A 115,343-nucleotide genomic window follows, 5' to 3' on the forward strand; every position below is an offset into this window, starting at 1 on the left:
ACCTCTTTGCTTCAGGTATGGATACGGTAGCAATCGAAAAACGTGGCTACGAGCCCATCAAACCTATCTTGGCCGAAATCGATAAAATCAAAGATTACAAAGGATTGCTGCGCTACTCAGCTACCCATCCACTCGAAGGAGGAAGCACTTTTATTGGTGCAGGAGTAGGTCAAGATGCCAAAGACCCTGACAAATACATTGTGAGTATGCGTCAGACTGGTACAGGACTTCCCGAAAAAGATTATTATACCAAAACCGACCCTTCTACCGTCAAAGTAAGAGAAGCTTACAAAAACTATATCTCGACGCTATTTACTCTTACGGGTACTGAAGCTACCAAAGCCAAGCAACTTGCGGAAGATATTTTGGCGTTAGAAACTCAAATCGCCACTTCGCACATGGGACGCATCGAAATGCGTAATCCTATCGCGCTTTACAACAAGTTTGCTACTAAAGATTTTGCGGCCAAAGTTCCTAACTTGGACTTAGTAAATGTGCTTACCACCCTCCGCATGAAAACCGACACAATCATAGTAGCGCAGCCTAAGTACTACGAAGCCCTCAACGAAATGTTACCTATGGCCAATATTGAGACTTTGAAGGCTAGGCTAAAATTTTCGGTGATCAGCGGAGCTTCGGGCTACTTGAGTAAGCCATTTGTGGATGCGAGTTTTGAATATAGTGGCAAAACCTTGAACGGTCAAAAAGTACAGCAAGAACGTTGGAAACGTATTTCTAGCCTTACAGACAATCTCGCAGGCGACTTACTAGGACAGCTCTACGTAGAAAAATACTTCAAGCCAGAAGCCAAAAAACGTATGGATGAACTAGTGGCAAATCTCCAAAAGGTATTTGAAAAACGTATCAACGAACTTGAATGGATGACCGCTGAAACCAAAGTAGAGGCCCTGAGAAAATTGAAGGCATTTACGCCCAAAATTGGCTATCCTTCCAAATGGAAAAATTATGAGGGAGTAAAAGTCAAAAGAGATGATTTCTATGGAAACGTCCGTGCTTTTGGTAAATGGCGCTACGAAGAAATGCTCGGACGCCTAGGCAAACCCGTTGACAAATCTGAGTGGGGAATGACTCCACCTACGGTCAATGCTTACTATAGCCCACTTCGCAACGAAATCGCTTTTCCTGCGGGTATTTTGCAGTGGCCGTTTTTCGACCCTGAAGCTGATGATGCCTTCAATTACGGTGCTATTGGTGCGGTGATTGGTCATGAAATGACGCACGGCTTCGACGACCAAGGCCGTCAATACAACTATATGGGAATGCTCAAAAACTGGTGGAAAAAAGACGATAACGACCAATTTAAACAACGCGCCCAAGTCGTAATTGACCAATACGACGGCTATACCGTACTGGATGGTCTTCATGTAAAAGGACAACTTACCCTAGGTGAAAATATCGCCGATATTGGCGGGCTTTCAGTAGCTTATGAAGCATTCAAGACCTTTACCAAACAGGGGAAAAGCAACGAAAAAACAGATGGCTTCACTCCCGACCAGCGCTTCTTCTTGGCTTTTGGACAAATATGGCGTACCAAAACCCGCGACGAAGCACTTCGCCTGCGTGTCAATACCGACCCGCACTCTCCTGGCGAATTTAGAGCCAACGGCCCTTTGTCAAATTTCGAACCGTTTTACAAAGCTTTTGGGGTACAACCCGGCGATAAGATGTATCGCCCCGAAAATATTCGTGTGAAAATCTGGTAAGATTTAGCTTCATTTATTTTCCCATAACACCCCCTTTTTCCAAAAAGAAAAAGGGGGTGTCTGTTTTTCGGCTTTTATAATCGCTCCTTTCAGCTTTTCTTTTTTCTTTCTTCTCTTTCTAAAATTAAAAACCGTAATTTTGCGGCTTCATTTTTCAGCAGTAAAACTCAGTTGTTATTTAACCGCACTTAACAGTACTAATGATTTGATAATCAAACCAAAACTAACAAAAGTACTTTAGGAGTAAAGCGGAAGAATCAATCGTGCAATCGCATCCAATACAATGAAAAAAATCCAATCGGCCTTACTTTCGGTTTATTACAAAGACGGCCTCGAACCTATCGTCAAACTTCTCCACCAAAACGGCGTTAAGCTGTACTCAACTGGCGGAACTCAAACATTTATCGAAAGCCTGGGCGTTCCTGTTACGGCCGTCGAAGACCTTACGGGCTACCCTTCTATATTTGGGGGGCGCGTCAAAACCCTCCACCCTGCGGTTTTTGGGGGGATTTTATACCGTCGTGATGATGAAGGTGACTTGGCTCAAGCCTCCCAATTCAACATCCCGGCTATCGATCTCGTGGTGGTGGATTTGTATCCTTTTGAAGAAACGGTAGCTTCAGGAGCAAGCGATGAAGATATCATCGAAAAAATCGACATTGGAGGTATCTCATTGATTAGAGCAGGAGCCAAAAACTTCCAAGATTCGCTTATTGTATCATCGCGTACACAATATGTCGATGTTTTGGAAATACTAACCCAAAAAGGCTGTGCTACCGAACTAGCCGACCGTCGCCGTTATGCACTTGAAGCATTTGCGACTACGAGCCACTATGATACGGCTATCAATCGATGGTTTGTACAAAAAGCAGGAGGAGAGGCCAGCATTTATGATTTTACGGCACTTCCCCAAAACTCGCTTCGTTATGGAGAAAACCCTCATCAATCGGCTACTTTCTACGGAAATTTAGACGAAATGTTTGACAAACTTCACGGCAAAGAACTCTCTTACAACAACTTAGTAGATGTAGACGCCTGTGTATCTTTGATTGACGAATTCGGAGATGCTCCTACTTTTGCTATCATCAAACATACCAATGCTTGTGGAGTAGCTACTGCTTCTACTGCTCATGATGCCTACGTCAATGCTCTTGCTTGCGACCCTGTATCGGCTTTTGGAGGGGTGATTATTACCAATGCCACGGTAGATTTGGCTACAGCAGAAGAACTCAATAAGCTATTCATGGAAATCTTGATTGCACCTGCCTACGAAGCCGATGCTTTGGCGGTGCTCCAATCAAAGAAAAACCGTATTTTGCTCCAGCGCAAAAATGTACAGCTTCCCAACAAAATGTTTAAGACTATCTTAAATGGTGTCTTGGAACAAGATAAAGACTTAGTAGTGGAAGGAGCGGCTCAATTTAAGACTGTCACTAAAGTAGCACCTACTGAGTCAGAAGTAAAAGCGCTCGAATTTGCCTTGAAAGTATGTAAACATACCAAGTCAAATACCATTGTTTTGGCAAAAGAAAACCAACTTATCGCTAGTGGTACAGGCCAAACCTCACGGGTAGATGCTCTACGTCAAGCCATTGAAAAAGCGCTGGCTTTTGGGTTTGATCTTAAAGGTGCTGTCATGGCATCCGATGCGTTTTTTCCCTTTGCCGATTGTGTAGAGATTGCACATCTTGCAGGGATTACCGCGGTAGTTCAGCCTGGCGGCTCTATTCGCGACCAAGAGTCAATCGATTATTGTGATGCTAATGAGTTGGCGATGGTCACGACAGGTGTGCGCCATTTTAAACACTAAGAAAATATTTTCTGTATTTCAACAAAAAAGCCGCTCTGAATGCGGCTTTTTTGTTTTACTTTTTCTTCTTCTCTTTTGCGGGTTTATTCAAAATCCGCTGCAATAGCGTTCGATTATCTTCTTTTGTTACTTCTTGAAGAGAGTTTAATGTAATCTGATGATCTACACTAGGTACCAATGCTCTTATGAAAGCATTGCGAAGTAGCTCGAAAACCGCATCCAAAGTGCGTATTCGAGGTTTTTCAAAACTTCCTTCCATCGCCAATTTAGTAGCAACCTGCTCTTTTTTTGGATTTTCGAGTACATTCCCCACTCCATCCGCAATCCCTTCCCATAGTTTTTGAAAAAAAGAATCTTTTTTATCTTCTTGACCCAAGATTTCCAAATCTTTGATGATAGGCTTTACATAGCCTTTAAACTTCCCCTCTTTGGCGGCAAATTCGGTATAAAGTCCTAAACTTCCTTTACTGACATCAAAACGACCATAGGCTTTAAAAAAGTCGTTAAGCAAAACTAAATTAGAATTTTTGATTTCGGCATTTAGGTCAAACGTAGCATCATAAGCTAAAGGGTTGAGTTTTAAATTCAAGCTCATAGTACCTTTATAAGCCATAGCTCGCGCCGAAACAGTAGCTGGTAAATCATTATCTTTTTCTTCGGCGTTGGTTAGGTTTTGTGCAAGCACATAAGTGTCTTCCAACGATATATCTACTTTGGGACTAACATAGGGGTCCACATAATGAATACTTCCTTCTCTAATCTCAAAAAGATTGACCTGAAGTGGCATAAAGTCTTTCAGTATTTTTCTAAAATCACTAGAATCTCTTTGGACGTCTTCTAATTCTATTTTGTTTTTTGTAAAAATCAAAGTAGGTTTTTCAAATATCAATTGGCCTACGATTCGTCTTTTAAAAAGAGGCTTCCATTGAATAGCCAAATCCACTTTTTGGGCTTTGAAAAATTCGGTTTGTTGGTGGGATTTGTCGTCGACTTTATTCAAGAAGATTTCTTTAATCTGATACGCACCCCGGTACAATGATAAGTCTATATCAGATATATGACCATAATACCCAGACATGGTAGCCAAGGTTTTGTTGGCATAATGAAGCACTATATAAGGAAGTAAGAGGCGGATAATAACCAGCACTCCAATGGTAATCGCAAATACCTTAAATCTCTTAGTAGCATAAAATCGTCTAATCTCCATGGTATGAAACATTTAGGTGTAAAGCGCTATTGTTTTACACCTAAAAAATCATGCCCAGACGATTAGAATCCCTCTTTTTCTTCTTCCTTCTCTTTTTTCTTTGCGGGAGCTTTAGGAGGAGTTTGGGCAACTTTGGCACCAGGTTTAGCTTTAGGGTCGGTAGATTTGGCCGTAGATTTAGTGTCTTTGGAGGTTTTATCTTTGGCAGTAGGCAGTGTTGTTTTTTCTACTTCTGCCACTTTCTCCGCCTCTTCTTTGGTTTCTATGGGGGTGGTTTCTACAGGTTCTTTCTCTTTAGGAGCAGCCGTAGCAGCAGTCTTGGTATTAGGTGATGTTTTGGGGGCGGTAGTTTTAGTAGGGGTTTTGGAATCTTTGACTACTACAGGTTTTTTGGGCTTAGGACGATACAAAGAGTTGAATCTGTCAACAAACAAATCTCGCTCTTCATATCCAATAGGCAAAACAGTCGACTCTTTTTTATCTTTTGATTTGACCATGATAAAATCATTCAATTCTTGGTCAGAAGACACCATTGCCAGTTTGTCTTGTTGCCAATCGAAATAGTACCAAACATCTTCGGAAGATTCGATATAAATGCTGATTTCGTCGCCACGGGGATTTTTACGAATTTCTATCATCCCTTCCATTTCGGCATTAATATCTGTAGAACCAATATTTGAAACACCTATTTTACCTACGCTATAAAAGGCATTCTGTGGCGCAGACCATCGCAAATTTACATTTGAAAACACCAAGGTAGCATTGAACTTGGGCGAAGCATCAAAGAGGGGTTTATAAGCAGCTGCTGTGCGTGCGATGTAGCTATCGGTAGCTTTTCGACCAATAAGCGCCGAAAGTTTAGCTCCTAAACGCTCAAACTCTGGCTCGGCAGGGTCGCTATTTTGCTCATCTAAGTTGGTCTGGACAATTTTTTCTCCTGCTTTGGCAATGATTTCTTTGCTGGTGGGGAAATTAAACGAAAGCAACGTATTGAATCGATAGGTTGTACTATCAATATTTGTATTTACACTTCCTGCTGCTAAAAACATCTCCTCCCCTTGTTTGACATTTCCTCCGCTCACAAAATTAAGTTTTCCTTGGTAAGTTATAGTTCCTTTAGCGTCATTGAAAGTATAAGCATTTTCTTCGTCTATTAATTCATCTGCCTTTTTGGGTTCAGAAACTACTTTAAAAACTTTTGTTTTTTCGTCAAACCTCAACAAGCCCTCTGCATCAAAGATGTCTTGATCGTTACGAGATTCTTTAGGTGATAAGAAGGTATTGTACAAGCCATCGGCTCCAGAGCGAAAATGTAACCCTACTGATATAGGCAAATCTGCTTCATTTTTGAGCTCGGGAGTTACTTTTAGAGCTACATCTTTGGTAGGAGTTTCTTTAAATGGAATCCAAGACGCTACCAAATCGGGGCGTTTTTTGATAATAGGCTTTATATAGCCGTCAAACTGCAAGTTAGGCTCTGGAGCTATCATAGTCATGCCTCCCTTGTATTGAAGTCGAGGACCAATCACAAAATTGTCAACTTCCACAATCTCGGCACGTGCTACGGTCGAAAACACTTTATTTTTAGCATTTTTTGCCGTTCTGCTATTTGACGATACCGTTGGTGAAGATACCGCCCTTAAATCAAAATTCCCCATTTTTACCGGAATAGTGTCGTTGGTGACGGTAGCATACAAATACGTAGCATCCCCTATAAACTTAGTACGCGACATAATTTGAATATTTCCGTTTTTAAGTCGATGGTATTCATTGAGCGTATCTAATACCAAACGGGCATTTTTAAAAGCTGACATTTCTCCATTACGGCGTACTATCACCATTCCTTTATCTGGCAATACTTTAGCATCAGCTGACTTAATAAAAGGAACTCCGCCAATATTGAGGGTCATTTTTTCGATTTCATACAAAGCCGACGAACCATTAAAGGTAAGACCTTCTTGCTCTGGGGCAGTAGCTGTAAAAGTAGAAGTAGCTACATCGCCTTTCATGGCGATGGTTTTAGCATTGATATTCCATTGTGCACGGTTAATGGACGTCCGATACGATGCAAAGGGAAATTCCATACAAGTATTTTCGATAGATTTTTGACTGGTAGAAATTCCTACAATTCCTTTCACAATATTGAAATCAACATCTACATTTTGTCCTAAAAGCACTGGACGAGTGGTATTGGTAGCCGATATAATCTTGTATTGTGATTCTCCTGCTAAGAACCCTTCTTTGTTGAACTTGATGTCTTGAGAAGTAAGCTCAGAGTCTTCACGACGCAAAAACCCTTTTCCATACAGACCTGTAGAACGCAGTACAATCCGCCCGTCAAGTTTAGTAGTTCCGTTATAAAAATTAAAAGTATTTCCCTTAGTAGTCAACGACATACTGTCTGCTTTTGGCATCCACCGTAAGCTATAGTTACGCAAATCAACCTTTGGAAAATAGGCTTTTCCAATCACGGCCTCTTTGATTTCGGCTTCGGCACCGCTAGCAATCAAAGAATCAGACATGAATAACATTGATTGAGTAGGAATACGAGCACTCAAATGAGAAATCTCTCCTTGCGAACGCAGCCCTTGCTTATCCATGACAATTTCCTTTGTAAACTTCACAGCTGTACTGGTTCCATACACTTTATAGCCAGCGGCAGGGGGAATGTAAGTAAAGCCGAGGGAGTTGTCGGGCATTGAGCGAAGATGGGCCTGAAAGGGTGGAAAGATACCATCTGAATTAAACATCCCAATAAACACAATATCTTGAGAACCCAAACTATCGTAATCTACCGAAGGTATTTTAAAAAAGACTTTTCGATTGTATGCTAAATTTCCTCGATCGGGCTGGTCAAAATAAACGGTCATCCCTTCTGGCACACTTAGCCGTGGAAAAACCGAATTTTTCTTTTTCCCAGATTTATTGGTGGGATCATTGAGATATATACGCCCCGATTTTTCATATACTACTTCTCCTCCTACTTCGGTAGTTCCTCCCTTATCGTAAGATTCTTTAGGAATATAAGTGATGTTGTCGATTTTGTTTAAATCTACAAAAAACTTATCATAATTAAAGGCCAAACCACTGCCATTGAACCGGAAATTAGCCGAAATCAAACGACCATTCATCATAAAATCCCGATTTTTAAATACTTTCACTTCTTTATCCGAAGGAATCGCCACAATTTTGAGGGAATCGCTGACCGTAAACTTTTCTACTCCTCTTATAGTAAGTACATTATCTTTCAAATCTAGGGAGGCATTGGCTGTAGTAGCATTGGCAGGATATAAAGAAGATATTGCAAAATTATCAAAGTCTGTTTGCTTATTGTTGGCCAAAATATTTAAGATTCCTTTATCAGTAAGTCGCAATAAACCATTTTTAGGGTCAACCTCGACATAGCCGTCAAACATCATCTGCCCATAAGCCCCTCTGACAGCATTCATGTCTTTTTTATAAAATTCTGCAATCTCTTCAGAAGAAAAAGTAGGTGTTTTCTGTTTGGCAATATAGTTGGATGCCATCAAAAGCGGATGAAAACCATACTGCTCACTTAAAGACCTAAAACGCTCTGGCTTAAAAAAGCTGTAAGACTCAAATCGAATAGGAACTACTGTCTTGCCTGCAATAACAGAAAACTCTATTTGCTTTTTGACAAAACTCCAACGTAACATCTCGGCTTCAATAAACATCTTATGATACGAGTCAGCATAGGGAGTGTATTTGTAGCCTGTTCGATCGGCACGCTGACTTTTCACTAATCCTTCTGAGTCATTGTAAGTAAGACGTACCCCTGGATGATAAAGTGAATCGGTTTGCCCTAAAGGTGCTGAAAAAGTAGCCAAAGGTGCTATAATCACCGAATCGGCAAACTCAAACCTGCGGCCTGTTGATTTGAAGGCGATTTTGCCATCATGAGTGACAATAATCGTGGAAGGTTGCTGACTTAGTGAAGTTCCTATTAGTTTTAATCCTATCAACGATAGCCCTCCTTTGTACTGAACATTTTTGCTCAATCCCTTGAGATTGGCATCATTTCGATAAGAAATAAATCTAGGATAAGAGGAAGGTTGGCCTTTGGGACGGCGCTTGCTCTCATACTCAAAAGTTCCTTCTAGCGGCTGGGAGAGTTTAGAAATATAATTAAGTTTGACATCTTCCGCACTTAGCTTGGGCAGAGAAGTATTAAAACCATATTTGGTAAAAGTAACAAAAAGCTCTGGAGAGCCACCCGCTACTTCCCAGGTCATTTTTCCTTGTTCTCCCACCCAAATCCCTTCTTTAATTCCCAAATTACCATTGGTTTGACTCAACACTACCGAATCATTGGCAGTGACCATCACAAGGTTTACATTCTTAAATTCAATCACAGCCCCCGTCACTGTAGGAAGAGGCTTTTTTTCATAGGCGGTAGCACTAAGCAAGCCTGTCGAATCGGCTACTACATCTCCCCACCCATCATTGGTAGTAGCTGGTTTGGTGTTGGGAGTAGTGGTAGAAGTAGGAGTCTGGTTATTGATAAATTTAAAACTAAAAGTACCTTCTAAAGCAAAAAGCTTGTTGAAATTGGAATGATAGAGCGTTCTATTTTCAAACACTCCTCTGGCTGTTTCAAAAAACTTCTGCGAGCTTTTGGGGTCATAGGTCTCGACCACCTGCGATGCTACCGCCAAATACCCCTCTACTTCGTTAGGACTAGCCAAGGAGCCGTTAAAAGCCGAATAAAGCCCGCTGAATAGTTGTTCAAAATGCGGTGTGGAAGGTTTATATCCTTTGGCTACCATACGCCTTGTAAGAGCAACGATACTTTTTTGGTGATTTTGAGTCAAACGAGTATCAAGCCACAAAGTCTCTAAGTTTTTGGCGGATTTGAGATAAGCCGGATTTCCGCTCATAGCCATCATTTTTTGAACATCTGCTATAAACTGCGCGGGCTCTTCAGATAGCTTGATTACTTGGGAATAGCTTTTCAGTCCTGTCAAGTACAACAACAATATCAAAAAATGGAACCTTTTCATACACAACCTTTTATAAATCCACATGAAGGGTAAAATTCTATCAATCTTTTCAACGAAGATATGCTCACATCTAAGCTTACGTAGTGACATTATATAACGATCAAAGTACTTATTTTAACTCAATTTAACCCATTTTTATTTTGAACCCAAACCTATGTCGGAAGATTTCTTGTACTTCTTATGGCAATTTCAGTACTTTGACAAAACCAACCTTGCCACTGTCGCCAACGAATCGCTCCAAGTACTTGCTACCGGAATGCGTAACACCAATGCTGGCCCCGATTTTTTGAATGGGCGTGTCGTCATTGCGGGCATCGAATGGGCGGGCAATATCGAAATGCACCTACGTAGTTCGGATTGGCTTCGGCATAATCATCATCAAGACCCTTTCTACGACAGTGTCATTTTGCATGTAGTATGGGAAAACGACTCCCCTATTCTTCGCCCTGACGGTACTCCCATTCCTACTTTGGCCCTTAAACCTCTCACCTCTATATTGCTTTTGCAAAACTATCACACACTGCTCGAAAGTCAAGAAATTATCCCGTGTGCAGGGCAGTTTGAGAGTGTGTCAGACCTTCAGAAACGCTCTATGCTCGACCGCGTCATGATGCAGCGTCTCCAGAGAAAAGCTTCTGTAGTGCATGAGATGTTGGAGAGAAACAAACAAGATTGGGAAGAAACAGCATATCAACTTCTTGCCCAAAATTTTGGTTTTAAAATCAATACAGAGCCGATGCTACGTTTGGCACAAGGGCTTCCGTTGAAAATATTACAGAAGCATCGTGATAATCTATTGCAAATCGAAGCATTGGTATTTGGGCAAGCGGGATTGATTCCAAGGGAAAGCGACGATAATCATATTCTTTTAATGCAAAAAGAACATTTGTTTTTGAGTAAAAAATATACCCTTTCTACTACCCGTCTATTGCCTCATGAGTGGAAGTTTTTGCGTTTGCGCCCCACCAATTTTCCTACTATTCGCTTGGCCCAATTGAGTGCGCTTATTCAACAACATACGAGTTTTTTTTCTATGTTTATCCACATTGATAGCCTAGAATTGTTAATAAAATCCCTCCACGTTACGCAGTCTGATTATTGGCAAACCCACTATCAGTTTCACAAACAATCCGCTCAGTCTATTCCACCTTTGGGCAAAACTTCCATCCAAAATATCATCATCAATACAGCGATTCCGCTTTTGGTGGCTTATTCGGAAGCCAAAAACAATCGAATTTTTTTGGATAAAGCATTAGAATGGCTAGAAAAACTTCCAGGTGAACAAAACCACATCACCCAGCTCTGGAAAACACTGCAATTAAGACAAGAAAACGCTTTTGACTCCCAAGCGGCCATTGAACTTTACAATAATTTTTGCCAACAAAAAAAATGTCTGCAATGTAGTATTGGGACTTCGCTTTTGAGAGGTCGTTGACCATTTGATAAATACTTTAATCAAAGGGGAAACAACCCAATCAGTTTTTTTGTACTTTTATAAGCTGATTTACCTCCTCCAACACCTTGTATGAAGCGTCAATTTTTACTTACTAGTTTTGTCAGTCTCACTTTTGTTTCTTTTCTCAGTTTTCGGAGCGACAACGAGTTTGTAGGTGTTTTTCAAAAACTTAATGAAGAAGTCCTGAAAAATAGTCGTGCCTACGAAACCCTTCAAGAGGCAACCTCAACGATTGGGCATCGGCTTACAGGCAGTACAAATGGCGCAAAGGCAGAGCAATATGCCTTCAATCTTCTCAAAAAATACGGTTATTTAGATGTAAAATACCAACCTTTTGAGGTAGAATCGTGGATGCGAGATACCGTAACGCTCGAAATCGTCCCTAACAAAAGTGACAACTTTCGGACTGTATCGGTGGTGGCTTTAGCACATTCACCCGTCGAAGCTCGAGTCAATGGCCCTATCGTAGACGTAGGCAATGGATTAGAAGAAGATTTTGAAGCGCTAAAAGATGAAATCAGAGGTAAAATTGTATTGGCCAACATTGGCTTAGTAAACGGAAAAACAGGGCAAAAAAACCTTCACCGTTCCGAAAAAACCGCCTTGGCGATCAAATATGGCGCTACGGCTATTATCACCGTCAATCAAATTCCAGGCAATATTCTTCTTACGGGTACCGCTTCCGTAACAGGCTCGTTGATTTCGATTCCAGCCGTCAATATTTCTAAAGAAAGTGGCGAAGAAATCAGAAGTTGGATTAAAGTAGATACCGATTTGCACGCTATCGTGGATATGCGCAATGTCAGTCGCAAAATCAAAGCACGAAATGTAGTGGCTACTATCCCTGGAAAATCGCCCGAAAAAATCATCATAGGAGGTCATCTTGATTCATGGGATTTGGCTACGGGTGCCACCGACAACGGCCTCGGTTCTTTTACTATCCTAGATATTGCGAGGGCTTTTAAAGCGCTCAAAATAAAGCCCAAACGCACCATAGATTTTGTACTTTTTATGGGTGAAGAGCAAGGATTGTTGGGTTCAAAACAAAACGTAAAAGAACTCGTAAAATCCAAACAGCTCGACAATGTCAAGTTTATGATGAATCTCGACATGACCAATAGTGTACACGGAATGAGCGTAGGTGGTCGCGACGAATTGATACCTTTTTTTGAAGTAATAGGCCAACAAATCAAGAAAGTAGATGACTCTTTTGCCAATACGGTAGTAAGCAGAGCAGGCCTCCACTCAGACCATCAGCCTTTTATGCTTGAAGGTATTCCGACGGGCGCACCGGCAAGTCGTTTAGGGGCAGAAGTTTTTGGGTGCTATCATGCCAATTGTGACAACTTCAATCTAATAAAACGCAACGAAATGCTCGATGGCGTTCGGTTTACGGCGATGTACTTATATGCTTTGGCCAATGCCAATGATTTACCCGCAAAAAAACTCGACAGTAACAAAACCCGCGATTTATTGATTGCGCAAGGCTTGAAAAAAGAATTGGTATTGGGTAAAGATTGGAAATGGGAGGAGTTCTAAAGGTTCTTATTTTTTCTGTCTTTTTTCAAAAATAATTTTGGCAAAAGTCTTATCGGGGCGTGTTTCGTTGATTAAAATCGCCTCTTGTACTATTTCCAAAAAAGATTCTTCTATCTCTTTGAATTCTTGAAGATTACGAACCGTAATTCCTCTAATCAATTTGCGTCCCTTGGCTTCCAAAAGCCCTTGCTCATTGGAAAGTAAAAACCCTTTCACAAACCCAATCTCGACTCCTTTGGTTTTGTGGATTTTTCCAAAATAGCATACATAATCTAAGCACATGAAGAAAAGTGTATTGCTATACATAAACTTTTCGTGCATTTTGGGATGCGCTACCAACATCAATTGACGGATATACTGAAGCACCTGACGGATTTCGGGGGTCTGATGCGCCAAAAAATCATCTGCATCTTCATATTGTGTCATAAATCGCGGCAGTTAGGGGGTTTAGGTAAGTCGAATGACTCTTATATAATTTTATAATTACGATATTCTCCTACATACCAGCCTGTATATTTTTCCATCCAGAGCTTAAATCGATATTTGAAGCTCAGATTTTTGTGACTAATGTCATGAGTAAATGCCCAATTTTGACGGCGAATACGCGCTTGCATCACCTGTGGATGTGTGCCGGTAAATTTATCCAAAGAGTCAATTTGGGAATAATCAAAACCTTTAGCTGAGACTTTTATGTGCTTTTCGGCCTCATCTTCGTGCCAAAACTGATGCACATGAAGATGCTTTTGTTGCATTATGCGCGGGTCTTTTACCCATCCATAGTGATAGATACTGGCATCAATAGGCTTCACTCTTAATTTTTGATTTACATCTTTACGAAACCCCTGTGCATCCCGATAAGAGTATATATTTTTATTGTTTTTGACGACTCTAATCTCCTTTCGGTACCACTTTGGCGAATCGCCGATGTAGTCATATGAACCATAAAAGTGAATATAATTAAACAACAAACCGTCTACCGAAGCATCGTCTTTCCACTTCTGCATGGCTTCTTTAATGATTGGCAAATCTTTTTCGTGTACTACTTCATCGCCTTGTATATAAAAACCCCAATCGCTGTGCGCCGCAATTGCCTGAAAAGCCTTGTCGGTTTCTTTAGCGTATACCACTCCTCCTTTTCGCAGGCTTTCGTCCCAGATGGTTTCGATGATGCGGATTTTTTGGGCATCAATTTCCTGAATCAAACGAAGTGTTTCATCTTCGCCTTTGCCTACTGCCACCACAAATTCATCACAAATCGGCAAAATAGATGTAATAGCCTCGACAATAGGATAATCAAACTTGACGGCGTTTCGAATAAACGTAAATCCTGTAACGTGCATAATTTCTTGACAATGTTGAGAATAGCTGCAAGTAAAAAAGGAAATATATAATTTCTCTCACACAGCCAACAAAGGTAACGCCTTTCTTCCGCTTTATGGCTTTTTTTGTCCGTTTCAAAAACCTTCACTTTGACTTTCGTCATTGGTAGAGTTGTTTTGGGCTATCATCTTAACGCTACCAAAATATAGCACTCACCTGTTGATGAAAAAGATAGCTCTTCTTTCCTTAATTGTGCTCTTAGGAAGCCGACCCGTTTTAAGCCAATCAGTTCTTAAAGACGTCAATGAGGCTATCCTGCTGGCACAAAAAAACAATAAAGATATTCTGATTTCACGCCAGAATGCTCAAGTGCAGCAATGGAATGTTGCCCTTGCCAAAGGCTCCCGCTTGCCCCAAGTGAAATTTACGACGGCCTTTGATTACAATTTTGTATTACCGACCCAACTGATTCCTGCACAGTTTTTTGGCGGCAAAGAAGGAGAGTTTCGCAGTATTCAATTTGGGGTTCCTTATAATCTCACGGCGGGTATAGAAAGCTCGATTCCCATTTGGAATGCTCCCCTCCGACAAGACGTAGAAATCGCTAAAGTGAATCAAAAAATCGGTACACTCCAGACCCTTGTTTTGCAAGACGACATCAGTACCCAAACCGCGAGGGTTTATTTTGCTACGGTGTTTACCAAGATGTACATTGATATTTCTCGCCAAAACCTCGCCAACAACGATAGCATCACGAACATTGCTGCCGAGCGTAAACAAAAAGGGCTCATAGACCAACTCGAATACAATCGCGTACGGGCGACTCAATTGGCTATTGAAGATGCGCTCCATCAGAACGAAATGGCATATCAGAAGAATCTAAACCAATTGCGGCTCCTCGTTGGCGACTCTACCGCCCTCGTTGAAGGAATTCCTTTTACTCTTGCTTTAGTCAAACAAATGCTGCCCTCGATCTCTTTTAAAACTGACGAGCCAAGTACCGCTGCGCCCCGTCTTCAACTACGAGCAGAGCAATTTTTGCTAGCCAAAGAAACCCTCAAAAAAGAGCAGAAACAGAAACTACCTTTGCTCTCGGGCTATGCTCGATACTCTGAACAAGCCCAACGCAATCAACTTAATTTTCTAAATTTCAACGAAAAATGGTTTGGAATTGGCGTGGCAGGTCTACGTTTTGAAGTCCCAATTTATAGCGGGCGTCTTCGTCAAAATAGTATTCAACGCGCCAAAGTTAATGTCGAAATTGCCCAGATGCAGCTCAACAACGAAAGCCTCAAATACCAAACCGAAACCCGGGATTTGAGAATCACCTATGGGCAACTCCTACGCTCGCTTCAGGCCAATGAAGAAACCTATCAATTGAATGAAGAAAACATGAGATTGGTACTTATCAAATACAAAAGCGGAGTGCTTAGTTATGACCAATACCTGAATGTTTTTAATGAAGTACTCAACGCCCAAAACAAATACCTACGCACCTTAGCCGACTTGATGATTAATGGCAAGTTATTAGAAATCCGAAACGCATATTAACATTTGACCTCTGACTTAGATATACAAATGAAAAAAATAGCCTTTTATTATTTCCATAAAGTTTATGTAGCTACGGCCATTGGAGGACTTTTGATTTATTTGGGCAATAGTTGTAAGTCTAAAGACGAAACGACCTCGCCCGTTTACAAAAACCTCACCGAAGCTGTATATGCCTCTGGCAACGTTTTTCCAAAAAACGAATATAAAGTAGTAGCCAACGCCGACGGCTATCTCCAACAGCAGTTGGTCAATGAAGGCGACGTAGTGAGTCGCAATCAACTTATGTTTGGTTTAGAGAGTCTCTCACAAGATGCTCGTTCGGAAGCAGCCGCCAATATTTATCGCCAAGCCGAAGCTAATTATGCCGACAATTCGCCGATTTTGGCCGAACTAGAAGTAGCCTTACGTAATGCCCGCACCAAACTCCAAAACGACTCTATCAACTACGCCCGATTCAAAGATTTGCTTGCCCAAAATGCGACGTCTAAGGCTGAATTTGAGAGGGCAGAGTTGACCTATACTACTTCCAAAAATGACGTAGCTGCCCGACAAAAAGCCCTCGCCCGTACCAAAAATCAGCTGTATGTAGATTTACAAAACTCTCGTTCCAATTTTCGAGTCAACACACGCGAAGGCGACAATTATCGAATCAAAAGCATTGAAGCAGCCCGAGTTTATGAAATTTATAAAAAGGTAGGGGAGCTAGTACGCCGTGGAGAAGCAGTGGCATTGTTGGGAAACCCCCATGATGTGTATTTGCAATTGGCCGTTGACGAAACCGATTTTTCTAAACTCAAAGTAGACCAAGAAGTATTGATTAAAATGGATGCTTATGGCGACAAAGTCTTTAAAGCCAAAGTGACTAAGATTTATCCCAAACTCAATAAAATAGACCAATCTTTCCGCGTAGATGCTGAGTTTGTAGGAGAAAGCCCCGCCGCTTATTACGGTCTAACGGTCGAAGCCAACATCATTATTTCCCAAAACTCCAAAGCCCTCACCATTCCCAAAGAATATTTGATAGGTATGGATAGTGTATGGGTGGTGGAAGCCAAAGAGAAAAAGAAAATAAAAATTGTGAAAGGTGCCGAAAACTTTGACTTGATAGAAGTCAAAGCCGGCCTCAATGAAAAAAGTGTTTTGGTCAAAGAATAATCCCCCTTACAGCCATGCCCAACTATGCACAGATTTTTGAAGGCGATCGACCTATCACTCAGCAAGAGTTTGAAAATTGGCACAAGAAAGCCGTTTTGGAAATTATCGTCAAGCAGCCTCATTTGTCGGTAGGCTGGGCGTCGCATATTCTGAATCATTTTTTACATACCGCCGTCGTCAAAGCAGGTTTAGGGCGGCCCGATTTGCCCAAGCGCATTCATCCCACATTAGAAAATATGTCATTGACAAACTTAAAAGGCATTATTTCTTATCATGAATACCAAGCATTGATTGAATACACTAAAAATCATCTCTATGCGCCTGTAAGAGAAGATGCTTTGTGCCAAAATATAAACATGAATTAAAATGAACCTGAATCTATCATTTCAAATCGCGCAAACTCATCTTTTAGCCAAAAAACGCCAAACCCTCGTGGCCATGCTGGGGGTGACGTTCGGGATAGCGATGTTTATCGTAATGATAAGTTTCATGCAAGGTGTCAACCAATTTTTGGAAGATTCGGCATTGGATGCAAGCCCTCACGTCAGGATATACAACGAGGTAAACACCCAACGTCCTAGTATTTTGGATGATACTTTCAAACAACAAGGCACCATCAATATTGTATACCATCAAAAACCTAAACAACAACTGGCTCGTATCAAAAATGGCCTACAAATGGTAAGCATGATAGAACAAATGCCGGGTGTACTGGGAGTATCTCCCGAGGTAAGTTCGCAAGCTTTTTTCAACAACGGTCCCATTCAGATTTCGGGAGTAATAGCGGGTATTGATTACCCTCGCGAAAATCGCCTCTATGACCTAGACAGTCGCATCAAAACGGGCAGTTTCAAGTCGCTTTTGGCCAACCCCAACGGTATCGTATTGGGTGCTACTCTGGCTCGTAAACTCAATGTAAGGCTAGGCGACAAAGTCAGTGTCACTACTCCGCTGGGTGGCAATATCACTTTGAGAGTAGTAGGTACATTTGGGTTTGGGATAGGTACTATCGACAACATCCGCTGCTATACCAGCATCAGCACTGTTCAAGAAATTTTGGGAAAAGACGCAAGCTATATCACCGATATTCACATCAAAATGAATGACCCTCTCCAAGCCATTAGTTTTGGCAAAAAGCTCAGTAAACAATTCAACACTTATGCAGAAGACTGGTCAACCGCCAATCAAGCTATCTTGGCTGGGGAAAAGATTCGAAATGTCATGACCTTTGTGGTATCCATGACGCTGCTAGTAGTAGCTGGATTTGGCATTTATAACATCATGAACATGAATGTCATCAACAAACTCAAAGACATTGCCATTCTGAAAGCTACGGGATTTGGGAGCAAAGACGTCGTTGCTGTATTTTTACTACAAGCTATTATCATTGGGTTAGCGGGTGGTTTATTAGGGCTAGGTATCGGTTTTGGTATTAGTTTACTGCTATCAATTACTCCTTTTGACACCGGCGATATGATTAGCCTCAAAACCTTTCCAGTGATTTTTAGGGCCGAATACTACATCATGGGATTAGTGTTTGGATTGATTACTACCATTTTGGCGGGTTATTTTCCTTCACGGAAAGCTTCTAAAATTGACCCCGTTGCTATCTTAAGAGGTTAAGTTTTCGCATTTTATCTTTACCAACATGACTAGTACTGTTCTTCAAGCCAGCCACATCAACAAGTATTTCTACGAACCCGAAAAGTTTCAGGTTTTGCAGAATATAAACTTTGAAGTAAAAAAAGGAGAATTTTTATCCATCATCGGCAAGTCAGGTTGTGGCAAATCTACCTTACTCTATATCTTATCTACAATGGACACCGATTACGAAGGTGTTTTGGAGGTAAACGGCAGCCGACTTACGGGTCTTAGTCAAGACCGTTTGGCTGATTTTCGAAACGAGCATTTAGGGTTTGTTTTCCAATTTCACTTTCTTTTACCAGAGTTTACGGTATTACAAAACGTAATGCTACCCGCCCAAAAACTTGGAAAATACACCACCAAAGAAATAGAAGAAAGAGCCTACGAAAAGCTCAAACTAGTCAATATGGAAGCACATGCCCGCAAACAGTCTTCTAAACTCTCAGGCGGTCAGCAACAACGCGTAGCCATCGCTCGCGCTCTTATCAACGATCCCACCATCATCATGGGCGATGAACCTACCGGAAATCTTGATAAAGCCAATTCTAATTTGGTTTTTGATATTTTCCGTAAGATTTCTCATGAAAATGGCCAAACCATCATCACCGTCACTCACGACCCCGACTTTGCCAAAGGCGGCGACAGAATCATCGAAATGTCAGACGGGAAGATCATAAGTGGAGGATAACATTACTCCACTATGTGGCCTACAAATTGGGCTGTATTGTCAATGATTTTGCCACCTCTACGGTAGCCCAAACCACAAGCCTCTCCCGCCCAAAACACCCCCGCTTGGTAGCGCTGTCCTAGAGAATCTCGTGTAAATTCGACGTATTCCTGATAGATTTTTTCATAATCTCCGTAATCACCATCTGCTGCCGATACCACTGCTCCGTTGCTTTCTAAAATACGAACATTAGCACCTTCACGACCAAAAAGCACTTTTTCTACACTTACTTTATTAGTCAAAGGTTGGCTCATCGTAGGCAGTAAAAGTGGATGGTTAGGATACAAATCCCACAGCAACTTTAAGATATATTTAGATTGAAACAACAAGGTATAGGCCGGATTGATAATCACCGCTTTTCCATTCTTAACGATTTGTGTCAAAATCTCAGCCAAGTCGGGTTCGTCATAGCCGATATATTCCCAAGGCACGAGCTTAAACCAAAAGTCAAATTGTTCGAACTTTCCATTGTGAGGATTTTGTTTGAAAATACCCTCATTAGGTGAAAATTCAACTTCATCCATATAGCTAAACTCCACATCAAAACCTGCCTCACGAGCCGCCTCTCCCAGCACCGCCACATTGGTATCGTCTTCGGGAGCATCGCGCATGGTCGAAAAAAGCAAAGTAGGTGCAAGATGCATATTACGACGACGAAGCTCAGCAAATTGCTCTTTCAAGGCTTCATAAACATTATTGAACTGCTGGCTTTCGTCCATTTGGTTGGCCTTAAGGTGTGCCCACTGCACTACCGCCGTTTCGGGAATACAGGTAGCGGTATCAGCATTAAATTCAATGAGCTTAATTGGCTCACGTTTTACCCCTCCTGCCAAATCAAAACGCCCATAAATATGCCAATGACGGTCGTCTTCCCACGTTATTTTGATAAGCTCAATGAGGTTTTCGGGAATACCCATTTCTTTCCATAAGTTACGGTCTATGGCATGTTGGGCAGCTTCAGTATAAATCTCATATAATTCGTTGGCAGCATTGAAATACGCCTCTGCTTCATATGATTTAATGGCTACTACTTCGTTGGTAAGGTAAGGCAACGTATCAGCCCCTAACATCCAATCCCAGCCTACATTTCGCAACTGCGCTTCAGGGTTTTGATTCAAATATCGAGTGTTTATCATGAACTGAATTTCTTAAATTAATTAATTTTAACCACCAAAACTGCGTCCACTACGGCTAAAAAAGCCACTTCTTCCACTACTAGGGCGCGAAGCGGAGCTTTTTCGGTAGCTATGATAACTATCATGAATCCCCGCTGAGCGCTGATATGTCGAAGAATTAGCATATACTCCCGAACTATACTGTCGCTCGCGGCTTTCGTTATAGTATTGGGAAGAATTGTTTCGGCCCAGCATATACCCCATCCCCCCCCACAAAAGCGCGTTGGAAAGAGAGCTTCTATGATGATAATGTGAATGATAATGATTGGGGTTGCTATAATAATCGCGCGTAGTAGAATCAGACCTCACCAATCCACGCGCTTCGGCTACTGTAAGAGTATCACGCCTTCCGTCAAAATAACGCACAATCGCCCCTGCTTCGGATTCTTTGCTGACAGCTACTTCGTCCGTAATTTTAAACTCCCCGGGTTTTATCTCGGTGATGTATGTTTTTACGGGTCTACCCTTATAAGGTCTTTCCTGCTGATATTCATCACGCGAAGAATCACCGCAGCTCTGAAGCGCCATACTTCCTTGCAGCAGTGCCACCGTCAGAGCAGCTCCAATTGTAATATCTTTGACAGTCTTCACGACTGTCCCTTTCCGAATAGGTGTCATGTTTGTAAAGGTTGGGTGATAATCAACGATAAAGTTAATGTTTCATGGCTAAAAAAGGTGCAACAAAGATACGGTAGTGATTTAAAGGTCTGCAATCAAAATAGGATGAGTAGCTTTTTTCAAGAAAGGGTGTCTTGTAAAAACTGGATGAACGGCATCAGACTATATGTTTTTAGCATTAAATCTACCTTTAAGAGTAGCTTTAAATGGTTTTCACCCTATATTTACGCCCAGTTTTAAAAAACCGTTAATTCACCAATAAATTCATAATCCCAATGAAAATTACTGTAGTAGGAGCAGGTGCAGTAGGCGCAACCTGCGCCGACAACATCGCCCGCCGTCAGTTGGCCCAGGAAGTAGTATTGCTCGACATCAAAGAAGGCTTGTCAGAAGGTAAAGCGCTTGACATGTTTCAAACAGCTACTTTGAACGGGTTTGATACTAAAATCACTGGTTCGACAAATGACTACGAAAAAACAAAAGGTTCGGAAGTGGTAGTTATCACTTCAGGAATTCCTCGTAAACCGGGCATGACTCGTGAAGAACTGATCGGTATCAACGCAGGTATTGTAAAGGGAGTTGCCGAAAACATCTTAAAATATTCTCCTAAAGCCATCATCATCATCGTATCTAACCCAATGGATACTATGACTTATTTGGCATTCAAAGAATTGGGATTGCCCAAAAAACGTATTATTGGAATGGGCGGTATCTTAGATAGTGCACGTTTCAAAACATACCTTTCGTTGGCTATGAATGTATCGCCAAACGACCTTCATGGAATGGTAATTGGAGGCCACGGAGATACTACCATGATTCCTTTGACTCGTTTGGCTACTTACAATGGTATTCCTGTAAGCCGCTTCTTGTCAGAAGAGCAACTACAGCAAGTAGCTGCCGATACCATGGTAGGTGGGGCTACTTTGACCAAATTGATTGGTACTTCGGCATGGTATGCGCCAGGTGCTGCTGTTGCTACTTTGGTAGAAAGCATCGTTCGTGACCAAAAACGCATTTTCCCATGTTCGGTATATCTTAATGGCGAGTATGGTCAAAAAGATATTTGTATGGGTGTACCCGTTGTAATTGGTGCAGGTGGCTGGGAAAAAATCGTTAGCCTTCGCTTAAGCGAATCTGAAAAAGCATCATTCGCTAAATCAGCAGATGCCGTTCGTAATATGAACAATGTACTGTCAACGATGTAATTCTTTGATAAATGTATTAAAAAAGCGGGGTGCCCTAAGTACCTCGCTTTTATTTTGGGTAAAAGCCAGTGTTTATTATCTTTATTATTAAAAAATAAGGCTTACTTTTCATGAAAAAAGTATTAATAAATTGTTTAGTTGGATTAGTAACATCTTCGCTTTGGACCCAGGCTCAAAACCGCCCCATGACCGAAGACGATTATTATCGTATTGTTACGCTTCCTGTTCCCGAAAATATTCAACTCGAAATCGGTGGTGTAGCCGTATTGCCTGATGGCCGCGTGGCCGCTTCAACTCGAAGAGGCGAAGTATGGATGATCAACAACCCCTACCTCAAAGGCTCAGGCCAACCCACTTACAAACGCTTTGCCCACGGCTTACATGAGCCTCTTGGACTTTTGTATCGCCCTGATGGCTCTTTTTTGGTTTCACAGCGGGGTGAAATCACCCACCTTATCGATTCTGACAATGATGGCACCGCTGATGTCTATGAGTCTTTTTACAAATGGCCTCTTTCGGGCAATTATCATGAGTATTCTTATGGGCCCGTGTTAGCTCCTAACGGTGATTTGTTGGTGACCCTCAACCTTGATTGGATTGGTCGCGGAGCAAGTTTAGCAAAATGGAGAGGTTGGCTTTTAAAATTTGATGATAAAGGAAACATGACTCCCATTGCCACCGGCCTACGTTCACCAGCAGGCTATGCGGCGTTGCAGTCAGGAGATATATTTTATACCGAAAACCAAGGGGACTGGGTCGGGTCGGGCCGAATGACTCACCTTGAGCCTGGCGATTTTGCGGGAAATCCTGCTGGCCTCCGCTGGAGCCAAGAGCCCGAATCGCCCGTCAAATTGAAAGAACAAGACATTCCCAACACGGGCGAGCCTCTTTATGAAGTTGCCAAAAGAGTACCTGGCTTAAAACCCCCAGCCGTATGGTTTCCTCATACATTGATGGGTATTTCTACCTCGGATATTCGCGAGGATATTACCAAAGGAGCATTTGGACCTTTTGAGGGGCAGCTTTTTGTAGGAGACCAAGGCCACAGCAAAATCATGCGCGTAATGCTTGAAAAAGTAAACGGCAAATGGCAAGGTATCTGTTTCCCTTTCCGTGAAGGTTTCCAATCAGGGATTTTACGAATGGTATGGGGACTCGACGGCTCTATGTTTGTAGGGCAAACAAGTAGAGGCTGGTCAGCCACTGGAAAAGACGATTTTGGGTTACAACGTCTCGTATGGACTGGCAAAACTCCTTTCGAGATGAAGGCGGTTCGGTCCATGCCTGATGGCTTTGAAGTAGAGTTTACAATGCCTGTTGACAAAGCAACTGCTCAAAATGTAGATTCTTATCAATTCAACACCTTCACTTACAAATACCACCGTACGTATGGTAGCCCTATCATCAATGCGTCGGAGCGAGTGATTCGTCATATTGCCGTGTCTGACAATGGTCTAAAAGCTCGCATCGTGCTAGACAGCCTAAAGCTAGGATATATTCATGAAATCAAAGCTGAAGGTGTTCGTTCTGCGGCGGGGTTGCCTCTTTTACACAACGTAGGTTATTATACATTAAACGAAATTGCAGACGGTCAAAAAATACCTAGCTCCCAGTGGAATGCTGCTCAGCCAAAGGCCGCAACTGTCATTACTGACCACAGCACTCATACCATGCCTGCTGCTACTTCTTCTACTAACAAAGGACCCGCAAGTGCTAAACGTAACACCGAACAACCCGCAGACTGGACAAATGGCCCTGACCAAACTATCATTGTTGGTACTAAACCGGGTCTTAAATTTGACATCAGTGATGTACAAGTAAAAGCAGGAAGCCGTATCAAATGGATTTTTAACAATAACGACGATATGCTCCACAATTGCGTGATTGTAAAACCCGGCACAGCCAACCCTGTTGGAGATGCTGCCATTAAGCTAGGTCTAAAAGGTTCGGATATGCAGTATGTTCCCAAATCGGCTAACGTACTCTTTCATACCAATATCTTACAGCCCGAGACTAGCGAGGCTATTTACTTTGTAGCTCCAAAAGAACCCGGAGAATATACATTTTTATGCACATTCCCTGGTCACCATACGCTTATGCAAGGGAAACTGAAAGTCACTAAATAGTGCCTCTTTTACTGCCGAGTACGATTACTCACTTCTAATGGAGTAAAATCTTTGAAGGTGCGGCCGATAGCTTTATCGGTCGCTTCTTTTTTATTCTCCCAACCGGCGTCTAAGTCAAGTGTAACAAGCCCTTTGATCGCAAGAGCAGCCCGAAACTCATCTCTCTTTTTAGCAAAATCGTTTTGACGTCTCGCTGCTTTCAATGCAAACTCGCGAGCAAAAACATCTCCTTTATTCTGGATTTCGATTTTTTTCTCCAACACATAATTATAACGGTCGAGCAAGTCACGTAAAGGTTTTCCAATCACCTCCGCTGCTTCCAACGCCCCAATCGTCACAATCGTAGTGCCTCCTACTGCCGAAACAATCGATTTTGTTTGAGGGGCTTTGATGACCGCTGGCGATAGCCCCGTAGTAGCACCCAAACCTGCATTTACCATGGAGCGGTTTTTCTTTCCTTTTTTAGCTTTCAGGTAGGAGCGTTTCAATTCTTGCTCTTTTTCACTCAACTGAGTTACCAAATTCCAAGCTTCTACTAGCGAGGCTCGATACAAGTCGTACATCTGACGATCTTTTTCAGCCTCATTGACAGCATTTAGAATAGTAAATCTTATTTTTTGTTCATCCCGATTCTGTTCTTTATCAATCACAAAAAAAGTAATTGTGAAAGATAAAGAATCATTAGGGTCTTTTACAAAATCATAGCTTGGCGTCCAGATAAACTCATACTGGTTAGGGGTATTTTTTACCAAAGTGCTTGAAGGAACATCTGGATTATCCGTCACAAAATCAAAAGTGGCAATATCATCGTCTCCGTTGGGGTCAGACAAGAAAAATTTAAGATTAATCGTCGTATTTTCTTTATGTTTGAAATACTCACCTTTAGGAATTTGTATAATATTAGGTGGCAAATCCATTTGCGTAGCTTCTACTTTGATACGCCCTTTCGCACGAGATTTAGCAGGTTGGTCTTCTACCAAAAAATCGATGTATATAGGCTGATTTTTAAGGTTATTGAATTGCGTAAGTGAGGGCTGCCATGTAAGCTCTCCTGCCGATGATAGTTTAGCTCCTTCGGGCAAAGTTTCCGTCACAGGAATCACCACGATAGGGTCACTGTCATCGTCTTTGAGGGCATTGGGGTCTATTCGGTAAATATTTTGCGTACGGTTTTGTACATAAAACGGCTTGAGTTCTTCTACCCGTGGAGGGCGATTGACATGAAGAACTTTCAATTCTATCGACCGAGTTGCGGTTTCGTTTTGATTATTACGCGCCTCAAAAATCAGCTGAATTGATTTTTGGGTGTTGGTTCGGTCAGCCATATCATAGGAGGGTACCCAAGAAAAATACCCTGTCGAATCAAACTCCATGCCTTCTACTAAACCTTGCATGGCTACAAAAGTGACCGAATCCCCTTTGCCTCCCACGGTTTTAAGGGTAAATTCAATACGGCTTCCTTCCGAAACTATATTCCAGTTAGGTTCATTGGGTACTTCTATTTGAAAGTTAGTTTTATTGTCTTGGGCCCAAATCAAATGAATACAACCAACGAACGCCAGAACAAAAAAATGAATTGAATATCTCATAATAGCAGCTAAATTCTCATCTGATTTAATACAACGCAAAATTAAGGCTTTGATTTCACGAGTCACTCAAAAAATTGCTTTATTTCTACACCTTATTCAGAAAGACTTGAAAAATCAAGGCGTTTATTTGGACAATTTCAAGATTGCTCCAAAATTATTTATACTTTACTAGACTTCTATTGATAATTACTTGATATTTAACAAAAAAGACCCCAAAAACACTTCAACAAACGATGAAATCTTTGATAGTCATCTGGGCGATGAGCCTTCTATTTTCATGTTCTTTTGCACAGTCTACAAGGTTCCGTGATCTAGGAGTGAAAATAGGAATCCTGCCAACGGGAAGCTTAAACGCAATCACTGATGTCAAGGGGCTTAAAGTAGGTCACACCACCCTATCTATAGGTGATAGTATACGTACGGGTGTAACAGCCATTATACCTTACGAAGGTAATATATTTCAGCAAAAAATACCCGCCGCTATCGAATTAGGCAATGGATTTGGCAAATTGGCCGGCTATAGCCAAGTGGCGGAGTTAGGAAATATCGAAACCCCTATCGTACTTACCAATACCCTCAGTGTCCCTGTCGCTACGGGAGCTTTGGTAGAGTGGACGCTACGCCAAAAAGGTAACGAAACTGTTCGATCCGTCAATCCAATCGTGGGAGAAACCAACGATAGCTATCTCAACGACATCCGAGGAAGGCATGTTCAGCAAAAAGATGTACTTAAAGCCATTGAAAACGCTTCTGCTGGTGCCGTCAAAGAAGGAAATGTAGGAGCGGGTACAGGCACTGTCTGTTTTGGATGGAAAGGCGGAATAGGTACATCTTCTCGCAAACTCCCCGCCAAAGTAGGCGGCTATACAGTAGGAGTATTAGTACAAACAAACTTTGGAGGAGTACTCGAAATCGCAGGAGCGCCCGTAGGCGTCGAACTTGGAAAATACCCTTTCAAAGAAACCCTAGACAAATCGAGCGATGGCTCTTGTATGATTGTCGTAGCTACCGATGCTCCTCTGGATGCGCGTAATCTCAAACGTCTTGCCAAAAGAGCATTGATTGGTCTTGGAAAAACAGGCGGGATTATGTCTAATGGCAGTGGTGATTATGTGATTGCATTCTCCACGGCCTATACCATTCCGCACGATTCCAATGGTAAACTTGGAACCTATCAGCTCATCCACAATGATGACACCTCTGGCCTTTTCTTAGCCGTAATAGAAGCGACCGAAGAAGCTATTTTAAATTCTCTCACTGCCGCCGAGACCACACGTGGCTATCAAGGGCATACGATTGAGAAGCTTCCGCTTCCAGAATTAAAACAAATCTTAAAAAAATACGGAAAAACGAAATAAGAAGTTTTTAGCGACGCTCAGGCTGACTTTCCAAGTTGAACAAGTCATTTAATACATCAATGAGGGTTTCGGCTTCTCCACGTTTACAGGCTGCTTTGAGCTGAAGTACTGGAAGTTTGATGATTTTTTGCATCATACTTGAGGTAATCTTATCTACTTTAGCTACTTCCTCTTCCGACAAGCCCTTCATAAAACGTGACATTTCTTCTTGGCGGATTTGTTCGAGGGCGTTTTTGAGCTTCTGGATGGTAGGAGATACCACCATTTCTTTCGACCAATCACTAAATTCTTCCAAGGCTTGTGTAATGATTGATTCTACGTGAGGTATAGAATCTAAACGACGACTCAAAGCCTCGTTGGCCCGATTTTGGATATTATCTATGTTGTAGACAATCATTCCGGGCACCTGCTCTACATCTGCAGCAATGCTTCTCGGCACCGACAAATCAATAAGGTATTTGAAAGAATAACGGGATGCAGATTGGAGAAGGGATTGAGTAATAAAGGGTTCATCTCTCACAATCGACGAAATAACTACGTCAGCTTTGTTTATCTCCTCTTCGACATTTTCGAAATCCGCAACCGCAAAACCAAGCTCGGAAGCTAATGACTGGGCTTTTTGAAGAGTACGATTGACTATCGTGATATTGGTATATTCTTTTTCTTTGAGGTTACGGCATACATCCGTTCCAATTTCGCCCACTCCCAATACCAAAATAGAAGGATTTTCTTTCAAGGCCGTTACTTGCTCAATAAGCTCTACAGCGACATAAGAAGTCGAAGCTGCTCCATCTCTAAAAGAGGTCTCTTGAGCCACTCGTTTATTAGCAAAGAAAATAGTATGCAAAAGACGATGCAAAAAGGGTCCCGCCATTCCCAAATCTACTGACCATTGATAAGCGTGCTTGACTTGGTTGGGAATTTGCATATCTCCTACTACTTGCGAATGCAACCCCGTAGCTACTTCAAATAAATGACGTACAGCTGCTTGCTGAGTAGAATAGTAAGCAAAATAAGGCAAATAGGCTTCAGTATTTATGAGGCCTTTCTCTATCAAAAGCAACTTAGCAATAGCCACGTTGTGGTCTTCGACAGAGTTATAATAAAACTCAGTACGGTTACAGGTAGAAACAACCAAAATATCAGAACCACCAAAAAATTCTTGCACTTTCAACATCAAGGCTTTAGCCTCGTCTTCATTTAATGCAATTTGCTCGCGAATTTCAAGGGGTGCTGTTTTATAAGAAATACCAACACTTCTAAACTGTAGAGATTCCATGTCACTTACCTTACAAAAAGTTTACAAAGTTATTTCAAAAACCGTTTTCAAAGAATTAAAATGCGATTACAAAGTAATTTAGAACAAGTATAAATTAGTTCTCATCTATTTAATGCAAGATGGGCTTCTTTAAAAATCGGAATAATGACTTTAGACACCCCCAAAAACTGACTTTTGTCATATTTGTGCGCACCTCTACAATATCTTGATTCAAAAACTATTAATGCACTATCTCAGAGGCTATCAGCGTTTGAATCTATGTACGCTTTTTCCAAAAAACTAGATGTGTCTATCCCCTATCTTTATTAATTTAGAAATTATCTAAACAACTAAAACACCCAAAATCTCTTGTTTTAGGGCTTTTTAGGTTAAGGTAATACCCCTATTTTTTTGAGAGACCTAAATAGCTTTTTAGATAAACCGTTGTATCCTTCATAAATTTGTCATTGATACCTCCCAAAATCATCATTCTGCGCCTAGCCAAAACATGAAGCTCCCTACAATAGATATTTACAGCCAAAAAAATTTGTATCAGATTTTTATTGGAATTAACCTTGCTCTTATTGGCATTGCCTCTGTTTTTTATACTTACAACATTGTCGAGAGTCTAGAAGCTCGCGAGAAGCGACAGCTTACAGTATTCGCCCAACTCATTGAATATCAAGCCAATCACACAGATCTTACCGAAGACTATACTTCTTTGTTTGAGATTGTGAAAGAAAATATTCAACAAAGCCGGATACAGACTATCATTTTGAGCGAAGACTTAGAACCCACTGGCGACATCAATTTAGACCTTCCAAGTAATCTTCCTTTAGCACAGCGACAAGTGCGTGTGAAGGAAGCTTTTGAGGACATCAAAGAAGACAACCCCCCTATATTAGTTGATTTGTTGGGTACCAAACAATACATTTATTTTAGTGACTCTCCGCTGTTGGTACAGATGCGTTACTATCCTTATGTACAGCTATTAAGCTTATTGGTTTTGGCTTTCTTGGCTTATCTGGTTTTTAGTGCCTCTCGAACCGCCGAGCAAAACCGCGTCTGGGTAGGTCTTGCCAAAGAAACAGCACATCAACTGGGTACGCCTATCGCTTCATTGATGGGGTGGATTGAGTTTTTTCGTACTGACCCTGATCGCTACCCTGATGAATATACCATTGAAATGGAAAAAGACATCAAACGTCTTGAGATGATTACTTCTCGTTTTTCTAATATTGGCTCTACTCCTACGATGAAATATGAAAAAATAGCCGAAGTAGTAGGTCCATTCTTAGATTATCTCAAACGACGCATTTCTACCAAAGTAGAGCTTACCTTTGTAAATGAGCTAGATACGGAGAAAACGATGTTCTTAAATAGAAACTTATTTGAATGGGTCATTGAAAATATCTGTAAAAACGCCGTAGATGCTATGACGGGGGTCGGAGCTATCAAAGTCAGAATGTTTGCCCTCAACAAACAAGAGGTTGCAATTGACATAAGTGATACGGGCAAGGGCATTCCTCGTTCAAGTTGGCAAAAAGTATTCAAACCTGGCATCAGTACCAAAAAACGAGGATGGGGATTAGGGCTAACTTTGGCCAAAAGAATCGTAGAAGAGTATCATGGCGGTAAGCTTTTTGTAAAATACTCAGAAGTAGGCAAAGGCACTACTTTCAGAATTATTTTACGACGGTGAGTTTAGGCGTCAGTTGGGCCTTCTTCACGGGTTTCCTTTTCAAGTTTTTCTTGAGCTAGCTCTTTATCTTCTTCAGTAGGCTTAGGCTCGTCATGAATTATCGCTGCTCGCGGCTCATACTGTAGTTTAATGTACATTGGAAAGTGATCCGAGCCACTATTTTTGAGACGGGCGATTTTGATTAGCGTGAAATCTATCGAACAAAAAATATGGTCGAGAGGAAAACGAAGAAAGGGGATTTTGGCATGAAAAGTATTAAAAAAGCCCCTCCCACGCCGAGGATCTAATAAGCCACTCATTTTTTGGAACAAAGAGGTGGTGTAGCTCCATGCTACATCATTGAGATCCCCACAGACCAATACGGGCAGCTTACTTTCTTTGGCCATTTTTGCCACTATCAAAAGTTCTTTGTCTCGCTCTGTTGAGCGTGGGTTTTCTTGAGGAACAGGAGGCGTAGGATGAATACAAAAAAGCTGGATAAATTCGCCCGACCTCAACTGCAGCTTGGAATGAATAGAAGGCACACCTTCCTCTACCAAGTATTCGACTCGCTCTTCGGACAGAGGGAGTTTGGAATAAAGCAACATCCCGTACGTATTTTCGAGAGGGACATGTACAAAATAAGGATAGTTTTTTTCTAAGGGGGCTAAATTCTCCTTCCACCATTGATCGGTTTCTGAAAGCAACACAATATCTGAATCCACTTGGGCAAATAGCTTAAGAAAAGGCTGACAAGATCGATTGTACTGATATACATTCCACATTACTAAGCTCAGCGTACGGTCGGGATTAGTGATACGGGTTTTGAGTAACTGTTTAGAAGCAAAAGGTGTAAAAGGAAAAACCTGCCAAAAAAGATAAATACTAGCCCCCAGCATCGCTACTATCGTTCCCCAGTCTTTCCAGTCATTTTGGAAATCCATAAAAGGATAAATCAATATGATAGAAAGTGCTAATAGGAGTTTTTGCACACGAGGAAACTCAAACACGCGAAACGTCCAATAATCGCTTCTGACAAAAGGTAGGAGTGTGGTGACTAAAATAAATCCACTCAACGATTGTAAAAACAGCTTCAAGGTATTGCAGGATTGAAAGGTCTACAACATTAGTGAATAAACACCCTTTATCAAAAACTGTAAGCAATTATTTGCAATTAAATAACTTCAATCAAAGAAGGAGCAAATAGCCCAAAACTCGTTTTCGCACAATATTTTTCTAAAAATTTGTGCATTTCTATAAAAAATATCCAAAATACAACAAACGGGTATTTGGGTTTGATATAACAAACAACTAATTTTGCGGCCTGAATGGATGAGTTAATAGTTATCCGGGGCTTCGTTGAATCATAATTCCAAAATTATCAACGAGAAACGATAACCATTAACGGATAACAAATAACTGATAACGTTTATTTTATAATAATGGCAAACACAACAAACATAGGCAAAGTAACGCAGGTGATTGGCCCAGTTGTGGACGTGAGTTTTGAGGGAGAAGGCAAACGGCTACCAGCAATCCTTGACGCATTGGAACTAACCAAGCCTAATGGACAAAAGGTAATCTTAGAATGTCAGCAACACCTTGGAGAAGATCGCGTACGCACTATTGCGATGGAAGGTACCGAAGGTATCCAACGAGGTCTTGAAGTAATCGACCTTGGAGGCCCCATCAAAATGCCCATCGGGGAAGATATAAAGGGTCGCCTCTTCAACGTGGTAGGTGACGCTATCGATGGTATGAAGCAAGTTGACAAGTCAAACGGCTTATCAATTCACCGCTCTGCTCCAAAATTTGAAGACTTAGCCACTTCTACCGAAGTTCTTTATACCGGTATCAAAGTGATTGACCTTTTAGCCCCTTACGTAAAAGGGGGTAAAATTGGTTTGTTTGGTGGTGCAGGTGTAGGAAAAACGGTATTGATTCAAGAGCTTATCAACAACATCGCCAAAGCTTATGCCGGTCTTTCAGTATTTGCAGGGGTAGGTGAGCGTACTCGTGAAGGAAACGACTTAATGCGTGAAATGATTGAAGCAGGTATCATCAAGTATGGTGAAGCTTTCAAGCATAGTATGGAAGAAGGTGGCTGGGATCTCTCAAAAGTAGATTATGAGGAACTCAAAAATTCTCAGGCGACATTCGTGTTTGGTCAGATGAATGAGCCTCCAGGAGCGCGTGCTCGCGTAGCTTTGTCAGGATTGACAGTAGCTGAGTACTTCCGCGATGGCGACGGCACAGGCCAAGGTCGCGATATTCTTTTCTTTATTGATAATATTTTCCGCTTTACTCAAGCAGGTTCTGAGGTATCAGCTCTTTTGGGGCGTATGCCTTCAGCGGTAGGTTATCAGCCTACATTGGCTACCGAAATGGGTGCTATGCAAGAGCGTATTACTTCTACCAAGCGTGGTTCAATCACTTCGGTACAGGCCGTGTACGTTCCTGCCGATGACTTGACTGACCCTGCTCCCGCTACCACTTTTGCTCACTTGGATGCCACTACGGTATTAAGTCGTAAAATTGCTGAGTTGGGTATTTATCCTGCGGTGGATCCCCTTGATTCAACTAGCCGTATCCTTACCGCAGAAACTCTCGGTGATGCTCACTATAACTGTGCTCAACGGGTAAAAGCTATCTTGCAACGTTACAAAGAATTGCAAGACATTATTGCTATTTTGGGTATGGAAGAATTGTCAGAAGAAGATAAGCTTACCGTAAACCGCGCTCGTCGTGTACAACGTTTCTTGTCACAACCATTCTTCGTAGCCGAAGCGTTTACCGGCTTGAAAGGGGTACTTGTTGATATCAACGATACTATCAAAGGCTTCAACCAAATCATGGATGGAGATTTTGACCACTTGCCAGAAGCGGCCTTCAACCTTGTCGGTACTATCCAAGACGCTGCCGAAAAAGGAGAGCGTTTATTGAGAGAAGCGGCGGGTAAATAATTTGGAAATGAGTTGATTTGAAAATTTGGGAATGAGCATTTTCAAATTTTCAAATTTTCAAATTGATATACTATGACACTAGAAATCATTACTCCCGATAAAAAAGTCTTTTCAGGCGAAGCCAGTGCGGTAACGTTTCCTGGCACCGAAGGGCAGTTTCAGGTATTAAACAACCACGCGCCCCTTGTGAGTACCCTTGGTAAAGGCAATATCGTCGTAGAAGGCTCTCATAAAGAAACTTTTACGGTAGACGGTGGCGTAGTAGAAGTACTCAACAACAAAGTGCTTGTACTAGCCGAATCGATTTTATAGGTGCTTTTTTGCGCCAAAAATATCAGCGTGGGACTCTAAAAGTTCCACGCTTTTTTTGTGTTTCTTTCTTTGATATTTTCTTTATCATCCAATCTTTTTCGCTACTTTCAAAGTATATTTCAACAAATCACAAAATCATAAAAGATGAAATCCATTCAGCGTTTGGGTCTAATTATTTTCTTGTTAGGCTTTGGATTGTGGCTTTATACTTTGTCAATGAATGAATTTAGGCTTACGACAACGATTTTAGAAAACAATCTTAAGCCAGAGCATCAAGCCACTTTGGGAAAAGCCTTACAACCTTTGCTCAACAAAACTTACACCAACGGATGGCGTTTTACTTATGAATTTGACCAAATTTTCAATCGTCTTAATAACTCTTATAAAGCTGCTCAACAGTGGGACAAAGTCATTTATGACGAATATAGTTTTAATATTACAAAAGCATCCGCTAACGGCCCGCTCAAAACCCAACCTTTGTTGTGGCTGTTTTTGACCTTTGGCTTATCCATTATAGGAATACTTCTCTACATACTTCCTGACATCCAACAGCTTGCAGGGATCAAAAACAACCATATTTTTCAAAATGCAGCAACTTCTCGTGGATGGATTGGGTGGGGAGTAGGCACTTTTCTGATTTTTTTCTACATTCTTCTTTATTATTATCCCCAATATTTGGTCAATTGGACGATGTTGGTTGACCCAATCAGCCAATCATTAAATGGCGGCGAAGCAAGTCGATGGTTTTTATACGGTTTTTTGTATACACTCTGTGTAGCTGTAATGGGTATCAGAATGCTTATCAAATACCGTCATAGCCGCTATCAACAATGGCGAACCTTGTCTGTTATATTTTTCCAGACAGCCTTTGCTTTCATCGTTCCAGAAATACTGGTCAGCCTTAACAAGCCTTACTACGACTTCAAAAATATCTGGCCTTTAGATTATGATTTCTTCTTTGATTATCACCTAAACAGCCTGATTCAGAGTGGGGGTTTGGGCATTTTTATGTTGGTATGGGGTATCTTGCTTTTTTTGGTGGGAGTTCCTATCATGACTTATTTTTTTGGAAAACGATGGTATTGCTCTTGGGTGTGCGGATGTGGTGGCCTTGCCGAAACCCTTGGTGACCCCTATCGGCAGCTCTCTGACAAATCCCTTAAATCCTGGAAAATAGAACGTTATCTTATTCATGGAGTACTAGTATTTGCAGTAGTGATGACCGCTATGGTACTCTACACCTATTTTACTGGCTCGGCCAATGTACTTTTTGTGGATAGCAATAGCGTTCGTTCTGCCTACGGATTTTGGATTGGAGGCATTTTTGCAGGAGTGGTAGGAACTGGTTTTTATCCTTTAATGGGCAATCGAGTATGGTGCCGATTTGGGTGCCCTTTGGCGGCTTATTTAGGCTTATGGCAAAAAAAGAAATCACGTTTTAGAATCACAACCAATGGCGGCCAATGTATTTCGTGTGGCAATTGTTCTACTTATTGTGAAATGGGTATCGACGTACGAGCTTATGCCCAACGTGGCCAAGATATTGTGAGATCTTCTTGTGTAGGATGTGGGATGTGTTCCGCAGTATGCCCTCGCGGCGTCCTTAACCTTGAAAATGCTTCAGAAAATTCGCGGGTCATGATTGCCCCTGAAATATTACTTGGCAATGACATGACCCATCACCAATCCTAAAACCCATAACGAAGCCCTGCCCCTAATCCAAATAGCTGAGGCTTAGCTTCAAAAACTGCACTCGCTCGCGTTGTAGAACCTAATGATTGCTGATAATTGCCACTTACCAAAGTAGTCCAATGCTTATTCATACGATATTGGACTCTCAATCCAGTACTAGCCGACAACGACAATGTACGGTAGGGATTATCGGCCCCGCTGACAGTCACTACCCGCTCCTGTCCAGTTTCGAAACTATTTCGTAGAAAAATATTATTTACCACTCCTCCCAGCACCCACAATGAAAGCTTGCTTTTGGCTTTAATGATTGCATATCCAGCTTGTACAGGTACTTGAAGGTATTGATAAGAATTACTGATGCTTTGGGTAGTAGCCAAAGTCTGAATTTGTGATTTGTCAGTGATAAGTCCCGGAAAATCACTAGCAACGTTCTTGGAGTTATTAGTACTATAATTTACGGCTGCTTCCAAGTTGTTAACATAACTATTGCTAAAAGCATCAAATCCGCTTGTTCCTTCAAACCTCGAATTTCCTTGCAAATAATTCAGCCCTGTTTCCAGAGACCATCTTTGGTTGAGTTGAAGCCCCCCTTGCCATTGTAAAGCATACGAAAGTGACGAACGATTGGTACTGGTAGTACTTCGATTGGTGACATTTGCCAAGGCATACTGCCCCGATGCATTAAATGCTCTGCTAGGAACATTTCCACCAATAGAGACACCTGCATTATAACTTGCTGGCATTACTCCTACAGAGGCCCAATATTCTTTAGGAAGTGATTTTTTCTTATTTGCTGACTCGCTGGGCACCTCTTGATAAGCTACCCACGGTTGCCGTTCTGTAAGTCCCAGCAAGTCTTGCAAATTTTTGATAGAAAGTGAATTAATAGAACGTGATATGGATATAATATCTTGGTTAGTAGCTGCTGCTACCACCTCCGCACTTGTATTTTCCACGTTAGAATGAGAAACGCCATTAGAAGTTCGAGCCTCCACTTTAGATGCTATAGCTATAGTAGTAGTCTCCAAGGTGGGCGACAGTTTCTCATTTTGGGAGTCAATATCAGAACTCACATTTTGCGAGTTAGTTCTCAATGTTTTTTGAGACTTTTGGGGAGACAAAGCCAAGTCTTGTTTTTTAGATAATTTTAAAGACGTAGCAGCTTCTTCTCTTGCTATAATACTTGTTTGTGGTATCTGGGCGACAGAAGCTTGCCCATCAGGAGCTGATATTTTATTGTCTTTTTCTACAATTTTACTTTTTGCACCACTTTGAGCAATATCATTTGGAGAACTGGTAGTTTGGTTGAGCCACCCTACTCTTACCGATATCATTATGAGCACTACACTTGCTGCAGCAAGCCATCTCATATTCTGAGCACTTTTCCAAAAAGGTACAATTAAGGCCCGCTCTTCATCTTCGTCCAATCTTTCCTCAATTTTTGCCCACACTGAAGCCGGAGGAGCTTCTTCGGCCTCCTCAAAAGCTTTGCGCCAGTTGTACTCAAAATTATTTTCTTCCGCCGTATCCATTTCTCAATTCCAAACTTGTTTTTTTCTTACTTACTTCCTCTCTGCACTTTCCAATATCTTGGCTTGTAATAATTGTTTTGCCCGAGCATATTGCGATTTAGATGTACCTTCTGATATACCTAGCATTTCCGCGATTTCGTTGTGTTGATACCCTTCTATTGCGTAGAGATTAAATACAGATTGACATCCTGGCGGTAACTCTCGGACCATGGCTAGTAGCTGTTGGTACTGAATACCCGAAAGTGCGGTTTCTGTTTCGGAGGCTACTTCCATATGATTTTCTACATCAGCCTGCTCCAAATAAGGTTTTTCTTTGCGTAGATATGAAATAGCAGTATTAATAACCACCCTCTTTATCCATGCTTCGAGAGGACAGTCATAACGAAAAGTGTGAATTTGACTAAAAACCTTTACAAATGCCTCCTGAAGCACATCTTCAGCCTCAAAACGACTACGTGTGTAGCGTTGACAGACCGCAAACATCCGCCCGGCAAAGCGCTCATAGAGCGTTCGCTGGGATATGCGGTCTTTATTTCGACACCCTTCTACTAACGTTCGTTCATCTTTCATGTATGCCGTTATACTCACAAGACGCTAGCAATTACAAAAAAGTTGGAATGACACAGCAAAAATTTAAAAAACTTTAGGCCTTCATCTTCAATTGTTCAATTAGCCTTAAAGCCTCACTTATTCTTTTTTCCAAAGCTTCCCAATCTTGATTTTTGAGGATTTCGGGAGTCAATAGGCGCGAGCCTATTCCGACTGCATCGGCTCCCGCCCCAAACCACGCTTTTAAGCTTTCTGCGGTTGGTTCTACGCCACCTGTCACTAGCACTGTAGTCCAAGGCATCGGTGCTTTGAGGGCTTTCACAAACGATGGTCCGAGACTATCGCCAGGAAATAACTTGACAATTTCGACACCCCATGCCTCTGCATTTGAAATCTCCGTCAAGGTAGCACAGCCTGGCAGATACGCTACTTTGCGGAGATTACATATTTTAGCTACTTCCGAATTAAAGCTAGGACTTACAATGAAATTGGCCCCTAGCTGCAAATACAGTGCCGCGGTAGCAGGGTCAATGATAGTGCCTACTCCTAGTACTAAATCGGGATAATCTTGCCGCGCAAATTTGACTAGCTCTGCAAATAACTCATGCGCAAAATCACCTCTATTTGTCAACTCAAATGCTCTTATTCCTGCTTTGTAGCTAGCTTTCAAAACATTTTTACAGATATCTATGTCGTTATTACTAAACAACGGAACCAAAGGAACCTGATGCATTACTTGATACACATGAAGACGAGAAAAGCGAGCCATAAAAAATTAAATAGTTTTATAATTAAAATAAATGTAATTAAGTAGAATCAAACAAGGATAATCATTTTCATTAAATCACTGATTATCAACACAAACAATGAATAATATATACCCTTAAGCACTTAAATGAGTCTTTTGGGTGAACAATTTAAGGTTCCTTTTTAGTTAATTCAAAAACAACTTTTTCTTAATCACTAATGATTACAATTGTAGTCGGTACCAATCGCCGCCGTTCTAAGTCAAAACAAGTGGCCGAGTTTTATCAGAAATTACTCACCAACTTAAATACCACAAGTCAGATTTTAGACCTGTCTGATCTTCCTGATGATTTTATAAGAACGGCATTGTATGAAAATAATGGTAAAAACGAAACGTTTAATAACTTTCGACAAATGATGCATGAGTCAAATAAGTACGTTTTTATTGTCCCTGAATACAACAATTCTTATCCTGGTGCTTTGAAAGTATTTATTGATGGCTTGAGCTACCCGAGCGAATTGCTCCATAAAAAAGCAGCTCTAGTAGGAATTTCTGATGGTATGCAAGGAGGAGCCTTGGCGCTGAGTCATCTTAATGATGTATTTAACTACCTTGGTATGAATGTACTCGCCCAACGCGTCAAGATTCCGTTTATGAAAAAAAACTTTGTTGAAGGTAGCATTCAAGACAATCTTATCAACAGACTTATCCACGAACAAGCAGAATTGTTAGTAAATTTTTAAATTGCCGCCATTCCAAATTTATCATCCATAAAATCATTGACATATGGCACACAGTTTTGATATTCCTTTTGAGGGTCCTTCCGACAAAATCTTAGAAAAAGCAAAAAAAGCAATCGAAGCAGGTAATGGCACCATGAGTGGCGACCCCCTCAAGGGTTCGTTTTCGCTACCCGCCGGTATTAGTAAGGTAAAGGGAGAGTATTTGGTAGACAACAGCACCCTAAAAGTGACAATCACCGATAAGCCGATTTATGTGAGCGGCGACATGATTGAAAATATCCTCAAAAAGCATCTCGCTTAAAAAAACACCAAGGTCATAGAGCGGCGGCGGTCTATGACCTTGGATTTAAAAACTCTAGTGCTCTTCTCTCCGCCCAGGTATATTCGTCGTTTTTGACCAAAAAACCCACATGCCCTCCTGTCTTGGGCGTTTCAACAAAAATCAAATCGTGCTTTTCGGCCAAAGATTTAGGCACGCAATCTTCATTGAGAATGGGGTCGTTTTGAGCATTACAAATCAACACGGGGACTTTGATATCTTTAATAAAATTGGCCGCCGAGGCTTGTTCATAAAAATCATTCGCATCGCGATATCCATTAATAGGGGCCGAAAAAAAATCATCAAAATCTTTCCAGACTTTCACCTTCTGTAGATTATTCAAGTCAATCTTACCCGGATGAAGCGCCGCTTTATGCGCCATTTTCTTGACCAATTTTTTCATAAACCTTTCTCGATAAAGACGGTTGGAAGGGAGGTCGAGCAGTTGGGCACTTGTCTTGAGATTGGTAGGTGCTGAAAAGGCTGCAACCCCACGGATAATGTCAGGCATATTTCGACCCTGTACACCGGCATATTTGAGGGCAATGTTGCCGCCCATACTATAGCCCACCAACACCACCCTCTCGTAATTTTTGGTACAAATCGCATGATTGATGACCTCACTTATATCTCCGATTTCGCCATGATTGTAGAGCCGAAAGGCTCGATTCATTTCTCCGCTACACGAACGACAATTCCACGCCAACACATCCCATCCGTGCTGCGCAAAAAGTTTGGCAGTCCCTTTCATATAATGCCGATGAGAGTCCCCCTCCAACCCGTGCGTTAAGACGACCAGTTTTTTGCTGGATTTGTCAATCCAATCAATATCCACAAAATCCCCATCAGAAAGCGTAAACCGCTCTCGCTCATACACTACTCCTTCAACCTTTCGTAACAAACTAGGTACAACTGTCTGTAAGTGACCATTAAACAAATACCGTGGAGCACCCGGATAAGAAGACTGACGAATAATGGGCATGGTTTTATGTTTTTGCAAAGTTGAAAGTATTTTTTCAGAAATCCTTTTTGTACTTGCCAAAGATTATTCTGAATTTATTCCTAAACTTCATTAGTCCGTTGATCCGATAGGTTGATAGAGTAGAACTTTAGACCTAACTTTGCGGTTAGATTTTTTATATACAATCAACAACTATAAACTCTGTATCACGATGATACGTTCTCTTTCCGACCGTGTATATTTGGACAATGCCGCTACCACCCCTATCGACCGTGAAGTAATCGAAGCCATGCTTCCGTGGTTGACAGAACAATACGGCAATCCTTCGTCTATCCATGGTCATGGACGAGTAGTAAAATCAGCCATAGAGCAATCTCGCAAAACTGTAGCTAATTTGCTCAACACGTCGCCGGCTCAGATTTTCTTTACATCAGGAGGTACAGAGGCCGACAATACGGCCATCACGTGTAGCATAGAGTGCTATCAACTTACCCACGCTATTTCGTCACCGCTAGAGCATCATGCAGTATTGCATACTTTAGAACATCTAGCAAAAGCAGGGAAAATAAAACTCAGCATGGTAAACCTCGACGCCAAAGGTCATGTAGATTTAAACCATTTGGAAGAATTGCTTCGTACTTCGCCGCGCTCTTTGGTATCGCTCATGCACGGCAACAACGAAATCGGCAACTTGTTGGATTTGGAGATAGTAGGAAATCTATGTGAACAATACAACGCCATTTTTCATAGTGATACAGTACAAACTATGGGACATTTGAGACATGATTTAAAACACCTCAAAACGCATTTTATAGTGGGCGCTGCTCACAAATTCAACGGTCCTAAAGGAGTAGGCTTTTTGTTTGTGAATGATAACATCAAAATAACTCCTTACATCTATGGCGGCGCTCAAGAGCGCAATATGCGCGGCGGTACTGAAAATGTATATGGAATTGTAGGATTAGCCAAAGCACTTGAAATTGCTTATCGAGATATGGACGCGCATCGCCAACATCTGGAAACGCTAAAGAAAAGAATGATTGCAGGATTTCGCGATAAGATAGAGGGCGTACGCTTCAACGGAGATTGCGACAACCTAGAACTTAGTAATTATACAGTATTGAATGTTAGCCTTCCAGCCTCTGACATTAGCGATATGTTGCTTTTCAACTTAGACATCGCCAAAATCTCTGCTTCCGGGGGTAGTGCTTGCTCAAGTGGCTCAGAAGTAGGCTCACATGTATTAGGAGCATTGGGCGTTAGCCCTGACCGAGGGAATGTTCGCTTTTCGTTTGGGAAATACAATACTGAAACCGAAATAGACTATGCAGTAGAGACCGTCGCTGAAATGTATAAAACCGTAGCAGTTTGATAATGCTGATCGAAAAAGAGATACACTAAAGATTGGAGAGTATGATAGCCCGACAGAACGTCAAAATTTGTCGTCAAAAAGGTTTATGTTTGACTTCTACGAAGTCCTTATTGTAAATGAGAAAACTCCATGCTACAAAGATTAGGCTTCTCCGAAGCCATTCTTACATAAAAACATTCTCATATTCTGCCTCGGAGAGGCGCAAGGTTTGTAGCTGAAAAGTCCCCCTCAAAAAACAAATGACTTCGGAGAAGTCAAACCTCAGCAGAATATTAAACGACATTTATAAAAAGGATAGCTACCATAACTACTATGATAAACATAAAAAGACCTTCTATTTGCATTTGAGAATTTTTTGTACTTACTCAAAAACACAAATCAGAAGGTCTCATCTATGAATCACCTAACTTCGGAAGGATTCATGTTTTTTATTTATATTAAGCTATCCACGCTTCTACCTCTTCTTTTTTAGGCATTGATGCATCGATTTTCAACTTCTTGCGCAACCCTCCCAAGTCATTAAATACTTTATTGGGATTCGCTTCTTTGAGAGCCTCAATGGTCAAAAAGCCCATTTTTTGTAAAGCAGGTACCCAAATTGCGGGCACACCTTGCGCTACATAGTCAGCCTCAGTCGCCATTTCTACTTTCTTTTCAGGGCGCATTTGTGGGAAAAACAATACTTCCTGAATGCTTGTTTGGTCCGTAAGCATCATGGTAAGTCGGTCTATCCCGATGCCGATGCCCGAAGTAGTAGGCATTCCGTATTCTAATGAGCGAATAAAATCTTCGTCCATCGCCATTGCTTCCTCATCTCCACGTTCGGCCAAACGCAACTGCTCTTCAAAACGCTCACGTTGGTCGATAGGGTCATTTAGCTCCGAATAGGCATTAGCTACTTCTTTTCCATTGATAAACAACTCAAAACGCTCCACAAGACCTGGTTTGCTACGGTGCTTTTTGGTCAATGGCGACATTTCGACGGGATAATCGATGATAAACGTAGGCTGAATAAGGTTATCCTCTACTTTAGCCCCAAAAATCTCATCAATGAGCTTCGCTACGCCCATAGTGCTATCGGTTTCGATACCCCATTGTTTACATTGAGCGATAAGCTCTTCTTCGGTTTTACCTTCTACATTGACTCCCGTAAACTTCTCAATTGCCTCAAAAATGCTCAATCGCTCATAAGGCCCCGCAAAATCAATTTCGTTGCCCCACGATTGTACTTTTGTAGTGCCATGTACCGCCAAAGCCACTTTTTCGAGGATTTCTTCGGTGATGTTCATCATCCAATGATAATCTTTGTAAGCCACATAAAACTCCAAAGAAGTAAACTCAGGATTATGAGTACGGTCCATGCCTTCGTTGCGAAACATTTTTCCAAACTCGTATACGCCGTCAAAACCTCCTACGATAAGGCGTTTGAGGTAAAGTTCGTTGGCAATACGCATATACAAAGGCATATCAAGCGTATTGTGGTGGGTTTTGAAAGGCCGCGCCGTTGCTCCCCCGTGAATAGGCTGTAAAATGGGTGTTTCTACTTCGAGCCAACCCTTATCATCAAAAATGCGGCGCATGGTGCTGATGATTTTGGCTCGTTTCACAAAAATATCTTTCACGTGAGGGTTCACAATCAAATCCACATACCGCTGACGATAGCGCAGTTCTGGGTCAGTAAAGCCATCGTAGGTTTTGCCATCGGCCTCTTTTACCACAGGTAGAGGCTTTAAAGATTTATTGAGAATCTTAAACTCTTGGACATGAATAGAAACTTCGCCCGTTTGGGTTGTAAATACATACCCTTTTACACCGATAATGTCGCCAATATCAAGTAGTTTCTTAAAAACCGTATTGTAAAGCGTTTTGTCATCTCCGGGGCACAAATCATCACGGCGAAAATAAAGCTGAATACGCCCTGTACTGTCTTGTAACTCTACAAAAGAAGCACTTCCCATGATGCGAAAGCTCATCAAACGCCCTGCAATGGCGACACTTTTATAGTTAAGCTTATCGTTTTCGTAGTTTTTATGAATATCAGCCGCGGTAACATTGACCTCAAACATCTCGGCTGGATAGGGGTCTATCCCCATTTTCATCAATTCTTCGCGCTTTTGTCGGCGCAATAATTCCTGTTCGCTTAGCATTAGTGTTGGTATTTTGCGGGTTTTATCACCGCTTTATTACTCGTATAAGAAGTCTTTTTGTGCTTCTAAAAACAATCTGGCAAAATTAAGAAAAATAACGGGTTTCGTTGAGAGATTGTTTAAGCCTATTGGTGATTATGGGCTGCCTTTTATCAAACTTTTCAAGAGAGTTTATCTTTTCACCATTCTTAAAGCAGGCTGACCGTTCGTCCAAATTCACAAGTTTTTAGTCCCAAAACAAACTATCATTGTGATATCATTTTAATATCAATATACTCGCATGAAAGAAAAAGAACTTACCTCCGCCTCTGGTTATGTATTTGTTGTTTTAGGCATATTGCTTTGGCTTTTTGGGGGCATGTTTGCCTCTAGCAATGCTGGTGCATTGGCCGCCCTTACTTTTATTGCAGGGGTCATCATGACAGCTGGTCTTACCGTTATCAACCCCAACGAAGCCGCCGTTGCTACTTTTTTTGGAGAGTACATCGGCACCATGAAGCAAAATGGATTGCGATGGGTCAATCCTCTCTATCGCCGCCGGAAAATAAGCCTCCGGGCTCGTAATCTCAACGGACAAAAGTTGAAAGTAAACGACAAAATGGGCAACCCTATCGAAATCGCTGCTGTAGTGGTCTGGAACGTTGAAGATACCGCCAAAGCCGTTTTTGAAGTAGATGACTACCAAAAATTCGTCGAAATACAGTCGGAAGCCGCCGTAAGAAAATTAGCGGGTATGTACTGCTACGATACTATCGAAGACGAAGATGCCACGATTACTTTGCGCGATGGCTCCGGAAAAATCAATGAGATGCTCGAACAAGAGCTCAACGAACGCCTCGAACGTGCGGGCGTAGCCGTGCTAGAAGCTCGCATTAGCCACTTGGCCTACTCACCCGAAATCGCCGGGGCTATGCTTCAACGTCAGCAAGCTTCGGCTGTGGTAGCAGCCCGCAAACAAATCGTGGACGGTGCCGTAGGCATGGTAGAAATGGCCCTCGCCAAACTCTCCGAAAAAGAAATTGTACATCTCGACGAAGAGCGCAAAGCCGCTATGGTCAGCAACTTGCTGGTAGTTCTTTGTGGCGAAAAATCCGTCAGTCCCGTAGTCAATACGGGCACACTCTACAATTAATCTTTCGTATAATAGCGTGATGGTCAGAAAAGTTTCTTTTGAAAGAAAGGGCTTTTCTGACATTTTTGCTTCTCAATCACCCTTGATAAAGGTTTACGATGGCTAGTGAAAAAAAAGCATTTGTACTCAGAATCAGCCCCGAGATGTTGAAAGAACTTGAGCTATGGGCACAAGAAGAATTTAGAAGTACAAATGGTCAAATAGAATACCTCTTGAGCGACGCGCTCCGCAAGCGGCGGAAGGCTAGCAAACAATCGCCCCCTTCAACTCCTGAATAAAATTTTAGGAGTCTTTCCGAGCGTAACAGCTAGCATATAAGAGGTATCAAATAGAAGCTATGCTTCCAAAACGGCATTCTGCCTCGGAGAGGCGCAAGGCTTGTAGCTAACAAGCACAAAAAACAAATGACTTCGGAGAAGTCAAACAGAAGCTTACTTGAAGAGAAAATCAAAGGGCATTTGTAAAAAGGATAGTTACCAAGCATAAAAAGACCTTCTGTTTACATTTGAGAGTTTGTAACTACTCAAACAAAAATCAGAAGGTCTTTTTTGAATCATCTAAATTCGCGATGACCCATGTTGATGGAAAATTAAGCTTCTCTTTTTTGTTTGGCTACTACCCAATTCGGGGAACAAGTCCCACAAAAGCACTAAAAAATATTAGTTACGTTTTATTGAAAGTGAGTATATTTGGGGAATAGTCGAAATGGCTTTGGCTATTGCCTACCCGTTGGCTGCAAGGCTATTTGACACCCTACAAACTTTGAAAGATGAATGACAGAATAGAAGATAATCCTTCACATAAAAAATTAAAGAAAGAGCTTGATGGGGCAGATGCACTAAGCAAGCTAACAGGTTTATTTTCATTGTTTGGAGCAAATTCTAAAGACTTAAAAGAAGCTTTTGAACCTTTTGCAGACATTCAAAAACAATTTGACCTGATTTCCAAAAGCCCTGACAAATTCAATGACCATTTTTCCCAAAAAGGCTGGATAGCACATGAATCGATGAATTGTGATTTAATGCTTACTTGTATTGAATTTGCAGAAAAAGGACATACTGAATTAGCGGAACAAGAACTTATCAATTATTATAGTTCAGACAAAATGCAATGGTTGACATACCAACTTAAAGGCACTAAGGAATTTTCTATAAGGTACTCGTTAATCAAAGCAGCCTACGAGGACACAATAGCAGAAAAATATTATGCTTGTATTCCTGTTTTATTATTAGTCATAGACGGTGGTGTAAATGATGTTGATAGAAATAAAGGATTTTTTGCGGAGAATACAGACTTGACCGCATGGGATTCTATTGCAGCCCATAGTTCAGGTTTAGCAACTTTGAAAGAAATTTTTAACTACACGAGAAAGCGAACAACAGAAGAGGAAATTACTATGCCTTATAGACATGGAATTCTTCATGGCAGAGACATTAACTATGCAAATAAAACTGTTGCTGCAAAATGTTGGGCTGCTCTTTTTGCATTAAATGATTGGGCGAAGGCTGTAAAAGACGGCAAAAAGAATCCGCCACCAGATGAACCAAAACTTAGTGTTAGTGAAAGTATAAATGAATTAAAAACGACACTTGAAAATCATACAGAAAGTCAAAAAAGGAATAGGGAAGTTAGTCGGAAAGTAGATGAATGGTCAGCAAGGAATCTTGAAATTGGAGTTAACGTTCCGCCAAAAGGTTTACCAAATGATTATGAAGTGTTTACACCTGAAAGAGAAGCTGTATCATTCATAGAAAATTGGAAAAGTAAAAACTATGGAGCAATCGCAAAACAGATACATTTTTTTACCAAAGGAGAAATCAATTGGGGAAAAGAAGCAGGTAAGGTTAGAAAAATCTTTCAAAACAAAATTTTAAAAGATTATGCTATCACGAATATAAAAGACTGTTCGCCAGCAATCACAGAAGTCACTCTGTCTGTTGACATTATTTACGAAGAAAAAGAATACAACAAAGAAATCACATTGCGACTCATTTATGATGGACCAAACGGGGAAATTTTAGTCTTCGGTGACAAAGGGGGACAATGGAAATTTATTGAATCTTTTTTCCATAAAATTGACTACCTCTACTGACAAGCCCAACAGCCAACAAAAGGTTTGCCGCAAGACTGGCGGATGGGATAACAATCGACAGTTGTAATACTATCAGCTAAGATCGGGCTAGACCGAATTCTATTTGGGTTTTAATTGTTGACTTCAACTTCAGTTTTTTAATCGGCTTCAGTTGCCGGGCAGACACAGCAACAATTCTAGCACTGCGCCAAGCCTCCAACGTTAGAAGCTATTTTAGGAAAACATCGCAACAGACCACAACTTGATAAAAGAACTTTACATACTTGGTGATTTGGTCAAGGCTCAACCGCGCGGCGGCCACTTCGTTCTTCGATTAAATCCCAAAAGTTTTCGGGATGCTAAAAACTCCCATCGCAAAGCCCCTAACCCTAAGCGGTACAACAAACCTATATTCCTTAAATAGCAACAACGCCTCTATCCTCAAGCGTTTATTTGACTCCACCGCTAGATAATTTTTTAAGTACATCTATTTCATTTTTGCTAACTTGAGGTCAAAATATACCTTTTTGTTAGTAGTATGAAATTGAAACATCTATTAGTAGGCGGAATCGCTTTGTTATCTTCACATTTAGGTTTTTCGCAAGTAGGCGCTTGGCAATTCAACAACTACGCCGGTCTTCAAGGGAGTTATTTAAACCCTGCCTCCTTGAGTGATTCACGGATTGGATGGCAAGTCAATCTAGCCTCTATTTATACACGCGGTGGAGTGAAGGAAGTAGATTATCCAAGCGACTATGTGCTTTTTTCGGGAACATCCCTAAAACTCAATAAACAAACTTGGGCACCCACTTATACGGATGTAAGAGGACCGGGCTTTATGCTTCAATTGCCTAATTCTCACGCCTTTGGAATCACCACTCGCTACCGCGCCGCTAGCCTTAAAATTGGTACTTCTGAGAGTACCAATACTATCAATGGGATTTGGGAAACCGAAGCCTTCAATGAAATTGCGTTGTCGTATGCCCTGCCGGTGTTTTCCCACAAAAATCACCGACTCAGAGCAGGAGCTACTTACAAACTTCTGGGGGGAGTATTTTATGACGGTCTCAATGCCAACGGAAATATCGGAAGCACTGGCTTTTCGGGAAATATTCGTGGGGCATCATCGGGTTTTAATCAGCCGTTTGAATGGTCCCAAATAATTCCCAAAGCAAACGGAGGAGGAGCGTTTGATGTAGGGGTTATTTATGATTTCATTCCCAATCCTGAAAATTATCTCTATAAAATGGACGGGAAAGAACTTTATGATGTCACCGAAAACAAATATTTAGTAAGAGTCGGGTTATCATTGCTAGACAATGGGTCTCTTACTTACAACGGTTTACAATCTCGTGATGCAGCTTTTACTAATCATATCGTACCCACCAAATTTGGTGAAGAAAATTTAGTCAAAGATCTGAGGGGACTTCTTCTTACAGAGGGGACAGCCCAAATGCGCGACAATCTTTCCCGTAAACTTCCTAGTATCTTTACGGCCAATGTGGATGTACGACTAGGCAAAAAGGGCTGGTACCTTAATGCCCTAGTGAATAGCGCAAAAAAAACAGCAAACGCTTATAATCCTTTTTTACTAGCAGCCCTTACCCCTCGAATTGAAAAAGACGGGGCCGAATTTTCGATGCCTGTTAGCTACTGGAGAGATACCAAACAATGGGCCGTAGGGATTCATGTTAAATTAGGAGGGCTGTTTTTTGGCACCGAAAGTATCAATTCTCTTTTTGGCAGCAAAAGCCCCGCGCCTACTATTTATGCAGGTTTCTCAATTCAGGGTTGGGCAAAAAAAATAAAGGATTCTGACGGAGATGCCGTCTCAAACAAACGAGATGAATGCCCCGATTTAGCCGGACTTTGGACTTTCAAAGGTTGCCCCGACCGTGATGGCGACGGTATCAAAGATGCTGATGACCAATGCCCCGAACACCCCGGCCCCAAAGAAACCAACGGCTGCCCCGATTCTGATGGTGACGGTATTTTTGATAAAAATGATGCTTGTCCCAACGCCGCTGGCCCACAAAAATTCAACGGCTGCCCCGACACCGACAATGACGGTATCCCCGATAGTGAAGATGCTTGCCCCGATAAAACTGGCCTAGCAGAATTTGGTGGTTGCCCCGATACTGATGGCGATGGCTTAATGGACAAAGAAGACGAATGCCCAGAGGTAAAAGGCTCTAAACTCTTGCGTGGCTGCCCCGACTCTGACGGCGATGGCATCGCCGACAAAGACGACCGCTGTCCTGACCAAAAAGGCGCTCCTGAACATGGCGGCTGCCCTGATAAAGACAATGACGGCCTAGCCGACAATGCCGACTCATGCCCCGAGGAGGCTGGTTGGAAATCTTTGGACGGATGTTTGCCTAAAGTATTTTTCAAATCCGACCCTGCTCTTAGTACTACACTCAACAATTCACTAAAAACATTATCAACTCAGCTTTTAACAGCTTCGGCCAACGAAGTACCTGATTTGACGGCTATCAAAAACTGGCTTAACGAACATCCTTCCACTACCTTAAATGTGGTATTTGCAGGCCCTAAAGCCGAAAATCTCAAGGCGGAATTGTTGCCAGTACTCCAAAAAACATTGGGTTCGCTGCGATACGAAACTACCGTTGAGCCTCAACTCAGCACCAACGGCTCAGGCATACTCCTCAGATTTATTAATAAACCTTAATTAATCATGAGATTATTACTGCTATTATTATTACCATTTATAATGTGGGGACAAGGGCGAAAACGCCTCCCTAGCCCCATCAATGAAACCGAACATATCGAATATGCTCCCTCTATCAGTGCCGACGGGCGAACACTCATTTTTCAGTCTGACAAATACGGGTTGTTTGTGAATGCTGCAAAGAAAGTCCCTCAAATTAATTCAGAAGGGCGTTCAGATAAAATACTTGATGAATATGAGGCCAACTTTTTTGGAATATATGAGGTAAAACTTCATCCTTCGGGCGAATGGATGAAACCCAACCACATTGCCCCTATCAACGAATACGCCCGCGAAATGATGACGCCCGTTATGGGCGGCCCCAGCATAAGCTACGATGGTAATACTTTGTTCTTTTTTGCCAATTTCGGCAAAAGTGGATACGGTCGAGAAGACATTTACTACTCAGTACGTGAAAAAAACGGCTGGAGCAAGCCTATCAATATCGGCTCCACTATCAACACAGAAGGCTATGAAGGCTTCCCGAGTGTATCACCTGATGGCAAACGGCTGTATTTTACCCGTGAGGATGTTGGTAAAAATGTTAATGGAAAGCAATGTTACCGTATCATGGTATCTGAAAAAGGCCGAAATGGAAAATGGAAACAGCCTTTTGAACTTCCTCCACCGGTCAACTTAGACTGCGAAAAAGCCCCGCGCATCATGGCCGATAGCCGCACGCTAGTGTTTTCTTCCATCAAAAAATCGGGCAAAGGAGATTTTGACCTTTATAAATCAGTATTGCAAGACAACGGCAACTGGTCAGAACCACAACCTTTGGAATTTGTTAATACCAAAAAATCTGACTTGTTTGTGGCCATAAGCCCTTGCGGCGATTTGATGTATTTTGTAAGTAATGGCGATATTTTTACAACCCCCGTTCCGGACGAACTCCGTCCGTTTAAGATTGCCACTGTACAAGGCTATGTTTTAGATTCTCTAACTAAAGCTCCTATTGCGGCCACTATCGTGGTCAAAGAAGTGGCCTCGGGGCAGTCGGTAGCGGTATTAGAAAACAATCCCTCCGACGGACGTTTTACGGCGCTTGTTCCCATTACGGGCGAATACGAACTTTCGGTTAATCTTGCGGAGTTTTTCACAAAAAATATCCTTATCACTAAAGATTTTCACAAAAACTGCGAGGTAATTTCTCGCGATTTTTTGCTTCAAAAATTGCCAAGTACGACCGCGAATCCTCCCTCTCTTGCTACCAACAAAACCTCTAGCTCCTCCACAAATCCTTCTAGACCTACGGTAGCGATTGTGGAGCTAGATACGCCGCTTACTGAAAAGAAAGAAGACACTCCCGTACTTGCTACCAACACGCCTTCCTCACCTCCTACTCCTCCACCCTCCACTACTACGCCTAAAGCATTGGAAGAAGTAGAGCTTGTAGCTGATTCGCCATCTACTCAATCCGTAAAAGTATCTGCTGAAGGACAAAAACCCGATGATAGCAAGTTGATTGTCGAATACGCCCTGATATTGCGGATTGTGGATAAAGAAACCAACGAACTCATTGCCAATCCTCAAGTGATTTTGAAAGACAAAGAAGGCAAACCGATTTCTTTGAAATCCGAAATGTTAAATAATGAGTTTTACATCAAAGTCAAAGAAGGGGACGAATTTGGGCTTACCGTACAAGCCGGTGGTTTTCTGCCTTTTAGTGCCGATATCCCTAAACTGACACAAGACAAACGCGTTACGGTAAAACTTGCCAAAAACTTACCTAGTGTGCTCAATATCGTAATGGTGGATGCACAAACCAATCAGCCTTTGAGTGGAGTAGCTCGTGTCAAATCAGCCACAGGCAAAGAAACGCTCCTTCAAGTCAGCAATGGAAAAGCGCAAGTTTCCCTTACTTCAAATGACAACTTTCAAATCACAGGCGAAACCAAGGGCTATTTTCCCTTGTCTAAAACTTTGCAAGTTGAACTTCCTTCCGAAGGCAACAAAATCTATGATTTAGAGCTTCGTCTTGTATCGGATGAGTATTTTATCACTGCCGAAGCCTACAACATCGAAAATGCCCAACCCATTGCTTCTGCTCGTATTTATGTCTTAGATGCCTCTGGAAAACGTGTATTAGAACTTAACGCTGATGCTACAGGCAAAGCTACTGCCAAGCTACCCTCCAAGGCCAATTATACCGTAGAATGCGTAGCAGAAGGTTTTCAGACTGCCACCCAAACCTTGAAGGATTTGCAGCACCAAACTATCGTACAGTTTAAGCTAGTACCTATCAAGAAAAAAGAAAAGGAGCTAAAACTTATTGTATTGGATGCTTACACGGGCGAAGAACTTAACCTCAAAGCTACCATCAACGGTAAGCCCACTGAGCGACCTACTCCGTTTTTTGTGAAAGGAATAGAAGGTGAACGCTTTGAACTAAAACTATTAGGCGAAGGAATTGACGAAAAACCCATTGCTTTTGCCTTTGTGGATTCGCTCATCAATCGTACAAGTCTTACCTTGCGTGTACCCAGGTCTACGTATGAGTTTGATTTTGGAGTGGTATCTCGCAAAGACCGAGGTGTCGTAGCCAAAGCACAATTGAAAGTGATAGATTTACAAACCAAAGCCGAGGTACCTGTATCTCTTGCCAACGGTAAATTCAAATATTCATTACAGCCTACCAAACAATACGCGCTGCAAATCAAAGCAGATGGTTTTGAAGACTTCAACACCCGTATCGAAACCCTTAAGTGGATTTCGGATGGAGAGTTGGAGAAAACCTTTGTTTTAATCCCCAAAATTGTACAAACTCCTCCTCCTGCTTCTTCGGTAGCTAGTAGTCCTACGGTCATCGAATCCAAGACTTTTGGTAAGATTGAAAAAGGAAAGGCAATCATCCTCAAAAACATTTATTTTGACCAAAGTAGCCCCGTTTTACGTACCGATTCTTATCCAGAATTAGATGCCCTTGCAGAAGTGATGAACCAAAACCCTTCGATTCGCATCGAAATTAAAGGCCATACCGACAATGTCGGAGATTTTGATTTGAATGTAAAACTTTCCAAGGAGCGTTGCCAGTCAGTAGAAGCCTATTTGATTCAAAAAGGAATCACTAAAGAGCGGTTGCAAAGTGTAGGAAGAGGGAGCCTCGACCCTATCGCACCTAATACGAGCGAAGAAAACAAGAAAAAAAATCGTCGTGTAGAGTTTACCGTACTTTAGGGAGGGGCATTTGCGTAACTTTGCCGTATGCACTTATACATTCATATTCCTTTTTGTAAACAAGCTTGTCACTATTGCGACTTTCATTTTAGTACAAACCTAAAGTCAAAGAACAATTTGGTGACCGCTATTTGTCATGAAATCGCGCTTCAAAAAGATTATTTACCCCACAATACCCTCCAAACTATTTACTTTGGAGGTGGTACACCTTCCTTGCTTACTGTCGAAGAATTAGGGAAAATTTTTGAGACTATTCACCTTTATTTTCAGGTAGAAACGGATGCCGAGATTACGCTTGAAGCCAATCCTGATGATTTGAGTTATAAAAAGCTAATATCGTTGAAACCCTTCGTAAATCGGCTCAGTATAGGCCTACAGTCTTTTCATGAGCCTTATTTGCGATTTATGAACCGCGCTCATGATGCCTCACAATCTTATTCAAGTGTCAAGCTAGCACAAGACTGTGGTTTCGACAACCTGACGATTGATTTGATTTATGGCATGAGTGAAAAACATTTAGGCATTTCGTCCTCCACGGATAGTGACGACATTCGCCTATGGGAAAAGGATTTGGAAATGGCCGTAGGGCTTGGAACGCCCCATATTTCGGCTTATAATCTGACCATTGAGCCTCAAACAGCCTTGGGAAACTGGTTAAGGAAAGGCAAAATCCAGGGTGTAGAAGAGGAACTATCAGCGCGTCATTTTGAGCTTATGGTAGCGTATTTAGAAAATCATCATTTTGAGCAATACGAGATTTCAAATTTTGCTCGAAATCATCAGTATGCTATCCATAATAGTAGCTATTGGAAGCGCCGCCCCTACCTCGGCATTGGGCCAAGTGCTCATTCTTTCAATGGTAGCACACGTCAGTATAATATCTCTAATAACATACAGTATCTCAAATCACTACAAACAGGAACCCTCAATTTCGAAATAGAAGTACTTACTCCCTTCGACCAAGTAAACGATTATATTCTGACAAGTCTCCGTACGATTTGGGGGTGTGATTTGGGTATTATTCAGGAAATTTCAGGAATAAACTTCCTAGAAGTACAAAAACATTACCTCAAGTCGTTTGTTGAAAAAGAATGGCTTTACTTAGATAACAATAAACTCTTTCTCACTCGTACAGGGAGACTTTTTGCCGACCGTATTGCTGCCGACTTGTTTTTGGTTTGAAAGATTCTCCCTTTTTTTCCGATTTTTGTATTTAGAAATACTAAAACTCGCTCTAACCCTCTGATATGGCTGTCAATCGAATTCGCCCTACTACTGCTCCTTCTCCCAAATCTACTCCCACTCGTAGCTGGAAATCAGTAGTAACTCGTATTGTTTTGAAAGGTATGTTGTACTTTTTTATTGGGTCAGTCCTTTGGGTTACGGTTCTCAAATTTGTTCCTGTATGGGTCACTCCCCTCATGATAGCCCGCAAAATAGAAGCAATCGCCGATGGCCGTGATAGTAAAATTTATTCTGATTGGACTTCGTTCGACGAGATGTCAAAAGAAGCTCCTTTGTCGGTTGTTTCTTCCGAAGACCAGCTTTTTCCTGAGCATTGGGGGTTTGATTTCAAATCTATGAACAATGCGTTTAGATACAACCTTAAAGGAAAAAAAATCAGGGGAGCGAGTACAATCTCCCAACAAGTAGCCAAAAATGTATTTTTGTGGCAAGGGCGTAGTTACATCCGAAAAGGATTAGAAGCTTATTTTACGCTGTTGATTGAAGTGATTTGGGGCAAAAAACGCATCTTAGAAGTTTATCTTAATGTCGCCGAAACTGGCAAAATGACGTTTGGGTATGAAGCTGCCTCCCAACGTTTTTTTAATAAATCTGCCTCCGCACTCACCCGTACAGAAGCAGCGCGAATTGCAGCGGTTTTGCCCAGTCCGCTGCGATTTTCCGCCAAAAATCCTTCCAATTATGTCCAGAAGCGTACACAACAAATAGCCCGTCAAATGCGTATGCTTGGACGCGATTACATTGCCAGCCTATAAACTTTTGTTTACTAAAAACAGCCATTCATTTACAAATAATTATTTTATAAGATTCTTTCTTTTTTTTAGAATTTTTTGGCATAGTTATTGAGCATAACTTCTGCGTACCCTACATATGAAGAATTCATTTAGCCTTATGATTTATTACTTGCCATTATTTTGATTAATGTGGCAATTGTCAATCGAGGCTCACTAAGAATTCTGAAAAACGTCAAAAGCCCAGAATAAAGGGCTTTTCAAATTATCGACACATTTCACAAGTTTTTAGTAGTAGGGTATGATAGTACATTTAAAGTATATTGTTTGGCTAGCGATAGCTGCTTGTATTTTGCTTTCCCCAAAGGCAAAAGGACAAACAATTCCTTGTGGTAACCCTCATGAATCACAAAGCAGCATCGTAGAGAGAGAAAAATTACTTTTAAAGGTAAAACAACAGCTTGCCAAAAACTTTGAAATAGCCAACCATACTGTACAATATATCCCTATCAAAGCACATATTTTACGGCTTTCGAATGGAACTGGTGGCCTATCTTTAGTTGACTTAAACAAAGCTCTTAATCAAGCTAATACTTACTTCATCAATATTAATATTCAATTTTATTTTTGCGGTACGGTCAACTACATCAACAATAGCGCCTTTTTTGATTTTAATACAGCCGATGAAGGTACCCTATGCGCTGCAAATGATGTCCCCAATGCCCTCAATTTATACTTCCCCAACACTATCCAATTTGGGTCATTAGCGGTTTCTGGATACGCATATATGCCTAGTACTTTAAGTGTAAGTAATAGGGTTTTTGTTCAAGCCAGCAATGCTACTGACACCCGAACTCTTGTCCACGAATTAGGGCATTATTTCAACCTTTTACATACTTTTCAAAATAGCACAGCAAGTAATCTCACTGAAAGAGAGTATGTGACACGTGATCCGCTCCAAGGTGCAAACTGCGCTACCACTGGCGATTTGCTCTGTGACACACCTGCTGACCCATTCGGAAGAGATTCATTAAGTTTGTTTGGTTGTAGTTTTCAAGGAACAGCCCGCGATCCTCAAGGAAACCTATACAACCCTTCACTCTCCAATATCATGTCTTATTACCCCATTACATGCGGAAATGTTTTTACTAATGGGCAGTATACCCGAATGCAAGATGGATTACTTCTTCGCACTTATGGCGGCAATCAGTATACACTTACATGTGGGCCACTCGTAACAGGCATCAATGTCCCTAGCAATCTCACTGCCACCATAGGAATGTCTGGCATATCACTTTCATTTACTGACAACTCCTCCAATGAAACAGGGTTTATTATAGAACGCTCAAGTGTCTCAAACACAGAAGGATTTATCCCCATTGCAGGGTTAGCGCCCAATGTGACTACATTTTTGGATCAGACTACTACTGCTTTTACAACTTACTTTTATAGAGTCAAGGCTTCTAACTCTACCGACCAGTACAGTAGTGTCTATATGATTTCGACAGCACTTAACTATTGTCAAGCCACTTATAATACGCTGTGTGATCCTACCCCTGTTTTGATTGATGACTTTGAACTAAAACAAGGGTCTACTTTTATCATCAATCACCCCAATACCAATTGCTCTCCTAGCAATTATGGTGATTTTACTAGTACCAACTACAATGTAGTGGCTGGAACTACTTACACTTTTTTTGCCAGAGCGACTCACAATGGCAGTGGTCTTTTTTATGACCAACATCTATCTGTGTGGATAGATTGGGATAGAGATGGCTTATTTGAACTAGAAGAACGGGTGTATAGGAGTGATAGTATTCCTCAAATGCCTCGGATGAACCCTACTGCATCTGGTTCCTTTACGATTCCCATAGCAGTATCGGCGGGAGTAGTCAGAATGCGTGTAAGATCTACTTACAATTTCGGTCCTAGTAGTGCGCTTATTCCACCATGTGGCCTTTTAGATTTTGGAGAAGTTCACGATTATAGCCTAATGGTGGCAGCCGCACCTCCTCCTACTATTACTACCACTTCCGTTAGTCCAAGTACTGTATGTGCAGGACAAACTATCAGTGTGAGCTTTACTACTACCAATTTACCCTCAGCGACCTATGTAGTACAGCTTTCTGACCTTAACGGCAACAATTTCGCTAATATTCCTACAACAGGTAGCAGCAGCCCATTGACTGCAACCCTTCCTCCTTCTACCCCATCCGGCACAGGGTATAAAGTAAAAGTAAATGCCATATCGCCAGTAGTAGTCGGAAGTGAAACGAGTAGCTTCACTATCAACGCACTCCCTTCAGCTCCGACAGCTATGACCCCTATTGCTTACTGTCAAAATCAAACTGCTTTACCTTTATCTGCCTCGGGCTCCAACCTCAAATGGTATACTATTGCCATTGGGGGAGTAGGAAATCCCACCGCACCTACTCCCATTACAACTAGTGCAGGGACAATCAGCTATTGGGTATCACAAACAGTCAATAATTGCGAAAGCTCTCGTAGCCAAATTGATGTGATTACTTTTGCAACCCCACCTCCCCCTACTATTACAAGCCCTGTTAACTATACCCAAGGTCAAACAGCGGTTCCACTAACAGCCACAGGACAAAATCTGAAATGGTATAATGTATTCTCAGGAGGAACAGCTTTACCATCTGCTCCTACACCTTCCACAGCTACCACAGGTACCGCAAACTATTATGTATCACAGACTATCAACAATTGTGAAGGCCCTCGAGCTTTGATTCAAGTAAACGTAAGCGCACCTACTTATGAGGTTGCTTGTCCTACCATAAAAGTTTATTTGGAAGGTTTGTGGAATGGCTCTCAAATGCCTTCTCTTCTAAATCAAAAAGGGTTATTGCCTGGGCAAACTCCTACTGATACTTCTTTAGGAGTACCAACTCCCGCAGGACAGCCTTACTCCTCAGCCCCGTGGTTCTATCCCGGTAATGAGTCTGTAGCTTCTTATAATAGCAACGTGGTAGATTGGGTGCTTTTATCTTTACGTACCAATGTCTCAGATACTAGTTCAAAGGTATATGAGACGGCAGCATTACTTCGTAACAATGGTGAGGTGAGCTTAGTTTCTGCCTGCCCTCTGCTCAACCCGTCGCTTTCTTATTATGTTGTCATTGAGCATCGAAACCACATAGGAGCTGCTTCGCACCAACCTATTTCAATTGTAGACAACAAAATCACTTATGATTTTACACAGCAACAATCTTATATACCAATCAACATCCCTGCATCAGGACAGAAAAAAATCGGATTAGTATATTGTCTATACGCTGGAGATGCTAGAAAAAATAGTTTTTCAGAAATAAATGCCAATGACTCGTCTCAATGGCGTATTGATAATGGAAAATTTTCAAGGTATTTATCAACTGATTACAATCTAAATGGCGACATTAATGCAATCGACGACATACTATGGCGTGTCAATAATGGAAAATTCTCAGGAGTCAACTTTTGATTGGCATGAAAATTGCTTCAATATACCTAATAGATACTTTTGGAGCCCTCAAAAATTGAACCATATTTTCAATTCATCAAATATGAAAAAATTCTTCACTTTTTCTTTTTTCGCAGTCGCTCTGTTTTTTTCGGCACTGCTACAAGCTCAAAATTCTCCGGGAAGATATGAGGTAAGACTTGTACATGGAGCCTACAATTGTGCCAAAGACTCTGTAGTTGTCTGTGTAGAAATCCGCGCTACCTCTCCCGATAGTGCTTTTGTGATGGGCAATGCCAACTTTTTATTAATTTATCAAAACAACCAGCTTAGTACTCCTGTCATTAGAAGTAGAGGAGCCTTTAGTGGAGGATCATACGCCACGATGACCATCACCAGAACCGACGGAGATCCTACCAGTGCTTTAAGTATCAATGTAGTTAATACGGACATAGGAGGAGCCGGAACAACCGTAGATACCAACTGGAAAAACATCGGATGCATTGCTTTTAGTACCGCTGGCAATACAAGTAAATGCTATAATCTTACTCTAAGTGCATCTAACCCTGCCACTATTGTGACACGAGCTTACGAAAACCCCGGTGACCCAGAGGGAGTATCTCTTACCCAAGAGATAACTCAGGGTACTCTCACCTCTATTACCAATCAATGTCCTGCCAATCCTACGGTAGCGCTCTCAGGAGGCGGTACAATCAACTCAGGGGAAAATGCTACCCTGACAGTTACCTCTCAAAATAACGTATTGCCAGCCCAAGTTACTTTATCAGGAAATATTCAAGTAACGTTGACAGCTCAAGAACCTACTAAAAATATTTTAGTATCACCCAACACTAATACCACTTATGAAATTGTCAGTGTAACGGGTGATTGCGGTGCTGGTACAGGACAAGGAACCGCTACAGTATCAGTAACGATACCTCAGAATTGCCCACCTGCCAAATGTATTCCTATTGTCACTAGAATAGTCAAGTAGTTTATCCCCTAAATATACCGAGTAAGTAAGTGGCTGCTTTCATAGGCAGCCATTTGCCATTTTTAATATACTCTTCCATTTGAGGGAGCGTATTTATAATATCTTTATTTTGATAAAATTGCTCTTCGAGAGACTGCCGAATAAGCGCATGCAACCATTCTAGATTTTGCTCTTGACGATGTGTGTTATAAAATCCATTAGCCGTAGTAAGTTGCATATATTGCTCTATCATCGCCCAAACCTCTGCAATTCCCTGCTTTTCTAAAGCGGAAGACGTTAATACTTTGGGAGACCATCCATTGGCAGGAGACATCAATAAGTGAAATGCATTTTGGTATTCTAGTACTGCCCTCTGTGCAGCAGCTTTGTTTTCACCGTCAGCTTTTGTAATCACAATTGCATCGGCCATTTCCATGATGCCTTTTTTAATACCTTGTAGTTCATCACCTGCTCCCGCCAACATGAGAAGTAAAAAAAAGTCAACCATTCCTTTGACCAATGTTTCGGATTGACCTACCCCCACAGTTTCTACCAAAACCACTTCAAAACCCGCTGCTTCACACAACAATATGGTTTCTCTTGTTTTATTGGCAACTCCCCCCAACGACCCACTAGACGGCGAAGGGCGAATATATGCCATAGGGTCATGAGCCAACTCTTCCATACGAGTTTTATCTCCCATAATACTCCCCTTTGTGAGCTGGCTTGTGGGGTCTATAGCTAAAACAGCAAGTTTCTTGCCTTGTTGTGTAAGGTGTTTACCAAAAGTTTCAATAAAAGTGCTTTTACCTACGCCCGGCACACCCGTAATACCGACCCGAACCGACCGACCACTATGAGGTAATATTTGCGCTAATACGGCCTGTGCAAGTTCCTTATCAGAAGAAAGTTGACTTTCTACCAAAGTAATCGCACGACTTAGTACAAGGCGGTTTCCCGTCAATACTCCTTCTACATAGGCTTCGATAGAAAGGCGATTTCGGACCAAAAGTAGGAAATGTTTGTTTGGAAAATTACAAAGATAGTAGCTAAGGAAAGCTTCTAAACTAATCTTCGGTAGAAGCTTGCTTCAGAAGAATACTTTCTGCCCAAAGCATATCATCCGAAGTAGTGATTTTGATGTTTTCGTAGTCACCTTCTACAAGAGTAATAGGATAACCTGCAAAATCCAACACACTAGCGCAATCGGTAAAAGTAGATTGTTCTTCTTTTTCAAAGGCAGTTCTCATCCAATCAAGCCTGAATGTCTGGGGAGTCTGAACTAGTCGATAAGCACTGCGATTTACGGCTTGATTAGAACCGTCTTCATTCATTATCCTTACCGAATCTTTGAGAGGAACGCAAGTCACCGCGGCACCATGCAACTGGGCCGTTTCAAAACTTTTACGGATAATTTCCGAAGTCACAAAGGGTCGTACGCCATCGTGGACTGCTACTACTCCTTCTTTGGAGCTGATTCTTTTCAAACCATTTTTGACAGATTGGAAACGGGTATTCCCCCCAGTCACCGTCATAATTGGAGGATAAAATTGGTGTTTATCACAAAGCGCATACCACATTTTCATGGCGTTGGCAGGTAGCACCAAAATCACTTGAAGGGAAAAATCGTAGGAAAGGAATTTTTCGATAGTATGCATCAAAATAGGCTTTCCGCCTATGAGCATAAACTGCTTGGGGGTTTTGCTGCCCATTCGGGTGCCACTTCCGCCTGCTACAATAATGGCAAATTTGGTCATAAAAAAGTCGTTGGTTAACAGTCGTTCGTCAAAATACTTAACTAAAGGACTTATTGACCAACGACTAAAAACTTAAATAATAAGCATTGCGTCGCCGTAGCTAAAAAACTTATATTTCTCTTTCATCGCTACGTCATATGCTTCCATGATAAGCTCATGACCTCCAAAAGCGCAAGTCATCATCAGCAAGATAGACTCTGGCAAGTGGAAGTTTGTCAGAAGCGAATTTGATATTTTGAAATCATATGGAGGGAAAATAAACTTATCTGTCCAGCCTTCAAAAGGCTTAACCCGATTATTAGCCGAAACCGATGATTCGAGGGCTTTAAGCGAAGTAGTCCCAATGGCACATACTTTCTTACCTTTGTCCAAAGCTTCGTTTATGACATTGGCCGACGATTCCGTAATCAAGTAGTTTTCAGAATCGGTCTTGTGCTTAGTCAAATCTTCTACATCTACTTGACGAAACGTACCGACTCCCACATGCAACGTAATAGGCGTAAAATTAACGCCTTTGATTTCCATGCGCCGCTGAATCACTTTAGTAAAGTGCATCCCTGCAGTAGGGGCAGCTACCGCTCCTACATGCTGCGCAAAAATCGTTTGATAACGCTCACGGTCAGCATCTTCTACTTTACGTTTAATATCGCGAGGAAGGGGGGTTTCGCCCAGTTCATCAATTGCTTTCATCAATTCCTCATGATTCCCGTCATAAAGAAAACGAATCGTACGACCACGAGAGGTGGTATTGTCGATTACCTCTGCTACTAAGTCGCTATCCCCAAAATAGAGCTTGTTGCCTACTCGGATTTTGCGGGCAGGGTCAACCAACACGTCCCAAAGACGCATTTCACGGTTGAGCTCTCGCAAAAGGAATACTTCGATTTTAGCACCCGTTTTTTCTTTTTGCCCATAAAGGCGTGCCGGAAAAACCTTGGTATCGTTGACAACCATCGTGTCTCCTTCTCCGAAATAGTCAATAATTTCGGAAAATTTTTTGTGTTCTATCTTCTTGGTTTGACGATTTACTACCATTAGACGCGATTCTCCTCGCTCGGCAGGATAGAGCGCAACAAGGCTCTGAGGAAGGTCAAACTTAAACTCGGAAAGTTTCATATATCTTTTTGGCTCAAAGACACCTCAAAAAATTAAGACCGCAAAAGTACTAATAAACTCCTTATTATTAGTAACCTTTGCGTTTTTTTTTGATTAAACGGTTCTTTTATTACCAAATGGCACTTTCAATTAATTTATTGATTGATTTTGATTGCTTTAAGTTAAAAATTATGGTGCAACTACTACATTAAAAGTAACATTGGCATCATCGCTGCCTGGCGTAGCTGTACCATTCTTGACGGCCACTCCTCCTACTGGCGGCTGATGACGAAGCTGTACTTGTAGTGTACCTGTAGCTGCCGAGGTAGTTACGATTTTTCCGGTAAGCCCTATGGGATAGTTACGACTATCTTTATCATCATAGGTGTAAGTCAATAGATTAGCTGGCTGGGGTGTAATCACCACAAGGTGTTCATCTGCTTCTTCTTTTATTTCCTCTGTGATATTATCTACTGGAGTAACACTTTCGTTTAAAAATTCGATTTCTAGCTTATAAGTACGATTTGTTTTTAAACCCACAGAGGCTATTGTAGGTGCATTCCCTCCTTCTCCATCCAAATCTTTCCAATCGAAAGTTTGAGTAGTAGTGGTCCCGTTTTCAGTGAATTTCAGCCGTACTGTAGTGATAAGTTCATTTTCGTCTTCTGGTGCAGGTTCTTCTTTTTTACAACTTGTTACTAATGCAAGCGTCAACACCAAAGCCCAAGAAAAATGTAGTCTATTCATAATGAGTGTGTTTGATTTATTTTTATGTTAGAAATTCCACTTTATTCTTAAAGACACATTCCGTCCTTGCTCTAGTGAGTAGTATCTAAATCGGTTTAGATAATCTCGGTAGGCTGTGTCCAATATGTTTTGTGCTGTTAGACTCCATCCTATGCTTTTATTCCAATCTCCGCCAATCAACACACTCCACAGATGATAAGCCGCTGGAGGATCTACAAAATCGCTATTGGGAGGCACCCGTTTTTGTTGGGCTACCCATAGATGCGTAAGCGATAGATAGAAATTTTCCCATTTGCCTACTTGAGCCCAATTGTATTTTAGGGTATTTTCAATTCTATTGGCTGGGATAAGTACCAAATACCCTTTTTCTTGAAGGTCATAAGCCTTCAAATAGGAAATTTTTGCGGTATGGGTAAGTTTTTTAGGAATGATTTCCCAGCGCGTATCTACATCTACGCCGGTGAAAGAGGCGTTTGTCTGAACATACTTGAAATACGGGAAAGCCCCCCTTACCGTCAAGATAGGTTCGGCTTGAGGCTTTAGATAAATATAATTTTGAATAAGGTTATGATAAATTCCTACTTCTACTTGCCAGTGCTTTCTATTATAATCAATACTCCCGATGAGATTGTACGCCGTTTCGGGTTGCATTTGATCATTTCCTTCTTCATAAGCAGCCGCACCGTGGTGAACTCCTTTGCTATACAATTCATTGGGGCTAGGTGGCCGCCAAGCACTTCCCACATTGACTCTCATCGATAACTCCTCCGTGGCATTCCAAACACTTCCAAGTGTACCAGACCAGCTACTAAACTGATGTTGGCGAGGCGAAAGGGTGCTACCCACAAACTTAAAAATATCTAGCTGCCGCCAATCATATCTAAGTCCAGCCTCCAACTCCCATTGATTACGTACCCATCTTTCAATAACAAATAGACCGATGTTTGCTTGATCAAAATCAGGAATGAGAGGACGCCCATCCGTAAAATTATACTGATACAATCCGCTGAGTCCTATTTGACCATTAATAGCACCTTTGATAGGAGCATGTTCGAAAACCAAATCACTTGTATAAGTAGTAAGTCGAAACAATAATGCAGGTTTGGTAGCCGCTTGAGGTCCATGCAAATCATACTCCGCACGTCGATTAAACTGCCGTCCAAAAGTCCAAGTCAGGCGATTGGCACCTATATTATAAAAAGCTTTAGCTTTCAACAAATCATGGTTAATGAGCTGATTAGGACGTTCTATCTCTCTTTCAAAGGCCGCCTTAATAAAAGGCTCGCCATTTTTGATAACATTCAACAAATCCGAAGTGCTTCCTATATGCGAACCCGAGAATATGCCAATATTGGTATGAAACTGACTATAAAAAACCTCTGCTCCCACTTTGGAGTTTCGGTATCCTGTGGTCAAAGAAAAATTGTGTTCTTTCACACCCGTATTTGCCAAAAAATAATCAGGGGTACGAATATTACCGCCATTTTTGAGCGTACCTTGTATTCTCCACGCCCATCCTTTCCAACTCGAAATCCCTCCCTGCAATGTGCCTGATATTACTCCCATTCGCCCGTTTGAAAAAGCAGCTATATTTGCTTCTCCACTTATCTTTGAATGCTTGGGAAGTTCATCAGGGTCTACCAAAATAACTCCCCCAATCGCATCTGAACCATATCTTACTCCCGACGCCCCCTGAACTACTGTCACTCTTTTTGCCACAAATGGATCTATCTCGGGAGCATGCTCAGAACCCCATTGCTGGCCTTCTTGACGAATGCCATTGTTCATGATAAGGATACGATTGCTATGCAAACCATGTATTACGGGCTTAGCAATAGAGGCTCCTGTTTGTAATAAAGTCACGCCATTGAGTACTTTGAGCGCATCGCCCAGCGTTTGGCCTTGATTTTGTTCTAAAGCTTTCCCTTCTAAAGCAATTGTTTTTTGAGAGAGGGAAGATTGGACCCGATGAGCCGTAATTTCGACATCTTGAAGATGAACTTCTTCTTCGGTAAGATTGATATCCTCTTCGGCACTATGGATTAGCGAAACGCTCGCTTTGACGGTTTTGTAACCTATGATTTTACATTCTATAGTATAATTCCCCTGACAAAGTTTATCTATCTTGTAGCGTCCCTCTGTATCCGTTATGGCATTTCGATTGGTTCCTTCTACGATGAGTATCGCCCCCACAATCGCCTGCCCCGTTTCTCGATCCTTGACAGTTCCTTTAATCAAACAATCGCATGCTTGAGGAGACTGTGCGAAAAGCACATCAACGGTAAATAATCCCAACCACACTGCCCATATGTAAAACAAACGATTCAAACTCTGCTAGTTTTTCTGACAAAGGTAACTCAATTGCAACTATGTTGCAAAAATAAATTCTTAAATAAAAAATCCCATTAGAAATATCATTTAATTTCTAATGGGAAATAGATTACTATTTTTGCTTAGTTACCGTTTTCCTCCGCGTCTGGGGTTCCGTCTTTAGGGCGCTCATAAATGAGCTTCCCCTTATCGTCCCACTCGCTCAACACTACCCCTTCTCCGTCTTCATACCAATATCGAGGGTAACGAGTAATTTTTTTGCGTTGACGACGATACTGATAATATTCATTCCATGTGCCCACTGGCGCGTCATTATCATATTGCCCTTTGACCATGAGCTGCCCTGCGTCATAATACATCAGATAATCTCCTTTGCGCTTACCATATTGTACTGGAATCACTTCTCGAATTTTGGTATGGGCAGAATCATAATATGATACAATAGATTCGGCCGGAAACCCTCGATACCATTTCGTTTTGTCAAGCAGCTTATAGTCTGCGTCATATGCTTCCCAACGTCCGTCTTTGGCTCCTATATAATAATTTCCTTCTTCTACTAAATTGCCTGCTACATAACGTTTATAGGGGCCATGCAGCAAAAGCGCGTTGTCTTTGTCTTTTATTAACGATTTACTCACCATACGATTACGGGGGTCGTACCAGTTGATTTCCAACCCATCATACATTTTTAGAAAGCGATTTTCTTTCAATACGTGAAACTCTATCTGAGTAATCCGATCACCACTCCCCATACTAACAACCTGCTTCACAATCGCTAAGCCTTCATATTCGGTATGATATTTTTTCTTTTTTTGACGACGCGCTTTTTCTTGTTTACGATGTTCTTTGATTTTAAGTCCCAAGTCTGGCAATGTCTCATTAAAAAAACCAACCCCATCCGAAGGCTTGATAGACTTCCCAGCCACAGTGGCACCTACTCCCAAACTAGGAGTGGACACTCCAATTTTTTGGAGCAAACTATCTGCTTCTGCTTTCTTGTCCCGAAATTTTTTAGATTTTTTTTCTGACTTATCAGACACCGTTTGTGCTTGCACTACCGCCAGACTAAAAAGTGCCACTGATACAATTGAAAATAGCTTTAGCATCTTTATCGCTTTTTCTTTTTCCATTTTTTGGTAAATATCGAAACCTCCGTGAAGTGTCAAGCTACCACAGTACCAAAATTATACCAAATTAAAAAACGTAAGACTTTATAATTTGTTGTGAGCTAAACTTAATCCTAAACTGTAGAGTTTGGCTTTGCTTACTACGCTTTTACAATACGAATCACTTTTTGGCCGGAGTCGCACTTCATCATACAAAAATACAAACCTGGCATCCACTGCTCGCCGTTGAGTTGTGCCATATAATTGCCCGCAGACAAAGTGGCTTCTTTAAGTACCATTACTTCTCTCCCTAGCATATCATAAAGCGCTAGCTTAATACTCATTTTTTTATTAACAGAATACCGGATTTGGGTGGTCTCTACAAAAGGATTAGGGAAATTTTGCTCCAGTGAAAATTCGTCCTTATGAACCAAAAGCGGAGTAGTAGAGGTTCGAAAAATAGGTAAGGTAGAAAAATCTCTTTGTCCCATAATATCTCTAACTACTGGAGATTCGACTCCCAAGTGATCCTGCAAGATGCTAGTATATATTTGCCTAAAATCAAATTCAAATTTAATATCTCCATTCGCATCTAAGTCTGTCAGGCTTGGGGTTTTCCCTATAATTCCCCCTCTTACGCTATTTCCAATCACAAACAAAGGCGCTGCCGAGCCGTGGTCTGTTCCCATTGTGCCGTTTTGATTTACTCGCCGCCCAAATTCCGAAAAAGTCATCACTACTACTTTATCGGCTACGCCTCTTTTTTCTAGGTCTTTTTGAAATGCCGCCACGGCTTCCGACACAGTCTTAAGAAGGTTTGCATGTGTACCTGTAGTGGTAGCATTCGCAACTACTTGATTAGCATGAGTATCAAACCCACCTATAGTGGTGAGATATACAGGCGTTTGGAGTCCTCCACCTATCAATTCACCTATTATCCTTAGTTGACTTGCCAATCCTGTAGAAGGGTAAGGAGATATATTTTTGGCCGAAATCTCCCATTTTTGTTTAATCACTCCTGAGTATGCTACCGACTGAGTAGCTATTTGCCTCATAAATTTCAGTTCTTCGCCAGCCAACGTATCCGGAATAGGCTCATTATCAATAGTGGTACCATTGACCAAATTATAAAAATTGGTAGGACTGCTAAATACCACACCTGTAGACCCCAAATCTGTTTGAATCAATAAAGACTCCACTGAACCTAACTGCACTGCCATCGGATGCTCTGGAATAGACACCGGAAAACCTGGGTACATCTTTGTCAAATACCGTCCTGCCCATCCTTCATCCAACAACTCTTCGGCATTTGAAGCGGTAAGCCAAATATCTGTAGCCCTAAAATGTGACCGATTCGGATTTGCGTAGCCTACACTTTGGACGAGGGTCATTTTACCATTATCGTACAAATTTTTGAGGGCTATCATATTGGGGTTGAGCCCGATTTGGCTATTGAGCGGCAATACATCCTGCTTTCTGATAGCAATATTTGCCCTGCGACTATAATAAGCCGCACTTTCGTAGGGAACGACAGTATTGAGACCGTCATTTCCACCCGCCAATTGTACCAATACAATGATTTTGCCAGCGGTCGCTTCCATATGAATCGCAAAAGGATTATACGCAAACGCCCTGACAGGCACTCCGTTCATTCCAAAAGCTACGCCTCCTGAAACGAGACTCAACTGTTTTAAAAATTCTTTACGATTCATACGATTGGAAAATGAAGGAAATTAAGAACTACGCAAATTGAAACTCAGGAAGCCGCATAATGGCTTTCAGCAATGCTTTTATTTGGTTTTCAGCGCCGGGGGTACTTGTGGACCAATTGGCCAATATCGTACTCCCAAGCAATGTATTGACTAAGGTCTGCTTTTTTGGGGAGCTTATTGGGAACTGTAAAAACACATTTACCACATCATCTACAAATTTGATGGCCTCCTCTGAGGTTTTATAGCTCCGAGCATAGTCCACTGGAGGCGATATAAGCTTAAATTGCGTACTGCGGGTATTGCCCATAGCATTGACGACATAATCTGAGAACCCTCCTCTGACGGCATAGGTAGTAGAACTAATCCAATCCCGCTGACCTACCCATCCTTGAACATCAGGGGGCGAAAACAATTGCTGTTGAAGGGCTTGCGTTTGGCTAAAAATATAAGCCCAGTCGGCTGAAGGAGTAATCTGCATGACAGTCAAGTCAAACGCCTTCAAAACTCCCAAAGTAATTTCCATGGGATTCTTGATTTTGGCTCCTTTGTACTGAGCACTAAAAAACTCCTCAGAGGTAAACAAAAATGATAGTACGGGGCGAATCTCATAATTATTTTGCCTGAATACGTTTGCCATTTGTTTGATAAAAGCTTCGTTTGGCTTATAAAACACAAATTCTTTATAGAGCTTCCGACATACAAACTCTGCCGCTTGAGGCTTTTCTAAGATAAGATCTATGATGTTTTCGTGGTTAAAATTACCGGTTTTTCCAAAGAAAGTTTTGTTAGAATTGGCAAAGCGAGATGCCACAAAAGTAGCGGTTAGCCCATTGACTTGCCATCCTGTCAAAGCCAAAGCAGCTTGTTTTATATCTTCTTCGGTATAATTGCCAATACCCAACGTAAAAAGCTCCATCAGCTCACGAGCATAGTTTTCATTTGGGCTATTGTTTCGGCTCAATCTACCGTCCAAATAAATCAACATAGCTGGATCAATAGTAACATCTTTGGCAAGTTGACGAAAATTTCCCCACGCCATACGCCGAAACAAGGCGTTTTGGAGATACATATGTTGAGGGTAGTTTACTTTGTCACGAGCAGATACAAAATGATTATGCCAAAACAATACCATTTTTTCACGCATGTTGGTTTCTTCGGCAAGCATTCTATCATACCACCAATAAGTAAGAGAACGATATCGTTCTCCTTCTAAGTTGTTGTTTACAGGGGTTTCACTTACCCAATCTCCTGGGGGAGCAGGCAAAGGTGAGTCGGCGAGGAGTTCTTTCTCTACAAATGCCTCTACAGTAGAGTAAGCGAGCGCTCTTTGTAGGTCTTTGCGCGAATACCCAAACAAACACCTTGATAGTAGATGTTTGGCATTAGATAAATCCCAAACTGGCATATTGGTAGCTTTTTTATAGAGATTTAACGTTTTATTCTTTTAAATAGACAAATTTGTACCAAAATGGTTTAATTTTTATCTATCAAAGATAATTTTTAATTTACTGATAATCAATCCTTAAAATTTATTGTTCGCATGCAGGTTGAAGTATGTACGTTTTCTATTGAATCTTGTTTAAATGCTCAGAAAGCAGGGGCGCAGCGCGTCGAACTGTGTGGCGGTCTTTATGAAGGGGGCACGACTCCGAGCTATGGTCTTATCAAACTTGCTCGACGCTTACTATCTATCAAGATATACGTCATGATTCGTCCTAGAGGTGGAGATTTTTGCTATGATACCTACGAAATTGAAACCATGAAATCTGACATAGAAACTGCCAAACAGTTAGGAGCAGATGGAGTGGTATTTGGTATCTTGGACCCAAATGGTAAAGTAAATATTCCAGTTACCAAAGAATTGGTCCAAATAGCTCATCCTATGGGAGTAACTTTTCATCGTGCTTTCGATGTCACTCCCGATCCTTTTGAAGCCTTAGAGGCAATCATTGAGACTGGAGCTGAACGAATTTTGACCTCAGGCCAACACAATACCGCTCCAGAAGGTTGGCAGCTTTTGGAACAAATTGTAAAAAAAGCAAACAACCGAATCGAAATAATGGCTGGCGCAGGCGTAAATGCTGACAATGCGTCGCTTTTGGCTCATACAGGAGTGCATGCCCTTCATCTCACGGGCAAGGCCGTCCGCGATGGTGCAATGATTTTTAAAAAAGAAGGCATCAATATGGCTTCTGTCTTACCAGCCAATGAGTACGAAATTATTTATAGTGATGAAGTCAAAATCAGGGCTTTAATTGAAAGGTTGAACCGATAAAAAAGTATTTTTAAAATTTTTTATTAATTTAACTCGTTAATATTCTTACAAGTAGCTACCTTTGAATCCGAAAAAATCACTTCTTCTCTTGATATCATGATTACTGAACCTTTAATGATTCAAGCCCAAGCTGCCGACAGTGGCATTATAGGTCAAGCGATTACCTACGAAAAAATTCCAACTCAGATTTATGCAGATGCAAAAGACGCATCTGGAGCAGTAGCGCAAGAAATCGCCGACTTGATCCGCAGCAAACAAAAAGAGGGCAAACCTTGTGTATTAGGTCTTGCGACGGGCTCCTCTCCCAAGACCGTGTATGCCCGTCTTATCAAAATGCACCGAGAAGAGGGCCTTAGTTTTAAGAATGTTATTACGTTCAACTTGGACGAATACTACCCCATGCAGCCTGATTCGATTCACAGCTACGTACGCTTTATGCGCGAGCAGCTTTTTGATCATGTTGACATTCCTAAAGAAAACTATTTCATTCCTGATGGTGCGATTCCGGCTCCAATGATTGCGGAATTTGCTCAAAGTTATGAAAACAAAATCAACGCCTTAGGAGGTATTGATTTCCAATTGTTAGGAATAGGTGGCAATGGGCACATTGGCTTCAATGAGCCTGGTTCGTTGATCAATTCGCGTACACGTCTGATGACGCTAGACCACTCCACTCGGGCGGCTGCCGCCATGGAGTTTGGCGGGCTACATCAAGTTCCCAAAAAGGCCATTACAATGGGGGTATCTATCATCATGAATGCTAAGCGTATAGTACTCCTCGCTTGGGGTGAGCGCAAAGCACCCATGATCAAAGCCTCAGTAGAAGGTCCGGTAACAGAGCATGTACCTGCATCCTATCTCCAAGCCCACCCAAATACATCTTTCTTTGTAGACGAGCGGGCTGCCTCAGAACTAACTCGCGTAAAAACACCGTGGCTAGTAGATACCGTAGAGTGGGACAACTCTATGATAAAAAAAGCCGTGACACATTTGTCTTTGACGCTTAAAAAGCCAATCCTTAAACTCACTACCAAAGATTACAACGACAATGGTATGAGTGATATGCTTGCGGCTCACGGCTCCGCTTACGATATCAACATCAATGTTTTCAATCAGCTTCAGCATACTATTACAGGATGGCCTGGGGGAAAACCAAACGCCGACGATACTCACCGTCCAGAGAGAGCATTACCTGCCAAAAAGCGGGTGATTATTTTCAGCCCTCACCCCGACGATGATATCATCTCAATGGGAGGTACTTTCCAACGTCTCGTTGACCAAGGGCATGAGGTGCATGTAGCTTACCAAACCTCTGGTAACATTGCCGTTGCTGACGATGAAGCTTTTCGTTTTATCGACTTTGTGGTAGATTATAACCAGAAGTTTGGCATAGAAAGCCCTGCTGCCATGAAAATTTTTGAGGACGCAAAAGACTTCCTTAAAAAGAAAAAAGACAGCGAAATCGATACACCAGAAGTTCGTTATGTAAAGGGTATCATTCGTAGGGGCGAAGCCAAATCTACTTGTCGTTTTGTGGGCACGGAGCATTTCCACTTCTTAGATATGCCTTTTTATGAAACAGGCACTATCCAAAAGAAACCTATCAGCGATGATGATGTCAAAATCATTGTTAATTTGATAGAAGAGGTGAAACCGCACCAAATTTATGCTGCTGGCGATTTTGCTGACCCTCATGGTACTCACAAGGTATGTTGGGACGCAATCGAAGCAGCCCTCAAACAATTGAAGCACAAAAACTTCATGAAAGACTGCTGGGTATGGCTTTATCGTGGTGCGTGGGCCGAGTGGGACATCCACGAAATCGAAATGGCTGTACCGATGAGTCCTGACCAAGTGGTCAAAAAACGCCTCGGTATCTTCAAACACCAATCTCAAAAAGACGGTGTTGTCTTCCAAGGAGAAGACTCACGGGAGTTTTGGCAGCGTGCAGAAGAACGCAACAGCGGAACAGCTCGTTTATACGACCAATTGGGCTTAGCAGAGTACGAAGCCATGGAAGCCTTTGTACGTTGGCATTTTTAATGCGGTTTTTATAAAACAATATACAATAAGATAATAATCAAGCGTTAGCAGGTGTAAAACTCGCTAACGCTTTGTTTTTTTACGCTTATATTTGCTGCCACGTTTTTATTCATCTTTCGTATGCGTACGGTTTTGTTACTGCTACTATCAAATGTTTTTATGACAACCGCTTGGTATTGGCACCTAAAGTTTAAAGAAACTTCACTTTGGAAAGTTATCTTAGTTAGTTGGCTTATTGCTTTTTTAGAATATTGCATCGCCGTTCCTGCTAATCGTATCGGTTCCTATGAGTTTAATGCTTTCGAGCTTAAAACGATTCAAGAAGTAGTAAGTCTGACGGTTTTTGTAGGATTTGCAGTTTTTTATCTGAAAGAAGAAGTTCGTTGGAATTATTTGGTGGGCTTTGGTCTCATGGTTTTGGCGGTATTCTTTGTTTTTAAAAAGTGGTAATTTGCCATTTTTATTCTATTTTGAATGAAACAACAACTCATAAAAATATCCGTTTTGGTCGCCATCCTCATTGGCATTAATCTTCTAGCATCTTTTGTTTTTGTTAGATGGGACTTAACCCAAGAAAAACGCTATACTATTTCTGATGCAACCAAAAACCTACTCCAAAACCTAGACGAACAAATCGTCATCAATGTTTATTTAGCAGGAGATTTTCCGCCTGGTTTTGAGCGACTTGAAAGAGCAATCAAAGAAACTTTAGAGTCATTTGCTGACTACGGAGGAAGCAACATTGCCTATAGATTTATCGAACCCAATGATCCAAAACTCCAAGAAGAACTGGCTCAAAAGGGTCTTATTCCCACCAATCTTTTTGCTAATGAAGACGGCAAACGCACAGAGAGGCTTATTTTCCCCGGTGCTCTTATTTTCTATGGAGGCAAAGAATACCCTGTTCAGTTATTAAAAGGAAATCAAGCTTCTGGTTCTGAAGAACGCCTCAATCAATCTTATGAAGGAGTAGAATTTGAGCTGGCATCAGCCATTAGGCGTCTTACGCTAAAAGACCGCAAAAAGATTGGTTTTTTGGTGGGTCATACCAAAGTACCTCCACCACGTTTCTCTGATTTATTAGCAACCCTCCAGCAAAACTATGATTTATATTTCGATGTCCAGAATCCTGATTCTTGGGATAAAGGAGATCTCTTAATCATTCCTAAACCTGACGCACCTTTTAGCGAAGAAGAAAAATACAAGTTAGACCAGTTTGTGATGCGAGGTGGTAAATTACTGATTTTTGCTGATGGCGCTCAGGTCGACAGCGTAAGTTTACAGGGAACTTTTGCCCAGCCACTTTTACTCAACTTAGATGATTTACTTTTTAAGTATGGTTGCCGTATCAATCCAAATCTAGTAAAAGACATGAGCTGTGCGATGATTCCGCTCAATGTAGGAAACATGGGAGATAAGCCACAAATCCAACCTATGCCTTGGCGATTCTTCCCATTGATCAACAACTTTGGAGCAAATCCTATCGTACGAAACTTAGACGCAGTGTATAGTCGTTTTCCAAGTACTATTGATACTGTTATGGCTCCCAATGTGGTCAAAACTCCTCTTTTACTTACATCACAATATACCAAAACTTTGAAAGTGCCCGCTTTAGTTGCCTACAACGAAGCCCGTCAGCAACCTGACCCCAGAGAATATAACAATGGAGTAAAAACCATCGGCTTATTGTTAGAAGGAACTTTTTCTTCTCTTTACAACAATCGTCTACTTCCTACCGACCCTCGTATGAGTTCGTTTGTTGGTCAAAGCAAACCTAGTAAAATTATTGTTGTATCAGACGGCGACATGATTGTCAATGACATTGACTACACTCGCAACGCCCCCCTATCTATGGGTTATGATCGCCTAACTAGGTATACTTATGCCAACAAAGATTTTGTAATGTATGCCATAGACTATCTGGTAGATCCTAAAGGGCTCATTACGGCTCGTAACAAACAAGTAATGCTAAGACCCCTAGATAAAATTAGACTGAAAGAAGAACGAACCCAGTGGCAATTAATCAATTTAATAGCACCCCTGGCCTTGGTTGGTTTACTAGGATTAGGATTTCAGTGGTGGCGCAAAAATCAATTTGCGAAATAAACCCAAAAAAAAGGGGAGGTAAGCCCCCTTTGAGTTAAGATGCTACAGCTTCTTCTTCCAACACATCTCTTTCTACCCGCAGATTTTCGATGATAAATCGTTGACGTTCGGGGGTATTTTTTCCCATATAGTAAGTTAATAACTTTTGAATTGTGACCTCTTTCTTCAAAATCACTGGCTCCAAACGCATATTTTCACCGATAAATTTACCAAACTCATCAGGAGAGATTTCACCTAGTCCTTTAAAACGCGTAATTTCCACTTTTTTGTTACCACCCAGTTTTTTAATTGCTTTTACTCTTTCTTCTTCACTATAGCAGTAAATAGTCTCTTTGTGATTACGTGGATTCCGAACCCTAAAAAGAGGCGTTTGGAGAATATAAACGTGGCCATTTCGAACCAAATCTGGAAAAAACTGCAAGAAAAACGTGAGCATTAACAAACGGATGTGCATCCCATCTACGTCAGCATCGGTCGCAATCACGATGCGATTGAATCGCAAATTTTCTAATCCTTCCTCAATATCAAGGGCATGCTGCAAAAGATTAAATTCTTCGTTTTCATATACCACTTTTTTGGTAAGTCCAAAGCAGTTTAGAGGCTTACCTCGCAAGCTAAATACGGCCTGAGTTTGCACATTACGCGCTTTTGTAATCGACCCACTTGCCGAATCTCCTTCTGTGATAAACAAAGTAGTTTCATAACGATCTTCAGATTTTACATCTGGTAAATGATTCCGACAATCTCTTAATTTTTTGTTATGCAAACTAGCTTTTTTAGCTCTTTCGTTAGCCAGTTTTTTTATACCTGCCAATTCTTTCCTTTCCCTTTCCGACTGCTCAATCCGTTTCTTTAGTGCTTCTTTTACCGCCGGATTCATATGGAGGTAATTGTCAAGTTTGGCTTTCAAAAAATCATTAATAAAAGTCCTTACAGTGGGACTATTGGGATCGGGAGAAATATTGTTAGAGCCTAATTTTGTCTTAGTTTGGGATTCAAAAACAGGTTCTTGTACCCGAATGCTAACCGCTGCAATGATAGAAGCACGCACATCTTCAAAGGCATAATCTTTACCATAATGTTCTCTCACGGTATCTACCAAAGATTGCCGAAATGCCATTAAGTGTGTTCCACCCTGCGTAGTATATTGTCCATTGACAAAAGAGTAATATTCTTCGCCGTATTGGTTGCCATGGGTAAGCGCAATCTCAATATCCTGTCCTTTGAGGTGTATAATAGGATACCGAATAGCATCTTCGTCTGTTTTATTCCTCAACAAATCTAGAAGACCATTTTGGGAAACAAACTTTTGCCCATTGAAATTAATACTAAGCCCTGCATTGAGGTAGCAGTAATTCCAAATCATATTGGTCAAAAACTGCGGGATATAATGGTAATTTTTAAAAATAGTATTATCTGGCTCAAAAATCATCATCGTACCATTGCGCTGATTTGTATCTTCTTCCCCAGATTCTGCTATGACTTCCCCTTTTTTGAATTCGACCCATTTTGTCTTTCCTTCCCTAAACGATTGAACTTTAAAGTAAGTCGAAAGAGCATTAACAGCCTTAGTACCGACCCCATTCAATCCTACTGATTTTTGGAACGCCCCTGAATCATATTTTCCTCCTGTATTGATTTTAGAGACACAATCTACGACTTTTCCAAGCGGAATCCCCCTCCCATAATCTCTTACCTCTACCCTATGTTCCGTAACTTTGATATCTACTGCTTTCCCATATCCCATGGTATGTTCGTCGATGGAGTTGTCAATGATTTCCTTAACCAACACGTAAATACCATCATCAGCGGCGGAGCCGTCTCCCAATTTACCAATGTACATTCCAGGGCGTAATCGAATATGCTCTTTCCAATCTAACGAACGAATGCTGCTTTCGTCATACTTTACTTCTTCTGCCATTTTTATCTTAATAAGGGTTACCTTTTTACAAATTTCGTTTTAATCTACGCTAAATACAACGTTTTAAAAGCCAAAAAGAGTTTTAAAAAAATTTTATCAACAAAAGTTTGGTTAGTTGATAGAATTTAAAGTTACTTTGTAAAACAAAGTTCTTTTTGTCATATTTGTATTTGCTTAATTATTTAACGGTATGCGATTTGTTTCACAAATGCGTTTTTTTATAATATATGGGAATATCGGAAAAATTATACAATAAGCCCCGAAAATGGCCGTAAAAAAGAAAAAAGTTTAAAAAAATGAAAAAGTTGCGTTACTTTGTCGGCCAATTTGATTCTATAAATAGATTGGCTTTGTTGATGTGTTAATTTATTGTTAATCAGAAACTAAGAATTTTGCTTTTGAACATTATTTCATGAAGAAGTTTTTTGGAAGTTTTTCTGCCATGCACGCCACACGTGCTTTTTTACATGTTTTTTCTGTCAGTCTATTTACTCTTACAGCTGTATATGCTCAAACGCCTACTGGTGGAGCGCCAAGCGGCAGCTCTGGAACAGCCACTCAAGGACAACCTTCTGCTCCTGGTACTACAGGGCAGCCAAGCACTACGGCGACATCTACCACTACCACTCCTTCTACCACAACAGCTACTGAAAAAGGCAGTGATCCTAAAGCCGACCCTAAAACGGCAATAGACCAAGTTGAAAAAGCTACTGATAAAAAAGATCAAGCAACAACTACCGATGCAGATGAAGCTTTACAAGAAGCGGAATTGACAAAACTGCGCCGCAAAATCTTTGGATATCAACTATTCAGCAATTCAAAAGTCAGTTTTGCACCCTCTGAAAACATGGCTACCCCTCGTGATTATACCATCGGCCCAGGTGATGAATTAAGTGCGTATATTTATGGTTACTCACAGTCATTGATGGAATTGCCTGTCAATTCAGATGGCTTTGCCTTTGTAAAACCCATCGGGGCTGTACAATTAAGCGGACGCACGATTGAGCAAGCTCAAAAGGAATTAATCACTCGCTTATCCCCTTATTACAATAACCTTGGGGCACCCGGTAGCAATGCTAGTACTTTTCTTTTGTTGAGGTTAGGCAGAATACGCACCATTCGGGTTACGGTGCTTGGAGAAGTAATTACGCCAGGCACCTATAGTGTTTCGTCTCTTTCTACGGCTCTTAATGCTCTACAACTTACTGGAGGTCCTAACGAATTAGGCTCGTTTCGCCAAATAAAAGTAGTAAGAAGAAATAAAACCGTAGCCACCCTTGATTTGTATGAACTTCTTATGAGCGGTGCTCTCAATACCGATATTCGTTTGCAAGACAATGACGTAATCCAAGTAGGTGTTTATAACAAAAGAGTAGAAATAAAAGGAAACGTAAAGCGCCCTGGCCTTTATGAATTGCTGCCTAATGAAACTATTGCAAAGGTATTAGAGTATGCGGGTGGTTTTACAGAAAATGCTTATACTGACCGCCTCAAAATATTAGGTCTTACTACCAAAGAGCGTAAAATCGTGGATGTCCGTTCTTCTGAGTATGACAAGTACATTCCTAAAAACGGTGATGAAGTCTCCGCAGATATGCTACTTGACCGTTTCGAAAACATGGTAACGATTTCGGGTCCGGTATTCAGACCTGGCCAATATTCTTTAGACCAAAACAAAACCCTACTCGAGCTCATCAAAAATGCCGAAGGTCTTACGGGAGAGGCATTTACAGGACGTATCAACGTCATTCGTACCCGCGACGATCTATCAGTCGAAAACATTTCTATCAACCTAGCTGATATGATGAATGGCAAAGTTGATGACTTACTTCTAAGACGAGAAGACCAAATCATCATTCCTTCAAAATTCCAACTCAGAGAAGGGGCTTATATACGAATTACGGGCGAAGTAAACCTTGGCCCAGAAGTGAATCTTAACTATACTTCTAATCTCACGCTAGAAGATGCGATTATTCAATCAGGAGGTTTCAAAGAATCAGCCGCAACTTCTCAAATAGAAGTCGTACGCCGCAAACGTGACGTCAATGTTCAATCCATTTCGGCACAAGTGGCAGATATCTTCCTTTTTGATATCAATCGCGACCTCACCATGGACGCCAACGATAGCCGATTTGTATTGGAGCCTTATGATGAAGTATTGGTGCGGCCTTCCACCAACTACCAACCCCAAACTTTCGTTACAATGAAAGGGGAAATTGTAAGTCCTGGGCTATACGGTATCAAAGCTAAAGACGAAAAACTTTCAGATATGCTTAAAAGAGCCGGCGGACTCACAGCACAAGCCTATATTAACGGGGCTACGTTGTTGAGAAAGATAGCATTGACCGACGAAGAAATCGAGCAAAGAAACAAAGCCGTAGCAGTGATTTCGGATGATGCTAAGAAAGGGCAATTTGTGGGCGAAAATGTGTCAAAAGACAAACAAGAAGCGATTGGGATTGATTTGGCACGTATCTTACGCAATCCAGGAGGTCGTGAAGATATTATCCTCCAAGACGACGATGTAATTGATATTCCTAAACGCCTCGAAACAGTACGTGTTCAGGGAGAGTTGTTGTTTCCAACAACGGTCAAGTATCGCAGTGGCAGTTCTTTTATGGATTTTATATCACAAGCAGGTGGCTTCACCAGAATGTCATTGAAACGTAAGTCGTATGTTATTTATCCTAATGGCTCTATCGACCGTACCCGCAAGTTTCTATTCTTTAACATATATCCTAAAGTAGAACCCGGTTCCGAAATCCGTGTACCTCAGCGTACTCAATCAGACTTGGCCGAAGCTCAACGCGCCCTCCAATCTGTTATTGGAATTTCATCAACAGTAATGACTTTGATTACAACAGTACTTGCATTTAGAGTATTGGGAAGTCAATAGCCAAATTTCGATTAGTAGACAACATTTTCAAAGACTTCAGGTTAGTGATCATTATATCATGGAACAACAAGAACAAGCAACACTTACTCCCAAGCTGATATTCCAAAAAATAATTGAAACCAAAGATTTGGTTCTCAAAAATTGGTGGATTCTTCTAATCATGGTCGGAATCGGAACAGCCATAGGGTATTATGTTGACTCCGAAAACAACAAACGAATACAGTACATTTCTAGGATTGTTTTCAGCATTAGTGGGTCTAAATCAGGGAGTGACATGGGCAACTTTGGTAGTCTCCTAGGCATGGGAGGGGCACAAGGAGATGCTGGATTATTTACAGGTGAAAATCTCTTTTATGTTATTAAGACCCGGCCTGTACTCGAACGCGCCCTGCTAACACCAATCAAATTGGCCAATGGTAAGACGGAGTTGTTTGCCAATTACTATCTTGATTCTACTTACTTACGAGAGGATGAATGGGCAAGTTTCCTTCCAGAATGGACTAAAGTGAGAATTAATCATACTAGTCGCGATAGCATGTCGAAACTTGAACGCCAAGTTTTTGATGGGGTCTTATATAAAGTTCGTGATAGAGAAATTAGCATTTCACAACCTAATATGAAAACAGCTTTTAATGAATTGGCTGTTTCGATGGAAAATGAAATGGTAGCGCGCACATTTTCTTATTTATTATTGGAAACAATAGAGCGCGTTTATCAAGAAAACCAAACAAGGAAATCGCGTGAAATGATGGTAATCATGAAAAAGAGGGTTGATTCGTTAGGAAGTGTCCTTAATAGGACTGAGAGCCGTCTGGCACAGACTACTGTAATCAATACTGAAGCAGTAGTACCTACAGCCAAAGTAGAAGAGGGACGACTTACGCGAAGTACCACTTTTGTTTCTTCCCTTTACTTAGAAGCCTCACGCAGCCTCGAAAGTCTAAAGATGTCAATTGTCAAAGAAGCTCCTCTATTTACTATCATAGAGCCTCCTGTACTGCCTCTTGAGACCAAACTTTTTACTCGTCAAAACATGAAATTTGGGGCGATTATTGGCTTTTTTGTAGCCATCATTTTTATACTTGCAAAGCAGACCTATGTAGAAGCGCTTAAAGATTTAAAGAAAAAAACTGTAAAAAGTTAAACGATATATTCATAAAAGACGTCTAACTTTAGATTGACGTCTTTTTGTTTTCTAATCTACTTGAACATTAATGAAATTTTCGGACGAAGTAGTTATTGAAGCCGGACACGGAGCCAAGAATTATTGGAAAGATTTATGGAAAAACAGGGAACTACTCTGGATTCTTTCTAAGCGCGATTTATCGGTTCGTTATAAACAAACTGCCATCGGAGCAGCTTGGGCCGTTTTACGGCCTTTTGCCACAACGGTGGTGATGGTATTTGTATTTAGTAAAATCGCTAGGCTCAAAGGAGATGAGGGCATCCCATACCCTTTGATGGTGTTGGCAGGTATTACTATCTGGAATTTATTTGCTAATACCTTCACTCAGATTAGTCATAGTATTCTTATTAATTCTAACTTAGTAACGAAGACGTATTTTCCACGGCTTATCATGCCTTTGAGCTCAGTCATAGTTGGTTTTATCGACTTCCTGATTTCGCTGTTTCTTTATGCAGTAATTGCGATTTGGTATCAACATCCTCCCAATTGGCAAATTATACTCTTACCTGTATTTGTTTTGTTGAGTTTGTTTGCGGCTCTTTCCTTCGGCTTGATTTTTGCTGTAATGAATGTACGTTTTCGGGATATAGGGCAACTTATCCCTTTTTTAGTACAAATAGGCTTTTACGTTTGTCCTATTGCCTATAGTGGCAAGTTGGTAGAAGCCAATCACGATGTTTGGTGGTACGATATTTATTATCTTAACCCTCTGGTGAGTATTATTGATGGCTTTAAGTGGTGTCTTTTGGGAGATGGAGCTTTCTTTAAGATTGAGCATTTATACAGTGCAATGGGCATCATCGCACTTACTTTAGGAATTTCCATTTACTATTTTCGTAAAGAGGAAAATTCATTTGTTGATTACATTTGATTACTTTTGGATTTAGATAAACTTTTAAGCGCTCGATGCAGGTTATTGTAGCAGAAGATATAAGCAAAAAATATATCATCGATCACCAAAAGGCGATGCGCAAAAGCTCTACTTTCCGCGACACTTTTTCCGAAAAATTTAAGCATTTTTTTGGAAAAGGTGCACAAGATGAAATTGAGAAAGAAGAGTTTTGGGCACTGCGTGATGTAAACTTTACAGTAGAACAAGGTGATAGAGTGGGAATTGTGGGGCATAATGGCGCTGGCAAATCCACCTTATTGAAAATCTTGAGCAAAATCACTGAGCCTTCTGCTGGCAAAGTAACTATTAAAGGTAGGGTAGCTAGTTTGCTTGAAGTAGGAACAGGGTTTCATCCTGAACTTACTGGCCGGGAAAATATCTACCTCAATGGAGCTATTTTGGGCATGAAGAAGCATGAAATCAAAGCTGCTTTTGACAGCATTATTGATTTTGCAGGTGTAGAAAAATTTCTAGATACTCCCGTCAAACGCTATTCTTCGGGAATGTATGTAAGGTTAGGATTCGCGATTTCGGCTCACTTAAGTCCAGAAATTCTAATCATTGACGAAGTTTTGGCCGTAGGAGATGCCGATTTTCAGAAAAAATGCCTTGGCAAAATGAGAGACGTCTCCGAAAGTGGACGTACTATTTTGTTTGTAAGTCATAATCTGGCAGCAGTTCAGTCTCTTTGCAATCGTGCTTTTTACTTCGAACATGGCCAACTCAAAATGCAAGGAGATACGACTCATGTAGTCAATAATTACTTGAGCCATGTAGCTAAAACCAATTTGGAGCACTATTGGGAAACCCCCGAACAAGGTCCAGGCAACGACCAAGTGCGCTTCCGTACGCTACGTATCGACCCCGATTTTCAGGAAGGTAAAAACTATATTGATGTTCGTACTTCTGTAAAAGTACATATCGAGTTTTGGAACATGTTGGAGCGTGCTGATCTAAACCTCAGTCTTCATCTATATGCCTTTACGGGAGAATGTATTTTCAATGTAGGTACTACTTCCCAATCTTTCGAAAAAGGATTGGTGACCGCTACTCTAGAAATCCCGGGGAATTTTCTTAATGATGGCTCCTATGTGATCTCTATCATGGTAGTAAAAGACACTTCAACTGTTTTGTTCCAACTACCGGAAGCCCTTTCTTTTGAAGTAGAAGACCACCGTGAAGGAGTAACTTGGTATGGCAAATGGCCTGGCTATGTCCGCCCCCAATTAAATTTTCAAATCAACCAATCAGAAGTACTGGTCTAAAGGGAATGATTAACGTTACCAAAACCTACCTTCCCGATTTTGACCAATATGTCGACTATTTAAGAAAAATCTGGGAAAGTGCATATCTTACCAACAATGGGCCTCTTGCCCAACAACTTGAAGAGGACCTCAAAAAATATTTGGGTGTATCTTACCTGAATTTTTGTGGAAATGGTACGATCGTATTACAGATGGCGCTCAAGTTATTGAGCGAGCCAGGGGAAATTATCACAACTCCTTTCTCTTACGTAGCTACTACCAATGTCATTTTATGGGAAAACTATCAGCCCGTTTTTGTTGATATTGATCCTAAAACATACTGCATCAATCCCGCCCTCATTGAGGCTGCAATTACCGAAAATACGCGGGCTATCATGGCAACACACGTCTATGGCAACGCCTGTGACGTAGAAGCAATTGAAAAAATTGCGAAAAAATACAATTTGGTAGTGATTTATGATGGTGCCCATGCTTTTGGGGCCAATTATCTTGGTAAATCATTACTCTCCTATGGCGATTTTGCCACTTGTAGTTTTCATGCTACCAAGTTATTTCACACCATTGAAGGAGGTGCTATCATTACAAACAAAAAGGAATGGCACGAAAAACTTCACCTCATGCGTGCTTTTGGACACCGTGGCGATGATTACTTTTTCATGGGTATCAATGGTAAGAACTCCGAGATTCATGCAGCTATGGGGCTGTGTAATCTACCACTCGTATCAAAATTGATAGCTGCTCGTAAAGCAGTCTGTGATGTGTACACAGAGCTTCTTGACTGGACTCATCTTTCGGCTCCCGAATGGGCGATGGGACTAGAGCGCAATTATGCCTACTATCCAGTAGTATTCGAATCCGAAGCAAAAATGTTGGCTATCAAAAAAGTACTAGGTCAACATGACATCGTCCCACGGAGATATTTTTACCCTTCTCTCAATAAACTGCCATTTCTCTCCAATCCTGAGCCATGCCCTGTCTCAGAAGATATATCATTGAAGGTACTTTGTTTACCTCTTCATGCTGAACTTGCTCACGAAGATGTAGAGCGTATAGCTACCCTGATTAATCAACATTTATAGGTTATTGGGTAGTTAATCTGCCGTATTTGGGCGCTTTAAGCGCCATACTCTTATTTGCTGCTTTTCTCTAAAGAGCAGATTATTGGATAATTTATTCGTATTTTCGCCCCTCCAATCAGTCATTTGTAGGTGACGTAGCTTTTTAGCATTCATGATATTCATACAAAATTTTATTACACTGATTAGTTTTGCCCTGTTTATATACTATGTTGGACGTACAGCTGCAAAAATCTGCCGTCCATCATTGATTGAATGGCTCATTACCTCTTTTATCCTATTTGCTAGTAGTATTATTGTGACAGGTTATTGTCTATCGCCTCTGCATCTTAGTGCGAATGTGTGGGCATGGGCACTCTCTGTTTTTATACCGCCTACTATTATCCAGTTGATATTTGGTCTACTTTCTCCGCAAACCACTCCATTTTCACCTTTACAGATGGCCATTAAGCGATGGCATGCTGCCCAACGATGGTATGCAAGTGCGGGAGTTTACTTGCAATTTTTGTTTGGGGTAATGATTGTATCAGTAGCAGTTATAGGACTTATCAATTTAGTGTTAGTGCTTTTTACAGTACCCAATGAATGGGATAGCATGACTGGGCACCTCAATCGTGTCATCCAATATATACAACGGGGTAGCATGGCTCATTTTGGTGGTACCAACTGGAATATAGACACTTACCCAAAAAGCGTATGTACGATTCAAATTTATTCGTATTTAATAACTGGTAAATTTGAAAATGCTTTCAAGCTCATTCATCACGCTTCCTACTGGATTACCTTGGTATGTATTTTTGGTATTACACAACGCATTACCAAAAATCGGCTCAATGCTAGTTTTTTTTGTGCCCTAGCCTTTGCCATGTTTCTAGATTTTTTGATGCAAGCCATCACTACCGAAACCGACATTGTACTTGCAGCATATCTAAGTTGCTTACTTTATTTTTTATTTACTTACCAAGTAACCAAAGAAAACCGCTATTTGTACCTAGCCGCTTTGAGTTTTGGAGTAGTATATGGTCATAAAGTCACATTTACTTTACTTTTGCCTTCTGTTTTTATCGTAATGCTTTATACAGTATTTCTTAAAAGCAAAACTCAAGACAGGGCTTCAGTAAGTCTTAGCCTCAACTGGCCCGCCATCTTCAAACTCGGAACAGCCATAGTGATTTGCTTTTGTATTTGGACTTTACCCACTGGATATGTCAAAAATATCCAAGTATTTGGGCATCCTATTGGTCCTCCTACTTCCCTCAAGCACCAATCAATCGAAAGAGCTACTTCAAACGGAGGCTTCCGCAATTTGTTTGAGCAAGGCTCTCGCAATGCGGTAAGGTATGGGTATGATTTTGTCAATCTCGATGGCTTGCGAAATATCAAAATAGGTCAAGACATCAACCGCGGTATGCGCAAACCTTTGGTATGGCTAGAAGATAAGCTCAAAATGCGTTTAGACGAAACTACGGAGTTTTCGATTGTACCTTTTTCTTTTGAACGCCGTTTTGAATTTTTCAACGGAAATCCTTATTGGGGAATTTTTGGATTTGCATTGGTATTTCCTCTCGTGTTTTTGGTATTGTTCGGAATCGTGCGTTCGCCGGCTCACTGGTTTTTAGCGATAGCTTTATTGTTGCATTTTGCAGCGTTATCATATTCAGCTCCCTATGACCCTTGGAAGGGACGTTATTTTCAGGAAACGGGAGTGTTTGGGGTACTATTCTTATCTCTTCTTTTTACGCATAAATATAGCCTCGCCAAATCTGGCTATTCGGTAGCGCTCAAAACATACGTCGGTATTGTGACAGTGGTAGCTTGTATTTCAGCATTACTTTCGGTTTTCCTCAATGTTCGTTGTCTTCCATTTCCAGCATTGGGCAAGCCTTCTGCCTTCAAAACTGAACGAATTGCAATGATGACTTTTGCTCGTCCTGATATTACGAAAGCTTATCAAAAATTCGATCAAATAGTTCCTGACTCCGCAACCGTAGCCTTGGGAACAATCAACGACGATTTTGAATATCCACTCTATGGAAAGCATCTTTCTAGGAAATTAATCACCATCAATCCTTTTGAGAAAGGAGTACAGCCTATTCCTAAAGAAGCAGATTACCTTTTCTTTTCAAAGAATGTAATCCCACCTTTGCCAACAGACTTACGCTTAGGGACAGATACTACCATGAAAGGACTCATTGTACCAGGAGAAGATTATTACCTTCGCAAACTGAAATAATTCTTTCGTGGGGTTCTTTATAAAATAAATCAGTCTAAACCAAAATCTTTGTTTTCATGCATCTAGGAATCATGCAGCCTTATTTTATGCCTTACATTGGGTATTTACAACTCATGAATGCCGTGGATAAGTTTGTGGTATATGATGACGTTAACTATATTAATAAAGGGTGGATTAATCGTAACAGGATTTTAGTAAATGGACAAGAGCATTTATTTACCATTCCACTACAAGACGCTAGCCAAAACAAACTTATCAATGAAATTTCATTGAGTAAAGACCCAAAATGGCGAGGGAAATTTCTGAAAACACTCGAACAAGCATACAAAAAAGCCCCCTTTTATTTTTCGGCTTTTGCAGTCACCGAAAAAATTATCAATTTAGACGCCGAAAAAGTAAGTGACTGGATATGTAGTAGTTTGTTGGTTTTAAGAGACTATTTGGACATGCAAGTAGAAATCATACCAAGTTCAAGTATTTATCAAAATACTCACTTAAAAGCCCAAGAAAGAATCCTTGATATTTGTAAACAAGAAAACGCCAGTCACTATACTAACCCCATCGGAGGAACGGAGCTATATGACAAAAATATTTTTGAGCAAACCGATATCCAATTGAGTTTTATAAAATCTAAATCTATTGAATACCCACAGTTCAAAAATGAATTTGTTCCTTGGCTTTCTATCATAGACATCATGATGTTTAATGATCTAGCCACCATCCAAGGTTTTTTAAACGAATACGAATTAGTTTAACCATTTTGAGTATAGAGTATCGAATTGGATACTTCACACTTTTTACACTTAACATACATGGCGAAGGTTGTAATTTTTGGAGTACTAGATACCGCAGAATTAGCGCACTTTTACTTAACTCACGATTCCGAACACGATGTAGTGGCCTTTACGGTCAATCAAGAATATTTAAAAGAAACTACTTTTTGGGGACTCCCGGTAGTAGCATTTGAAGACGTAGAAAAGTTTTTCCCTCCTGATGAATTTAAGTTTTTTGCTCCTATGACAGGCCGCAAAATGAACAAAAATCGGGAAAAAGTTTACCTAGAAGCAAAAGCAAAAGGGTATGAATTTATTTCTTATATCAGCTCAAAAGCAACTTGGTTTGGCAATGAAATCGGTGAAAATTGCTTTATCTTAGAAGATAACACGATTCAGCCTTTTACAAAAATTGGCAATAATTGTGTACTCTGGAGTGGCAACCACATCGGTCATCACGGTCTTATCAAAGACCATGTTTTTTTTACTTCTCATGTGGTATTATCGGGGCATTGCTTAGTAGAATCCTATTGTTTTTTTGGGGTAAACTCTACCATTCGCGACTATACTACTATTGCTGAAGGTACACTCGTTGCGATGGGAGCCTCTATCACCAAAAACACTGAAGCTTGGGGCGTATATATGGGTAACCCAGCCGAAAAAAGACCCACCCCAAGTTATAAGGTTTATTAATTCATTATCATTCAACACTCATCCTTTGGCACTGGCTCTACCAATCGTCTGTGTTTAGGGAGTGTTTTTTCGATATAACTTTTGAATGGACGTTTCAATTATTATCATTCATTATAAAACGCTTAAACTGACGACCGATTGTATTCGCTCTATCTATGCTTATACAAAAGGGGTAAGTTTTGAGATAATTGTGGTCGACAACGATTCGCAAGACGGAGCCAAAGAGATTATTCAACGGGAGTTTAGCGACATCCAGTGGCTTGATATGGGCTACAATGCTGGCTTTTCGAGAGCCAACAACAAAGGCATGCAAGCTTCAAAAGGGCGCTACTATTTACTGCTCAACTCCGACACCGAACTGCTCGACGATATCATCAGCCGCTGTGTCCAGCGATTAGATACTCAAGCTGATACTGCTGCTTGCGGAGGTATTCAATTGTTTTCGGACAAAACTCCCCGTCCTTTTTTTAGAAGTTTAGCCGTTTTTAAACGCTCCCTATATGTACATCCTCCAGGGCGTATTTTTGAGAAGTTGCTAGAAAAATTCATCCCCGAAACCCACTATAACGACCCTGACCAAGTCGATTGGATTCCGGCAGCCTTTTTACTAGTCAAACGTGAAGTAGTCGCAAAGGCAGGATACATGGACGAAGACTTCTTTTTGTATGGAGAAGATGTAGAGTGGAACTGCCGTTTGGGACGCGTAGGCAAACTCAAAGTTTTTGAAGATTGTCGCTACATTCATCACGAATGGGGAAGCAATCCCAAACGGAAAGATGTACTCATTACGATTGTCAATAAATTTTATCCTCAAATCCAACTTTCTAATCTTGTTTGGGTACGTAAAGAATTTGGAATTGGCCGATACTTAGGTTTAATGCTCAATTATTATGTGATGATACCGGTATATTTTGGCTGGAAAATAGCACTCAATATCTCTAAATTCCGCAACCCTTTTGGCCAACTTGAGCAACAAAAAGACTTTACACGTAAAGTTTGGTTGTTTTCTACCTATTTTTGGAAAATCATTCGCAACAAGCCTTACTTTTATAAGCTCGACCCGAAGAGCCATGTCTAACGCATGAAAATTTTGTTTTTTACCCCTACCGGAGCGCGGACAGGCTCAGAAATGGTACTTTGGTATTTGATAAAACACTTGGCTGGTAGTGAGATAAAGACTGCCGTTTATTCGCGCCAAGCAGGAGAATTATTTGCAAAAAACTCCCCTGCCGATGCCACTTACATCCATAAGTTTCATCGTGGGCTACCCTACTATGCCGTCGAAGCTGTTTATCATCGCAGCTTCGGCCTTACTCCTGAAGAGAGCTACATCAAAAAAATTCATCAAGAATTTAAGCCCGATTTGTGGTATTTCAACACGATTACGATGCCGCAGTTTGCCCGACTAGCACGTAAACTCAATATCCCTTATGTAGTACACGTTCATGAGCTGCTGGAGACTTTCGAAACATTACGTGCTGATTCTTTTGCCGAAATGTTGACGCATGCCCAAACCACCATTGGATGTTCACAAATAGTAGTACAACAACTCCAAAGAATGGGAGCTCCCAATGTAAAGCTCTTACATTCTTTTATTGATACAGGCAAAATATCCCTCCAACAAAACCCCGCTGCTCTTAAAGAACAAATTGGTATTCCAAAAGATGCTTTTGTTTGGCTCATGTCAGGTACTATGGGTATGAGGAAAGGATATGATATGATACCCGACTTGCTATCTCACCTTCCCAAAAACGCCTATATTGTATGGCTAGGAAGCTATAGCGAATACGGGGTTTCGTATTATTTACAAGAAAGAGTAAAACGTGAAAACCTGAATTTCATAGCATTAGGTCCTAAAGGTGGACAAGATTATTATGATTATCTCAATATTTGTGATGGGTTTGTACTCACTTCACGCGAAGACCCTTTTCCTCTTGTGATGATTGAATCCGCCTATCTCCAAAAACCTATCGTCGGTTTCAACTCCGGCGGAATTAGTGAGTTTGTATTACCAGGTATGGGAGCGGTTGCTCCGGCTTTCGATATTCCCAAACTCGCCCAAATCATGCAGGATGTAATGAACGGAACCATCAAAATTGACAAAAATACACTGAAAAACAGAGGCTTGGAGTTTGATATACATCAGCAGCTAGGAAACTGGCAGAATTTATTAGCGAATTTTTAATGAAGAAAATCCTTTTCATAAGCCATGACGCTAACCGCGCTGGAGGTCAAATCGTATTGTTGCAATTGCTACAGCATCTAAAACAACGCGGGGTCTCCATGCATTTATTGTTGTGCAGTGATGGCCCCCTTGAAGATGATTTCAGGGCGCTACTTCCTACTACTCGTTTACCTCGCTTGGGCGATGTTTATCTCAATGGTATTTTATCTCAGTTACTAAGAATATTAGGTTTCGAAAATTCTTTGAAACAGTGGATATTGGAAAGACGGTGGCGAAAATTTCGAGATTATATGATAGCTCAAGATTTTGGGCTTATTTTCGTAAATACCATCGGTTCGGCAGCAGCTTACCATCAGCTCAATTTCCTAGCTGCGCCTACGGTGCTATTTGCTCACGAGTTAGAGATGTCCATTAAAAAATTCAGTGCTCCTTCTGACATGGACTACCTCATGAGCCGAACCAATCACCTGATTGTAGTCTCCAAAGCTGTGGCAAACTATTTCTATAAAAACTACCAATACCCACATCACCAAACTAGCACCTTTCAAATCATAGACGCTCCCCAAATTCTTAAAAATATCGAAGAAGGTAAAAAAGTAGATATTAGAAAAAAAATGGGGCTTCCTAACGACGCTATTTTGGTAGGTGGATGCGGGCATGCCGAATGGCGCAAGGGCAATGATGTATTTATGATGGTAGCCCAGCAAGTCATCAAAAGATGCAAAACTAAGCCTATTTATTTTGTATGGGTAGGTATGAACCCCCATTCAGAGCTTTATGATGTACAACGGTTTGATGCCGAAAAAATGGGAATCGCTGACCGTATCATTCACGTGGGACTTACTTCCGAAGTTTTTCAATATTTGAGTCAATTCGATGTTTTTGCTCTTACCTCTCGCGAAGATCCCTATCCCTTAGTAGTATTAGAAAGCGCTTTGGCAGCCAAGCCAATTGTATGCTTTAATAAAGCAGGAGGGACGCCTGAGCTAGTCGAAACCGATGCAGGTTTTGTGGTGGACTATCTGGATGAAACCCAAATGAGTGATCGAATCATTGAACTCATTGAAAATCCTTCTTTAAGAGATGAATTAGGCCAAAATGCTAAGCGCAAAGTGCTCAAACGACACCCCACAATTGAGAGCGTAGACAATGTAATGAAAATTGTACATGAACTATGCCATTAAAGGGCTGTCTTTTTTGTTGAATAAAAATCTTCCCAACTCTGACAATGACATTAGCTTTTACGCTTTGCTCTATCAACTATCTGGCTCAAGCCCGCACCCTAGGCGACTCATTGAGGCGAACCAACCCTCACATTCGCTTTATCATTGGGCTTGTAGATAGGCTAGATGTAGCCCAAGTGCCTACTGATATGCTTCCAGATTTCGAATTGTTGGAGTTACATAATATAGGTATCAGTGGCCTCCAAGAAATGTGTGAGCATTACAACATTACTGAGCTTAATACAGCTGTAAAACCTTATTTTTTCAGGTATTTTTTTGAGCAGATTTCACAAGTCAGCAATGTTATTTATTTTGACCCAGACATCATTGTTTATCAGCCTCTTACTGAATTAGAAAATCTACTTCAAAAACACGACTTTGTACTCACGCCTCATCTAGCTACGCCTATCGATGACCAGCTCACTCCCAATGAGCTTCATCATTTAAATACGGGTGTTTACAATCTAGGTTTTATTGCTTTAAGAAAAAGCCCCGAGGCAATTGATTTCGTAAAATGGTGGGCAGAAAAACTTTTTAATGAATGTAAGATAGACTTATGTAATGGACTTTTTGTAGATCAAAATTGGGTGAATTTTGCCCCAATTTTTTGGAACAACGTCCACGTCGAAAAACATCCCGGCTGGAATGCTGCCTATTGGAATTTGCACGAACGCAGCTTTTCATCCAAAGAAGGCACCCACTCCGTCAACAATCTACCTGTAATGTTTTTTCATTATAGTGGTTATGACCCCGCCAAACCTAACATCATTTCGAAATACCAAAATAGATTTACTTTTGAGCAAAGACCCGATTTAATAGCTCTCTTTGAGTTTTATCGCGCTGAGCTTTTGAGAAATCATAATGCTTACTATCGACAATTTTCGTGCTTTTACATCAAATCTGAGCCCGTATACAAATATCAGCGTGTAAGAGAATTCCTAAAAAAACCATTTGAAAAATGGCTAGCCAAACTTTGATATTTACCGTTTGTACCGTCGCACAGCTTCCTTTTACTAAGGTATTAGGCGATAGTCTGCCCCCCAATATTTCTTTTAAAATAGGAATAGTAGATGCTAATCGTACAGTTTTCGATAGCCGCACTATCTCTCTCAACGAACTGCCAATGAGCGAGATACAGTCTTTACAACAACGCTACGATGAAGCTTCGCTCATCGCGGCGTCTAAACCTTTTTTTGCCGATTTTTTTTTACAAACAAAGCAATACCAAACGCTCATTTATGTTGACCCTACCGTTTTTTTTATAGGTGATATAGGAGCAATAGTACAAGTCATCAAAAATTATGATATTGTCTTAACACCTCGTATCACCCACAAGTTTGGTAAAACACCTTATGGAGACGAGAAGATGTTTTTGAACACTGGGATGTATGACAGTGGCTTTTGGGCCATTCGCCAGTCGGACAATACCCTACAATTTTTGAAATGGTGGAAAGAGCGACTCTTTGACCGGGCTCATTTCAATCTTTGCGAAGGCATGAACCACGAGCAGCTTTGGCTCAATTACGTTCCTATCTTTTTTAAAAATGTTTTGGTCAACAAAAATATTGGTTGGAACCTTGCTCTTCATAACCTTCACGAACGCGCTGTCACTTTTAGCGAAAATGAGTGGAAAGTGAACCAAACCGAAAAATTGATTTTTGTAAATTTTAGAGAATGCTTATCTTTTCCTAAAGCCCTAAACACCACTATCCAAGCATCTGGTTTTGATTCAATTAGAAAAATATACTTAGCTAACCTCACACAATATATTTCTCGGCCACCCAGCATCTTTTCTGTGAGATCGGCCCTTTTTCCTCAAATATCCCCTTGGAAACGCTTCCTCAAACAACAACTCCAAAGTATCATTGATAGCATTTCTCATTTTCCACTTTACCATAAAATAACTAAATAACCTATAGCTGTTAGTTTTTTTGTACTTTTGCGGGAAATATCTGCCAAAAGCGGTCGATTTATTATCAATACGTAGTTGTTGCATGAAAGTCCTTTATGATCACCAGACCTTTACTGGCACCCAATACGGCGGTATTTCTCGGTACTTTTATGAGTTGATGAACGCTTTTAGTGGACGAAACGACATTGAATTTGAACTAGCGATTAAGTTTTCAAACAGCGAATATTTGAAAGAAGTAAGCTATTCACATCCTGTAGGCTATCAAAAACTCGCTAAAAACCGCCGAGCCAATCAAGTATTTTCACGTCTCAACAGGCTCTATAGCTCTACCAAGCTATCTCTGGGGAATTTTGATATTTTTCATCCTACCTACTATCATTCTTATTTTTTGAATAAGATAGGTACCAAGCCTCTAGTGTTGACTTTTCATGACGTTATTAGCGAAAAATACGGGGAAACATATCCTGTATTTGGGAAAGGGCTTTCGGGTTTAAAACAAAAGCTACTTCAACGTGCCGATGTAGTAATTTCGGTATCTCAAGCTACTAAAAGAGGCATCTTGGAATACTTTGAAATAGATGAATCAAAAATCAGGGTTGTTCCTTTAGGCAATTATTTAGCTAAGCAGGCACTTAAGACCAAAGGTCTAAACAACAACCTAAATCTTCCCGAACGCTACGTATTGTTTGTAGGCAATCGAGATTATTATAAAAATTTTGTAGGTTTTGTTGAGGCAATTAGCCCTACATTGGCCAAAGACAAAGATTTGAAATTGGTATGTGCTGGTGGAGGCGGTTTTAAGGTAGAAGAAAAAGCATTGTTCCAACGAAATCATCTACAAGACCAAATTGTCTATCATCCTATTTTTAATGATAGTACTCTGATAGAATTATACGAAAAAGCACAGGTCTTTGTGTTCCCTTCGTTGATGGAAGGTTTTGGACTACCTGTCTTAGAAGCTATGAGTTGCGGATGTCCCGTTGCTCTTACTGATGGTACCTCTTTTAACGAAATCGCGGAAGGCGCAGGTGTATATTTTGAAGCTCAAAACCCCGAATCTATTCAAGCTGCGGTCGAGAAGGTAATTTATGATACCGAGCTTCAGCGGCTCATGCGTATGCGTGGCTATCAGCGACTTCCTGATTTTAAAGCCGAAAATACGGCTCAGCAGACTTTGGCCGTTTATAAAGAATTAGTAAACAAATAATGCAACTACCCGAACGTACCCTCATCTACGACCGCGACATTAGCGGCCACCATTTGGATTATTTACAGTTTTTGGTAGAGTATCTCAAACAATCTCCCCCAACTACTAGAGAAAAGTTCGTATTTGTGTTGCATGAAGGTGCAAAGGTTCGGTTTCAAAAAGACGAATCAAGTATTAATTTTTGCTATATCAAGCCCGAAGATTTGGATTTTATTTTGAGCCACACAGGTGTGATAGCAAGAGCCGCCGCTGAAATGGACTATCTAAAGCCTTTAGTGGAGCAATACCATATCCAACGGTTGGTTTTTATGCACATAGATGCTTTCCAGTATGAGTTAGGCAAGGCTTTTATTCCCAAATTAGGTATCAAAATCTCGGGTTTACTTTTTTTGCCTTTTAGGAAGTATTATGAAGATGGTTCTACTCTCAAAGCCAAATTAAAGCGCGAATGGAGAGGATGGCGCAAAGGCTTACAAATGAAGTGGATGCTACGTCATTCTGAAATCGACCAAATTTTTATTCTGAATGACAAACAAGGTGTGCAAGAATACAACAGAAAATTTGGCTCAAGGTTTGAGTATTTACCAGACCCCATTGATGTAGGCTTGCCTATTACTACTGCTACCCAAGTCCTTAAAGATAAATACGGAGTTCCTTCTGAAAAGAAGATTTTTTTGATTTATGGGCATCTTTCCGAAAGAAAGAATGTACCCAATATTTTGGAGGCACTGGCCACCCTCTCGACCACCCAACATCAGCAAATGTGCATCTTGATATGTGGTGAGCCCGAAATAGGTTATGAAACTACCTTGTATTCGTCTATCGAAAAAGCTGAAAAAAAATATCCTGGTATAAGTTTTGTGAAGCATATTCGCTTTTTTAATCCTAACGATACCAATGAGGCCATTAAACTTGCCGATGTTGTACTCGTACCTTATATCAATTTTTTTAGTTCAAGTAATATTCTGGGTCTCGCGGCCAAATACAACAAGCCAATGATAGCCTCTCAGCTTGGAGTTATGGGGGCGCTAGTACATCAATATAAACTTGGCCTCACAGTAGCGCCACAAAAACCCACCGCTATTGCGGAGGCTATTGAGTATTATTTAAATCATCCGTCGGCTACTATCGATGGCCAAAAATACCTAGAAGACCACACAGCAGAGGTATTCTGCAAAAAAATATTGTTGCCATGAAGTCATCAAAACGCTCTTATATATTTGGGGCCATCTCAATTTTGTTACTTTTTCTTTTTTTAGAATTGATCGGAAGACTTGCTCTTTTTATCATGAAGTATCCTTTTTGGCAACCTAGTAACAAATTTTATCCTGAACTTCAGACTATTCTTCAAGCTGATATTGCAGAAAACAATGACACTTATGACATCCTAATTTTGGGTGGCTCAGCTATGAGTTTAGAATTTGGCGGGCAAATCAACAAAACCTTGGATTCACTTCTACATCTTAGTAATCCAAAAGTAAAAATATATAACGCCGCCACACCGGCGCATACTTCTCTCGACAACCTTTACAAATACAAAATGCTCGCCGATAAGCATTTCGATTTGGTTATCTTTTATGAGGCTATCAACGAAAATCGCTTTAACAACATCCCTCCCAAAGATTTTTCGGACGACTATCAGCATATTTTGTGGTACTACGATATGGCTCTCATGAATCGTCATCCTGAAGTGAACTGGACGGTACTGCCCTTTATTGCTCACAAAAGTATCAACTTACTTATCGACAAACTGAAGGGTAAGAAATTTTTGAATTTTCAAGAAATCAATCCAGACTATATCCAATACGGAAGCGACATCAAAACCGCCAAAGCATACCGTCAAAACGTAGAAGGAATTATCAAAGAAGCTCAAGCAAAAAAAGAAAAGATTCTTCTAATGACCTACGCATTATATGTACCCCAGAGTGTAATTGGCAATGGAGGCTATACTGATTATCGGGATTTTGCCACTTGCAAATACCCTTCTCCTCTGTGGCTTTGGGGCGACCCCATCAATGTACGACAAGGAGTCCAAGTCCACAATGATGTCATTCGTCAATTAGCCGCTCAATATCATACTTTCTTGTTTGACATGGATCAACAAATGCCCCGACAAAAAGATTATTATTGTGATTTGTGCCATTTGAGTGACAACGGTAGCCGTATATTTGCACAAAACCTTTATAAATACCTCAATGATAGCAATCTAACAAGAAAGAATTGAGAAGATTAAATAAAAGCCAAATTTCACTTTGAAATACAAAGTAAAAAAATCAACTTTGTAACGCAAAGTAAAATCAAGGACTATCTTTAACAAACGAATTCACCAAAGACTATAAATAAAAATCTATTGTGAGCCCAATACTTAGTGTAATTATTCCTGCATATAACGAAGAAAAAACCATTCAAGTGGTCTTAAAAGCCGTTGCAGCGGTAAAGTTGATAGGGGGATTTGAAAAAGAAATTATTGTTGTAAACGACTGTTCAAAAGACAATACTGAAGCTAGGGTTTTAGAATTTAAAAATCAAAATCCTGCCGTATCTATCAGTTATTACAAACATGAGGTGAACCAAGGAAAAGGGGCCGCTTTGCATACAGGAATACGCCAAGCAAAGGGGGATTATATTATCGTACAAGATGCTGATTTAGAATATGATCCTCAAGAATTTAACATCCTGCTTCAGCCCATTGTCGATGGCTATGCTGATGTGGTTTTTGGATCTCGTTTTATGGGGGGCAAAGCACACCGCATTTTGTTTTTTTGGCACTCTATCGGAAACAAAATCTTGACATTCTTAAGCAATATGTTTAGCAATCTTAACCTTACCGACATGGAGACTTGCTATAAGTTGTTTAGGGCTGATATGATTAAAGGTCTAGAGTTGCAAGAAAAGCGCTTTGGGTTTGAACCCGAGGTCACTACCAAAATTGCCCGTATCCCCAATATCAGAATATACGAAGTAGGCGTTTCTTATTACGGACGTACCTATGCCGAAGGCAAAAAAATTAATTGGAAAGATGGCTTTCGAGCTATCTATTGTATTTTACGGTATGGGTTGTTTAGTTAATCAATTAGTATAGCATGTGGAATGATTTAAAATACTATCGCCAAGCTCTGGGAATTCATATGTTGTGGAATTCCTACCCAATTATATTCTTTTTTAGGGATGGGCTTCGGATTGGTCCTAGCGGTAGTGTATTTACAATGATATTTTGGGTAATTGGCTTCTTGCTTATTTTTCCTAAAAATATTTTCTCAACCATTTATTTTCCCAACCGGGTTTTATCTTTTTTCTGGCTAGGCTTTATTGCGGTTGCTTGGGTGTATTGGCAATATTACCCTGGCATCAATGGTTCGCCTACAGGAAGTAAGGAGATGCTTACTTATGTACTTCCTATCGCTTTTTTCTTATTGATGTGTTATTATCCCAATGATAAGACAGACATTCTTTTAAAATCCCTTATTTTGTATACCTTGTTTGCTAGTATTGGGCTTCTGTACGTTATCTTGAATGACCCTACTTGGCATATTGGAGAGCGTGCAGGTATCCGCTATGCTGCCAATACTGCCCAAAGCAACCCACACACTTACGCCAATAATGCCCTAATGACCATTGTGGCTTCTATGATTATGGTACAGCGTACCAATAGCTTTTTGTATAAACTTGTATATCTTTTTTTGGTATTTTTTTCGGTAGTAGTGATGATTCTTTGCCGTACCAATACGAGTATCATTACATTGGTAGTCATCACATTCGTAGCTTTTATGTTCAACTCTATCAAAGTAGTGAAAGCCTTATTTTCCAAAAATACCTTGAAAATAGTGGGCGGCATTGCTATCATAATAAGCTTATCTCTCTCTCAGCTGACTTTTGTTACGACCGCCGTCACGTCAAACTATCAAGCGTTTTCAAGCCGGTTTGGGAGAGTAATCTACACTATTACTGGGGTGCAAACCAGTGAGCCTACAGCAGGTGAAGGTGGAATTGACCACTCTTCCTTATATCGAGTACTTAGTTGGAAATATGCCACTGATTTCTTTTTCAACCAAGCTTCAATAGGAACTATTATATTTGGAGAAGGGTACAAATCCCAGTTTTTTGATGTGCCTTCGCTTGAAGCCTGGGTCAATCTGGGTATCTTAGGATTTATATTTTATAATGGTTTTTGGTTTTTGTTGGGAATGACCAACCTCCTTCAATACAGCTATCCTACAAACCCTGCATCCACTTTTATTGCTTATTTTTCATTGTTATTGTTTGTAGCTTTAGCTTCTGGAGGCCAAACGATAGATATTAGTGCATGGCTTACTCAGGCATTCTTTATCCGTTTTTCTGGCTTAAAATCTTCCAAACCTGTTTTGGCTCTTTCTCAGACCTGAACCCTACTTCACAATCTTAAATGAAGACGCAGTTTATTGGGTGGCATGCCTACATTTTATTGGTATTTATTATTCTCATTGTATCTAGTGTTTTTATTCCACAGGTAATTGGCGAAGATCCTGGAACTTCTTTTGCTGTATGGATGGAAATGATAATGGGAGGGGACTTCAATAAAATGACTTTACCCCATCCTTCTAATATCCAAAAAGACCTTTCTCTATTTTTGACTTGGTGGACTCCGGGTCAATACTTATTTCCAGGAGCTATAAGCCAATTAACAAATACATCGCTTGGAGTTGCGAGCCTAATCACTACCGTTTTTTTTTCCATCATTGGGTTAATCGGATGGAAAAAAGTCTACGAACAGTTTTCTGTAGAGCCCTCTATCATTGCTATCTGCTTAATGATGCTCGTTAGTTCTCGTTTGTTTACTACCAACTTCATCAATTATACAGGCGGTGAATTGTTGATTTTTGGCGGACAGCCTTGGAGCATTTATTTCTTCCTAAAATATCGTCATCGTTATGGTTTGCTTTTTGTAAGCTTACTCCTTATTTCGCTTGTTTGTTTTATACTCAAATCTTCCTACACCATTGGCTTGGGAGCAATCGCTACTTGTGCAGGATTTTTTTTTATAGAAGATTGGTATCGTACAAAAAAAATAAATTCTTCTTTTTATACAGTTTTAGTGGTAGGAGTTTGTGCGATAGTTTACTTTTTACTTACTCAAGTATTTTTTCTACGTCTAGGTACCAATCCTACTACAGGAAGCGCAATTAAATTTGTTCCATTGCCTAGTTCATTTGAGATTTTAGGCTATCCTCTTACTCAATGGCTCAATTTATCAGAGCTTTATCTTAAACTTAACACATTCAATTACAGCCCTATAGGCCCTTTATATGGTATTGTTTCAGTTCTAAGCTTTGGCGTAGTACTGCTGATTAGTATAAAAATGTCAAATAGTATTTTTAAAACTGTATTCCTAGGTTTTTATATTTTTTATTGTGCACTTTTCCTTTTTTTCTACAATACAGGTGCCGAAATATCCATTGAATATCGCCATCTCAAGATAATGGCGTATCTCTTTTTACCACTCTTATTGCAGTTTTTAAGCCAAAAACAACGATGGGGGCAAATAACTCTTATCCTTCTTTTTATTATAAACTTTGCCAATGGTATTTTTATTTATGGTGCAAAAAAATGGGAAATTTATCAAAATAACATTGTTGGAAAGTCGGGATATACCCTCAAACACCTCACCCAAGAAGATTTAGATTTTATTCACACACATGATGATGTAAATGCGATTGGTCGAATTTGGTTTTTTGTACCTACCTCCCTCAATGTAGAGGTTAAACATGGGCGTAAGCTTCTGAGTGGGTTTAACTTTAAGGCATCAGAAGCAGGCGGATTTGTACATCAACAGTATTTGGGAAAAGCAGAAAAAATATATTGTGTATTACATAAGTATTACTTAGATTCTCATGCAGGCCCTTCTCTAAAGGAAATGTTCCCTGAGTATAGTTTTAGCTTAAAAAAGGAAAGCCCCGAAATTTTAATTTATGAGGGTATTGCCAACCATTAGAATTTTGTTTAAACTATGGATTTATCCACAAATCAGCCTTCTCTTGACCCCACTGATTCTCTATTAGGCTTTTCGCTCCCTAAAAGATTATTGATTGACAAAATTGCCTTGGTTTTGTTTCTATCAGTTTGTTTCGGTGGTTTTTGTGTAAATGTTTACTCCCTTCTAAAGTCGGCCAAGCTACTCTTAGATTGGTATGTATTCTTTACAGCAGTGGCTTTTTACTTGGTTGCGCTAGTTCTTTACTATGTAGCCCGTCTATACGACAGACTATCGTTAGTAGGTTTATTTTTTATATTGTCTATATCGCTTAGAGTACTGATTATTTTAGGATCTCCTTTTACCAACCGATTTGTGGATCTTTCAATGGATCAAGACATGGGTCAATTGCTGGTCAATGGGATTAATCCTTATGATTTTAATGACAATGTAGCTATGCGGGAGCAGTTTCGTACCGATCAAAGAGCTTATACCCCCTTTACCGCTTCTGAGCAGCAAATGTGGAACTACCACGCCGGAAGTCAGCTACCACTTGTCGAACTCATGATGGGCTGGGCCGAATCTCTTTCTGCAGGACCATATTCCTATCGACTGATTTTTGCATGGTTTGATAGCCTTCTTTGCGTTTATGTGTTATTAACACTACTTTATCTTTGGCAACCTACTCCTAAGAAGCTGGGAATAAGTAGATATGTTTCTCCTCCTATTTTACTGTATGCTTTGGGTATTTCTGTGATAGCTCCTATCTTTTTACGCTCTGGAACCTTGGTGGGTTCGTTTAAAGGCTCTATGACCTTGTTTACACTGGCGGCTATTTTCTTTTCATATTCTAAGGATAGGTCCAAGCAAATCTATTTGTCGGCATTCTTTTTAGGTTTTGCTACTTCATTTATGGCTATAAGTATATTGGCTGTACCTCTTATTTTATGGAACATTTACCAATCCCAACGCTCACTAATTGCTAATGTACCAATTCTAATTTCTTATGCCGCTGTAGCTTTATTTAGCTGCCTTTTTTGGTTTTTGCCATTTTATGATACGCTTCTACCCATGATTCAAAACCGCGTACAAGCAGGAGTGACGGTACCTATACATGGCTCCATGTGGCGTTTTTTGTTTACACTCACACCAGAATATTGGAAAACCATACAAATTATTTTTTCGACTGCATTTGTGATCATCAACATTATCGGGTTTATACGAAAAAAACTTTCAATAGAAGCTATTACAGCAAGTACTTTTATATTTTTTCTCCATGTGGTCACCACAGATGGTAGTATGGACCGCATTAATATTTCACTAATGTTATCAATTCTATTATGGGGAATTTTTCATCAAAATGTTTATCATACGCTTACTCCGCTCTATATTTTTGGAGGAGGTGTGATAGTCGCTCTTAGTTTGGGAGTAGGTTTGTTAGAAAAATCTTTGAAGACTGAACTAATTGAATATAGCTTCTTCGATAGTATTTTTAATACTACCTTTTTTTTGGTATATACCTTTCTTATCACTCGTCTTAGTTTTAGTCAACAGACAATAAGTTAAACTATGCGTTTTAGAAAAAAATTTTTATTTATTTTATTAGCTCTACTAGGAGTCTTCGAGCTTTTACTACGCTTTGGGTTTGGCTTTTGCAACGCCCCTTTGTACATCGAAGACCCTGACTTTGAGTATATTTTTGCCCCTAATCAATACCGTTTTCGTTTTCGAAACGTAGTCAAAACCAATGAATTTTCGCTTAGAAGCGAGCCTATCAATCCTGCCGATACTACTGTAGTACTACTGGTAGGTGATTCGGTCATCAATGGTGGCAATCCTACTGACCATGATGATTTGGCAAGTACCATTCTTGAAAAACAACTAACCCAACACTATAAGCAAACCATCAGAGTCCTAAACGTTTCGGCGGGATCGTGGGGACCAGACAATGCCTTCGCCTTTTTAAAGAAAAAAGGATTTTTTGGGGCTGATGTGATGTGCTTAGTGACAAGTAGTCATGACGCCTACGACAACATGAGTCATCATAAAATCGTGGGAGTAAATCCCAATTACCCCGAAAAACAATATAAAGTGGCTCTTTACGAATTTTGGCATCGCTATATTTATAATCTATTTATCTATCATTATGTAGAAGTCCCACTCAAGGAATGGCTATCGCCAGCTACCCAACAGGCTCCCAACGATGTGATTCATAAATTTGGCACTACTTTCAACGCGGGCTATCAACAGTTAGCAGATACAACCAAAGCATTGGGCATTCCTTTTTTTATGTACTTACACCCTGAACTGCCCGAAATTGACCAAAACCAATATGATTCCCAAGGAAAAGAGATTCTGGATTTTGCGCGCAAAAATCACATATTTGTGATTGATGAATTAAAAATCAACCAGAAAGAACACTCTCTGACTAGAGATTTGTTTCGGAGTCCAGAGTTTGATAGTATTCATTACAATGCCAAAGGTCAAGCTTATATGGCCAAACACTTATATCCGGTTTTAAAACAATACCTCGACGCCTACTTCTCAAAACATGCGCGTACTCATCGTCCATAATCAACTTTGGGCTCACTATAAATCTAAATTATTTAGTGAACTTCATAAGATAGCTCCCCAATATGGCATCCAAATTCATGTGGCTCAAATTGCCCTTTCTGAAAGTAGTCGTGCCAACATGGGAGAAGCAGAAGCATTCAGGTATGATTATGACTACGAAGTATTATTCCAAAAATCACTAGACGAAATTAGTGTTTGGGATCGTACAAAAGCGCTATTGATTAAAATCCGAGCCTATCGTCCCGATGTTTTGAACCTTACAGGTTGGTACGACCCTGCCCAGTTAGTTTTGTTGTTTTATGCCAAATTAACGGGTATAAAGGTGATTATTTCTAATGAATCCAACGTCAGAGACCATGCTCGCCAAGGTTTGAAAGAACAAGTAAAAAAGAGGTTATTGAAAATGGCTCATGGATTTTTCTGCTTTGGGAGTTCGTCTGCGCAGTATCTACAATTGTTGGGTGTAAAACCTTCCCAGATTTTCACCCAAAAAGCCGCGATAGTTGACAATGACACCATTCTTAAACAATACGAAGCTACTATACCCACACGTGAAGAGCGCAAAAAAGAAAAAAACTGGGCACGCTATAATTTCATTTTTGTAGGCCGGCTCATTCCTCCCAAAAACCTGCCTTTTCTCTTAGAAGCTTTTGCCAAAATCAGCGCCGAGACTCCCGATTGGGGATTAGTGTTTTTAGGCGAAGGACAGCAAAAAGCTCACTTACAGCAAATATCTCAGTCTATCAAAAACATTTACTTCGAAAAGGGAGTCGCATGGTATGAAGTATCGCAACACCTCGCTTTGGCCGACGTACTGGTATTGCCCAGCCACTCCGAACCTTGGGGGCTAGTGGTCAATGAGGCTATGATATGTGGCTTGCCGGTGTTGGTGTCGGAGCCTTCGGGTTGTGTGGATGATTTAGTAAAAAATGGAGTCAATGGCTTTGCTTTTGATCCTAACGATACAGAGGATTTATTAGAGAAAATGCGCTTTTTTATCAACAATCCTCAGCGCTTACCTCAAATGGGAGAAGCCTCTCAAGAGTTGGTTGCTTCTTTTGAGCCTCAAAAAGTAGCCCACGAAATGCTGACAGGCATAGCTCATTTACGTTGATTCCAATAAATGAGCACGTTGAGCGTAGCTCTGCCTGCGGCTACGATGTCCAAATCCCCATCACCGTCCAAATCTACCGCTTGAAGGTCCTCGCAAGCCATCCTTACACTTTCGTCCAATACAAATTCTTCCCAGCTTTCCCCTGTTTTGTCCTTTGGTACAAACAATCTGACTCCTACTTTTTTTTCTGCATTAGGGTTTCGCCAGCCTACAGCTATTTGAGAATATCCTAAACCCAAAAAATCACCACAGGCCAATGCATGCCCCTGACTTAGTTGGTCGGTTAGTATCTTTTTTGTATTTGTTTGGGCATTAAAGACAACGAGTTGGTTCCCGTGCCACGGAGCAATACCTGCTACAAAGGTGCCTTTATTGGGCAAATCGCCTCTTCTCACCTCACCTACTCCTACTCCCTCGCCAATCCATTTGCCAGTAGATTTCCACTCATTTTTTTGATAGGCTACCACTTTACCTCCTTCTTTGCTACCAATGAGGATTTTAGTAGCGTCTTTATCTTCCCAAATTTCAAAGTTGTGAGTGATATGGAGTGTCGAATCTACCAAATGATAGGGCCAAGTTTGTTTTGGGTTTTTGGGCACATCATATGCCAGTACTTTCACGCCATTGCCTTCTCCATTGACGTTTCCGAGCCCATGCAAAGGCACCACAATAAGCTGAAATTTATCTTTATTGACTTTGGCCCACCTCATTCGGTGAGTGGTGATTTCGTGGTGCAATCGTACTGGCTCCCAAAGCTGCGTAGGGTCAGCAGGGCGAATCAAATAAAATACCGCTCCCGACTGCGTGATGTCTTTGGTTTCGGCAGGGTTCCACATGGCTCCTACCGCTACCTCTACTTTGCCGTCACCGTCAATATCCCGTGCGGCAATACAGACATTATCTTTGGGAGTAAGATTGGAAGCCATCACATGGCGTTTCCAGGAGTTGGTATCTTTGGTACCATCATTACGGTACCATACAATTTCTTTTTGGTCTGCCAACAATATATCTATTCGCTTATCACCATCCACATCGCCCAATGCCAATCCATACCCAACATCAATCTGATTATCAATCACTTGTATTTTAAAATCAGGAGTCACTCCCTGAGCAAGCCCCGTATATGATAGCAATATAGTAAGTCCAATAAATAGCTTTTTCATAGGTGTAAAAAGATTGATATGGTGACAGTTGTGTACCTTCTTCGTCTAATGCTTTAAAAAGCAATTAAAAAGCACAATCTTTTCTTTATATTCTGAAAATTTGCAATACTTTTGAAATATCTCATTCACCAATAACCAAATTGATTACTCCCATGAAAAAGTTGTTTGCCCTATTAGTAGTGTTTTGCTGCTTGGGCGTAGCGGTAGATACTATCGCACAAGATGACAAAAAGCCTGCAAAGGAAAAGAAAGCGAAGGCACCAAAAGAAGAAAAAGCTGAAAAAAAAGAAAAAGCTCCTAAGCAAGAAAAAGTAGCGAAAGCCCCAAAAGAGGAAAAAGCTCCAAAGGAGGAAAAAACAGCGAAAACTGAAAAAAAGGAAAAAGCCCCAAAGGAAGAAAAAGTAGCGAAAGCCCCGAAAGAAGAAAAAGCCCCAAAGGAGGAAAAAACAGCGAAAACTGAAAAAAAGGAAAAAGCCCCAAAAGAGGAAAAAGCTTCAAAGGAGGAAAAAACAGCGAAAGCTGAAAAACCCAAGAAAGAAGAAACAACCAAACCCAAGCTTGTAGCCAAAAATGACGATGGTAAAGAAGCTGATATGGGCACTCGTAAAAAGGTAGCTGGTGCTGACAAAACTATCGGAAAAGACGACAAAGGCCGCACCATTTATCAAGGACCTAAGGGAGGTCAATATTACATCAACTCCAACGGTAACAAAACGTACCTGAAAGCTGACAATAAATTATAAACAAAACCCCCGCCGAAGTCTCAGCGGGGGTTTTTAGTTTATTTTATACCTCTACTTTAAGTTCTGTCACATTCTCAAAGACTACTTCTTCATTTTCTCCGAGTTCCATCATTATTACCGAATCTTTGGTAATCTTTCCACTCAAAATCTGCTTCGAAAGCTCATTCAAGATACGTTTTTGAAGTACTCTTTTCAAAGGTCTTGCGCCAAAAGCAGGGTCATATCCCTCTTCTGCGAGCTTAACGAGGGCTTCGTCAGAGGCATCAAGGGTTACGCCTTGTTCGGCCAATAAGGCTTTGATATGATTGAACTGAATTCTGACAATTTGTTTGAGATTATCACGACCTAGCGGGTCAAAGAGAACGATTTCATCAATACGGTTTAGAAACTCTGGTCGCACCGTTTGTTTCAAAAGCCCCAACACATCGTTTTTGGCTTCTTCTTTGAAATAAAGTTTCCAGCCTTTCTCAAGCTTATTGCCTGCTTCTTTAAACTTCTCCATGATGATATCACTACCAATATTGGAGGTCATGATAATGATAGTATTTTTAAAGTTGGCCAAACGTCCCTTGTTGTCTGTCAAACGGCCATCATCTAGCACCTGCAACATAATATTCCAGACATCAGGGTGCGCTTTTTCTATTTCATCTAGTAAAATAACGCTATACGGTTTCCGACGCACGGCCTCAGTCAATTGCCCTCCTTCATCATAACCTACGTAGCCCGGAGGCGCCCCCACCAATCGGCTCACGGTATGGCGCTCTTGGTATTCGCTCATATCGATACGCACCATGGCATTGTCGTCATTGAATAGATAATTGGCTAAAGTTTTGGCCAGTTCTGTTTTACCAACACCGGTTGGTCCCAAAAACAAGAAACTTCCAATGGGGCGTTTGGGGTCTTGTAGACCTGCCCGCGAACGACGCACGGCATCGGCCACGGCCTGAATCGCCTCCTCTTGTCCGGCTACTCTTTTTTGAAGCTCGGCTTCGAGTCCTAGTAATTTTTCTCTTTCACTTTGGAGCATTTTACTTACCGGAATTCCAGTCCATTTAGCCACTACTTCTGCTATATGCTCCGCTGTGATTTCTTCTTGGATAAGCGTATGATTCTCGTTGCGCTTTTGGGGGCTATTTTCCCCCAACTTTTTCTCAATTTCCGGAATCTTACCGTAGCGTAGCTCAGCTACTTTACCATAATCTCCACTACGCTCAGCTTGGTCGGCTTCGAGACGAAACTGCTCCAACTGCTCCTTCAATGTTCGTACTTCCGTGATTTTTCCTTTCTCAAGTTCCCATTGGGCTTTCAAAGCTGTACGGTCTTCGTTCAAATCAGCGATTTCTTTGTTCAAGCGCGCTTCTTTCTCTTTGTCATTTTCGCGTCTGATAGCAGCTCGTTCAATTTCTAGCTGCATGATACGGCGGTTGAGATCGTCGAGTTCTTCAGGGACGGAGTCCATCTCTAGACGTAATTTTGCCGCTGCTTCGTCCATAAGGTCGATGGCTTTATCGGGCAAAAATCGGTCTGAAATATAGCGACTCGACAACTCCACGGCTGCAATAACAGCATCGTCTTTGATACGGACTCCGTGGTGAAGTTCATATTTATCTTTGATACCTCTCAAGATACTAATTGCATCTGATTCAGAAGGCTCATCTACCGTTACTACTTGAAAACGCCGCTCCAGTGCTTTGTCTTTTTCGATGTACTTTTGATACTCCTTGGTAGTGGTAGCCCCAATTGTATGAAGTTCGCCCCGCGCAAGGGCTGGTTTGAGTAAGTTGGCGGCATCCATAGCGCCCTCACCTCCAGCCCCTGCCCCGATGAGCGTGTGGATTTCGTCAATAAACAAAATAACTTGGCCATCCGAATCTGTCACTTCTTTGATAACGGCCTTCAAGCGTTCTTCAAATTCGCCTTTGTATTTGGCACCTGCAATGAGCAGCCCCATATCAAGCGACACTATTTCCTTATCTTTCAATTGCTCAGGTACGTCTCCTTGTACTATACGCTGAGCGAGTCCTTCTACAATAGCTGTTTTACCTACCCCCGGTTCGCCTAAAAGCATGGGGTTGTTTTTGGTACGACGCGCCAAAATCTGTAGTACGCGGCGAATTTCGTCGTCTCGCCCGATGACGGGGTCAATCTTGCCCGCCCGAGCCAATTCATTCAAATTTTTGCTGTATCGCTCTAATGAACGATACTTAGCTTCGGCATTCTGGTCTTTCACTGGATTATTTTTTCCTCTTAATTCTTTGATCGCGGCCAATAAGTCTTTTTCTTTCAATCCTACTTCTTGCATCAGTTTGGCAGTGGCGTCTTTGCCAGCGGCAAGCCCTAAGTAGAGTAGTTCGACACTTACAAATTCATCCCCAAATTCTTTAAGATAGCTTTGAGCCTTCTGAAAAGCTACATTGAGGTCATTGCTTAGATATTCGGTATTGGCACTACCTGCCACTCTCGGATAGGCGCCCACAATACTTTCTAGTTTTGTATTGAGAGTAGTTAAAGGCACATTCAACTTTTTAGCCAAAAACTGCGATGTATTGGGGTCTTCTTCCAGCATGGCTTTCAAGATATGTCCCGTCTCCACCACTTGTTGTTGGTTGCTTTGCGCCATTTGTACTGCTCTCTGTACAACCTCCTGCGCTTTGATGGTATATTGATTAAAATTCATGGCTAATTTTTATGTTTGTTTTCAAGAGAATGTTTAGCGGTTTATTAATGCTTATTTATCAATAGTTGTGCCGCTCCATAAAAGCGGAAATTTTGACACGTTTTTGTAGTTTTATTTAAAAATAATAGACAAAATGGCGCTGTTTTTGCTATTTTTGGCGCTATGTCAATCCCTATTTTTATTCAAAATCAAAAAGAGTTTGAAAGCCTCTCTCATCACCTGAGTGGCCTAACTACCATAGCACTTGATACTGAATTTGATAACAATCATTTTGCCTATGGTTTTACCCTTTGTCTCATTCAGATTGCTACCCCTTCGGGCGACTGTTTTTTGATTGACCCTTTTGCAGTCTCAGATTTAAACTCGCTTTGGAAGATACTAGAGAATCCTAACATTGAGAAAGTGCTCCATGATAGTGGAGAAGATATGCGGCTCTTTTATTTACATGGCTGCCGCCCCAAAAATATTTTTGATACGAGTGTGGCCTGTAAACTGCTTAACTTCGAGAAAATCGGCTTAGGGAGTGTATTGAATGAGGTATTTGGGATTGAATCAAACAAGAAAAAACAACAGAGTAATTGGCTCAAGCGACCTTTAATTGACCTTCAGCTTGAATACGCCGCCAATGATGTCATTCACTTATTAACACTAAGAGATACGCTCGCTCAACAGCTCAAAAACCAACAACGCTGGCAGTGGTTTGGAGAAAGTATGAAGTTTTTAGAAACAAAAACCTATGCCTCTAAACCCAAGAATACATTTTTAAGCCCTAAAGAACTAAAAGAACTAAGTCCTTTTCATCAGCATATTTTAAATGAGCTTTATCGTTTCAGAGACGAGCAAGCCCAAATTGTCAAAAAGCCAGTATATCAAGTTATTTCCGAAAAAATCCTTTATGATATACTACATCAGCCCGATACATTGCTAGAGTGGATGGCCTTAAAAGGAATTCATTACCGAATCCAAAACCCTTCTATCGCTCATAAAATAACTCAGGTTTATCAACAGGCATTCAATGCTGCTCAGCAAGCAAATTTGCCTGCCACAAAATTGACCCTAACGGGGTCGCAAGTCATGGTGATTCAACAGCGAACTAGTCGCCACAATTTACTGAAAGAAAACATTTTTTTGCCTATCAAAAGGTGGATTGAACAGCAGCACGGCAGCTTAATAACACCTTACATTTTAAGCAATGAAATGATAAACATGCTCATCAGTGGAGAATCAAAACTATCGGAGATTGGGCCACTCTATCAACAAACCATTATCAAACAAGCAGCAAATGCATTAGCGATTGACCTTTCTGACTTCGAATAAACCATTTGGTGTGTAAAATTACGATTCAATGAATCGATTTCCTCGTCATCTTATCTTTTACTCAATAGGAGGGCTAATGGCAGTTGTCATTAGCTATTTTGTATTGTTTCCGCATGTATGGCGATGCCAATGGATTGAATTTTCAGATTTCAAAAAGATTACTTCCACCTTCTATATCAGTCCTGATACTCCCCCCAAAAACCTTCAAAAAGCCCAATTAGCAATGGCTGACGCCCATAAACGTATCAACCGTTTGTGGGGTGCTCCACAACAGAAAGCTACTTTTATCCTTTGTGAAAATACCGAACAATACCGCCACTATTGCAATAGCACCGAAGGGGCAGGCTGTAGCCTTGGAACTCCCTGGGGTCAATCTTTCATCGTGTTGAATGTCGAAGGGCTCAACACGGATGTCATTGCGCATGAAATGTGCCACGCCGAGCTTTTTACGCGATTAGGGTGGTGGAAAACTACCCGCCAAATACCCCAATGGTTTAATGAAGGGCTAGCATTGATGGTAGACTACCGCTTTGTACCTCAAACCGACAGTATCCAACGGCACCTTAGCTACAAAGAAGAATGTCTTTATCTCTCACGTGGAGGACAAATAACACTCGATTTAAAAGATATTTCATCGATGCGGGGCTTTTTTAATGGCAATGACAGCCATGTGATGCTTGCTTACATGACAGGAGCTACCGAAGTTTCAAGATGGCTAGCCGCCGTAGGAGAAGCCAACGTACAAGTACTTGTCCAACAAGTAGCAGCCGGAAAACCATTTGAAGAAGTATATAAGGATTTAGAACAGACTTCCAGAATCCGCCCGTAATTTGCCTCTTTTACCTTCTCCCCAAATTATGCACGTTTGAGCTTTTGTTTAAGAGAAGTTTTCTCTGTAATATTGGTACAAATACTCTACAACATTCCATTCACTCAACTGTTATTTTTTTATGAAAGAATTTTTTCAACACATCTTTGACAACAACGAAGAATGGGTCGCTCAAAAACTTCACAACGACCCTGAGTATTTTCAAAAACTTTCCAAAGGCCAACACCCCGAATACCTCTATATCGGTTGCGCTGATAGCCGTGTTACAGCCGAAGATCTCATGGGACTTCAGCCGGGGGAAGTATTTATCCATCGCAATATTGCCAACCTCGTAGTAGCTACCGACAACAATGTCAACGCGGTGGTACAGTATGCAGTAGAGTATCTCAAAGTAAAACACATCATCGTATGTGGGCATTATGAGTGTGGAGGTGTAAAAGCCGCTCTCAATCCTAGCGACATGGGGCAGCTCAATAGCTGGCTTCAAACGCTAAGAGATGTGTATCGTTTTCATCAAAAAGAGTTGGATTCTATCACCGACCAACAAAAACGATTTGATAGACTGGTAGAATTAAATGTAAAAGAGCAATGCATCAACATCGTTAAGATAGACCACGTGCAAAGGGCTTGGTACAAAACAGGTTATCCTTATATTCACGGTTGGGTTTTTGATGTACGCACAGGGGAGCTACGCGATTTAGAAATCAACATTATTGAAGAATTTGCAAGTATTCGTTCGATTTATGATTTGAAACCGCTAGATGCTACCTCTTAAAATCTAAAAAGATAGGGCAAATCAAGCTTAAAGTCTTGATTTGCCCTATTCAACCTATATTTAGGAGTACAGCAAACCAACTACCAAGCCATCCGCTTCTATGAAAAATGGGGATTCAAAAAAATAGGAGAATTTGAAAGAAACGGCTTCAACGATGACATGATTTTGGTTCTTTAGGTATTTATCAATAATATTTTTTCTTGTTTTTAAGTACATTTACAAAAACACCAACTTTTCATAATGAGTGGTTATGCCACCCTTACTTGTGTCATCAAAATGAAGAAGCGTGTTTTAATCAATTGGAGCTTAGTAGCCCTCTCTATTGTCTTTTTAGGAGCCTGTGGTGATAGCTTAGATTTACCACAAGACGTGGTACAAGCAAGCGAAACCTTACCCGAAAAATTAGACTACAACCTCCACGTCAAACCTATTTTATCGGATCGCTGCTTTGCTTGTCATGGTCCCGATAAAAACAAACAAAAAGCCGATTTGAGGCTAGACGTCGCCGAAGCCGCTTATGATAAAAAATGTGAAAGCGGAATGAATGCCATCGTAGCCGGCAATCCAGCCAAAAGTGATGTGGTGCATCGAATTTTGTCGGAAGACCCCGATTACGTAATGCCCGAGCCCTCCACGCACCTTACGCTCTCAGCCCAAGAAAAAGCGACGATTGTCAAGTGGATAGAACAAGGAGCTGAATACAAACCGCATTGGTCGTTTGTGAAGCCCACTAAACCCGAACTTCCAAAAGTTAAAAATAACGCTTGGATCAAAAACGACATTGATCGATTTGTACTTGCCAAACTAGAGTCACAGCAACCGTCTCCTCTTCAGCCCCAACCTGAGGCTTCCAAGACTACTTTGCTAAGAAGGGTGTATCTTGACTTGATTGGCCTTCCTCCCACTCCCGAACAAGTCGAAGCATTTTTGAAAGACAATAGCCCTAATGCCTACGAAAAAGTAGTAAACCAACTCCTGCGTAACCCTCATTTTGGTGAGCACCAAGCGGCAGACTGGCTTGATGTAGCCCGCTACGCTGATACCCACGGCTACCAAGACGACGGCCTCCGTACGATGTGGCCTTATCGGGATTGGGTCATTAAGTCTTTCAATCGAAACCTATCATTTGACCGATTTGTGACTTGGCAACTTGCGGGCGATATGCTCCCCAATCCCCAAAAAGAACACCTCATTGCGACGGCTTTTAACCGCAATCATCAGCAAAGCCAAGAAGGGGGGATTGTACCACAAGAATATTTTGTAGAATATGTAGCCGACCGTACCAATACTTTTGGGAAAGCTTTCTTAGGACTCACAGTCGAGTGTGCTCGCTGCCATGACCATAAATATGACCCCATAAGTCAAAAAGACTATTATTCGTTGTTCGCTTTTTTCAATAACAACAACGAATATGGTCAAATCCCGTATAACGGTGAGCCTAGCCCTTCTATCACCTTACCCAAACCCGAAGCCCAACGGCAACTGAAATTTATCAAAGAAAAGCTTTCTCAGATTGAAACCAACAAACTAAAAGACGCAGCAGCTGTGCGACAAAGGTTTGAACAATGGCTTGCCAAAGCTGACAAAGCGCCGCGTATTTCCCCTCGTTCTGAGTTGATCATTGATGTTCCGTTTGACTCCATTAACATCAGAATGGCGGGAGAGAAGAAAGATAAAAAGCGCCCTATCTTCAAAAACTTTGCTAATGATACTTTACACTTTGAGACCAACGGCGACTTAGACTTCCTACCCGTACGCATCAAAAGCCCCAAAGGTAAAGGGATACGGTTGATTGGCGAAAGTTACCTACAGATGCGAGGTATCAACGGCTGGGGAAAGTACAAAGATGTCCCTTCTGTTTCTGGATTTTTTGAACGTAATCAGCCTTTTTCGGTGAGCTTATGGGTGGGTGTAATCGATCCCAAATTCAAAGGCCCATTATTTAACCGCAATCTAGGCCCCTTCAACGGTTTTAGAGGCTATGAATGCGAAAGACTCGAAGACGGGCGACTGGCTTTTAGAATAAGTAATGTTTGGCCTGACAATGCCATTGATTTCGAAACAGATTATGTACTCAAAGCCAACCGTTGGGCACATATCACCATGACTTACGATGGCTCTAGCCAAGCAAATGGCCTCAAAGTATATATCAATGGTCAACGAGCATCTGGCAAAGTGATGTCAGACGGTCTTAGAGAGAGTATACTTTGGGGTAAAAATCACACCAATTGGGGGGCAGGTGCTCCCAACTTCTCCATTGGTCAGCGCCACGATTATAACTTTAAAGGATATGCAGTAGACGAACTAAAAGTATTTCGTAGAGAGCTTACCCCCCTCGAAGTACATAGCGTGATTGGAGAAAAAGATTTTGTCAAAACAGCGCTCAATACCCCTTCTGACAAACGTACCTCTTTTCAAATAGAAAGTTTGTTTGATTATTATATCACCCATATCGACCCGCCAACTCAAAAACTATTCACTGAACGCAAACAATTAATAAGCGACGAAACCGATATTTTGAACAAAGAAATCGATTTGATGGTAATGCGAGAGCGAAAATATCCTCGCAAAGCTCACATTCTCAAACGGGGTGCCTACGACGCCCCCGACGAAGAAGTATCGGCTGATACTCCTGAGCAGTTTTTCAAGATTCCGAAAGAATTTCCCAAAAATCGTTTGGGGCTTGCTCAATGGCTTATTCATGAAGACAATCCGCTTTTTGCCAGAGTGATGGTCAATCGAATGTGGCAAAGGTATTTTGGCAAAGGACTGGTAGTGTCGGCAGAAGACTTTGGAAATCAAGGAGATTTGCCCACGCACCTCGAACTCCTCGATCATTTAGCCGTGAAGTTTAGAGAATCGGGCTGGAATTATAAACTTTTACAACAATACATCGTTCTTTCGGCCACTTACCGTCAGTCGTCCTCGGCCAATTCACGTTTATTAGAAGCCGACCCCAACAATCTACTCTATGCCCGTGGGCCAAGCTATCGGATTTCGGCCGAACAAGTACGCGATGCCGCATTAGCATCAAGTGGTCTTTTGAGCAATCACATCGGCGGGCCAAGTGTTCACCCTTACCAGCCTGAGGGTATTTGGGAAGCACTCGCCACCCGCAATGCGGTTCAATACGTACAAAATCATGGCGATTCGCTCTATCGTCGAAGTATGTACACTATCTGGAAGCGTAGTTCTCCGCCGCCTATGATGCTGAACTTTGATGCGTCCGAACGGCATTTTTGCAGCGTAAGACGCCAAAAAACCAGCACGCCACTGCAAGCTTTGGTAACTCTCAATGACCCACAATTTGTGGAAGCGGCTCGGGTTTTGGCCCAAAAGTCAATTTCCAAACAAAAAACAACTGGAAACACTCCTCTTTCTGTGCCTGTTGCCATTAACTATATTTTTACCGCTCTTACTTCCCGCCCTCCCAAAGTCGCAGAAACACAGCTAATGACTCAGTTGTACCAAGAAGAAATGAAAGATTTTATAAAAAACCCTTCCCGTTGTGATGAACTTTTGAAAGTAGGCGAATATCCCCTAGATGCCACCGCTAACAAAGCCGAATTAGCGGCACTCACTATCGTGGCAAGTACCATTATGAATTTTGACGAGTTTGTGATAAAGAGATGAAAAACGCATTTGAAGAAATCGAGCAACATACCCACGACCAGCTCAGTCGTCGGAGTTTTTTGTCGCGTACTAGTCTAGGATTAGGAGCGGCGGCTTTATCGTCTTTGTTGGGCAATTCGGCCACCCATGCCGCTAATACGACCGAAGGGGCTTTGGGCAAGCCTCACTTTGCGCCTAAAGTAAAAAGAGTCATTTATTTGTTACAAAGTGGTGCACCTTCCCAACTTGAGCTTTTTGACTATAAGCCAAAATTAGAGCAAATGTGGGGACAAAATCTGCCCGAATCGGTTCGAAAAGGGCAGCGTTTGACGGGAATGACGGCCGGACAGAGTAGTTTTCCTTTGGCAGCCTCGGTTTACAAATTTGCCCAATATGGCCAAAGTCGGATGTGGATAAGTGAGCTATTGCCTCATATCTCCAAAATCACCGATGAAGCTACTTTCATTAGGTCGATGCATACTGAAGCCATCAACCACGACCCTGCCGTTACTTTTTTTCAAACAGGTAGTCAGCAAGGGGGGCGGCCTTCATTTGGCTCTTGGGTCAGCTATGGGCTAGGTTCCGACAACCAAAACCTACCTTCTTTTGTAGTACTGCTGTCCAAAGGTCGTGGAGGAGACCAACCACTATATGCCAAACTTTGGTCAAATGGATTTTTACCTTCGGTACACCAAGGCGTGGTTTTTCGCTCGGGTCCCGATCCCGTCTTTTATCTCAACAACCCACCGGGAATCGACCGTACTAGCCGACGTCGTATGCTCGACTACCTCGCCAAAATGCACCAAGACCAGTACAAACAGGTACTTGACCCCGAAATTAATAGCCGGATGGCACAGTATGAAATGGCCTACCGAATGCAAACCGCCGTACCCGAAACCTTAGATATTTCAAAAGAGCCCGATTATATTTTTGATA

At 41.1% G+C, this 115,343-nt stretch carries 85 protein-coding genes (2 of these 85 cut by a window edge); 60 read left to right on the forward strand and 25 right to left on the reverse strand.

Annotated features, from left to right (window positions below):
• Positions 1 to 1,724 carry the 3' portion of a M13 family metallopeptidase gene (locus P1X15_RS14860; protein ID WP_277338918.1) on the forward strand. The gene continues 307 nt to the left of window position 1, outside the view, so the window shows 1,724 of its 2,031 coding nt (coding positions 308–2,031); its start codon lies off the left edge, out of view; it ends in the stop codon at positions 1,722 to 1,724.
• Between the two features lie 283 nt (positions 1,725 to 2,007).
• Positions 2,008 to 3,534: a bifunctional phosphoribosylaminoimidazolecarboxamide formyltransferase/IMP cyclohydrolase gene (gene purH, locus P1X15_RS14865; protein WP_277338919.1), complete on the forward strand. Its 1,527-nt coding sequence runs from the start codon at positions 2,008 to 2,010 to the stop codon at positions 3,532 to 3,534.
• 55 nt (positions 3,535 to 3,589) lie between these two features.
• Here the strand turns inward: purH and P1X15_RS14870 are convergent, their stop codons facing one another.
• Both P1X15_RS14870 and P1X15_RS14875 read right to left on the reverse strand, forming a co-directional pair.
• On the reverse strand, positions 3,590 to 4,741 hold the full coding sequence (locus P1X15_RS14870) for a DUF748 domain-containing protein (RefSeq protein ID WP_277338920.1): 1,152 nt from the start codon (positions 4,739 to 4,741) through the stop codon (positions 3,590 to 3,592).
• Between the two features lie 62 nt (positions 4,742 to 4,803).
• On the reverse strand, positions 4,804 to 9,762 hold the full coding sequence (locus tag P1X15_RS14875; protein ID WP_277338921.1) for a hypothetical protein: 4,959 nt from the start codon (positions 9,760 to 9,762) through the stop codon (positions 4,804 to 4,806).
• Between the two features lie 154 nt (positions 9,763 to 9,916).
• Here P1X15_RS14875 and P1X15_RS14880 point away from each other — a divergent pair, with 154 nt between their 5' ends.
• Both P1X15_RS14880 and P1X15_RS14885 read left to right on the forward strand, forming a co-directional pair.
• The gene (locus P1X15_RS14880) at positions 9,917 to 11,197 is read left to right on the forward strand and encodes a DUF2851 family protein (RefSeq protein WP_277338922.1); all 1,281 of its coding nucleotides are present in this window, start codon (positions 9,917 to 9,919) and stop codon (positions 11,195 to 11,197) included.
• A gap of 90 nt (positions 11,198 to 11,287) precedes the next feature.
• Positions 11,288 to 12,757: a M28 family peptidase gene (locus P1X15_RS14885; RefSeq protein ID WP_277338923.1), complete on the forward strand. Its 1,470-nt coding sequence runs from the start codon at positions 11,288 to 11,290 to the stop codon at positions 12,755 to 12,757.
• Positions 12,758 to 12,763: 6 nt separating this feature from the next.
• On the opposite strand, the gene P1X15_RS14890 is transcribed toward P1X15_RS14885, so the two are convergent.
• Together P1X15_RS14890 and P1X15_RS14895 are read right to left on the reverse strand one after the other, a co-directional pair.
• Positions 12,764 to 13,183 (reverse strand): DUF1801 domain-containing protein, encoded by a 420-nt coding sequence (locus tag P1X15_RS14890; RefSeq protein ID WP_028663663.1) that lies wholly within the window; start codon positions 13,181 to 13,183, stop codon positions 12,764 to 12,766.
• Positions 13,184 to 13,224: 41 nt separating this feature from the next.
• Complete coding sequence (locus tag P1X15_RS14895; protein ID WP_277338924.1) at positions 13,225 to 14,097, reverse strand: glycosyltransferase family 2 protein; 873 nt, start codon at positions 14,095 to 14,097, stop codon at positions 13,225 to 13,227.
• A gap of 202 nt (positions 14,098 to 14,299) precedes the next feature.
• Here P1X15_RS14895 and P1X15_RS14900 point away from each other — a divergent pair, with 202 nt between their 5' ends.
• The 5 genes from P1X15_RS14900 to P1X15_RS14920 are packed head-to-tail and all read left to right on the forward strand — an operon-like array spanning position 14,300 to position 19,115.
• Entirely contained in the window at positions 14,300 to 15,628 is a 1,329-nt protein-coding gene (locus P1X15_RS14900) for a TolC family protein (RefSeq protein WP_277338925.1), read from the forward strand.
• A 27-nt stretch (positions 15,629 to 15,655) separates the two neighbouring features.
• Positions 15,656 to 16,783: an efflux RND transporter periplasmic adaptor subunit gene (locus P1X15_RS14905; RefSeq protein ID WP_277338926.1), complete on the forward strand. Its 1,128-nt coding sequence runs from the start codon at positions 15,656 to 15,658 to the stop codon at positions 16,781 to 16,783.
• A 14-nt stretch (positions 16,784 to 16,797) separates the two neighbouring features.
• Positions 16,798 to 17,148 (forward strand): hypothetical protein, encoded by a 351-nt coding sequence (locus tag P1X15_RS14910; RefSeq protein ID WP_277338927.1) that lies wholly within the window; start codon positions 16,798 to 16,800, stop codon positions 17,146 to 17,148.
• A 1-nt stretch (position 17,149) separates the two neighbouring features.
• The gene (locus tag P1X15_RS14915) at positions 17,150 to 18,406 is read left to right on the forward strand and encodes an ABC transporter permease (protein ID WP_277338928.1); all 1,257 of its coding nucleotides are present in this window, start codon (positions 17,150 to 17,152) and stop codon (positions 18,404 to 18,406) included.
• Positions 18,407 to 18,431: 25 nt separating this feature from the next.
• Entirely contained in the window at positions 18,432 to 19,115 is a 684-nt protein-coding gene (locus P1X15_RS14920; protein ID WP_277338929.1) for an ABC transporter ATP-binding protein, read from the forward strand.
• A 2-nt stretch (positions 19,116 to 19,117) separates the two neighbouring features.
• On the opposite strand, the gene P1X15_RS14925 is transcribed toward P1X15_RS14920, so the two are convergent.
• Together P1X15_RS14925 and P1X15_RS14930 are read right to left on the reverse strand one after the other, a co-directional pair.
• Positions 19,118 to 20,290 carry a glutathionylspermidine synthase family protein gene (locus P1X15_RS14925; protein ID WP_277338930.1) on the reverse strand — a complete coding sequence of 391 codons (1,173 nt, stop codon included), beginning with the start codon at positions 20,288 to 20,290 and terminating at the stop codon, positions 19,118 to 19,120.
• Between the two features lie 27 nt (positions 20,291 to 20,317).
• The gene (locus P1X15_RS14930; protein ID WP_277338931.1) at positions 20,318 to 20,947 is read right to left on the reverse strand and encodes a hypothetical protein; all 630 of its coding nucleotides are present in this window, start codon (positions 20,945 to 20,947) and stop codon (positions 20,318 to 20,320) included.
• 275 nt (positions 20,948 to 21,222) lie between these two features.
• Here P1X15_RS14930 and mdh point away from each other — a divergent pair, with 275 nt between their 5' ends.
• Both mdh and P1X15_RS14940 read left to right on the forward strand, forming a co-directional pair.
• Positions 21,223 to 22,152, forward strand: a complete 930-nt coding sequence (gene mdh, locus P1X15_RS14935) for a malate dehydrogenase (RefSeq protein WP_277338932.1) — start codon at positions 21,223 to 21,225, stop codon at positions 22,150 to 22,152.
• 110 nt (positions 22,153 to 22,262) lie between these two features.
• A complete protein-coding gene (locus P1X15_RS14940; protein WP_277338933.1) occupies positions 22,263 to 24,278 on the forward strand; it encodes a plastocyanin/azurin family copper-binding protein in 2,016 nt (671 codons plus the stop codon).
• Positions 24,279 to 24,286: 8 nt separating this feature from the next.
• Here P1X15_RS14940 and P1X15_RS14945 read toward each other — a convergent pair whose 3' ends face one another.
• Positions 24,287 to 25,867, reverse strand: coding sequence for a hypothetical protein (locus P1X15_RS14945; protein ID WP_277338934.1), 1,581 nt, complete (start codon positions 25,865 to 25,867; stop codon positions 24,287 to 24,289).
• A gap of 233 nt (positions 25,868 to 26,100) precedes the next feature.
• Between P1X15_RS14945 and P1X15_RS14950 the strand changes: the two genes are divergently transcribed.
• Positions 26,101 to 27,225, forward strand: coding sequence for a P1 family peptidase (locus P1X15_RS14950; RefSeq protein WP_277338935.1), 1,125 nt, complete (start codon positions 26,101 to 26,103; stop codon positions 27,223 to 27,225).
• Between the two features lie 7 nt (positions 27,226 to 27,232).
• On the opposite strand, the gene hemA is transcribed toward P1X15_RS14950, so the two are convergent.
• Positions 27,233 to 28,504: a glutamyl-tRNA reductase gene (hemA, locus tag P1X15_RS14955; RefSeq protein ID WP_277338936.1), complete on the reverse strand. Its 1,272-nt coding sequence runs from the start codon at positions 28,502 to 28,504 to the stop codon at positions 27,233 to 27,235.
• A gap of 487 nt (positions 28,505 to 28,991) precedes the next feature.
• On the opposite strand from hemA, the gene P1X15_RS14960 reads away from it, so the two are divergent.
• A complete protein-coding gene (locus P1X15_RS14960) occupies positions 28,992 to 30,185 on the forward strand; it encodes a HAMP domain-containing sensor histidine kinase (protein WP_277338937.1) in 1,194 nt (397 codons plus the stop codon).
• A 2-nt stretch (positions 30,186 to 30,187) separates the two neighbouring features.
• On the opposite strand, the gene P1X15_RS14965 is transcribed toward P1X15_RS14960, so the two are convergent.
• Positions 30,188 to 31,261 carry an endonuclease/exonuclease/phosphatase family protein gene (locus P1X15_RS14965; protein WP_277338938.1) on the reverse strand — a complete coding sequence of 358 codons (1,074 nt, stop codon included), beginning with the start codon at positions 31,259 to 31,261 and terminating at the stop codon, positions 30,188 to 30,190.
• 345 nt (positions 31,262 to 31,606) lie between these two features.
• On the opposite strand from P1X15_RS14965, the gene atpD reads away from it, so the two are divergent.
• The 3 genes from atpD (at position 31,607) to P1X15_RS14980 (ending at position 35,131) form a co-directional block, all read left to right on the forward strand.
• Positions 31,607 to 33,127, forward strand: coding sequence for a F0F1 ATP synthase subunit beta (gene atpD / locus P1X15_RS14970; protein ID WP_028663646.1), 1,521 nt, complete (start codon positions 31,607 to 31,609; stop codon positions 33,125 to 33,127).
• Between the two features lie 72 nt (positions 33,128 to 33,199).
• The gene (gene atpC, locus P1X15_RS14975; protein ID WP_277338939.1) at positions 33,200 to 33,439 is read left to right on the forward strand and encodes an ATP synthase F1 subunit epsilon; all 240 of its coding nucleotides are present in this window, start codon (positions 33,200 to 33,202) and stop codon (positions 33,437 to 33,439) included.
• Positions 33,440 to 33,583: 144 nt separating this feature from the next.
• A complete protein-coding gene (locus P1X15_RS14980; RefSeq protein WP_277338940.1) occupies positions 33,584 to 35,131 on the forward strand; it encodes a 4Fe-4S dicluster domain-containing protein in 1,548 nt (515 codons plus the stop codon).
• Here the strand turns inward: P1X15_RS14980 and P1X15_RS14985 are convergent.
• The 3 genes from P1X15_RS14985 to P1X15_RS14995 form a co-directional block, all read right to left on the reverse strand.
• Positions 35,128 to 36,663 carry an outer membrane beta-barrel protein gene (locus tag P1X15_RS14985; RefSeq protein WP_277338941.1) on the reverse strand — a complete coding sequence of 512 codons (1,536 nt, stop codon included), beginning with the start codon at positions 36,661 to 36,663 and terminating at the stop codon, positions 35,128 to 35,130. The two genes, P1X15_RS14980 and P1X15_RS14985, sit on opposite strands and share 4 nt — an antisense overlap.
• A gap of 30 nt (positions 36,664 to 36,693) precedes the next feature.
• The gene (locus P1X15_RS14990) at positions 36,694 to 37,233 is read right to left on the reverse strand and encodes an RNA polymerase sigma factor (protein WP_277338942.1); all 540 of its coding nucleotides are present in this window, start codon (positions 37,231 to 37,233) and stop codon (positions 36,694 to 36,696) included.
• A 73-nt stretch (positions 37,234 to 37,306) separates the two neighbouring features.
• The gene (locus P1X15_RS14995; RefSeq protein ID WP_277338943.1) at positions 37,307 to 37,981 is read right to left on the reverse strand and encodes a bifunctional 4-hydroxy-2-oxoglutarate aldolase/2-dehydro-3-deoxy-phosphogluconate aldolase; all 675 of its coding nucleotides are present in this window, start codon (positions 37,979 to 37,981) and stop codon (positions 37,307 to 37,309) included.
• A 197-nt stretch (positions 37,982 to 38,178) separates the two neighbouring features.
• On the opposite strand from P1X15_RS14995, the gene P1X15_RS15000 reads away from it, so the two are divergent.
• Both P1X15_RS15000 and P1X15_RS15005 read left to right on the forward strand, forming a co-directional pair.
• Positions 38,179 to 38,703 carry an NADPH-dependent FMN reductase gene (locus P1X15_RS15000; protein WP_277338944.1) on the forward strand — a complete coding sequence of 175 codons (525 nt, stop codon included), beginning with the start codon at positions 38,179 to 38,181 and terminating at the stop codon, positions 38,701 to 38,703.
• 43 nt (positions 38,704 to 38,746) lie between these two features.
• Positions 38,747 to 39,004, forward strand: coding sequence for a hypothetical protein (locus P1X15_RS15005; RefSeq protein ID WP_277338945.1), 258 nt, complete (start codon positions 38,747 to 38,749; stop codon positions 39,002 to 39,004).
• A 31-nt stretch (positions 39,005 to 39,035) separates the two neighbouring features.
• Here the strand turns inward: P1X15_RS15005 and P1X15_RS15010 are convergent, their stop codons facing one another.
• Complete coding sequence (locus tag P1X15_RS15010) at positions 39,036 to 40,004, reverse strand: YheT family hydrolase (protein WP_277338946.1); 969 nt, start codon at positions 40,002 to 40,004, stop codon at positions 39,036 to 39,038.
• 190 nt (positions 40,005 to 40,194) lie between these two features.
• Between P1X15_RS15010 and P1X15_RS15015 the strand changes: the two genes are divergently transcribed.
• The gene (locus P1X15_RS15015; RefSeq protein WP_277338947.1) at positions 40,195 to 41,355 is read left to right on the forward strand and encodes a cysteine desulfurase family protein; all 1,161 of its coding nucleotides are present in this window, start codon (positions 40,195 to 40,197) and stop codon (positions 41,353 to 41,355) included.
• A gap of 437 nt (positions 41,356 to 41,792) precedes the next feature.
• Here the strand turns inward: P1X15_RS15015 and lysS are convergent, their stop codons facing one another.
• Positions 41,793 to 43,502, reverse strand: coding sequence for a lysine--tRNA ligase (gene lysS, locus P1X15_RS15020; protein ID WP_277338948.1), 1,710 nt, complete (start codon positions 43,500 to 43,502; stop codon positions 41,793 to 41,795).
• A gap of 280 nt (positions 43,503 to 43,782) precedes the next feature.
• On the opposite strand from lysS, the gene P1X15_RS15025 reads away from it, so the two are divergent.
• The 9 genes from P1X15_RS15025 to P1X15_RS15065 all read left to right on the forward strand — a co-directional run bounded on the left by P1X15_RS15025 (position 43,783) and on the right by P1X15_RS15065 (position 59,043).
• Positions 43,783 to 44,634, forward strand: a complete 852-nt coding sequence (locus P1X15_RS15025; RefSeq protein ID WP_277338949.1) for an SPFH domain-containing protein — start codon at positions 43,783 to 43,785, stop codon at positions 44,632 to 44,634.
• Positions 44,635 to 44,732: 98 nt separating this feature from the next.
• Positions 44,733 to 44,912, forward strand: coding sequence for an Arc family DNA-binding protein (locus P1X15_RS15030; RefSeq protein ID WP_277338950.1), 180 nt, complete (start codon positions 44,733 to 44,735; stop codon positions 44,910 to 44,912).
• 491 nt (positions 44,913 to 45,403) lie between these two features.
• Complete coding sequence (locus P1X15_RS15035; RefSeq protein ID WP_277338951.1) at positions 45,404 to 46,726, forward strand: hypothetical protein; 1,323 nt, start codon at positions 45,404 to 45,406, stop codon at positions 46,724 to 46,726.
• Positions 46,727 to 47,243: 517 nt separating this feature from the next.
• Positions 47,244 to 49,397, forward strand: a complete 2,154-nt coding sequence (locus tag P1X15_RS15040) for a thrombospondin type 3 repeat-containing protein (protein WP_277338952.1) — start codon at positions 47,244 to 47,246, stop codon at positions 49,395 to 49,397.
• A 6-nt stretch (positions 49,398 to 49,403) separates the two neighbouring features.
• Positions 49,404 to 52,613 carry an OmpA family protein gene (locus P1X15_RS15045; RefSeq protein WP_277338953.1) on the forward strand — a complete coding sequence of 1,070 codons (3,210 nt, stop codon included), beginning with the start codon at positions 49,404 to 49,406 and terminating at the stop codon, positions 52,611 to 52,613.
• 27 nt (positions 52,614 to 52,640) lie between these two features.
• Positions 52,641 to 53,795 carry a radical SAM family heme chaperone HemW gene (hemW, locus tag P1X15_RS15050; RefSeq protein ID WP_277338954.1) on the forward strand — a complete coding sequence of 385 codons (1,155 nt, stop codon included), beginning with the start codon at positions 52,641 to 52,643 and terminating at the stop codon, positions 53,793 to 53,795.
• 65 nt (positions 53,796 to 53,860) lie between these two features.
• Entirely contained in the window at positions 53,861 to 54,613 is a 753-nt protein-coding gene (gene mtgA, locus P1X15_RS15055) for a monofunctional biosynthetic peptidoglycan transglycosylase (protein ID WP_277338955.1), read from the forward strand.
• 277 nt (positions 54,614 to 54,890) lie between these two features.
• Positions 54,891 to 58,070 carry a GEVED domain-containing protein gene (locus tag P1X15_RS15060; RefSeq protein WP_277338956.1) on the forward strand — a complete coding sequence of 1,060 codons (3,180 nt, stop codon included), beginning with the start codon at positions 54,891 to 54,893 and terminating at the stop codon, positions 58,068 to 58,070.
• A gap of 82 nt (positions 58,071 to 58,152) precedes the next feature.
• A complete protein-coding gene (locus tag P1X15_RS15065) occupies positions 58,153 to 59,043 on the forward strand; it encodes a hypothetical protein (protein ID WP_277338957.1) in 891 nt (296 codons plus the stop codon).
• Position 59,044: 1 nt separating this feature from the next.
• Here P1X15_RS15065 and meaB read toward each other — a convergent pair whose 3' ends face one another.
• The 8 genes from meaB to P1X15_RS15105 form a co-directional block, all read right to left on the reverse strand.
• Positions 59,045 to 60,031 carry a methylmalonyl Co-A mutase-associated GTPase MeaB gene (meaB, locus tag P1X15_RS15070; RefSeq protein WP_277338958.1) on the reverse strand — a complete coding sequence of 329 codons (987 nt, stop codon included), beginning with the start codon at positions 60,029 to 60,031 and terminating at the stop codon, positions 59,045 to 59,047.
• Between the two features lie 58 nt (positions 60,032 to 60,089).
• Positions 60,090 to 60,779 (reverse strand): 2-C-methyl-D-erythritol 4-phosphate cytidylyltransferase, encoded by a 690-nt coding sequence (locus P1X15_RS15075; RefSeq protein WP_277338959.1) that lies wholly within the window; start codon positions 60,777 to 60,779, stop codon positions 60,090 to 60,092.
• A 72-nt stretch (positions 60,780 to 60,851) separates the two neighbouring features.
• Positions 60,852 to 61,895: a tRNA preQ1(34) S-adenosylmethionine ribosyltransferase-isomerase QueA gene (queA, locus tag P1X15_RS15080; protein WP_277338960.1), complete on the reverse strand. Its 1,044-nt coding sequence runs from the start codon at positions 61,893 to 61,895 to the stop codon at positions 60,852 to 60,854.
• A gap of 168 nt (positions 61,896 to 62,063) precedes the next feature.
• Entirely contained in the window at positions 62,064 to 62,621 is a 558-nt protein-coding gene (locus P1X15_RS15085; RefSeq protein ID WP_277338961.1) for a hypothetical protein, read from the reverse strand.
• Between the two features lie 27 nt (positions 62,622 to 62,648).
• Positions 62,649 to 64,949 (reverse strand): TonB-dependent receptor, encoded by a 2,301-nt coding sequence (locus tag P1X15_RS15090; RefSeq protein ID WP_277338962.1) that lies wholly within the window; start codon positions 64,947 to 64,949, stop codon positions 62,649 to 62,651.
• A 125-nt stretch (positions 64,950 to 65,074) separates the two neighbouring features.
• On the reverse strand, positions 65,075 to 66,082 hold the full coding sequence (locus P1X15_RS15095; protein ID WP_277338963.1) for a toxin-antitoxin system YwqK family antitoxin: 1,008 nt from the start codon (positions 66,080 to 66,082) through the stop codon (positions 65,075 to 65,077).
• A 137-nt stretch (positions 66,083 to 66,219) separates the two neighbouring features.
• On the reverse strand, positions 66,220 to 67,770 hold the full coding sequence (locus tag P1X15_RS15100) for a DUF1501 domain-containing protein (protein WP_277338964.1): 1,551 nt from the start codon (positions 67,768 to 67,770) through the stop codon (positions 66,220 to 66,222).
• Between the two features lie 28 nt (positions 67,771 to 67,798).
• Positions 67,799 to 69,175, reverse strand: coding sequence for a DUF1800 family protein (locus P1X15_RS15105; protein WP_277338965.1), 1,377 nt, complete (start codon positions 69,173 to 69,175; stop codon positions 67,799 to 67,801).
• Between the two features lie 135 nt (positions 69,176 to 69,310).
• On the opposite strand from P1X15_RS15105, the gene P1X15_RS15110 reads away from it, so the two are divergent.
• The 4 genes from P1X15_RS15110 to gldG all read left to right on the forward strand — a co-directional run bounded on the left by P1X15_RS15110 (position 69,311) and on the right by gldG (position 74,194).
• Positions 69,311 to 70,045 (forward strand): copper homeostasis protein CutC, encoded by a 735-nt coding sequence (locus tag P1X15_RS15110; protein ID WP_277338966.1) that lies wholly within the window; start codon positions 69,311 to 69,313, stop codon positions 70,043 to 70,045.
• A gap of 96 nt (positions 70,046 to 70,141) precedes the next feature.
• Positions 70,142 to 72,088 carry a glucosamine-6-phosphate deaminase gene (gene nagB / locus P1X15_RS15115; RefSeq protein WP_277338967.1) on the forward strand — a complete coding sequence of 649 codons (1,947 nt, stop codon included), beginning with the start codon at positions 70,142 to 70,144 and terminating at the stop codon, positions 72,086 to 72,088.
• Positions 72,089 to 72,208: 120 nt separating this feature from the next.
• Positions 72,209 to 72,538, forward strand: a complete 330-nt coding sequence (locus P1X15_RS15120; RefSeq protein WP_028663617.1) for a DMT family protein — start codon at positions 72,209 to 72,211, stop codon at positions 72,536 to 72,538.
• 24 nt (positions 72,539 to 72,562) lie between these two features.
• Positions 72,563 to 74,194: a gliding motility-associated ABC transporter substrate-binding protein GldG gene (gene gldG, locus P1X15_RS15125; RefSeq protein WP_277338968.1), complete on the forward strand. Its 1,632-nt coding sequence runs from the start codon at positions 72,563 to 72,565 to the stop codon at positions 74,192 to 74,194.
• Positions 74,195 to 74,228: 34 nt separating this feature from the next.
• Here gldG and P1X15_RS15130 read toward each other — a convergent pair whose 3' ends face one another.
• Positions 74,229 to 76,115, reverse strand: a complete 1,887-nt coding sequence (locus tag P1X15_RS15130) for a DNA topoisomerase IV subunit B (protein ID WP_277338969.1) — start codon at positions 76,113 to 76,115, stop codon at positions 74,229 to 74,231.
• A 412-nt stretch (positions 76,116 to 76,527) separates the two neighbouring features.
• On the opposite strand from P1X15_RS15130, the gene P1X15_RS15135 reads away from it, so the two are divergent.
• The 22 genes from P1X15_RS15135 (at position 76,528) to P1X15_RS15240 (ending at position 103,291) form a co-directional block, all read left to right on the forward strand.
• The gene (locus tag P1X15_RS15135; RefSeq protein WP_277338970.1) at positions 76,528 to 79,011 is read left to right on the forward strand and encodes an SLBB domain-containing protein; all 2,484 of its coding nucleotides are present in this window, start codon (positions 76,528 to 76,530) and stop codon (positions 79,009 to 79,011) included.
• Positions 79,012 to 79,069: 58 nt separating this feature from the next.
• Positions 79,070 to 80,155 carry a hypothetical protein gene (locus P1X15_RS15140; protein WP_277338971.1) on the forward strand — a complete coding sequence of 362 codons (1,086 nt, stop codon included), beginning with the start codon at positions 79,070 to 79,072 and terminating at the stop codon, positions 80,153 to 80,155.
• A 70-nt stretch (positions 80,156 to 80,225) separates the two neighbouring features.
• Positions 80,226 to 81,068, forward strand: coding sequence for an ABC transporter permease (locus tag P1X15_RS15145; RefSeq protein ID WP_277338972.1), 843 nt, complete (start codon positions 80,226 to 80,228; stop codon positions 81,066 to 81,068).
• A gap of 35 nt (positions 81,069 to 81,103) precedes the next feature.
• Positions 81,104 to 82,354 carry an ABC transporter ATP-binding protein gene (locus P1X15_RS15150; protein ID WP_277338974.1) on the forward strand — a complete coding sequence of 417 codons (1,251 nt, stop codon included), beginning with the start codon at positions 81,104 to 81,106 and terminating at the stop codon, positions 82,352 to 82,354.
• Positions 82,355 to 82,359: 5 nt separating this feature from the next.
• Positions 82,360 to 83,433 carry a DegT/DnrJ/EryC1/StrS aminotransferase family protein gene (locus P1X15_RS15155; RefSeq protein ID WP_277338975.1) on the forward strand — a complete coding sequence of 358 codons (1,074 nt, stop codon included), beginning with the start codon at positions 82,360 to 82,362 and terminating at the stop codon, positions 83,431 to 83,433.
• A gap of 151 nt (positions 83,434 to 83,584) precedes the next feature.
• Complete coding sequence (locus tag P1X15_RS15160; protein ID WP_277338976.1) at positions 83,585 to 85,663, forward strand: glycosyltransferase family 39 protein; 2,079 nt, start codon at positions 83,585 to 83,587, stop codon at positions 85,661 to 85,663.
• 56 nt (positions 85,664 to 85,719) lie between these two features.
• Positions 85,720 to 86,418, forward strand: coding sequence for a WbqC family protein (locus tag P1X15_RS15165; protein WP_277338977.1), 699 nt, complete (start codon positions 85,720 to 85,722; stop codon positions 86,416 to 86,418).
• Positions 86,419 to 86,475: 57 nt separating this feature from the next.
• The gene (locus P1X15_RS15170) at positions 86,476 to 87,129 is read left to right on the forward strand and encodes an acetyltransferase (RefSeq protein ID WP_277338978.1); all 654 of its coding nucleotides are present in this window, start codon (positions 86,476 to 86,478) and stop codon (positions 87,127 to 87,129) included.
• A gap of 85 nt (positions 87,130 to 87,214) precedes the next feature.
• Complete coding sequence (locus P1X15_RS15175; protein WP_277338979.1) at positions 87,215 to 88,207, forward strand: glycosyltransferase family 2 protein; 993 nt, start codon at positions 87,215 to 87,217, stop codon at positions 88,205 to 88,207.
• A 3-nt stretch (positions 88,208 to 88,210) separates the two neighbouring features.
• Positions 88,211 to 89,314, forward strand: a complete 1,104-nt coding sequence (locus P1X15_RS15180; RefSeq protein WP_277338980.1) for a glycosyltransferase family 4 protein — start codon at positions 88,211 to 88,213, stop codon at positions 89,312 to 89,314.
• The gene (locus tag P1X15_RS15185; protein WP_277338981.1) at positions 89,314 to 90,498 is read left to right on the forward strand and encodes a glycosyltransferase family 4 protein; all 1,185 of its coding nucleotides are present in this window, start codon (positions 89,314 to 89,316) and stop codon (positions 90,496 to 90,498) included. The genes P1X15_RS15180 and P1X15_RS15185 overlap by 1 nt, the downstream gene beginning before the upstream one ends.
• 44 nt (positions 90,499 to 90,542) lie before the next feature.
• The gene (locus P1X15_RS15190) at positions 90,543 to 91,514 is read left to right on the forward strand and encodes a glycosyl transferase (RefSeq protein ID WP_277338982.1); all 972 of its coding nucleotides are present in this window, start codon (positions 90,543 to 90,545) and stop codon (positions 91,512 to 91,514) included.
• Complete coding sequence (locus P1X15_RS15195; RefSeq protein WP_277338983.1) at positions 91,496 to 92,449, forward strand: hypothetical protein; 954 nt, start codon at positions 91,496 to 91,498, stop codon at positions 92,447 to 92,449. The genes P1X15_RS15190 and P1X15_RS15195 overlap by 19 nt, the downstream gene beginning before the upstream one ends.
• An 82-nt stretch (positions 92,450 to 92,531) precedes the next feature.
• Complete coding sequence (locus P1X15_RS15200) at positions 92,532 to 93,656, forward strand: glycosyltransferase family 1 protein (protein WP_277338984.1); 1,125 nt, start codon at positions 92,532 to 92,534, stop codon at positions 93,654 to 93,656.
• Positions 93,656 to 94,852, forward strand: coding sequence for a glycosyltransferase (locus P1X15_RS15205; protein WP_277338985.1), 1,197 nt, complete (start codon positions 93,656 to 93,658; stop codon positions 94,850 to 94,852). The genes P1X15_RS15200 and P1X15_RS15205 overlap by 1 nt, the downstream gene beginning before the upstream one ends.
• A 92-nt stretch (positions 94,853 to 94,944) precedes the next feature.
• A complete protein-coding gene (locus P1X15_RS15210; protein WP_277338986.1) occupies positions 94,945 to 95,880 on the forward strand; it encodes an SGNH/GDSL hydrolase family protein in 936 nt (311 codons plus the stop codon).
• A 128-nt stretch (positions 95,881 to 96,008) separates the two neighbouring features.
• Positions 96,009 to 96,725 (forward strand): glycosyltransferase family 2 protein, encoded by a 717-nt coding sequence (locus tag P1X15_RS15215; protein WP_277338987.1) that lies wholly within the window; start codon positions 96,009 to 96,011, stop codon positions 96,723 to 96,725.
• Positions 96,726 to 96,739: 14 nt separating this feature from the next.
• Positions 96,740 to 98,038: a hypothetical protein gene (locus P1X15_RS15220; RefSeq protein WP_277338988.1), complete on the forward strand. Its 1,299-nt coding sequence runs from the start codon at positions 96,740 to 96,742 to the stop codon at positions 98,036 to 98,038.
• Positions 98,039 to 98,058: 20 nt separating this feature from the next.
• Complete coding sequence (locus tag P1X15_RS15225; protein WP_277338989.1) at positions 98,059 to 99,624, forward strand: hypothetical protein; 1,566 nt, start codon at positions 98,059 to 98,061, stop codon at positions 99,622 to 99,624.
• Between the two features lie 15 nt (positions 99,625 to 99,639).
• Positions 99,640 to 101,169 (forward strand): hypothetical protein, encoded by a 1,530-nt coding sequence (locus P1X15_RS15230; RefSeq protein ID WP_277338990.1) that lies wholly within the window; start codon positions 99,640 to 99,642, stop codon positions 101,167 to 101,169.
• A gap of 3 nt (positions 101,170 to 101,172) precedes the next feature.
• Complete coding sequence (locus P1X15_RS15235) at positions 101,173 to 102,177, forward strand: SGNH/GDSL hydrolase family protein (protein WP_277338991.1); 1,005 nt, start codon at positions 101,173 to 101,175, stop codon at positions 102,175 to 102,177.
• On the forward strand, positions 102,155 to 103,291 hold the full coding sequence (locus P1X15_RS15240) for a glycosyltransferase family 4 protein (RefSeq protein WP_277338992.1): 1,137 nt from the start codon (positions 102,155 to 102,157) through the stop codon (positions 103,289 to 103,291). Before P1X15_RS15235 ends, P1X15_RS15240 begins: the two co-directional genes overlap by 23 nt.
• Here P1X15_RS15240 and P1X15_RS15245 read toward each other — a convergent pair.
• Positions 103,279 to 104,454, reverse strand: coding sequence for a VCBS repeat-containing protein (locus tag P1X15_RS15245; protein WP_277338993.1), 1,176 nt, complete (start codon positions 104,452 to 104,454; stop codon positions 103,279 to 103,281). The two genes, P1X15_RS15240 and P1X15_RS15245, sit on opposite strands and share 13 nt — an antisense overlap.
• Before the next feature lie 152 nt (positions 104,455 to 104,606).
• On the opposite strand from P1X15_RS15245, the gene P1X15_RS15250 reads away from it, so the two are divergent.
• Positions 104,607 to 105,197, forward strand: a complete 591-nt coding sequence (locus P1X15_RS15250) for a hypothetical protein (RefSeq protein WP_277338994.1) — start codon at positions 104,607 to 104,609, stop codon at positions 105,195 to 105,197.
• A gap of 43 nt (positions 105,198 to 105,240) precedes the next feature.
• Here the strand turns inward: P1X15_RS15250 and clpB are convergent, their stop codons facing one another.
• Positions 105,241 to 107,874: an ATP-dependent chaperone ClpB gene (clpB, locus tag P1X15_RS15255; protein WP_277338995.1), complete on the reverse strand. Its 2,634-nt coding sequence runs from the start codon at positions 107,872 to 107,874 to the stop codon at positions 105,241 to 105,243.
• A gap of 162 nt (positions 107,875 to 108,036) precedes the next feature.
• On the opposite strand from clpB, the gene P1X15_RS15260 reads away from it, so the two are divergent.
• The 5 genes from P1X15_RS15260 to P1X15_RS15280 all read left to right on the forward strand — a co-directional run.
• The gene (locus tag P1X15_RS15260; protein WP_277338996.1) at positions 108,037 to 109,191 is read left to right on the forward strand and encodes a ribonuclease D; all 1,155 of its coding nucleotides are present in this window, start codon (positions 108,037 to 108,039) and stop codon (positions 109,189 to 109,191) included.
• A 28-nt stretch (positions 109,192 to 109,219) separates the two neighbouring features.
• Positions 109,220 to 110,020 carry a hypothetical protein gene (locus tag P1X15_RS15265; protein ID WP_277338997.1) on the forward strand — a complete coding sequence of 267 codons (801 nt, stop codon included), beginning with the start codon at positions 109,220 to 109,222 and terminating at the stop codon, positions 110,018 to 110,020.
• A gap of 121 nt (positions 110,021 to 110,141) precedes the next feature.
• Positions 110,142 to 110,795 (forward strand): carbonic anhydrase, encoded by a 654-nt coding sequence (locus P1X15_RS15270; RefSeq protein WP_277338998.1) that lies wholly within the window; start codon positions 110,142 to 110,144, stop codon positions 110,793 to 110,795.
• A gap of 276 nt (positions 110,796 to 111,071) precedes the next feature.
• Positions 111,072 to 114,428, forward strand: coding sequence for a DUF1553 domain-containing protein (locus tag P1X15_RS15275; protein WP_409049687.1), 3,357 nt, complete (start codon positions 111,072 to 111,074; stop codon positions 114,426 to 114,428).
• Positions 114,425 to 115,343 carry the 5' portion of a DUF1501 domain-containing protein gene (locus P1X15_RS15280; protein ID WP_277339000.1) on the forward strand. Its footprint extends 542 nt past the window's final position, so only the first 919 of its 1,461 coding nucleotides appear in the window; the start codon lies at positions 114,425 to 114,427; its stop codon lies beyond the right edge, outside the window. The genes P1X15_RS15275 and P1X15_RS15280 overlap by 4 nt, the downstream gene beginning before the upstream one ends.

Origin of the sequence: Runella sp. MFBS21 (assembly GCF_029433105.1) — a bacterium.
Lineage (GTDB): Bacteria > Bacteroidota > Bacteroidia > Cytophagales > Spirosomataceae > Runella.

Bases quoted from the DNA above. Each gene is read 5' to 3' on its own strand.
- purH (WP_277338919.1), top strand. From the start codon at position 2,008: ATGAAAAAAATCCAATCGGCCTTACTTTCGGTTTATTACAAAGACGGC.
- P1X15_RS14870 (WP_277338920.1), bottom strand. From the start codon at position 4,741: ATGGAGATTAGACGATTTTATGCTACTAAGAGATTTAAGGTATTTGCG.
- P1X15_RS14875 (WP_277338921.1), bottom strand. From the start codon at position 9,762: ATGAAAAGGTTCCATTTTTTGATATTGTTGTTGTACTTGACAGGACTG.
- P1X15_RS14880 (WP_277338922.1), top strand. From the start codon at position 9,917: ATGTCGGAAGATTTCTTGTACTTCTTATGGCAATTTCAGTACTTTGAC.
- P1X15_RS14885 (WP_277338923.1), top strand. From the start codon at position 11,288: ATGAAGCGTCAATTTTTACTTACTAGTTTTGTCAGTCTCACTTTTGTT.
- P1X15_RS14890 (WP_028663663.1), bottom strand. From the start codon at position 13,183: ATGACACAATATGAAGATGCAGATGATTTTTTGGCGCATCAGACCCCC.
- P1X15_RS14895 (WP_277338924.1), bottom strand. From the start codon at position 14,097: ATGCACGTTACAGGATTTACGTTTATTCGAAACGCCGTCAAGTTTGAT.
- P1X15_RS14900 (WP_277338925.1), top strand. From the start codon at position 14,300: ATGAAAAAGATAGCTCTTCTTTCCTTAATTGTGCTCTTAGGAAGCCGA.
- P1X15_RS14905 (WP_277338926.1), top strand. From the start codon at position 15,656: ATGAAAAAAATAGCCTTTTATTATTTCCATAAAGTTTATGTAGCTACG.
- P1X15_RS14910 (WP_277338927.1), top strand. From the start codon at position 16,798: ATGCCCAACTATGCACAGATTTTTGAAGGCGATCGACCTATCACTCAG.
- P1X15_RS14915 (WP_277338928.1), top strand. From the start codon at position 17,150: ATGAACCTGAATCTATCATTTCAAATCGCGCAAACTCATCTTTTAGCC.
- P1X15_RS14920 (WP_277338929.1), top strand. From the start codon at position 18,432: ATGACTAGTACTGTTCTTCAAGCCAGCCACATCAACAAGTATTTCTAC.
- P1X15_RS14925 (WP_277338930.1), bottom strand. From the start codon at position 20,290: ATGATAAACACTCGATATTTGAATCAAAACCCTGAAGCGCAGTTGCGA.
- P1X15_RS14930 (WP_277338931.1), bottom strand. From the start codon at position 20,947: ATGACACCTATTCGGAAAGGGACAGTCGTGAAGACTGTCAAAGATATT.
- mdh (WP_277338932.1), top strand. From the start codon at position 21,223: ATGAAAATTACTGTAGTAGGAGCAGGTGCAGTAGGCGCAACCTGCGCC.
- P1X15_RS14940 (WP_277338933.1), top strand. From the start codon at position 22,263: ATGAAAAAAGTATTAATAAATTGTTTAGTTGGATTAGTAACATCTTCG.
- P1X15_RS14945 (WP_277338934.1), bottom strand. From the start codon at position 25,867: ATGAGATATTCAATTCATTTTTTTGTTCTGGCGTTCGTTGGTTGTATT.
- P1X15_RS14950 (WP_277338935.1), top strand. From the start codon at position 26,101: ATGAAATCTTTGATAGTCATCTGGGCGATGAGCCTTCTATTTTCATGT.
- hemA (WP_277338936.1), bottom strand. From the start codon at position 28,504: ATGGAATCTCTACAGTTTAGAAGTGTTGGTATTTCTTATAAAACAGCA.
- P1X15_RS14960 (WP_277338937.1), top strand. From the start codon at position 28,992: ATGAAGCTCCCTACAATAGATATTTACAGCCAAAAAAATTTGTATCAG.
- atpD (WP_028663646.1), top strand. From the start codon at position 31,607: ATGGCAAACACAACAAACATAGGCAAAGTAACGCAGGTGATTGGCCCA.
- atpC (WP_277338939.1), top strand. From the start codon at position 33,200: ATGACACTAGAAATCATTACTCCCGATAAAAAAGTCTTTTCAGGCGAA.
- P1X15_RS14980 (WP_277338940.1), top strand. From the start codon at position 33,584: ATGAAATCCATTCAGCGTTTGGGTCTAATTATTTTCTTGTTAGGCTTT.
- P1X15_RS14985 (WP_277338941.1), bottom strand. From the start codon at position 36,663: ATGGATACGGCGGAAGAAAATAATTTTGAGTACAACTGGCGCAAAGCT.
- P1X15_RS14990 (WP_277338942.1), bottom strand. From the start codon at position 37,233: ATGAAAGATGAACGAACGTTAGTAGAAGGGTGTCGAAATAAAGACCGC.
- P1X15_RS14995 (WP_277338943.1), bottom strand. From the start codon at position 37,981: ATGGCTCGCTTTTCTCGTCTTCATGTGTATCAAGTAATGCATCAGGTT.
- P1X15_RS15000 (WP_277338944.1), top strand. From the start codon at position 38,179: ATGATTACAATTGTAGTCGGTACCAATCGCCGCCGTTCTAAGTCAAAA.
- P1X15_RS15005 (WP_277338945.1), top strand. From the start codon at position 38,747: ATGGCACACAGTTTTGATATTCCTTTTGAGGGTCCTTCCGACAAAATC.
- P1X15_RS15010 (WP_277338946.1), bottom strand. From the start codon at position 40,004: ATGCCCATTATTCGTCAGTCTTCTTATCCGGGTGCTCCACGGTATTTG.
- P1X15_RS15015 (WP_277338947.1), top strand. From the start codon at position 40,195: ATGATACGTTCTCTTTCCGACCGTGTATATTTGGACAATGCCGCTACC.
- lysS (WP_277338948.1), bottom strand. From the start codon at position 43,502: ATGCTAAGCGAACAGGAATTATTGCGCCGACAAAAGCGCGAAGAATTG.
- P1X15_RS15025 (WP_277338949.1), top strand. From the start codon at position 43,783: ATGAAAGAAAAAGAACTTACCTCCGCCTCTGGTTATGTATTTGTTGTT.
- P1X15_RS15030 (WP_277338950.1), top strand. From the start codon at position 44,733: ATGGCTAGTGAAAAAAAAGCATTTGTACTCAGAATCAGCCCCGAGATG.
- P1X15_RS15035 (WP_277338951.1), top strand. From the start codon at position 45,404: ATGAATGACAGAATAGAAGATAATCCTTCACATAAAAAATTAAAGAAA.
- P1X15_RS15040 (WP_277338952.1), top strand. From the start codon at position 47,244: ATGAAATTGAAACATCTATTAGTAGGCGGAATCGCTTTGTTATCTTCA.
- P1X15_RS15045 (WP_277338953.1), top strand. From the start codon at position 49,404: ATGAGATTATTACTGCTATTATTATTACCATTTATAATGTGGGGACAA.
- hemW (WP_277338954.1), top strand. From the start codon at position 52,641: ATGCACTTATACATTCATATTCCTTTTTGTAAACAAGCTTGTCACTAT.
- mtgA (WP_277338955.1), top strand. From the start codon at position 53,861: ATGGCTGTCAATCGAATTCGCCCTACTACTGCTCCTTCTCCCAAATCT.
- P1X15_RS15060 (WP_277338956.1), top strand. From the start codon at position 54,891: ATGATAGTACATTTAAAGTATATTGTTTGGCTAGCGATAGCTGCTTGT.
- P1X15_RS15065 (WP_277338957.1), top strand. From the start codon at position 58,153: ATGAAAAAATTCTTCACTTTTTCTTTTTTCGCAGTCGCTCTGTTTTTT.
- P1X15_RS15075 (WP_277338959.1), bottom strand. From the start codon at position 60,779: ATGACCAAATTTGCCATTATTGTAGCAGGCGGAAGTGGCACCCGAATG.
- queA (WP_277338960.1), bottom strand. From the start codon at position 61,895: ATGAAACTTTCCGAGTTTAAGTTTGACCTTCCTCAGAGCCTTGTTGCG.
- P1X15_RS15085 (WP_277338961.1), bottom strand. From the start codon at position 62,621: ATGAATAGACTACATTTTTCTTGGGCTTTGGTGTTGACGCTTGCATTA.
- P1X15_RS15095 (WP_277338963.1), bottom strand. From the start codon at position 66,082: ATGGAAAAAGAAAAAGCGATAAAGATGCTAAAGCTATTTTCAATTGTA.
- P1X15_RS15100 (WP_277338964.1), bottom strand. From the start codon at position 67,770: ATGAATCGTAAAGAATTTTTAAAACAGTTGAGTCTCGTTTCAGGAGGC.
- P1X15_RS15105 (WP_277338965.1), bottom strand. From the start codon at position 69,175: ATGCCAGTTTGGGATTTATCTAATGCCAAACATCTACTATCAAGGTGT.
- P1X15_RS15110 (WP_277338966.1), top strand. From the start codon at position 69,311: ATGCAGGTTGAAGTATGTACGTTTTCTATTGAATCTTGTTTAAATGCT.
- nagB (WP_277338967.1), top strand. From the start codon at position 70,142: ATGATTACTGAACCTTTAATGATTCAAGCCCAAGCTGCCGACAGTGGC.
- P1X15_RS15120 (WP_028663617.1), top strand. From the start codon at position 72,209: ATGCGTACGGTTTTGTTACTGCTACTATCAAATGTTTTTATGACAACC.
- gldG (WP_277338968.1), top strand. From the start codon at position 72,563: ATGAAACAACAACTCATAAAAATATCCGTTTTGGTCGCCATCCTCATT.
- P1X15_RS15130 (WP_277338969.1), bottom strand. From the start codon at position 76,115: ATGGCAGAAGAAGTAAAGTATGACGAAAGCAGCATTCGTTCGTTAGAT.
- P1X15_RS15135 (WP_277338970.1), top strand. From the start codon at position 76,528: ATGAAGAAGTTTTTTGGAAGTTTTTCTGCCATGCACGCCACACGTGCT.
- P1X15_RS15140 (WP_277338971.1), top strand. From the start codon at position 79,070: ATGGAACAACAAGAACAAGCAACACTTACTCCCAAGCTGATATTCCAA.
- P1X15_RS15145 (WP_277338972.1), top strand. From the start codon at position 80,226: ATGAAATTTTCGGACGAAGTAGTTATTGAAGCCGGACACGGAGCCAAG.
- P1X15_RS15150 (WP_277338974.1), top strand. From the start codon at position 81,104: ATGCAGGTTATTGTAGCAGAAGATATAAGCAAAAAATATATCATCGAT.
- P1X15_RS15155 (WP_277338975.1), top strand. From the start codon at position 82,360: ATGATTAACGTTACCAAAACCTACCTTCCCGATTTTGACCAATATGTC.
- P1X15_RS15160 (WP_277338976.1), top strand. From the start codon at position 83,585: ATGATATTCATACAAAATTTTATTACACTGATTAGTTTTGCCCTGTTT.
- P1X15_RS15165 (WP_277338977.1), top strand. From the start codon at position 85,720: ATGCATCTAGGAATCATGCAGCCTTATTTTATGCCTTACATTGGGTAT.
- P1X15_RS15170 (WP_277338978.1), top strand. From the start codon at position 86,476: ATGGCGAAGGTTGTAATTTTTGGAGTACTAGATACCGCAGAATTAGCG.
- P1X15_RS15175 (WP_277338979.1), top strand. From the start codon at position 87,215: ATGGACGTTTCAATTATTATCATTCATTATAAAACGCTTAAACTGACG.
- P1X15_RS15180 (WP_277338980.1), top strand. From the start codon at position 88,211: ATGAAAATTTTGTTTTTTACCCCTACCGGAGCGCGGACAGGCTCAGAA.
- P1X15_RS15185 (WP_277338981.1), top strand. From the start codon at position 89,314: ATGAAGAAAATCCTTTTCATAAGCCATGACGCTAACCGCGCTGGAGGT.
- P1X15_RS15190 (WP_277338982.1), top strand. From the start codon at position 90,543: ATGACATTAGCTTTTACGCTTTGCTCTATCAACTATCTGGCTCAAGCC.
- P1X15_RS15195 (WP_277338983.1), top strand. From the start codon at position 91,496: ATGGCTAGCCAAACTTTGATATTTACCGTTTGTACCGTCGCACAGCTT.
- P1X15_RS15200 (WP_277338984.1), top strand. From the start codon at position 92,532: ATGAAAGTCCTTTATGATCACCAGACCTTTACTGGCACCCAATACGGC.
- P1X15_RS15205 (WP_277338985.1), top strand. From the start codon at position 93,656: ATGCAACTACCCGAACGTACCCTCATCTACGACCGCGACATTAGCGGC.
- P1X15_RS15210 (WP_277338986.1), top strand. From the start codon at position 94,945: ATGAAGTATCCTTTTTGGCAACCTAGTAACAAATTTTATCCTGAACTT.
- P1X15_RS15220 (WP_277338988.1), top strand. From the start codon at position 96,740: ATGTGGAATGATTTAAAATACTATCGCCAAGCTCTGGGAATTCATATG.
- P1X15_RS15225 (WP_277338989.1), top strand. From the start codon at position 98,059: ATGAAGACGCAGTTTATTGGGTGGCATGCCTACATTTTATTGGTATTT.
- P1X15_RS15230 (WP_277338990.1), top strand. From the start codon at position 99,640: ATGGATTTATCCACAAATCAGCCTTCTCTTGACCCCACTGATTCTCTA.
- P1X15_RS15235 (WP_277338991.1), top strand. From the start codon at position 101,173: ATGCGTTTTAGAAAAAAATTTTTATTTATTTTATTAGCTCTACTAGGA.
- P1X15_RS15240 (WP_277338992.1), top strand. From the start codon at position 102,155: ATGCGCGTACTCATCGTCCATAATCAACTTTGGGCTCACTATAAATCT.
- P1X15_RS15245 (WP_277338993.1), bottom strand. From the start codon at position 104,454: ATGAAAAAGCTATTTATTGGACTTACTATATTGCTATCATATACGGGG.
- P1X15_RS15250 (WP_277338994.1), top strand. From the start codon at position 104,607: ATGAAAAAGTTGTTTGCCCTATTAGTAGTGTTTTGCTGCTTGGGCGTA.
- clpB (WP_277338995.1), bottom strand. From the start codon at position 107,874: ATGAATTTTAATCAATATACCATCAAAGCGCAGGAGGTTGTACAGAGA.
- P1X15_RS15260 (WP_277338996.1), top strand. From the start codon at position 108,037: ATGTCAATCCCTATTTTTATTCAAAATCAAAAAGAGTTTGAAAGCCTC.
- P1X15_RS15265 (WP_277338997.1), top strand. From the start codon at position 109,220: ATGAATCGATTTCCTCGTCATCTTATCTTTTACTCAATAGGAGGGCTA.
- P1X15_RS15270 (WP_277338998.1), top strand. From the start codon at position 110,142: ATGAAAGAATTTTTTCAACACATCTTTGACAACAACGAAGAATGGGTC.
- P1X15_RS15275 (WP_409049687.1), top strand. From the start codon at position 111,072: ATGAAGAAGCGTGTTTTAATCAATTGGAGCTTAGTAGCCCTCTCTATT.